This window comes from Streptomyces sp. NPDC005281 (genome assembly GCF_040607495.1).
Lineage (GTDB): Bacteria > Actinomycetota > Actinomycetes > Streptomycetales > Streptomycetaceae > Streptomyces.
Genome location: NZ_JBEXGX010000005.1, coordinates 226,711 through 342,053 on the forward strand (window position 1 = coordinate 226,711; position 115,343 = coordinate 342,053).

The following is a 115,343-nucleotide window of genomic DNA, read 5'->3' on the forward strand; positions in this document are numbered from 1 at the left end:
CAACGGGCCGCTTCCGAGCAGGAGTCGGGAGTGCTGCGGCAGCTCGACCGGTCCGTCGGCCAGATTGACCACGCAGAGCAGTCCGTCCCCGCGGGTGAAGGCGAGGACGCCCTCCGGCGCGGACAGCCAGCCGAGCGGGCCGTCGCCGAAGCCCGGTTCTGTGCGGCGGACGCGGAGCCCGGCACGGTAGAGGCTCAGCATGGAGGCGGGGTCGTCCACCTGGCGGTCGGCCGCGTACGCGGGCCAGTCGGCGGGCTGCGGGAGCCAGGGATCGCCGCCGAACCCGGCGTACGGCTCGCCGGCCGTCCAGGGCAGCGGGACCCGGCAGCCGTCGCGGCCCGGGTCCGTGCCGCCGGAGCGCGAATGCATCGGGTCCTGGATGCTCTCGCGCGGCAACTCCACCTCGGGCAGGCCGAGTTCCTCGCCCTGATACAGGTACACGGAGCCGGGCAGGGCGAGCGAGAGCAGGGCCGCCGCGCGGGCCCGGCGGGTGCCGAGAGCGAGGTCGGTGGGGGTGCCGAAGGCCTTGGCCGTGAAGTCGAAGCCGGTTTCCGTACGGCCGTAGCGGGTGACCGTGCGGGTCACGTCGTGGTTGCACAGCACCCAGGTGGCGGGCGCTCCGACGGGGGCGTGTTCGGCGAGGGTCTCGTCGATGGAGGTCCGCAGCCGTCCGGCGTCCCAGGGGCAGGACAGGAACGAGAAGTTGAAGGCGGTGTGCAGTTCGTCGGGGCGCAGATAGCGGGCGAAGCGCTCGGAGTCGGGGAGCCAGACCTCGCCGACGAAGACGCCGTCGTAGGCGTCGGCGACCGTCCGCCAGGAGCGGTAGATGTCATGGAGTTCGTCGCGGTCGACATACGGGTTGGGGTCGCGGCCCTCGACGAAGTCGGGCAGGTCGGGGTCCTTGGCCAGCAGCGCGGCCGAATCGATGCGCACCCCGGCCACTCCCCGCTCGAACCAGAAGCGCAGGATCTCCTCGTGCTCCAGGCGGACCGCCGGGTGCGCCCAGTTGAGGTCGGGCTGCTCGGGGGTGAAGAGGTGGAGGTACCAGTCGCCGTCGGGCAGCCGCGTCCACACCGGTTCGGTGGACCCGGCGAACTGGGACGGCCAGTCGTTGGGCGGGAGTTCGCCGTTCTCGCCGCGTCCGGGGCGGAAGTGGAAGAGGTCGCGCTCCGGGCCGCCGGCCAGCGCCGCCCGGAACCAGGGGTGCTGGTCGGATACGTGGTTCGGCACGATGTCGACCAGGGTGCGGATGCCCAGTTCCCGGGCCTCGGCGATGAGCTTCTCGGCCTCGGCGAGGGTCCCGAAGGCCGGGTCGATGGTGCGGTAGTCGGCGACGTCGTAGCCGCCGTCGGCCAGGGGCGAGAGGTACCAGGGGTTGAACCAGAGTGCGTCCACACCGAGTTCGGCGAGGTACGGGAGTCTGGCGCGGACGCCCGCGAGGTCGCCGGTGCCGTCGCCGTCGCCGTCCGCGAAGCTGCGGACGTACACCTGGTAGATGACGGCGGAACGCCACCACGCGGACTGATTTCGGGCAGGGCGGGGCTGTCCCACGGTGCGTTGCCTTTCGTTCGAGGAGATCGAGTAGGGGCGTCAGCCCTTGGTGCTGCCCGTGCTGATCCCGGCGATGATGTGCCGCTGGAACACCAGGAACATCACGACCATGGGGATGCTGGCGATCACCATGGCGGCTATGAGCACGGTCAGCTGGATGTTCTGCGACAGCTGGACGAGCGCCACGCTGATGGGCTGCTTGTCGGTGTCGGAGAAGACCATCAGCGGCCAGAGGAAGTCCTGCCAGACGGCGACCAGGGCGAAGATCGACACGACTCCGAGGACGGGCCGGGACATGGGCAGCACGATCGACCAGAGGGTGCGCAGCTTGCCGGCGCCGTCGATCTCGGCCGCCTCCAGGACGTCACGCGGGATCTGGTCGAAGAAGCGCTTGAGGAGATAGAGGTTGAAGGCGTTGGCCACGGCGGGCAGCCAGATGCCGAGCGGGGAGTTGAGCAGGCTGGTGTGCAGGACGGGCAGGTCGGCGGCGGTCAGGTACTTGGGGACCACCAGGGCCTGCGCGGGGACCATGAGGGTGGCGAGGATGCCGCCGAGGATCACCTTGCCGAAGGCCGGCTTCAGCTTGGACAGGGCGTAGGCGGCGGCCGTGCAGAAGACCAGCTGGAGCAGCCAGGCGCCCGTCGCCTGGACGACGGTGTTCCACAGGTGGGTGGGCAGGTCCATCAGGTCCCACGCGTCGGTGTAGCCGCTCAGGTGCCAGTGGTCGGGAAGCAGGGTGGGCGGCGTGCGTGTGACCTCGTCCGGCGACTTCATGGCGCCGGTGACCATCCAGTAGACGGGGAAGAGGAAGGCGAGCGCGAAGAGCAGGACGACGCCGCAGAAGACGGTCCAGTAGACGGCCTTGCCTCGCGGGCGGCCCAGGGTGAGCGGAGAGATCAGGGTGCGGGTGCTCATGCGCCCTCCCCTTCGGAGCGGGTCAGCCGCAGGTAGAGGGCGGAGAAGCCGCCGAGCAGGACGAGCAGCATGACGCTCAGCGCGCAGGCTCCGCCGAAGTCGTTGTAGAGGAAGGCGTACTTGTAGATCAGGTAGAGCACCGTGACGGTCCTGTCCTCTGGTCCGCCACCGGTGATCACGAACGGCTCGGTGAACACCTGCATGGTGGCGATGATCTGAAGCAGCATCAGCATGAGGATGATGAACCGCGTCTGAGGGATCGTCACATGCCGGATGCGCTGGAGCAGGTTGGCGCCGTCCAGCTCGGCCGCCTCGTACAGCTCGCCCGGGATGCCCTGGAGAGCGGCGAGGTAGATGAGGACGGTGCCTCCGAGGTTGGCCCAGGTGGCGACGATGACCAGCGAGACGAGGGCGGTGTCGGCACCGTTGGACCAGTTCGAGGTCGGCAGGTGCAGCGCGCGCAGCGCCTCGTTGGCGAGGCCGGCTCCGGGATCGTAGAACCACTTCCACAGCAGGGCGCTGACCACCGGCGGGATCATCACCGGCAGATAGACCACGACTCTGAAGAACGCCTTGGCGTGCCGCAGTTCGTTGAGCACCAGCGCCATCACGAAGGGGACGGCGAAGCCGATGAGCAGGGCGAGGACGGTGAAGGTGAGGGTGTTGCGCCAGGCGGCGGTGAACTCCGGGTCGTGGAGGACCCGGGTGAAGTTGGCGGTACCGACCCATTCGCCGCCGGTGCCCGGCGTGTACTTCTGGAAGGCGATGACGACGGCGCGGATCGCCGGGTACCAGGAGAACAGGGCGAAGCAGAGCAGGCCGCCGGCGAGGAAGGCGTAGGCGCGGAACTGGTCGGCCAGGCGCCGGCGCGATGGTCCCCCGGTCCGGCGCCCGGCCGACCGCGGCGCCTCCGGCGCGCCGACGGCGGCCGGAGGGAGCACTGCGGGGGGCTTCGATACGGTCTTCATGAACGAGGTCAGCCTCGGGCCAGGATGGCGTCGATCTTGCCGGAGGCGTCCTTGAGGAGCTGGTCGATGTCGGCGTCCTTCTTGGTGAGGACGGCGGACACGGCGGCGTCGAGGACGGAGTAGATCTGCTGGGCCTGCGGGGGCTCGATCTTCATCTGAAGGCTCTGGTTGCCGTCGAGGAAGGCCTGGTAGTTGTCCACCGGCACGTTGGCGTTGGCCTTCTTGACCTGCTGGTCCTTGTCGTCGGCGGCGCCGGTGAACAGGCGCGGCTCGGGCAGGCCGACGGGCGCGTTGTTCTGCTTGGCCCGGGCGTAGTCACCGAGGAATCCGGCTCCGGGCGTCAGGAACATGTGGTCGAGCCACTTGAGGCCGGCCTTGATCTGGGCCGGGGTGTCCTTCTTGTTGAACATGTATCCGTCGCCGCCGATGAGCGTGCCCTTGCCACCCGGCATCGGGGCCAGGGCGAGGTCGTTGTAGTTGCCGCCCTTCTCCTTGACGAGGATCGGGATGTTGTCGGGCGCGGAGAGGTACATGCCGAGCTTGCCCGAGCCCATCATCTGCTGGACGTCGTTGATGACCAGCAGCTGCTTGCTGCCCATGGAGTTGTCGCCCCAGCGCATGTCTTTCAGGTTCTGCAGGACCGCCTTGCCCTCGGGGGTGTCGACGCTCGCCTTCTTGCCGTCCTCGGAGACGACGTTCCCGCCCTGCGAGTAGACCTCGGCGGTGAAGTGCCAGCCGCCCTGGTTCTGGGCGCTGTAGTCGGCGTAACCGACCGTGCCCTTGCCGAGCGCGGCGATCCTCTTGGCGTCCGCGCGCAGCTCCTCCCAGGTGGCCGGGGGCTTCTCGGGGTCGAGGCCGGCCTTCTTGAAGAGCGCCTTGTTGTAGATGAGGCCCATCGAGTAGCCGGTGCGCGGGACGCCGTAGATCTTGCCGTCCACGGTGTAGATGTCGCGCAGTTGCTGCTGGATGGTGCTGTAGCTCTTGAGGTCCTTGACGTAACTCGTGATGTCGGCGGCCTGGTTGACGTCGACGACGTGCTTGGCGTCGGTGAAGTACGTGTAGAACACGTCCTCCATCTGACCGCCGGCCAGCTTGGCGTCGAAGGTCTTGGGGTCCTGGCACGGGAACGCGTCGTGCATCACGACGTCGATGTCCGGGTTGGCCTTCTGGAACGCCTTGGTGTCGGCGTCGAAGAACGAGCGGTCGACCTTGGCGCTCTTCGGCGGCTCGCAGTTGACGGTGATGCGGGTCTTTCCGTTGGCCGCATCGTCGTCGCCGCTCGAACCGCACGCGGTGGCGGTGAGCGCGACGGAGGACGCCATGAGCATGACGAAGCTACGGCGGAACCCGGTAGTTCTCATTGGTGGACCCCTTCGGGCTGGAGCGAGGAAGGCCCACGGCGGGCGTGCCGCCGTGTTCTGGCGCCGCACACTCAAGCACCGTCGACATCTGTCCGCAAGATGTCGCGCAGAATCTGTAATTATCTGACAGCGGTTGGGGGTCTCCGTTGCAGGTGGTTGCGAACCGGAGTCATGGACCCCGGTACACCCCCTCGGCCAGACCGCTCAGCCGCGGGGCGCCTGAGCGGTCGACCCGCGCACCACCAGCTCCGGCTCGAACAGAAGCTCCTCGGCGGTCACGCTGCTGCCGCCGATCTGCGCGTTCAGCAGTTCCACCGCGGCGCGCCCCATGGCCTCGATGGGCTGGCGGACCGTGGTCAGCGGGGGTTCGGTGCAGTTCATGAAGGCGGAGTCGTCGTACCCGACGACGGAGATGTCTCCCGGGACGCCGAGCCCCTTGCGGCGGGCGGCCCGTACGGCGCCGAGCGCGAGCGGGTCGCTGGCACAGATGATGCCGGTGACCCCCTGGTCGAGCAGCCTGGTGGCCGCGGCCTGACCGCCCTCGAGCGAGAACATCGCCCTTGCCACGTACGCGTCGGGCAGCTCCGGGGCGAGCGCGCGCGCCGCCGCGAGCTTGCGGCCCGAAGGCATGTGGTCGCCGGGGCCGAGGACGAGTCCGATCCGCTCGTGACCGAGCGAGTCGAGATGACGCCAGGCCTGCTCGACCGCGACGGCGTCGTCGCAGGAGACGCACGGGAAGCCGAGGTGCTCGATGGCGGCGTTGACCAGCACCACCGGGATATTGCGGTCCGCGAGCCGGCGGTAGTGGTCGTGCGGCGCGTCGGCCTGCGCGTACAGGCCGCCGGCGAACACCACCCCGGAGACCTGCTGCTGGAGCAGGAGTTCCACGTAGTCGGCCTCGGAGACCCCGCCCTTGGTCTGGGTGCACAGCACCGGGGTGAGGCCCAGCTGGGCGAGGGCTCCGCCGATCACCTCGGCGAAGGCCGGGAAGATCGGGTTCTGAAGCTCCGGCAGCACCAGGCCGACGAGCCGGGCGCGTTCGCCGCGCAGCTGCGTCGGCCGCTCGTAGCCGAGGACGTCCAGGGCGGACAGGACCGCCTGCCGGGTGGAGTCGGAGACACCCGGCTTGCCGTTGAGCACTCGGCTGACCGTGGCCTCACTGACCCCGACCTTCTTCGCCACCTGAGCAAGTCGTCGCGTCATACGCGCAAGAATAGCGCAAGAAATGCAAGCTGCTTGCGTAAAACGTCGGGCGGTTGGTGCGTTCGCGGGGCGGGCCAGGCGCCGGGAGCCGCGACCGGGGGCCTCACGCTCGCAACCGGGTCGGCCGCTCAGTACGCCTTTCACGCAGGGGGGTGGCTTCCTCAGCGGACGGATCTCGCAACGGGGTGACTTCCTCGGCCACCGCCCCGCAATGGGGAAGCTCTCAGCGCACCGACCGGGCACAACGGGGTGGGCTTTCTCAGTACGCCGCTCACCCAGTGCGACGGCTTTCTCAGTGAGCCGCCCACATTCCGCGGACATGGCCCAGGTGGCGTGTCATCACCGCGTGCACGGCTCGCTCGTCGCGCTCCAGGAGGGCGTCGAGGAGTTCCAGGTGCTCCCGGGCGGATGCCTCCAGGCGGCCCGCCCGGACCAGGGCGTCCAGCCCGTACAGGCGTGATCGCTTGCGCAGGTCGCCGACGACCTCGACCAGATGGGCGTTTCCCGCGAGGGCCAGCAGACCGAGGTGGAAGCGGATGTCCGCCTCCACGTAGGCGATGAGATCGCCGGCCGCCGCCGCTGTCACGATCTCCCGGGCGGCCGGACGCAGCGCCTCCAGCGATACGGGGTCCGCCGTGGCGGCCAGCCGCACGACCGTGGGGATCTCGATGAGCGAGCGGATGTGGGTGTACTCGTCGAGCTGCTTCTCGGAGACCTCCGTGACCCGGAACCCCTTGTTCGGGACCGTGTCGACCAGCCCCTCCTTGGCCAGGTCGAGCATGGCCTCGCGGACCGGCGTCGCGGAGACGCCGAACCGGGCAGCGAGCGTCGGTGCCGAGTAGACCTCGCCGGGCCGCAGTTCACCCGCGATCAGCGCGGCGCGCAGCGCGTCGGCCACCCGCTCGCGGTAGCTGCTCCTCCTGCCCCCGAGCGTGGGCAGGTCGGGAGCGGCTGAGGGTGCGCTGCTGCGCTGCGCGGTCATCGAGGTCTCCTCGTACGGGCCGGTGCGCGGTCGTCCTGCCGCACCGCTGTTCTGTGCCATGTCACGTGTTACTGCGGCCTCCAGTATCCACGCCCCGGCCCGGGACCGCTCACAGGACGAACCCGGCCGGGAACGGGTCCGTCGGGTCGAGCAGGTACTGGGCGGTCCCCGTGATCCAGGCACGTCCCGTGAAGCTGGGCAGCACGGCGGGCACCCCGGCGACCTCGGTGGTGCCGAGCAGCCGCCCGGTGAACCGCGTCCCGATGAAGGATTCGTTCACGAACTCGGTGTCCAGCGGGAGTTCACCCCGGGCGTGCAGCTGGGCCATGCGCGCGCTGGTGCCCGTACCGCAGGGTGAGCGGTCGAACCAGCCGGGGTGGATCGCCATCGCGTGCCGGGAGAAACGGGCCGTCGCCCCGGGAGCGTAGAGGTGGACGTGGTGGCAGCCGCGGATCGACGGGTCCTCGGGGTGTACGGGCTCGTCCTCGGCGTTGACCGCGTCCATGAGCGCGAGTCCCGCCGCGAGGATCTCGTCCTTGCGGGAACGGTCGAAGGGCAGGCCGAACTCCTCCAGCGGCAGGATCGCGTAGAAGTTCCCGCCGTAGGCCAGGTCGTACGTCACCGTGCGCCCGTCGGCGAGTGTCGCCTTGCGGTCGAGCCCGACGGCGAAGGACGGCACGTTCCTGAGCGTGACCTCCTTGGCCGCGCCGTCCTCCACGGCGACCTCGGCGACGACGAGCCCCGCCGGGGTGTCGAGCCGGATCGTGGTGACGGGCTCGACGACCTCGACCATGCCGGTCTCCACCAGCACGGTCGCCACACCGATCGTGCCGTGCCCGCACATCGGCAGATAGCCCGACACCTCGATGTAGATCACGCCGTAGTCGCAGTCCGGACGGGTGGACGGCTGGAGGACGGCACCGCTCATCGCCGCGTGGCCGCGCGGCTCGTTCATCAGGAGCTGCTTGATGTCGTCGCGGTGCTCCCGGAAGTACAGCCGCCGCTCGTTCATGGTCGAGCCCGGGACCGTACCGATCCCACCGGTGATCACCCGGGTCGGCATGCCCTCGGTGTGCGAGTCGACGGCGTGCAGGACGAGGTTGCTGCGCATGGGACTCCTCGGTGGTGTCGGTGGACGGCGGGAACGGCGGGTGGGCCGGCGCCCGGCTCGGGTCGGTGGACGGCGGGATGGCGGGGTGGGTCGGTGCCCGGTCAGGCGAGACCGGCGGCGACGGCACGGTCGGTCGCATCGCGCACGGTGGCCTCCTGTCCCGGCAGCAGTGGGACCCGCGGCGGCCGGACCGGCCCGCCACGGCGGCCGACGATGTCCATCGACAGCTTGATCGCCTGGACGAACTCGACCTGGGAGTCCCAGCGCAGCAGCGGGTGCAGCTGCCGGTAGAGCTTGCCCGCGGTGTCGAGATCACCGGCGACTGCCGCGCGGTAGAGCTCGACGCTCGCCCGGGGGAGCGCGTTCGGGTATCCGGCCACCCAGCCCTTGGCACCCGCGAGGGCGAGTTCGAGCAGGACGTCGTCGGCCCCGACCAACAGATCGAGTTCCGGGGCCAGTTCGGCGATGCGGTACGCGCGGCGCACATCGCCGGAGAACTCCTTGACCGCCTGGACGAATCCGGCGGCGTGCAGTTTCGCGAGGAGTTCGGGCACCAGGTCGACCTTGGTGTCGATCGGGTTGTTGTACGCGACGACGGGGACGCCCGCCCGGGAGACCTCCTCGTAGTGGGCGAGGACCGAACGCTCGTCCGCGCGATAGGCGTTGGGCGGCAGCAGCATCACGGCGCCGCAGCCCGCGTCCCTGGCCTGCTCGGCCCAGCGGCGGGCCTCGGCGGAGCCGTACGCGGCGACACCGGGCATCACCCGGGACCCGCCGACCGCCGCGACGGCGGTCTCCACCACTTTGGCCCGCTCCTCGGGCGTGAGCACCTGGTACTCGCCGAGCGATCCGTTCGGTACGACGCCGTCGCAGCCGTTCTCGACCAGCCAGGCGCAGTGCTCGGCGTACCGGCCGTGGTCGACGGACAGGTCGTCGTTCAGCGGGAGCGCGGTGGCGACGAGGACTCCGCGCCACGGGCGCCGGCTGTCGGGGGTGACGGTCATGAGGTGCTCATCCCTCTCAATAGGGTGTGACATTTCACTGACGTCGAGGTGGGGTGGAGTGAAGTGGGGTGAGGTGGAATTCCCGGTGATCAGTCGCTGTCGTCCGAACCCGCCCCGGGTGTCCGGTCGTCTCCGTCGGAATCCGCGCCGGGTGTCCGGTCGTCTTCGTCCGACCCCGCGCCAGGTGTCCGGTCGTCTTCGTCCGACCCGGCCCCGGCGAGGACACCGAGCGGTACCGGGCGTGCCAACAGCCTGCGTGCGGGCGTCTGTTCACAGTCGGCGAGGCCGGCGACGGCGGGTTCGCACATCCGGCCCTGACACCATCCCATTCCGGCACGGGTGAGCAGCTTGACCGTCCGTACGTCCCCGGCGCCGAGGCCGGTGACCGCCTCGCGTACCCGGCCGGCCGTGACCTCCTCGCAGCGGCACACGACGGTGTCGTCGGTCACCTGCTCCGTCCAGCGGGCGGGCGGCGAGTACACCGCGTCGAGCGCGGCGGCGAACGACCGTGCTCGCGCCCGGACCCGGGCGGCGCGGGCGGCCGAGCGCGGGTCGGGGCCGGTGCCGCGCAGCCGGGCCGCCACCGACCGGCCCGCGAGGTGCCCTTCGGCCAGGGCCAGCGCGGCTCCGCCGATTCCGGTGGTCTCACCGGCGGCCCAGACGCCGGGCACGTCGGTGCGCTGCTCGTCGTCCACGTCGACCTTCGCCGCGTCGACCCGGCAGCCGAGCGCTTCGGCGAGATCGGTGTGCGGGACCATCCCGTGTCCGACGGCGAGCGTGTCGCACGGGATGCGGCGCCCGGTTCCCGGCCGTACGCGCCCGTCGGGGCCGAGCGCGGCGACGGTGACGGCTTCGAGCCGCGCCTCGCCGTGGGCCTCGACGACCGTGTGCCGCGGGATGAACGGGAGGCGGTGGCGCAGGAGCCTGGCCGCGTACGAGGCCCCTTCGGCGATCTTGCCGGGGTCGGCCGTCAGCGCCGCGGCCCCGCGCAGCAGCCTTCTCGGATCGAGGGACTCCACGAGCGCGGCGACCTCGGTGCCGGCGGCTGCAAGTCCGGTCGCCACGGGCAGCAGCAGCGGCCCGCTTCCCGCGACGACGACTCTGCGGCCCGGCACGACGAGACCGCCCTTGAGCATGGCCTGCGCCCCGCCCGCGGTCACGACGCCGGGCAGGGTCCAGCCGGGGAAGGGCAGCACCTTCTCGTATCCGCCGGTCGCGAGGAGCACGGCGTCGGCGCGCACCTCGACGGAGCGTTCCTGGAGCGGCCCGAGGAGGGCGTGGACGGTGAACCCCGGCCGTGCGCCCGTCGGCTCCCCTGTCCGTTCGACCAGCCAGACATGATGGTCCGTCAAGTGCGTGATCGTGCCCGCTTCCAGGTGCGCGGCGAGCCCCCGTTCGAGCCGCTGCCACGTGCGCCACCGATGGTGCAGTGCGCCGGGCCGCCGGGCACCGAGGCCGCTCGCGGGCCGCCGGTAGAACTGTCCGCCCGCCGCCGGGGCCGAGTCGACGAGCGTCACCCTGATGCCACGGGCGGCCGCGGCCAGGGAAGCGGCGAGACCGGCCGGGCCCGCGCCGATCACCGCGAGACGGTGGGGTCCGTCAGTCATCGTGGCCGGTGCCTTCCTGTGTGCGGATCGTGTCGCCCGGCGCCAGCGGGACCAGACAAGCCCGTTGGTTGGGGCGGTCGTTGACGGTGACGAGACAGTCGAAGCAGACGCCGATGCCGCAGAAGACTCCACGGGGCCTGCCCGCGTCACGGGTGCTGCGCCACGCGGTGATGCCCTCGGCCCACAGCGCGGCGGCGACGGTCCGGCCGGGCAGCACCTCGATCGCCCGGCCGTCGAGGGTGACGGTGAAGGCGGGGCCGGGTTCCGCCCGTACGAGGTCCAGGGGGTTCACGCGGTCTCCTCGGGGAAGCGGTCGGGGCGGAACGGCGTGAGGTCGAGGCCGGGCGCCCTGCCCGCCAGGACCCGCGCGATCAACTGCCCGGTCCCGGTGGACAGTCCGATGCCGGCTCCTTCGTGACCGCAGGCGTGGAAGAGTCCGGGCGCCCTGGGGTCGGGGCCGATGGCGGGGAGATGGTCGGGCAGGTAGGGCCGGAATCCGAGGTAGGTCCGCAGGGCGCGCACCCGAGAGAGGAACGGGAAGAGCCGTGTGGCGCCGGCGGCCAGTTCCCGTACGACGGGCAGCGAGAACGTCCGGTCGAAGCCGACCCGTTCCCGGCTCGCGCCGATCAGGATCGGGCCGGCCGCGGTCCCCTCGACCACCGGCGACGTCTGGAGGGCAGCCGAATCGCTGGCGACGTCGGCGACATAGTCGGCGGCGTACACCTTGTGGCGCACCATGCGCGGCAGGGGCTCGGTGACGAGGACGAATCCCCGGCGGGGCAGGACCGGAAGCGTGACTCCCGCGAGCGAGGCCACTTCGGCACCCCAGGTGCCGGCCGCGTTGACGACGGCGGGTGCGTGCAACTCGCCCCGGTCGGTGCGCACTCCGCGGACCGAGCCGTCCCTCGCGCGCAGCACCTCGGTCACGGTGCGCCCGGTCAGCAGTCGCGCCCCCGACGCCCGCAGCAGCTGTGCGGCGGCGAGGGCGGGCATCACCTGGGTGTCCTGCGGATAGTGGACGGCGCCCGCGAGGCCCGGCGCCAAACACGGCTCCAGATCATGCAGTTGGCCGGCGGAGACCTGTTCGGCCAGCACACCGGCGGTCCGCTGGCCGGCCGCGAACGTCTCCAGCGCGGCCAGTGCCTCGGGGGTGGACGCGACTACGACACCGCCCTTGGCCTCGTACTCGACCGCTTTCGCGTGCTCCTCGGCGAGGTCGGCCCACAGACGCCCGGAGAGCAGGGCCAGGTCGAGTTCGGGTCCCGGCTCCTTGTCGGAGACGAGCAGATTCCCCTCCCCCGCTCCGGTCGTACCGCCGGCGACCGGGCCCCGGTCCACCACGACGACGTCGAGGCCCTCGCGAGCCGCGTACAGAGCACAGGCGGCGCCCACCATTCCGGCTCCGACGACCACGACATCGCAGGTAACAGGCTGACTCACGTCAGTACTATGTCACATATTTCTTGCCGCGACCGGGAGTCCGACGGAAGTGGCGGCGTTCGACGCGATGCCAGGGGTGCGGTGCGACCGCCACCGGGGCACCACCTGGCATCACCCGACACCAAGTGGCACCATCCAGCGCCAATCGGTGCCACCCCACACGACCGGATGGCACATTGGCGCACATGACGCCACCACTCCAGGAACGACCCCCTTCCCATCTCCGCAGGTCAGGGGCCCGCCCTGCGGGATGCGGCGACACGCGGTGCCATTTGGGCTTGCGCATGGCGCCATAGTGGTGCCACCATGTCGTCATGGACCTCACTCCGTATGTCGACACCCTGCGCCGGGAACTCGCGGTGGCCGCCCAGGCCGGCGGGGAAGAAGCCCGTCAGCTGGCCGAGCGGCTCACCGCACCGCTGGAGTCGGCGACCCGTCTGACCATGCTCAACGTGCTCTCCGCCGCGATGGACGAGATCACCCGTGAGCTGGCCCCCGGCTCGGTCGACGTACGGCTGCGCGGACTGGACCCCGACTTCGTCGTGACACCACCGCCCTCCTACGGCGGCACCACGGAAGTGGCGGAGGCGCCCGTCGAACCGTTCAGGGCGCAGGCGCCCGGTGACGGCGACGAGGGTGGCACCGCCCGCGTCAACCTGCGTCTGCCGGCCCACCTCAAGGCGCGCGCCGAGGAGGCCGCGAACCGCGAAGGCCTGTCGGTCAACGCGTGGCTGGTGCGGGCCGTCTCCGCCGCGGTCGACGGCGGAACCCGGCCGCGCGCGACCGGCAGGACCCGCACGGTCGGCCAGAGCTTCACGGGCTGGGTTCGCTAGCCGCGCCCGGCACGAGCCCCAGCACCAGCACCAGCACCAGCACCAGCACGAACGCCAACACCAACACCCACAGCCACAGCCACAGCCACAGCCCAACGAATCCCAGCACGGCACCCACACCACGTCCCACCTGCGGGGACGACCCAAGGACTCACGAGGACGGTACAGCCATGCCTTCTTTCGACACTCCCGAGCCGATCTCGGTCACCGCCGAGGTGGCCGCCGGTTCCATCCGCTTCAGCGCGGCGGACCGCCGCGACACGGTCGTCGAGGTGCGACCCCTGGACCCCGAGAAGGACAGGGACGTACGGGCCGCCGAACAGACCGAGGTCGTGTACGCGAGCGGCGTCCTGACGGTCAGGACGAAGCAGCGCCATCTGATCGGTTCGAGTGGCGCCGTCGACGTGACGGTCGAGCTGCCCACGGGCTCCGGGATCGACATGAACTGCTCCTGGACCCAGGTGCTCACCGAGGGAAGGCTCGGCGAGGTCCGCGTGAAGACCTCGGCCGGCGACGTGCGCCTCGACACCACCGGCCCGCTGAATCTGACGGCGTCCCACGGCCTGATCACCGTGGACCGGGTCGAGGGCATGGCCGAGATCACCAGCAGCACGGGCAACGTGCGCGTCGGCACGGTCGACGGACCCGCCGTCCTGAAGAACTCCCACGGCAGCACCACCGTCGGCACCGTGACCGGCGAACTGCGGGTGAGCGGCACCAACGGCGGCGTCGACATCGCGCGCGCCGGGACATCGGTCGCCGGCACCACCACCAACGGACACCTCCGTGTCTCCGAAGTCCGCGGCGGCGAAATCCGGCTGGAGACGTCCAACGGCTCCATCGAGGTCGGTATTCACGACGGCGTCGCCGCCTGGCTCGACGTCAGTTCCAACCGCGGACAGGTACGCAACATGCTCGCCGCGTCCGAGGCTCCCGAGCAGACCGAGGGCACCGTCGCGGTCCACGCCCGGAGCAATTGGGGCAACATCGACATCCTGCGCTCCAAGTCCTGAGCTCCTCGCGCCGCCCCGCACCGCCGCTTCGCCGCACCGCACCCCACCGCCGCACCGCCGCACCGCTTCCCCGCCGCACCGCTTCCCCGACACCGCCTCAGCCTCCGCGCCGCCCTTCCGTAGGACCTGAGGCCCCTCCCCCTCGGCCCCGCCCCCTTCTCTTCCTGCGCCTCCTCCACCCAGCCTCCGAACGGAGAGCTCCATGCCTTCTTCTGTCATGCCCATGCCCAGACGAGGTGACGGTCCGCGGCAGCCCCCCGCCGTCACCGCCATCGGACTGCGCAAGTCGTACGGCGACAAGACCGTGCTCGACGGCATCGATCTGCGCATCCCGGCCGGCTCCGTCTTCGCGCTGCTCGGGCCCAACGGCGCCGGAAAGACCACCACCGTGCAGATCCTGTCCACGCTCATCGCAGCCGACGGCGGGCAGGCCCAGGTCGCGGGCCACGACGTCGCCACGTCACCGGCCGGGGTGCGTGCCGCGATCGGCGTCACCGGACAGTTCTCCGCGCTCGACGACCTGCTCACCGCCGAGGAGAACCTGATCCTCATGGCCGACCTGCTGCGCCTCGGCAAGCGCGAAGGGCGTTCCCGCGCAGCGGAGTTGCTCCAGCGGTTCGACATCGCGGACGTCGGGGACAAGCGCGCCGCGACCTTCTCCGGCGGCATGCGGCGCCGGCTCGACCTCGCCATGACGCTGGTCGGCGATCCTCAGGTGATCTTCCTGGACGAGCCGACGACCGGGCTCGATCCCCGCAGCCGCCGCACCATGTGGGACACGGTGCGCTCGCTGGTCGCGGGTGGCACCACCGTCTTCCTCACCACTCAATACCTGGACGAGGCCGACCAGTTGGCCGACCGGATCGCGGTGCTCGACGGCGGCCGGATCGTCGCCGAGGGCACCCCCGGCGAACTCAAGGCGCAGATCCCCGGCAGCCACGTACTCCTGCGGTTCACCGAGCAGGCCGAGTACGGGCGCGCGGCCGACGCCTTCCCCGGCGCGGTCCGCGACGACGAGGACCTCGCGCTGCGCGTAGCCGGTGACGGCGGCCTCGACGCGCTGCGCGCCCTGATCGACCGGCTGGACGCCGCCGGGATCAGGGCCGCCGACCTCTCCGTGCACACCCCCGACCTCGACGACGTGTTCCTCGCCCTGACCGGCGACGGCACCGCGAGCACCGGCACCGGCAGCCCCCTTCACGCCAAGGAGACCCCGCGATGAGCACCCTCACGTACGCCGTGCAGGACTCGATGACGATGCTGCGGCGCAACCTCAAGCACGCGATCCGCTATCCGGCGGTGTCGCTCGGCGCCGCCATGATGCCGATCCTGATGCTGGTGCTGTTCGTCTACGCCTTCGGCGACTCGATCGGCGCGGGAATCGGCGGCGGCCGGAACGCCTACCTGCAATATCTGACGCCCGGCGTCATCATCATGGGGGTGGCGGCCGGGGCGATGTCGACCTCGATCGCGGTGTGCTCCGACATGACCGAGGGCATCATCAATCGCTTCCGCACCATGAACATCACCCGGTCGTCGTTCATGACAGGCCATGTGGTCGGCAGCGTCATCCAGACGATGGTGAGCATGGTCCTGGTCGTCGGGTTCGCGCTCGCCATCGGCTTCCGGTCGGACGCGAGCCCGCTCGAATGGCTCGCCGCCGCCGGTCTCCTCACGGCCATCACGTTCGCGGTGACCTGGCTGTCCGCGGCGCTCGGCCTGATCTCCAAGACGGTCGAGTCCGCGAGCAACAAGCCGCTGCTGGTCCAGTTCCTGCCGTTCCTCGGCTCCGCGTTCGTGCCGGCCGGCTCGATGTCACCGGGCCTTCGCTGGTTCGCCGAGAACCAGCCCTTCACACCGATGACCGAGACACTGCGCGGCCTGCTCTCCGGCTCGGCGATCGGGGACAACGGCTGGATCTCGCTCTCCTGGTGCGCCGGCATCACCCTGGTCGGCTACGTCTGGTCGCGTTCGCTGTTCAACAGCACCACCAGACGCTGAGGCCGTACGGGCGAGGGGCGGCCGGAGTCCGTGCGCGGCGGACTCCGGCCGCCCCTCGGTGGCGTCAACACGTCTACGAACGGCGGCGGTTCGCCCGGGCCGTCAGATCCGGCTCTCGGCGGCCGTGTCCGCGGACAGCCGCTGGGCCGCGTAGATCGGGATCACCGAGAGCAGGACGAGCACCGCGGCCACCACGTTCACGACCGGTGCCTGCTGCGGCCTGGTCATGTTGTTGAAGATCCAGATCGGCAGGGTCTCGATGCCGGGCCCCGCCGTGAACGTCGTCACGACGATCTCGTCGAAGGACAGTGCGAAGGCGAGCAGTCCGCCGGCCAGCAGCGCCGAGCGCACCATCGGGAACGTGACGTCGACGAAGGCCCGGAAGGTGTCCGCGCCCAGGTCCATCGCGGCTTCCTCGTACGTTCCTGACGTGCGGCGCAGTCGCGCGACCACGTTGTTGAAGACGACGACGATGCAGAAGGTCGCGTGGCCGACGATCACGGTGAACATGCCGAGACCGACGCCGAGGGGTTCGAGCACCGTGCTGAACGCCGAGTTGAGCGCGATGCCCGTGACGATGCCGGGCAGCGCGATCGGCAGGACGACCACGAAGGAGATGGCGTCCCGGCCGAAGAACCGGTGGCGGGCGACCGCGAACGCGATCAGCGTTCCCAGGACGAGCGCGATGGCCGTGGCGCCGAGACCTGCCTTCACCGAGACCCACAGGGCCGCGCGGGCACCCTCGTTCTCCCAGGCGATCGACCACCAGTGGACGGTGAGTCCGGAGGGCGGCCAGCTCGCGCTGCGGTCCCGGTTGAAGGAGTTGACGAGGACGAGCGCGAGCGGCACGTAGATGAAGGCGAAGCCGAGCCCGGCTGCGACACGCAGCGCGATGCGCGCGGGACGGGACAGTTGCACAGCGGGCTCCTCAGAGACTGCTCAGGGCGCCCGTGCGGCGCATCGCGAGGAGGTACACCACGATGACCACGACGGGGACCGTGCCGAGCGCGGCGGCCATGGGCAGGTTCAGTTCGATGTTGGAGTAGACGACGTTGCCGATGAGCTGGGTCTTGCCGCCGACGATCTGCACGGTGATGTAGTCGCCGAGGCTGAGCGAGAAGGTGAAGACCGAGCCGGCGGCCACGGACGGCAGGACCATCGGCAGCACCACGGACCGGAACGTCCGGCTCGCCCTGGCGCCCAAGTCCGCCGAGGCGTCGAGGAGGTTGGCGGGCAGCTGCTCCAGCGCGGTGTGGATCGGCAGGATCATGTACGGCAGCCACAGGTAGGTCAGCGCGATGATCGCCGCCGTGAGTCCGTACCCGGGTCCGCTCAGCCCGAGGGGCTTCAACGCCCAGTCGGCGAGGCCGCCTTGGGAGAGGATCAGCCGCCAGGCGTACACCTTGACGAGGTAACTCGCCCACAGCGGCGTGAGGATGGCGACGACGAGCAGCGGGCGTCGCTTCGGCGGGGCGATCCTGGCCGTGTAGAAGGCGATCGGGAAGGCGATCAGCGCGCACAGGGCGGTGACCGCGAGGGCGACGCCGACGCTGCGCAGGATGACCTGCCGGTACACGGGCGTGGTGAACAACTGGTGGAAGTTGTCGGTCGACCAGACCTTCACGACCTCGGAGGTGAAGGAGTTCGTCGTCCAGAACGCCGAGACGAACAGCACGGCCAGGGAGCCGAGATAGAGCACCGCCAGCCAGAGCAGGGGTGCGGTCAGCAGCAGGGACAGCCGCAGCCGGGAGTGCCGGTGCAGTGTCCCCGCGAGCCGCCGGACGGGGGAGCGTCCGGCGGCCTGCGGGGTGGAGGTCATCGTCCGGTCAGCCCTTGATCTCGGTCCAGGCCTGGACCCACTTCGCGTACGGCACGCACTTGACGTCGGTGCGGCCGTCGAGGCACTGCTCGATGGGCGTGTTCCAGAACGCGATGTTCTTCCAGTAGCTCTCGTCGGTGGCGTGGAAGGTGTCGCAGAAGGTCTTGTCGCTGGTGTACCGGCACGCCTGGGAGTTGGCGGGCGCCTCACCGAAGTACTCGGCCACCTGGGCGTTCACCTTCGGGGAGATGATCCAGTCCATCCACTTGTAGGCGCAGTTGGGATGCTTGGCCCTGGCGGAGACCATCCAGGTGTCGGACCAGCCCGTGGAACCCTCCTTGGGCACGAAGGCCTTCACCTTGGCGCCCTCGTCGGCCGTGAGGTTGGCGATGACCTGCCAGGTGGTGCCCACCACGGAGTCGCCGCTCTTGAACGCGGAGATCTCCTTGAGGTAGTCACTCCAGTACTCCCCCACGTTCGCGCTCTGCTTCTTCAGCAGCGCGACGGCCGCGTCGAACTGCTTCTGGTCGAGCGCGTAGGGGTCCTTGATCTTCAGCTCGGGCCTGGCCGACTTCAGATAGAGCGCCGCGTCGGCTATGTAGATCGGCGAGTCGTACGCGGTGACGTGGCCCTTGTACGCCGAGGCGTCGTCGAAGACCGCGGACCAGGAGGTGGGGGCGGGGGTGACCTTCTGGGTGTTGTACATCAGGAGGTTGGCGCCGCGGCCGTGCGGGATGCCGTACATCTGGCCCTTGACGGAGTTCCAGGGGCCGTTCTTCAGGCCGCTGAAGACGTTCTTGTAGTTCGGTACGAGGCCGGTGTTGACCGGGGCCGCGTCGCCCGAGGCGATGAGGCGCAGGGAGGCGTCGCCCGAGGCGGAGACCGCGTCGTACTGACCGGTCTTCATCAGCTTGACCATCTCGTCGGAGCTGGCGGCCACCTTGGAGTTGACCTGGCAGCCGGTCTGCTTCTCGAAGTCGCCGACCCAGTTGACCTTGGGGTCGTTGGAGCCGTCCTCGACATAGCCGGCCCAGGCGATCAGGTTGACCTGTCCCTCGGTCCTGCCGAGCTTCGTCTGCGCCTTGAGGTCGGGCGGGTTGAGGCCGGTGGACGCGGAGGAGGCCGCGCCGGACGAACCGCAGGCGGTGGCCGCGAGGAGCACCGCGACGGCGGCGGCGGCCTTGAGGGTTGGGGTGAGGCGCACGGCGTACTCCATACGTGACGGGGGACTTGAGCGTGGATGTCAGCTGGGGTCGGGGACCCGGAAGGCGTGGCGGCGGTGCCACTGGAGCCGGACGCGGGTGCCGCGCAGCGCGGCGACGTCCTCGGAGGAGGTCTCCAGGTTCTGCTGGAGTGCGGTGAGGCGGCCGCCCGCGTCGAGGTCGACCAGGAAGCGGGTGGCGTCGCCCAGGTAGACGACCTCGGCGACGGTGCCGGTGGTGGTGGAGTGCTCCGGCTCGGCCGCCTCGCCGGCCGCGCCGGTGTCGGCAGTCTCGGCACCCGCCGGGGTCTCCGGCGTCTCCGCGGTGACCCGGATCTTCTCCGGCCGGATGCTGTACGTGCCGGGGGCGCCGACGACCTGCTGCGCGGCCTGGCCGTCGAGCAGGTTGGACGTGCCGACGAAGCCCGCGACGAAGGCGGTGGCGGGGCGTTCGTAGATCTCGGCCGGAGTGCCGACCTGCTCGATGCGGCCCTGGTGGAAGACGGCGATGCGGTCGCTCATCGTCAGGGCCTCCTCCTGGTCGTGGGTGACGAACACGAAGGTGATGCCGACCTCGCGCTGGATCGCCTTGAGTTCGACCTGCATCTGCTCGCGCAGCTTGAGGTCGAGAGCGCCGAGCGGCTCGTCGAGGAGCAGGACGCGGGGGCGGCCGACCAGGGCCCTGGCGAGGGCGACGCGCTGGCGCTGGCCTCCGGAGAGCTGGGCCGGACGGCGGCGGCCGTACCCCTCCAGGCGTACGTCGGCGAGCGCCTTGCGGGCCCGGACCAGCCGCTCGGCCTTGGGCACCCTGCGGACCTTGAGGCCGTAGGCGACGTTCTCCTCGACGGTCATGTGCGGGAAGAGGGCGTAGTCCTGGAAGACGGTGTGCACGTCCCGTTCGAAGGGGGCGAGACCGGTGACCTCCTGGCCTGCCAGCTCGATCCTGCCCTCGGTCGGGCTCTCGAATCCGGCGATCATCCGCAGCACGGTCGTCTTGCCCGAGCCGGACGGGCCGAGCATCGAGAAGAACTCGCCGTCGGCTATCTCCAGATCGACTCCGGCCACGGCGGTCGTCTCGCCGAACGCCTTTCGCAGGCCCTGGAGCCGGATCGCCTTTGCCTCCATGGGCGGGGAACCTTTCTGGTGCGGTGGTGCGTTGCAACACTGACCGGAAAGATATGAAGTCATAGTTCAAATCTCAAGACCCCTTTAGAGTAAAGGTTGAGTCAACGCACAAGGTGGTGACCATGAAGCAACACAGGGGCGACGGCGTTCGCAGAGCCGTCTTCACTCCCGTGGACAACCGCGCGCGCGTCGAGACGGTCGTACACCGGATCGGCGACGCCATCGAGCTGGGACTGCTCGCCGACGGGGAGCAGCTGCCCGGCGAGATGGAGCTGGCCGGGCAGCTCGGCGTGTCCACGGTCACCCTGCGCGAGGCGCTCATGGCCCTGCGGCAACAGGGGCTGGTGACCACGCGGCGCGGGCGCGGCGGCGGCAGCTTCGTGTCACTGCCCGAAGTACCGGGCGAGGAGAGGCTGTTGTCCCGGCTGGCCGGCTTTGGCACCGAGGAGCTGCGCGACCTGGGCGACCACTGGGCGGCCCTGTCCGGGGCGGCGGCCAGACTCGCGGCGCAGCGGACCGAACCGGACGACCTCAAGGCACTGCGGCGCACCCTGGACGACCTGTCGTCCGCCGAGGACGCCGCCGCCCGCAGCCGCGTCTACGGCCGCTTCCACGTCGAACTCGCCGCGGCGGCGCAGTCCGCCCGGCTGACGCGTGAGCAGGTCGTACTCCAGACGGAGGTGGGCGCGCTGATGTGCCTCCTGCTCGGGGACGACGAATATCGTGAAGAAGTCGCAGACCGTCATCGCTCCGTAATCTCGGCCGTGCAAGATGGGGCCCACGATTCGGCCAGAGCACTGGCCGAGCGGTGCGTACTGGACTCGACGGCGCGGCTCATCACCCTGCGCCTCTCGATGCCGCGTGCCGTGTCAGGTCCACGTCCACTGGAGGGCACCCATGCGCCGGAGCCCCGGACCCGTCGGCGCGACGGCGACGCTTGACGTCTCCGCCGAGGCGGCCGTCGCCGCCCAGGTCCGCTGCACGCTGGAGGCCGTGTTCGACGCGGTCACCGAGACCCGGGCCGACACGACCGCGCTCCTCACCCGGGTCGCCGCCGAGGGCCGCCGCCCGGCGACGGTGGATCTGGCGGCACTGCGCCCTGGACTGCATCTGCGGCTCACCCGGCAGGAGTTGGTGTCGGGCGCCGGGTTCGTGGCCGCGCCCGGCCTGCTCGGGGACGTACCGGCGTGGCTGGAATGGTGGCAGCAGGGCTCCGACAAAAGCCTGCGACCGCTGCTGCTCGACCTCGATCCGGCGCACTCCGCGTACTCGGACTACACGCACTGGGACTGGTTCGCGCTGCCCCGCGACACGGGGCAGCGCGCGGTCGCGGGGCCCTACGTCGACTATCTCTGCTCCGACGAGTACAGCCTGACGCTGTCCGCGCCGATCCATGTGGACGGCCGGTTCGTGGGGGTGGCGGCGGCCGACGTGTATCTGCGGCACTTCGAGGGCGCGGTCGTCCCGCTTCTCCAACGGCTGCCCGCAGCCGCCTACTTGGTGAACGCTCGGGGCCGGGTGGCCGCGTCGGCCGACCCCGCGCATCTGGCCGGATCGCTCACCAAGGGGCCCGACTTCGCGGCCGTGCTGGCGGGGGCCCGGAGCACGCGCCACGAGAACATGCGGCTCGTTCCCTGCGACAGCGTGCCCCTCGTCCTGGTGATGCCGGCCGGCTGAGCGGGCCCGGCCTTCGAGGAGCCCTGGTCCCTCCGAGGGCCGCACGGCCGAGGACGGCCCCGCGCGGGGTGCGACTCCGGATCAGCACCGGGAGCCCTGGCCGACGCGCGTCACACGGCGCGAAGCTCCGCCGCGCCGTTGCGCGTCCTGCGTGTCCTGCGCGGTCCGCCCGTGACCGGCCGGCCCGCCTCGCGCAGCACCAGGGTCATCCGCGAATAGCCCATGTCCTGAAGGGTCCTGGGGGTGTCGTCGACGATCCGGCAGTCCGCTCCGCCCCAGCGGGGGTCGGGGTGGATCAGCGGTCGTACGGCGCCGTCGTGCTCGACCCCGCGCGGTCCGACCGCCTCGATCCAGTGCGGCAGACCGTGCCGATAGGCGGCGTCCATGATCGGGTCCTGGGCGATGTCCCGGCGGATCGCCTGGAGTCCGCGGTCCTGGCCGTTGCGCTCCACCGCCGCGGCGAAGTGCGCGAGCATCGGCAGGCACCAACTCGACTCGTGATCGCCGAGAACCGATCCCGCGTCCGGGTGAAACAGGACGAAGCGAAGGAAGTTGTCGCCCGGCATGGCGGTCGGGTGGGCCCCGACACCGTCGAAAAGTGTCTCGAACGCGGCGTTGGACAGCACGACGTCCCAGCGGTGGTCGAAGACGACGGAGGGGAAGGGCACGGCCTCGAGAAGCGTGGCGTAGTCCTGGAGGTACGCCTGCGCTTCGAGACTCTCGGGGACAGGTCGCGGCTGGGACCGCTGCCTTCCTGCCTGGTACGCCATCGGGAGGTCACCCCTCTTGCCTCTGCGGCCTTCACGCGGCGCCCCGATCCTGCTGCCCCGGGGACTGGCGTGTCAACTATCGTGGCATTTGGAGCTTGTTGACGGCTGAATCTCGCCACAGTTGTGGCGAGACCTGGATGTGAGTTCGAGTGACGGGCTACGCTCCGGTTGGTCCCCGGTCTTGCCGCCGGGATGGTTCCTGACCCTCGTGTCCACATGGTTCCCGAAGTTCGTGAGAGCCACCTGAGAGAGACGTAGGAGATCTGTCGGTGACGGATGGCTTCGAGGTTCCGTGCGCCACGGCGACGGTTCTGTTGCAGGCCGTCGTGGCCAGGGTCACCGCACTCGCCGACCGGCTCGGTGTGCCGCACGCCGAAGTCTTCGACGTACGGCGGTTGTCGGCCGAGTCCGGCGTCCCCGAGCCCGTGGCGAAGGCCCTGCTCCACGGCCGCCCCGCGGGAGAACCCGACCTGCAAGCACGCTTTCTGCAACGCCTGGACCTGCTGCGGCGCACCCGGCTCAAGCCCAACGGCCGCCGCTACACACAGCAGGAGATCGCCGACGGAGCCGCCATGTCGCGCCAGCAGGCGGGCGCCCTGATCAACGGCGACCGGCGCCCCACCATGGAGCACTGCGACGCCATCCAGCGCTTCTTCCGGGTGCACGCGGGATTCCTCACGGCCGAGGACTCCGAAGCCCTCGTGGGCGCCCTCCAGCGCTCGGAACAGGAACTCCTGCAACGGCTCGCCGACCGGGAACGCGCGGCGGTCTCCGTCGCCCGCGATCCGCTCGAACGGCTGCTCCTCGACCACGGCGTCCGCGGAATAGCCTGGCGGGCCGCGCAGCTGCCCACGGACCAGCACCGGGACAAGGTCGCGGAATGGCTGGACATGCTTCTGGAGAGCGTCAAACGGCCCGAGTCGTGAGCCGGGGGAGAGCAGTGGGCATCGGAAGGGAAATGCGCCGTCTGTGCGGCGAGCTGGTCTCGGAGCTCTCGCTCCCGGCACCGGCGGCACCCGCCGACCTCTACACCGCGCTGTGCGGCGCGATGAGCAGGCGCCGCGGCCGTCCCGTCCAGTTCCGTACGGCCGCCTTCCCGCCCGGCACCGCCAGCGGACTGTGGCTCGACATGGCCGAACAGGACCTGGTCGTCATCGAGCAACGCACCGCTCCCGACCACCAGTTGGTCATCCTCGGCCACGAGCTGTGGCACATGAAGGCCGGGCACTGCGGCCATCACGTCGACGGCGCGGCCGTCGCGGCACGCTTACTCGGCGACGGGGCGGACCTTCAGGCCACCGTCCTGAAAGTGGCGGCGCGCACCCGCTTCGACCTCGCCGACGAGCAGGAGGCCGAAAGCTTCGGTCTTCTGCTCGCCAGCAAATGCCGTACCTGGCTGGCCGGTTCCTCGTTGCGCGGCCCGGTGCAGCGGCACGGTCTGGCCGGCCGCATCGAGGCCTCCCTGGGCTGTCGCGGCCCGCGAGGCTGAAGGTTCCGGGGCCATGGACGGATCGAGCTACTACATCCCGGCCGTCGCCATGGGCGCGGCGATCGCGTTCAAAGGGCCCTCGCTGCTGCGCGGCTGGCGTGATCCGCTGCTGCGGTCCGTGGGCGTACTCCTCGCCCTCGCGGGCCTGGTGTTCCTCTTCGCGGCCCCACCAACCATCGCCGCGGTCAACGACATCACCGGGACACCCAACATCTCGGCCCCGATCGTCTACTGCCTGCTGAGCGCCTACAGCGCCTCGTGTCTCGTGCTGATCATCAACTGGCGCGGCGGACCGCCCGAGGTGACCCGGCGGCTCTCGCGCCGCTGGATCCTCGGCTACACGGTGGTCGGCGTCACGCTGATCGTCCTGTTCGCGCTCGGGGACGCCTCCGAGGAACGGCTGCGCGACCTCGACACCTACTACGCCAACACCCCCTTCATCCGCGAGATGATCGTCCTCTACCTCGCGTCGCTCACCGTCGCCGGTGTCGCGATGAACATCATGTGCTGGCGCTGGGCGATCCAGGTCAACGGCCGACTGCGCGCCGGCCTGGTGATCATCGCTTTCGGTTCGCTGTGCAACATCCCTTATTCCGCCGCCAAGTTCACCGCCGTGGTCGCCCGCTGGAACGGCGCGGACCTGGACGGCCTCAGTACCAATGTGGCCCCGCTGATGGCCTCGGCCGGGGCCCAGATCACCGCCGTCGGCTTCTGTCTTCCCCTCGCCTGGCGGCGTATCGAGGACAGCTGGAACACCTGGTCGGCCTACCGCCGGCTCGGGCCGCTGTGGCGCGAACTGAAGCCGGTCTCCGTGCCCGCGGACCGAGCGGTGCGGATGTCCTGGTGGACCCCCGCCGAACTCCAGGTCACCCAGCGGGAGTCCGACATCCACGACGGCATGCTGAGCCTCTACCCCTACTTCGACTCCGAGGTGCGCTCCCGGGCCTACGGCGCCGCGGTCGCCGCGGGCTCCTCCGCCGCCGAGGCGCACGCCGAGGCGGACGCCGCGATGGTGACGGTCGCGGTGCGGGCCAGGGCCGCCGACCCCGAGGGCCGTGTCATCAACTCGGCGGAGACCGCGGACGCACCGCCCTCGACCGGGTCCACCTTCGGGCACACGGACGGACAGCGCGACCTCGTGCGCATGTCCGTAGCACTGCGCCGTTCGCCCGTCGTCGCGGCGGCCCGGGGCCGGACGGCGACCTGACCCGAACACGGCACCCGCGAACGAGCCGGCTGACCCGGCACCGGAGGCACCCGGGGCCGCGCCCTCAGGTCGCGCTGCGTTCGCCGGCCTCGCGCAGTTCCCTCTCCACAGCACGGCTTCGGACAGTGTCGGGTTGCCCCGCCGCCGTCCCCGGACGCCCTTCGCGCAGCAGTTCCCGCCACCTCTCGCGGCTCCAGTCGGCCGCGGGCGTGGCCGTCGTGAACTCCTCGACCAGTGCCAGGAAGCGCGCCGGATCGCTGTGGAAGGGGAAGTGCCCCGCCCCTTCGAAGATCTCCAGGCGGCTGCCGGGCATCGCGTCGTGGGCCCGGTGGGCGTGGCGCACCGGCACCACACTGTCCCGGTCTCCCCAGAGCAGCATGGTGGGCATGCCCTCCGTGAGGTAGCAGCGGTCGAGCATGGTGACCGCCTGGCCGCGCCAGTCGACCACGGCCCGCAGGGTCCGGATGAACGCGCTGCGCGAGATCGCGTCGGGCAGCGCGTCCACGAGATGCAGCAACTCGGGTGCGTCCTGCGCCAGATCGGCATCGAGCAGGCGCATCAGACGCAGGAAAAGGCCCACTTGGAGCCGCATGCCGGGCAGTTGCAGCGTGGAGAGCAACAGATGGGCGCCCGGCAGTGACACGGCACGCAGCACCGGGTTGACCTCGCCCCCGACTCCGCCCGCGCTGACCAGGATCATCCGCTCGGTACGTTCGGGGAACTGGTAGGCGAACTGCATCACCACTCCCCCGCCGAGCGAGTGCCCGACCAGGGTGGCGGACTCGATGTCGAGCGCGGCCAGCAGATCGCGCACGCCGTTGGCGTACGCGGCGACCGAGTAGTCGGCGCGCGGCTTGTCGGACGCGCCGTGTCCGAGCAGGTCGGGTGCGATCACGGTGTGGGTGCGGGCGAGGTCGGGGATCAGCTCCGCCCAGGTCGCGGAGGAGTCCCCGATGCCGTGGATCAGGACGAGCGCGGGTCCCTGTCCCGCCATCCGGTAGGCGCGCCGGTAGCCGTGCACGACACGGTGGCGCAGGCGCAGTTCGCCGTCACCGACCGAACGCAGCCGCGGGGTGCGCCGCGGCTGCCGAGGCTGTACGTCGACCACGGGCCGACCTCCCGTTCCCAGGCCGCCGCTCGGACGGCTGCCGAGCCGCCTCAGTGGCGGCTTCGGGGCCGTCAGACATGCGGCCCCGCCTCACGTCTCCAGCGTGGGGGCCCCAGTTCCACCTGGGGTTTCCGTGAGGTTTCGCCTCCGCTAAGCGGGCGAACCTCCACGGACCGAAACCGGATTGTCAGTGGTGGGCGGCAAGCTGGGGTCAGGACCAGTGTCACGACAAGCCGACCAGGGAGCGCCGTCCGATGCCGACCGCCGTACTGACCGACCACGAACGCGCCGCCGTGCAGGCCTACCTCCGCCTCCTCCAGACGGTACGAGCGGCTTTCGACGGCCCACCGGACGAAGGCCGGCCACCCATGGTCCCGCCCGCCGTACTCGCCGAGACGGAACGGGCCCTGAAGGCAGCGGGCCTCGCAGGCAACGAGGACGCGTTCTTCGAACTCCTGCACGCCTGGTGCCCGGGACCGGACCGGGCGTGAGAAGGAGCCTGAGCGGCTCCCGGGCCCCGCTCCGCCGAGACGGGCTCCGGCGCCGACCTCCCGGTCAGTCCCCGCGCCGCACGGCAAGGCGCCGGTCCACGCGGTGGCCGAGCCAAAGGACGATGGCCAGGCGGAAGGCGAGGGCGGTCCAGGGCTTGAAGTAGTCCCCGGGGGCGTCGTCACTCTGGTCGGAGAGGTACCTGCCGAGGTAGGCGCTGACGATGGCGAACAGGACCACACACCGCTCCGCGTAGGACCACCTGCGCAGGTGAAGGAGGTCGAACGCGGGCGTCATCACCAGGCCGGCGAGGATCGCCAGACCCACGGCGAGGCCGAGATAGGTGTTCGCCGCGCCATCGGGGGAAGCCTTCGTCTCCTGGGTCCGGCCTGCGGCCCGGACGGCGGTGCGACTGCCGTGCCAGAGCGTCACCTGAACCCGCTCGCCGATGTGGAGTCTGGAGAACACGGGCTCGTCACTGGTGAGAACGATGGTGCCGCGGACCGGGCGCGGGCCGCTGAGGTCGATGTACCAGAGCTGACTGCGGGACGCGCCGGCATGGGTCCGCGCGACGACAGCGTCGACCGTGGCACGGCAGTCGCCATCCGGCGGACGAGCGGTGGCACAGGGCGTGGCCGACCGGTACGCGTCCGCGGTGGACCGTCCGTGCCAGTAGGGGACGACCAGAGCCACCGCGGCGAGCAGCGCCACAGTCCCCTTGGCGATCCGCCGCCGGACCAGCCGGACACGGATTCTCCTGGCGCGCAGCAATGCCCGGCCGCGCCGGGCGCGCTTGTGGTCACGCCGGTCGTGGTCGGCGAGGCCGTGTTCGTGTTCGTTCGTCTCACGCGCGGCCCGGGCCCGCTCACGACGTAGGTGCTCACGCCGGGCCCGCTCTCCCTGAGTCTTCCGACCGCGAGCCCGATGACCGTGGGCTCCGGATCCCACTCCGCCGTCGCCCGCTCCGCTGTTGCCCACGGCCACCCACCCCCGCCGCGCACAGATGCTCCTCAGGCCATGATGCCGCTCGGCAGCCGAAAGGGACCCGAGCGTCAACGCGGCACTTTTAGGGGCCCCTTCAGGTGTCGGATCCGGATCGCGGAACCGTGACCGCTGTCGCGAGCAGGCCGTGGCGGATAGTCCAGCGGCCGGTGAAGGTCTGGACGGGGAAGCCGTTCACCACGGGGCCCGGGACCAGGAGTCGGGCGCTCAGGTTTCCCGAGAGGGCTTCGGGGGCCGGGTCGAGGGTGATGTCGATGTCCGCCCCGGAGAAGTCGAGCCACCTGCCGGTGAGCGGGAACCAGGCCTTGTAGACCGACTCCTTGGCGCTGAACAGCAGCCGGTCCCAGTGGACGGCGGGCTCCCGGGCGACGAGGTGGCCCAGCCGGTCCGACTCGGTGGGCAGGGCCACTGCTTCCAGGACCTCCTCGGGGAGCGCCAGATGGGGTTCGGCGTCGATGCCGAGGGAGGCGAGATCGCCGGCCCGGGCGAGCGCGGCGGCGCCGTAGCCCTCGCAGTGCGTCATGCTGCCGATGACACCCGCCGGCCACCGCGGGGCCCCGCGCTCCCCCGGCAGCACGGGCCCCGGGGCCACGCCCAGCTTCTCCATGGCGTGCCGGGCACAGACCCGCACGGAGGCGAACTCGCGGCGCCGCTTGCCCACGGCGCGGGTCAGGACCGCCAGCTCCTCGGGGTACAGACTCGCTTCCGCGGCCGGGTCGTCACCGTGGCTCTCCACGACCACCACCGACTCCGGAAGCAGCTCCTCCATCACCGGCTTTGACCTCCATCGGCAGAATGCGGCGCAGCGTGCCCGGCGGTCCCGGTCGCGTCCGCCATTCTCGCGGATAGCCCACCGACACCTCCTCGAACCGGACACCCTCGTGCCAGGTGGTCCGGGGGATGTGCAGATGCCCGTAGACCATGGTCTCGACGCGGAACCTGCGGTGCCAGTCGGCGGTGGCCTCCGTGCCGCACCACATGGCGAACTCGGGGTGCCACAGGACGTCCATCGGGTGACGGTCCAGGGGGTAGTGGTTCACCGGGACGACCGGCAGACCGTCGGTGATCTCGGCGAGTCTGCGCTCGGTCTCCGCCACCCGGGCCCGGCACCAGGCCTCCCGGCTCGGATAGGGGTCGGGGTGGAGCAGGTACTCGTCGGTGCACACGATGCCGGTCCCGTGGGCGTACGCGAGCCCCTCCTCCTTGGTGGCACAGCCCTGCGGCAGGAAGGAGTAGTCGTAGAGCAGGAAGAGCGGGGCGACGACGACGGGCCCGCCCGGCCCGTTCCAGACGGGGTAGGGGTCCTCGGGGGTGACGACGCCCAACTCCCGGCACAGTTCCACCAGATGCTCGTAGCGGGCCACCCCGCGCAGTTGCACCGGGTCCTTGGGGTGGGTCCACAGTTCATGGTTGCCTGGCACCCAGACGACCTTGCGGAAGCGGTCGCCGAGCGTCTTGAGGGTCCACCGGACGTCCTCGACGATCTCACCGATGTCGCCGGCCACCAGGAGCCAGTCCTGGTCCGTGCCGGGGCGCATGTTCTCGACAAGGGCGCGGTTCTCGGCGTAGCCGATGTGCAGGTCGCTGATGGCCAGCAGGTTTCCGCCACCGGCGTCTGTCGGCCGCACGCGCCACCCCCGTAGAAAACGATACCGACACAACAGCACACGCTGCCGCCGCCGGACAAGGAGGCCCGGCGGGTGGGCGGGCGAATCCGTAACATCCCTGTAGCAGCATCGGGGTCCCGCGACCCTTATGATCGCCCCAACACCTCCGCTCGAATCTGCTTTGGCGTGCGACGGCTCGGTGTACCTCCCCTACCCCTGGCCGGGCCCGGCCCGCTCCGCCGTGCCCGCGAACCCCGAATGGTGGCTTGCATGGGCTCTCGCGTACGCGTCTGGCTCAACCGCACGTACGCGGAGAACGTGTTCTTCATGGACCAGCTGCGAAATAATCCGCAGCACCGCGCGGTCGAGATCCACGCCACCCACGGCGACGCAGACTCTCCCGTGCTGGCCGCCGCCGACACCGCCGAGCCTGAGCCCGAGGGCCTGTCGCCGCGCGCCTACGTCGAGTACGCCCTCGACATGTGCGCACGCCGTTCCGTCGACGTGTTCGTGCCCGTCCTGCACCAGGACGCGATCGTGGCGCAGCGCGCCGAGTTCGCGGCACTCGGTACGGCGCTGCTGGCGCCGCCGGCGGAGGCGGTCGCGGTCTTCCACGACAAGGCCGTCGCGTACCAGGCCGTGGAGGCCGTGGGTGTTCCGGTTCCTCCGTGGTACCGGGTGCGTACGGTCGAGGAACTGATCACCGCGGTCGAGGAGTTGGAGGCCGCGGGCCAGCGTGCCTGCTTCAAGCCGGCCGCCGGTGCGGGCGGGGTGGGCTTCCGGGTGATCACCCGGACCCCGTTCTCCCTCATGCACCTCAACGGCTTCCCGAGCGCGTACGTGCCTCTGGATCTGGTGGTGGAGGCGCTGAGCTCGGCCACGGAGCCCGTCGACTGGCTGGTGATGCCGCATCTCGGGCAGCCGGAGGTGTCGGTGGACGTCCTCACCGGGCCGGACGGCCGGGTCCGCATGGCCATCGGCCGCACCAAGAACGGCCGGCGTCGCGGATTCACCCTCGACGACGCGTGGATCGGGCCCGCGCGACTGCTCGCGGAGGCCTTCGGGCTGCACTACCTGTCCAACATCCAGTTCCGTATGTACGGCGACGAGCCGGTGTTGATGGACGTGAACACGCGTCCGGCGGGCGGGCTGCACCAGACCGCCCAGTGCGGGGTCAACGCCCCTTGGGCGGCTGTGCAGTTGGCGCTGGGCGAGGAGACGGGCGAGGTGGTCCCGCCGTTCCTCGGACCGGACTACACGGTGGTCGCGGGGCCGCGTCCGGTGCGTCCGGTGTCGCTGCCGGCGCAGCGGACCGACCCGGGCGTGCCCATCCTGTCCGCCATGCCCGCGCAGGCGGTGGAGTCCGTGCCCGCGCAGTCCGCTCCGGCCGAGCCGGCAGCCCCCACGGTTCCCGTCCAGGCCGCCGTTTCCGTCCAGGCCGCCACCGCCGCGATCGCGCCGGCCTAGCCGACCCCGCCCCGCCTCCCTTTACCGGTCTGGACCAATTCCCGCGCAGTGTCTTGACAGCGGGATTGGTCCATACCAACTTGGTTGCGCACCTCTCTGCACTCCCGAACACCCCCATATCTCCAGGGAGATCGCGTGCGCATGACCATGCTCAGACGTTCCAGACATCGTTTCCTCGCCCTGCTGGGCACGGCCGCGCTGGCCCTCGCCGGCGCGGTCGCCCTGCCGGGCACGGCCGAGGCGGCCAACATCCTGTCCAACCCCGGCTTCGAGACGGGCAGCCTCTCCCCCTGGTCCTGCTCCGGCAACCTGGGTTCGATCGTCTCCAGCCCCGTCCACGGGGGCTCCAAAGCCCTTGCAGGGGCGGCGAGTTCGAGCGACAACGCACAGTGCAGCCAGACCGTCTCGGTCCAGCCGAACACGACGTACAGCCTCTCCGGCTGGGTGCGCGGCAGCTACGTCTACCTCGGTGTGGACGGCGGTGCCTCGACCTGGACGACGTCCCCGTCGGCGTACAGCCAGCTCACCGTGTCCTTCACCACCGGCGCCTCGCAGACCAGCGCCAAGATCTACCTCCACGGCTGGTACGCGCAGGGCACCTACTACGCCGACGACGTCAGCCTCGACGGACCCGGCGGCGGTGGCGGCGGAACCGACACCCAGGCTCCGAGCGCACCCACCAACCTCACGTCCACCGGCAAGAGTTCCTCCAGCGTGTCGCTGTCGTGGGGCGCGTCGAGCGACAACGTCGGCGTCACGGCGTACGACATCTACAGCGGCTCCAACAAGCTGCTCAGTGTGTCGGGTACGAGTGGCACGGTCGGCGGGCTGTCCGCGAGCACCGCGTACTCGTTCACCGTCAAGGCGCGCGACGCGGCCGGGAACACCTCCGCGGCCTCCAACTCCGTGAGCGTCACGACGGACGCGGGCGGCGGGGGCGGCGGCGGCTTCAAACAGGCCGCTCCCTATCTGTACGAGGGCTGGGGCGACCCCCCGAACCCGACCACGGTGATGAGCGCGACCGGGATCAAGTGGTTCACGATGGCGTTCGTGCTGGACTCCGGAGGCTGCACGCCGGCCTGGGACGGCAGCCGTGCGCTGACCGGCGGTGTCGACCAGAGCGCCATCAACCAGATCCGTTCCGCGGGCGGTGACATCGTCCCGTCGTTCGGCGGCTGGCAGGGCAGCAAGCTCGGCGCCAACTGCTCCTCGGCGGGCGCTCTCTCCGGCGCTCTCCAGAAGGTGATCGACGCCTACGGCCTCAAGGCGATCGATATGGACATCGAGAACACCGACGAGTTCGAGAACGAGGCCGTCCAGGCGAAGATCCTGACCGCGCTGAAGACCGTCAAGGCCAACAACCCCGGCCTGAAGACGATCGTCACGTTCGGCACCTCGACGACCGGCCCGACCTACTACGGCAACCGGCTCATCGAGCAGGCGCAGTCCCTGAACGCGAACATCGACGTCTTCACGATCATGCCGTTCGACTTCGGCGGCGGCTCCGACATGTACGGCAACACGGTCAACGCCGCCGAGGGGCTGAAGACCAAGCTGAAGTCGACGTTCGGCTGGGACGACGCCACGGCCTACTCCCACATCGGCATCTCCGGCATGAACGGTCTCTCCGACCAGCAGGAGAACACGACGCCCGCGATCTGGACGTCGATCCGTGACTGGGCCAACTCCCATCACATCGCCCGGCTCGCCTACTGGTCGGTCAACCGCGACCGGTCCTGCCCCGGAGGCGGCGTGGTGAGCAACTGCTCCGGCATCAGCCAGAGCACCTGGCAGTTCACGTCGATCACGGCCGGCTTCACGGGCTGACGACGGCGGGAACGACGAGAACACGATGGGCCGCCCGGACCTCGTCCGGGCGGCCCATCGCGTCGCGCGCGTACGTGAGTTGTGGGTTGTCCGCCGTGGTCAGCCGTCGGACTCCGACGACGGGAGGTAGGCGCCCGGCACGTCCTGCGGCGCGAAGACCGTGTGCTCACCGGGGTACGGCTCGGTCCACCCGTGCGTCTGGTACCAGGTGAAGTGGTTCATCTGCGCGGGGTTGGCGAAGTCCGGGATCGCGTTGGGCCCGGTGAGCCGCTGGTGCGACTTCCAGGTGTCCCACTTCGCCGCGAGCGCCCGCTTGTCCGCCGGCACCTTCGCCGACGGCACGGGCGCCGCCGCCGGGTCCTGCGGCGCCGGGGTGTCCAGACCGCAGGAGGGCGCGGTCTTGAGGCCGTCGGTCAGCGAGGTCCGGTTGGGCAGCGCCGTGAACGGCGTGAGGTCCGGGTGCCGGGTGAACGCGGCGCTCATCGGGGTGGCCGCGCTGTCCTTCTGGTTCATGGGGTGGACCCCGAGGATCTGCTCGATGGTCCGGATCAGCGTGATCTGCGAGTAGTAGTGGCTGTCGACGACGCCGTGCCGAGCCCAGGGGCTGATGATCTGGATCGGGGCGCGGTGGCCGTCGACGTGGTCGAGGCCTGCCTGGGAGTCGTCCTCGACGACGAAGATCGCCGAGTCCTTCCAGTACTTGCTGTGCGAGATCTCGTCGACGATCCTGCCGGTGGCGAGGTCGTTGTCCGCCACCTGGGCGGCCGCGTTCGCCGGACCGCCGGTGTGGTCGCTGGAGAGCCAGAACATGTTCAGGTTCGCCGGACCGTTCTTCTCGAAGTCACGCTTCCAGATCTCCTCCCGGTAGATGTCCGGGACGCTGGTGTCGAACTTCGCGAAGCCGTGCACGGACACGTCGTTGAGCGACGGGATCGGCGAGGACGAGTTCAGGGTGTACGCGCTGTCCTGGCCCGTCGAGGCCATGTTCCTGGAGTCGCAGTACAGGTTCTGCCAGTCGGCGTCCGCCGGCTTGGTGAGGAACTGCTGGAACTCACCGAAGTCACGGGCCGAGTTGCCCGCCGCCTGCGCTCCGGTCCACAGGAAGCCGGTCCGCTGGTGGCCGAGGGCGTCGTCCTCGGTGTCGTAACTGCGCGCGTACTCACCGGCGGAGGACTCGGTGTACTCCGGATCGTCCGCCTGCATCAGCCAGTTGTGGCCCTCGGCGGAGTTCGTGCCGATGTCGTAGGTGTTGTCGTACAACCCGAACTGCCTCGCCATGGCGTGCTGGTTGGGGGTCACGTTCTCGCCGAACTGGGCCAGCGAAGGATCACCGTTGCCTTCGGGGACGTCCCCGAAGACCTGGTCGTAGGTGCGGTTCTCCTTGACGAGCAGGAAGACGTGTTTGATCGTCGAGGGTTCGCCGAGCCGCAGCGGGACGGGGACAGGCTTCGCGTGGCTCTTGCCCTTGGACCGGGCGACCGATCCGGCCGTCCAGCCGTTCTGCCGGAAGACCTTGGCCGTCCGGGCCCGCACGACACTGTCGTCGGGCAGGGTGAACCGCTGCACGCTCGACGTCGTGTCGTGGGTGGCGTGCCCGGCTGCGGTGGTGGTCCGGCGGGCGTCGACGCCACGGGTGTTGGAGACGACGATGTCCTTGCCGACGGAGGCGATCTCCGCGGGGAAGTAGTCCGTCGGGAGCAGGCCGATGTAGCGGACCGGATCCTGCGGGGACCGGTACCGGTACACGGCGACGGCGTTGGCGCGGCCGAGCGTCACCAGCAGATGGCCGTCGTCGGTGAGCGTCACCGCGTCGGGCTCGTAGCCCACCGAGGCCTCGGGCCACGGCTGGGTCGCGATGGTCTGGACGACCTTGTTCCTGGTGGTGTCGACGACCGACACGTCGTTGGTGGCGGTGTTGGTGACGAACAGCGCCCTGCCCCTGGCGTACAGGGCGGTCGGGTGCAGTCCGACGGGGATGCTCGCGACGGCGGCGGCCGGGTCCGCCAGATCGATGACGCTGACGGTGCCGGTGGTGGTGGCCGCGGTGACCGGGTCGGCCGGCACCTGCGTGTCGTACGAGTTGATCGTGGTGTCGCCGGCCCGCGCCGGGCGCCCGCCCTCGTTGCTGACGTAGAGCTTGTCGCCCACCTGGGCCAGATCGCGCGGGGCGTTGCCGACGCTCCAGCTCTGCCGGACGGTCCCGGTGGCCGCGTCGATGGCGACCACCCGGTTCTGTCCGTTGACCGCGGAGTACACGGTCGAGCCGTCCGGCGAGAACACGGCCGCGCCCACGAGTGCGTGCTTGGTCCCGTCGGCGGCGATCGGGACGAACACCGGGCTGGTGACGCTGCCGTCCGCGGCCACGGTGAACCGGGTGTAGCCGTCGGTCTGGCCGAGCCAGAGCTGCGAGCCGTCGGGCGAGTAGCTCGGGCCTTCCTGGCCCACGCTGTTGCCGCTGATGCGCGGGACGGAGGAGGCGGAGCTGCTGACGAGCTGCTGCACCTTCCAGCTCTTCAGGTCGACGATCGACAGGGCGCTGCCGCCGTCGGTGACCGAGGCCGCGAGGTGGGTGCCGTCCGGGCTGACCGAGGACGACATGATCTTGCCGTTCTGGAGGACGAGCCGGTCACCGTACGGGGCGATGTACTGGTCACTGGAGACGACCTGGCCGCGATCGGTGACCTGGCCGACCTGGTCGGTGCCGAACTGGTGTGTCTGGGCGAAGGCCGCCCCGGCGGCGACGAGGGCGAGCGCGGTGGTGCCCACCGTCACCAGAGGTATCCGCCGTCCGCCGTGTCTGCCGAACGGGCTCGATCGTCCCTTCTTCTCACTCCGTCGGCGACGCGTTACCTGCATGGAGTCATCCCTTCGAGGTGGCGAGCAGGTCGACATTGCCGTCGAACTGCCAGAGCGGGTTCGGTGCGTCCCCGGTCGGGGTGCGGACGAGGAAGTAGCCGTTCACCTCCTTCGGTCCGTCGCCGTCCGCCATGAATCGGCCGTCCGGGGTGATGTCGAGCTGGTAGACGGCCGTCCCCACGGCATCAACGCCGGGAAGGTGCCAGGAGACGACACAGCGCCAGTCGTTGCCCGGCCCCTCGGCGGCGACCTTGACGCTGCCCTTGTCGCAGTCCGCCGTGACCTTCAGCTGCGCCTCCGTCACGGCGGGGCGGTTGAGCTGACGGGTCTGGAGCCGGTAGAGGTGGGCGAACGCGGTCGCGGCCGAGCGCTGCACCTTGTCCTGTTCGATCCCGGAGCCCGTCGCCCCCGTCGCGCCACCGACGGTCACGGCCGTCACGGCGGCCAGCGCGACGAGCGGCAGGACGCCGGCGGCGACCGCGCCGCGGCCCGAGCCGTCGTGGGCCGCGTCGGTGAAGTCCCGCCGCATGAAGAGCAGATAGGCCGACACGGTCGCGGTCACCGCCCACAGCAGGCTGACCGCGACGCCGATCAGGAGCGGGCCGAGCTGCGCGGGGCTGGTGAACAGACCGCTCCAGGCGATGAAGGCGTAGCTCGGCAGGGAGAGTCGCACGGCGACGGGGAGCGGCATCATCTGGGCTAGCTGCATCGCGAGAGCGACGACGGCGGGCAGCAGCAGGCCCATCGGGGACCGGCCCAAGGTGATGGAGCCGAGCAGTCCGACCGCGGCCAGGGCCAGGGTCGGCGCGAGGACGCAGACCCAGGCGAGCAGAACCCTGCCGGCTGCGTCGGCCGGTGTCAGCAGGTGGCCGTCGAGGCCCACGAGCGGCCGGTCGCCGACCGCCACGGCCCCGCCGGCCGAGCTGGAGGCGACGAGTCCGGCCACGAGCAGCAGGATGACCGTCAGGCCGGCCAGGGCCTTCGCGGCGAAGATCCGGCGCGGCGACCGGACCGCCACGAGCAGATGGCGCCAGGTGCCGAGCCGGTCCTCGGAGGCGAACACGTCGCCGGCGACGACCGAGGTCAGCAGCGGCAGGGCCCAGGTGCCCGCGAAGCCGAGCATGACCAGTGCTCCGGCCCACCCGGTGGCGTGCATCCAGCGTCCGAAGAGGGTGTCGACGGGGAGGGTGCTCTGCCCGCTGACCGCGGCGACGAAGAGCGCGGGCACGATCCAGCAGGCGAGAACCAGCAGCCGGATCCGCCACTGCGAGACGAGTTTGACCAGTTCGAAACGGTAGACGCGGGCGACCGGGACACGAGGGGCGTCGGTGACGTCCTCGTCCGGGCCGTTCGCTTCGAGGCCGGCGTCCTCGGCGACGGTCGCGGTCATCCGCCGTTCTCCTTCTGCTCGGTGAGGGCGAGGAACGCGGCTTCGAGGGGAGACACCACGGGGGCGAGCTCGCGCAGCGCGATGCCCGCGCCCACGAGCCGCGCCACCAGTTCGTCGACGGCGGGCACGAGCGCCCGTACGACGAGCACGTCGGTGTCGTGCCGTGGCGCGGTCTCGTCGACGATCCGGATCCCGGCCGTGCCGAGGGCCAGCGGGCGGGCGGCCCGCGGGTCGGAGGTGAGCAGCCGGTAGTCGAGTTCGCGGTTCTCGGCGGCCAGCTTGCTCAGCGGGCCGGAGAAGACGACCCGTCCGGTCGCGAGGATGGTGGCCTCGGAACACAGGGCCTGGAGGTCGTCCATGCGGTGGCTGGAGAGGACGACCGCGGTCCCGTTCTCGGCGAGCCGGCCGAGGACACCGTGCACATGGCGTTTGCCCGCCGGGTCCAGGCCGTTGGACGGTTCGTCGAGCACGAGCAGCCGGGGCCGGGTGAGCAGGGCGGCGGCGAGGCCGAGCCGCTGACGCATGCCCAGGGAGTAGCCGCGGGCCGGGTCGTCGGCGACGTCGGTGAGCCCGACCTGGCCGAGCACGTCGTCGACCCCGGCGCCGCGCGCGCCGCGGCCGCGCAGCGCGGCCAGGGCGGCGAGGTTCTGCCGGGCGGTGAGCGAGGGGTAGAGGCCGGGTCCGTCGACGAAGCCGGCGACACCGCCGGGGGCGGCGAGTGCCCGCCCGATCGGGGTGCCGAGGATCTCCAGACGGCCTTCGTCGGCGACGGCCAGGCCCAGCAGCAGACCGAGCAGGGTCGTCTTGCCTGCGCCGTTCGGTCCGGCCAGGCCGTGGATCTGACCGCGTGCCACATCCAGATCGACGCCGTCGAGTGCCACGACGTCGCCGAAGCACTTGGTGATCCCGCGAGCCCGGACGGCGAGAGGTCTGTCCATGAGTCCCTTCCTCCGAAGCACTCGACGCACTCGAAGCACTCAGGGACCTTAGGGACGCTACACAACGCGGGCACAGTCGCCCGGCTGAACACGCAGGAAACGGATCGTCAAGGCGTCGGCAAGTCCGGTGCGCAAAGCGGGCGTCATCGGGAGGGACCCGGGCGGCGTCCGCGGGTGCCGGGTCCCACTCGATCGCGCCCTACCGCAGATAGGCCAGACCCGGGTGTACGGCCGTGTAGCCGTCGACGAGCGCGCGCGCCACGGCGACCGAGTCGACGAGCGGGTGCAGGGCGAAGGCCTTCACCGCGGTCGTACGGGAGCCCGAACCGGCGGCGGAGAGCACCTCCCGTTCCACGGCCTTGACCGAGCAGACCAGTCCGGTGGCGTGGCCCGGCAGCGGATCGACGGCGACGGGGTGCGCGCCGTTGGCGTCCACCAGGCACGGCACCTCGATGACGGCCTCGGCGTCGAGGACGCCGAGTGTGCCGCGGTTGCGGACGTTGAGGATCAGGGTGGTCCGTTCGTCGCGGGCGATGGCCCGCATCAGGGCGAGCGCCACCTTCTCGTAGCCGCCGGAGAGGTCGTCCTCCTCGCGCTCCCCGGCACCGGCGGCGTCCCGGTTCTCCGCCATGTACGTGGCCTCGCGCTCGGCCCGGGTGCGTTCCCACGCCCTCAGGGCCACCGTGTCCGGGTGCTTCATCTCCTCGTAGAAACCGCCCTGTTGGTCCCGCAGGAACGCGCCGCGCGTCTTCTCGGCCCGCTGGTAGGCGTGGACGGTCTCGCGGTTGAAGTAGTAGTAGTGCAGGTATTCGTTGGGCACGGCGCCGAGCGACCGGAGCCACTCCGGGCCGAAGAGCCGCCCCTCCTCGAAGGAGCCGAGAAGGGCGGGGTCGGCGAGCAGCCGCGGGAGTTCGTCGCGGCCCGCGACCCGCAGACCGCGCACCCAGCCGAGGTGGTTGAGCCCGACGTAGTCGATCCAGGCCTCGCGCGGGTTCGCGCCGAGGACCTTGGCGATGCGGCGCCCGAGACCGACCGGCGAGTCGCAGATGCCGATGACACGGTCGCCGAGGTGGCGGGACATGGCTTCGGTGACCAGTCCGGCCGGGTTGGTGAAGTTGATGACCCAGGCGTCCGGCGCGAGCCGGGCCACGCGCCGCGCGATGTCCACGGCGACGGGCACGGTGCGCAGGCCGTACGCGATGCCCCCGGCGCCGACCGTCTCCTGGCCGAGGACGCCTCGGGCGAGGGCGACCCGCTCGTCCGCCGCACGCCCCTCCAGACCGCCGACGCGGATGGCGGAGAAGACGAAGTCGGCGCCGCGCAGGGCCTCGTCGAGGTCGGTGGTGACGGTCACCTCCGGTGCGTCGGGGTCCCCGGCCGCCTGCTCGGCAAGGACGCGGGCCACGGCCGAGAGCCGTCCCGCGTCGAGGTCGTGCAGCACGACCCGGGTGACACGGCCCTCGGCCCGGTCCCCGAGGAGTGCCCCGTACACGAGCGGGACACGGAATCCGCCGCCGCCCAGAATGGTCAGCCTCACGCAAGTACCACCTTCGCAGTTCGTACGGGGACACAGGCCGCGCGCCGCGGGAGCACGCCACGACCACCTGGTTCACCCGTGTCTTCCAGGGAGCAGCGTGCCATCGCCTCCACGGACCGGCCCGTCATCACCACGTCACGTCCCCGGCCCGGGGCCCCTGCCACCCTTCGCCGTTGTGTCGAAATGGTGCTTCGCCGTTCGGCACATGACTCTGTCCGACCGTGTGGGTCCCCGACGCGGAAGGCCGACGATGAACCCGGAGGAGCGCTGCGGCCGGGCGTTGTCGGCCGGGAGCGGCCATGGCAGTCGTCGGCGATTGCCGCCGTCCGGCCCCTACGGCATGGTGGGTCCCCACGCCCGAACCGCCCCCGTCCGGGGTCAGGCCGCAGGGAGCCGGTCATGGCAGGTCGCGAGCATGCCGCCCGGTCCGCTTCCGGCCGCCTCCTCGCCGTGCTCGGCGCCTTCGACCACGAGCACACGGCGCTGTCCCTGACGGACATAGGCCGCCGGGCCGGCCTCAGTCTCAGCACCGCCCACCGGCTGGTGGCCGCGCTGACCGGGTGGGGCGCGCTGGAGCGTGACGTGAACGGCGTCTATCACGTGGGCCTGCGGCTGTGGGAGCTCGCGGCGCTCGCCCCGCGCGGCCTCGCGCTGCGCCAGCTCGCCCTGCCGTTCCTGGAGGACCTGTACGAAGCGACGCACGAGAACGTGCAGTTGGCGGTCATGGACGGCACCGAGGTCGTCTACACCGAGTGGATCGCGGGGCGTTCGTCGGTCGGTGTACGCATTCAGGTCGGCGCCCGCTGGCCGCTGCACGCGACGGGCGTCGGACTCGCGCTGCTCGCGTACACGCCGTCCGCCCTCCAGGACGCCTACTGCAATGGGCCGTTGGCCGCCTACACCCCGTACACGATCACGGATCCGGACCGTCTGCGCCGTGCGCTGGCCGAAGTGCGGCGTACGGGCGTGGCGGTGAGCAGCCGTCAGGTCACCGACGACGCGCTGTCGGTGGCCGCCCCGGTGCGCGGCGCGGACGGTTCGGTCGTGGCCGCCGTGTCGCTCGTCGTGCCCTGGGTCGAGGCCCGGGTACCGGCGTTGGTCCCGGCGGTGCGGCTGGCGGCCCGGGGCATCTCCCGGTCTCTGGGCTGGCGCCCGGCACCCCGGACGGAGCCGCACGCCTGACGCCGGCGCGAAGAGAGCCCGCGCATCCGGGCCGCCCGTTCCGCAGCCGCCGCTTCTGATCCCGCCCCCGCCAGGCCCTCCCTTTCCGGCCCACGCCTTCTGGGCCCGCCCGGCACCCCCCTCAGTCGCGCAGCGCTGCCAGCAGGCGCCGGTCCCGGGGTGCGTGGCCGCGGTCGAGGCGGGTGTCCAGGAGGCGGCGGGCCGCCTCGCAGCGGCCACCCGCGACCAGGGCGTACAGCAGTGTCTCCTCGACGACCTCGCGCTGGGCGGCGCTGCCGCCGACCCGGCCGAGGACCGGCAGGAGCGCGCCCAGACCCTGGGCGGCCTCGTGGAAACGCTCCTCGACGAGGGCGGCGAGTGCCTCGCACAGGGGGACGACGACCTCGCGCTGCACCGGGTCGGCGCCGGCGCAGTGGTCGCGCAGCCGGCGCAGTGCCGCGAGATCACCGGCGGCGGTGAGCGCGACGGCGGCGTGCAGCGCGGTGAAGGCGGTCGCCGGGCGTTCCACGATCTCGCGGGCGACGCTGTCGAGCACGTCCGCCGCGGGCACCGGCCCCCGCCAGCTGTCGCTGAGCCGGGCCCGCCACAGCAGCGACCCCGAGTCGACCAGGGCGCGTACGCCGGTCACGCGTCCCGGCGCGAGCTGGGCGAACCAGCGTCTGCGGACGGCGGCGGGATCGTCCAGGGCCAGTTCGTGCAGGGCGATGTGCCAGGAGAAGTGGGCGCGGTGGACGGCGCCCCGTCCGTGCCCCGACACCCAGGCGTCCAGCCAGTCGCGGCCCGTCTCGTGGGCCCCCGACTCGTAGTGGACGTGGGCGAGGGCGTGCACGGCGTGTCCGGAGGCGGGCTCGTCGGCCAGGGCGCGCCCCGCCAGTTCGGCGGCCTCGTCGTGGCGGCCCTGGTCCTGGCGCAGGAAGGCGAGGAGCGAGGCCGGGAACCAGTGGCCGTCGTAGGCGGGCGAGGCACGCTCGACCAGGCTCGACGCGTACGCCGGGTCGAGGTCGTTGATGCCGGAGAAGGCGATGGTGGGCACGGCCGCGGCGAGCGCCAGCGCGTCGGCGGGGTGAATGGTCAGGTGCCCGAGCAGCGCACGGGCTCCGTCTTCGGGGCCCTCGCCGGTTACGCGGCGGGTCACCATGTCGACGAAGGAGCGTTCGCGCGCGTCGGCCCGTTCCCGCGCGCAGCGCCGCGCGTCGGCCAGCGCCCTGGGTACGTCGACGTCGGCGCCGCATTCGTGGCCGAGCAGGGCGAGGGCCGCGTGCCCGAGTGCGAAACCGGGGTCGAGGGCGACGGCCCGCGCGAAGGCGTCCTCGGCGCCGGCCCTGACCTTGAGGACCCGTTCGAGGCCGGTGCGGTGGGCGGCGGCCGCCTCGGCGTGGGTGGACAGCGGGAGCCCGTGGGTGTCGAGCGGCCGGCGGCGTACGGTGCGTGGCCGCGGTGACAGTGGCGCGAGCAGCAGCTCGGCCAGCTCGGCGGCCTGGACCCGGATCTCGGGGATCGCGGTGGTCTCCCAGAGTTCACCGCGCCGCGGAGCGCCCAGGGTGAACAGCGGGCGTCCGGCGCCGCCTTCGGCGTCGAGGAGCCGGCCGTCGCGGGTGGCGACGCCCAGGCCGAGCGGGCCGGGCACGGCGGCGCCCGCCTCGAACAACGAGCTCCACAGGGGGTCTTCGGGGCGCGGTCCAGGACCGGTGCAGTCGATCACCCAACCGGCCGTGACACGGCGCCCGTCGGTGAGGGTGAGCACCTCGGAGCCGTCCCGCCCGGGGACGGCTTCGGCGATCCTGCCGGTGTGCACGCGCAGGCGCCGGGCCGTGCGGGCGCGGTCCAGCGATTCGGCCGTCGTCGGCGCCATCCGGTGGCGGTGGGTGTTCCAGAGCGCGCCCTCGCTCCGCAGGAAGGCCGCGCGTTCCTCGGGTGTGAGGCTGCGCCACAGACGCGCGGTGTGCGGGCGGAGGCTGTCGAGGGCGGGGCGCCAGTCGCCGTGGGCGCGCACGGCGCGGCCGATGTGGCGGTAGACGGCCCGGCGCAGCGTGGACAGCGTCGGTGCGTCGAGCCCTTCGGGCGCGGCCATCGCCGGTGCGGGGCTCAGCGCGTGCGGCTGCGGCAGCAGACCGGTGCGGGAGAGGGCGTGCACGGTGCGTCCGGGGCGGTCGAGGCTGAGCGCGAGGTCGACCGCGGTGAGCCCGGTCCCCACCAGCAGGACGTCGTCGCTCGCGCCCGCCCGCAGGCCGCCCGCCGGTCGGGCGAGCGGTCCGTCGAGCGCCCCCGGTGCCCAGGGTGAACGGATGAACCGTTCGGAGGCGCGGAGCCGGGGCGGAGCCCAGTCGGCCGTCGTGGCGGCCGGTCCGGTGGCGAGGACCACGCTGTCGGCCGGCAGACTCGCCCCGTCGGCGAGCCGGAGCACCAGCCCGCCGTCCGGTCCGGGGACACAGGCCCGCGCCCTGGTCCGCAGCCGGTGCACGGTGACGATGCCGTGGGCGTGGACGATCGCCTGGCTCAGGGTGTCGGCGAGGTAGGCGCCGTACCGGTGGCGGGTGGCGAAGTCGGTTCCCCTGACGGTGGGTTCGCCGTGCCGGCACAGCCATCGGGTGAAGTGGCCCGGGTCGTCGGGATAGCAGCTCATGCCGCCCGCGGGCACGTTCAGCCGGTGCCGGGGGTCGGCCGTGGCGTAGGCGGTGCCGCGCCCGGCTTCGGGGGCGGGATCGACCAGGAAGAGGCCGAGGGGGGTACGGCGGCGGGTCGCCGTCTCGCAGAGCTGCACGGCGGTGAGCGTGCCGGCGGCGCCCGCTCCGACGATGGCCACGGTATGCCGCTCACGGGCTGGATTCACGGATGCCTCCGGCGTGGGTTGTCGCGGATCCGGCAAGCGGAACGTCTCCTTCGGTGCTGTGACCGGAGCGGGCCGAATGGCCTCCGGACGCGGACGGGGGATCTCACGGGAAAGCTCAGGGACCGGACGGGGCGCTTCATACTCTGTTCACAATTCGGGGCGGCCCGGCAACCGTGGATTCCGGCCGTCTCCGCGGGCGTCTTCACCGGAATCTCAGGCCGGTGCGGCCGGATTCAAAGAATCAACCCAGGAAAGTCCCGCAGGATGCACCGGCAGTGGTGGTGAGCGAAAGTACCGAGGAAAGGCGTTCCGTGGGCGTCCCTGAGATATCGAATCGGCCCGAGCATCCGGCGCGGGAGCCGGGCCGGGCGCAGCCGGGCGGGGGGCGTCGGGCCTGGTCACGGCGGGGAGTCCTCGCGGCCCTCGGCGCCGCCGTGCCGGCCGTCACGCTGAGCGGGTGCGGCGGCCCGGCAGGCGCCGCCGAGGGGAAGGACACGTCGGCGACCGGGTCCGCCGCGGCCCGGACGACGGCGAAGGCCCAGGTGAGGACGCCGACGGTCACCGTCTCTCCCGCCGACGGCACGAACAGGGCCGGCTTCGCCGCTCCGGTCGTGGTCTCCGTGGCGGACGGCACGCTGTCGTCGGTCGAGGTCTTCGGCAACGACGGTTCGACTCTGGCCGGATCCTTCGACGCCGGCCGCACGCGCTGGACCTCGTCCAGGAATCCGTACTCGGGCACCAAATACACGGTCACGGCGAAAGCGACGGGTGGCACGGAGCACACCTCGACGTTCGTCACGAAGTCCCCGGGCGAGACGTTCGCCGGCTATTTCACCCCCGAGGCGAATTCGACCTCGGGCGTCGGCATGCCCGTGTCGATCAACTTCACGAAGGCCGTGACGGACCGGGCGGCCGTGGAAAAGGCCGTCACGGTGACGGCGGAGCCCGCGGTCGAGGTGGTCGGCCACTGGTTCGGGAACACCCGGCTGGACTTCCGTCCCGCGGGATACTGGGCGGCGGGCACGAAGATCACGCTGAGCCTGCGCCTCAAGGACGTCGAGGGTACGGACGGCGTCTACGGCATCCAGTCCAAGGACGTCACCTTCCACATCGGCCGCCGCCAGGTGAGCACCGTGGACCTCGCGAAGAAGACCATGACGGTCGAGCGGGGCGGGAGCGTCCTCGCGCGCTACCCGGTCAGCGGCGGCGCCCCGGAGCACACCACCTGGTCCGGGATCATGGTGATCAGCGAGCGGTTCAAGGAGACCCGGATGGAGTCCTCGACGGTCGGGCTCGGCGACGAGTACGACATCGCGGACGTGCCGCACGCCCAGCGCCTGACCACCTCGGGCACCTTCATCCACGGCAACTACTGGGCCGCGCCCTCGGTCTTCGGCAGCGGCAACACCAGCCACGGCTGCGTCGGCCTGCACGACACGAAGGGCGCGGGCGACAGCTCCGTGGCGGGCTACCGGTTCTACGAGAGCTCGATGCTCGGTGACGTGGTGGTGGTCGAGGACTCGGGCGACCGGACCGTCGAACCGTCGAACGGACTGAACGGCTGGAACCTTTCGTGGGCCGACTGGAAGGCAGGGAGCGCCCTTTGACGGTCGCGCCCGCCAGGCGGGTGCCAACTGGGCATCATCGCAGGCCTGTTGGAACAACAGACTTCCTTCACGGTGTGAACTCCCGTACAGCGAAAGGACTTTCTCGGCTTCACCTCTTGACGACCGGAGTGACAGAGAGCACATTGGCCGCGCAGCTCCGTTGAGAGCGCTCTCAAATTTCCGTGGGAGCGCTCTCACACCCCACCCGCGCACCCCACACTCCGTACGCGAAGAGGCACCCATGAGTGAATCCCCCGGCACACCCGGACGCGGCTCCGTCCGGCGCGTGCTGATCGCCGTGCTCAGCACGCTGAGCCTGGCGGCGGCCGCCGCGACCGCGGCCACCCTCCCCGCCAACGCGTCCGCCCCCACACCCCCCACCGGCTGGTCCCAGGTCTTCGCCGACGACTTCTCCGGGGCGGCCGGGAACGGCGTCGACACCGCCAACTGGCAGTACACGACGGGCACCAGCTACCCGGGCGGGCCGGCCAACTTCGGTACCGGCGAGGTCGAGACGATGACCTCGAGCACCAGCAACGTCGCCCTGGACGGCAACGGCAACCTACTGATCACCCCGCGCCGCGACGCCTCGGGCAACTGGACCTCGGGCCGCATCGAGACCAAGCGCACCGACTTCGCGCCCCCCGCCGGCGGCAAGCTGCGCATGGAGGCGCGGCTCCAGATGCCGAACGTGACGGGCGCCGCCGCCAAGGGTTACTGGCCCGCCTTCTGGGCCCTGGGCGCGCCCTACCGCGGCAACTACCAGAACTGGCCGGGCGTCGGCGAACTGGACATCATGGAGAACGTCCAGGGCCTCAACACCGAGTGGGCCACGATGCACTGCGGCACCAGCCCGGGCGGCCCGTGCAACGAGACCAGCGGCATCGGCAACAACACGCCCTGTACGGGGACGACCTGCCAGGCCGGGTTCCACACCTACGCGATGGAGTGGGACCGGTCGACGAGCCCCGAGGAGGTCCGCTTCTACCTCGACGGCGTCAACTTCCACACGGTGAAGGCGAACCAGGTCGACGCGACCACCTGGGCGAACGCCACCAACCACGGCTACTTCATGATCCTGAACGTGGCCATGGGCGGCGGCTTCCCCGGCGCCTTCGGCGGCGGCCCCGACAGCGGCACGGAGCCCGGTCACCCGCTCGTCGTCGACTACGTCCAGGTCCTCCAGTCGGCCGGCAGCGGTGGCGGCGGGACCACTCCCCCGCCCACCGGCAACCGTGACGCCTACAGCGCCGTCCAGGCCGAGTCCTACGACAGCCAGAGCGGCGTCGTCACCGAGACCACCACTGACTCCGGCGGCGGCCAGGACATCGGCACGATCGCGAACGGCGACTACGCGGTGTACAAGGGCGTCAACTTCGGTTCCTCCGCGGCCACCCAGTTCTACGGCCGGGTCGCCAGCGGCGCGGCGGGCGGGGTCAGCGGTCTGGTCGAGGTGCGCCTCGACAGCCGTACGAGCACACCGGTCGCCAGCTTCGCGCTGGCCAACACCGGCGGCTGGCAGTCCTGGAAGACCGTGCCCGCGAACATGAGCTCGGTGACCGGGACCCACGACGTCTATCTGACCTTCACCAGCGGCCAGCCGGCGGACTTCGTGAACGTCAACTGGTTCAACTTCGGGCACTGAGACAGCATCTGACGAAGAGCCATTCGCCGTACGACGGCGGCTGAGCGGGGCGGGCCCACAAGGTCCGTCCCGCTCAGCGCAGTTCGGCCCGGAAGGCCACCGGGGTCGCCCCCGTGTGCTGGTGGAAGAACTTCGAGAAGTTGGCCGAGTCCGGGAAACCGACGGCGGCCCCGACGCGCCCGATCGGCAGGTCCGTGTGGGCGAGAAGCCGTTTGGCCTCCAGGACGACCCGTTTGTCGATGAAGCCCTTGGGCGTCTCGCCGGTGGCGGCGCGCACCGCGCGCACCAGGGTGCGCCGTGAGTATCCGAGGGCGTCCGCGTAGGCGCTGACGCTGTGGTTGACGGCGAAGTCCTTCTCGACCGCGCTCCGGAAACGCGTGAACGTGGTGTCCCTGTGCTCGTGGGCCGCCTCGCCGGAGCTCGCCGCGAGGTGGGCGAGGCGGAGCAGGAACGCGGTGAGCGAGTGCCGCAGCACCGAGGTGTGCAGGCTGAGCGGCAGTGTGGTCGTGTCGACGTACTCGCGCTCCAACTGGGTGAGCGAGTGTTGCAGTGCGGCCAGCCGGGCGGCGTCGGGACGCAGCAGCGGGGGCAGGTCGTAGCGGTAGAGGCCGGTCGCCTCGACGGTCGCGCGGGGCAGGAATCCGGGCTGCATGGTCAGGACGGTGCCGCGATACGGGCCGGTGCTGGAGAAGCGGTGCACCTGACCCGGCCGGATCCACAGGATGTCGCCCGCGTGGGCCTCGTACTCGGCGAAGTCGATCATGTGCCGTACGGGCCCCTCGTCGAAGAGCATCACGACGTGGAAGTCGATGCGGTGCACGCGTTCCAGCGGGGCGTCCGCGTGCCAGGTGCGCCCGGACCCCATCGCGCCGACCTGCATGCCCACGCCGGACAGGCTCAGATCAGCGGGAAAGGGAAAGGTCCTGATCCCGTCCTGGACGCCTTCACCGCCGGTGCCGCCTTGGGTTGTTCTGTCGCTCATGTCCTTCTCGCGTCGGCTCGCCACGGCTCCATGTGTCCCACTTTCACCGAAGGCTGACACACGGACACCTTCCCCAACAAAAGTCTGACTTTTAGGTTTGAACGCAAAGACCTAGCCGCAGCACATCTCGTGAGGACTTCTTGAAGATGAGTACGCAGAGCTCCGACGGATTCAGCTGGACCGAGCTCGACCGCCGCGCCGTCGACACCGCCCGCATTCTGGCCGCCGACGCCGTGCAGAAGGTCGGCAACGGTCACCCCGGGACCGCGATGAGCCTGGCCCCGGCGGCGTACACGCTCTTCCAGAAGGTGATGCGGCACGATCCGGCCGACCCGGAGTGGACCGGCCGGGACCGCTTCGTCCTCTCCCCCGGACACACCTCGCTGACTCTCTACACCCAGCTCTTCCTGTCAGGTTATGAACTCGGCCTCGACGATCTGAAGGCGTTCCGCACCCACGGGTCCAAGACGCCCGGCCACCCCGAGTACGGGCACACCGCGGGCGTGGAGACGACGACCGGCCCGCTCGGCCAGGGCGCCGCCAACGCGGTGGGCATGGCGATGGCCGCCCGCTACGAGCGCGGCCTGTTCGACCCCGAGGCCCCCGAGGGCGAGTCCCCGTTCGACCACACCATCTGGGCGATCGTCTCCGACGGCGATCTGGAGGAGGGCATCTCCGCCGAGGCCTCCTCGCTCGCCGGCCACCAGAAGCTCGGCAACCTCGTCTTCGTCTACGACGACAACCACATCTCCATCGAGGGCGACACGGCGACCGCCTTCTCCGAGGACGTGCTGAAGCGCTACGAGTCGTACGGCTGGCACGTGCAGCGCGTCGAGCCCTCGCCCGACGGCGACATCGACGTGCGTGCCCTGTACACGGCGCTCAGGACGGCACAGGCCGAGACCGGGCGCCCCTCCATCATCGCGATGCGCACGATCATCGCCTGGCCCGCCCCGAACGCGAAGAACACCGAGGCCTCGCACGGCTCGGCGCTGGGCGCCGAGGAGATCGCCGCGACCAAGCGGATCCTCGGCTTCGACCCAGAGCGGACCTTCCAGGTCGACGCCGAGGTCCTGGCCCACGCCCGCCAGGCCCTGGACCGGGGCGCCGAGGCGCACGCCGACTGGGACAAGCGGATCGGCGCGTGGCGCACCGAGCGGCCCGAGAACGCGAAACTCTTCGACCGGATCGTCGCCGGCCAGCTTCCCGAGGGCTGGGAGAGCGCGCTGCCGGTGTTCGAGGAGGGCAGCAGCATCGCCACCCGCGCCGCCTCCGGCACGGTCCTCCAGGCCCTCGGAGCCGTGCTCCCCGAACTGTGGGGCGGCTCCGCCGACCTCGCCGGCTCGAACAACACCACGATCGACAGGGCCAGCTCGTTCCTCCCGGCGGACAACCCGCTGCCCGAGGCGAACCCGTACGGCCGCACGATCCACTTCGGCATCCGCGAGCACTCCATGGCTGCGGAGATGAACGGCATCGCGCTGCACGGCAACACCCGTGTCTACGGCGGCACCTTCCTGGTGTTCTCCGACTACATGCGCAACGCCGTCCGGCTCTCCGCGCTGATGCAGCTCCCGGTGACGTACGTCTGGACGCACGACTCGATCGGTCTCGGCGAGGACGGCCCCACCCACCAGCCGGTCGAGCACCTCGCCTCGCTGCGCGCCATCCCCGGCCTGAACATCGTCCGCCCGGCCGACGCCAACGAGACGGCGATCGCCTGGGCCGAGATCCTCAAGCGGCACGCCACGAACCCGGCCCCGCACGGTCTGGCGCTCACCCGTCAGGGCGTGCCGGCCTACCCCGCCAACACCGAGGCGGCGCGCGGCGGTTACGTCCTGCAGGACGCCTCCGCCGGCACCCCGGACGTCCTCCTCATCGCGACCGGCTCCGAGGTGCAGCTCGCCGTCGCGGCGCGCGAACTGCTGGAGGCCGAGGGCGTGGGCACCCGCGTGGTGTCGATGCCGTCCGTCGAGTGGTTCGAGGAGCAGTCCCCCGAGTACCGGGCCGCTGTCCTTCCGCCGTCCGTGAAGGCGCGCGTGGCGGTCGAGGCCGGAATCGCCCTGACCTGGTACCGGTACGTCGGTGACGCCGGACGTGTCGTCTCGCTGGAGCACTTCGGCGCCTCGGCCGACGCCGGGACGCTGTTCGCCGAGTTCGGGTTCACCGCCGAGAACGTCGCCGCCGCCGCGCGGGCCTCGCTCGGCTCGACCAACGACACCGCCGCCCTGCGCGGCTGATCCGTTCGCACCAAGGAAGATGATCACTGTGACCGAAGCAGCCGCGACCGCGGTACCTCTTGAGCGCCTCTCCCGCGAGGGCGTCTCCGTCTGGCTCGACGACCTCTCCCGCAAGCGCATCGAGTCCGGCAACCTGGCCGAACTCGTCGCGACGCGGCACGTGGTGGGCGTGACCACCAATCCGTCCATCTTCCAGGCCGCGATCGGCTCCGGCGAGGGGTACGGACAGCAGCTGGCCGACCTCGCCGTACGCGGGGTGACGGTCGACGAGGCCGTCCGGATGATGACGACCGCGGACGTGCGCGCCGCCGCCGACATCCTGCGCCCGGTGTTCGAGGCGACCGAAGGCCGTGACGGCCGGGTCTCCATAGAGGTCGACCCCCGTCTGGCGCACAACACCACCGCGACGGTCGCCGAGGCCAGGCAGCTGGCCTGGCTGGTCGACCGCCCGAACGTGATGATCAAGATCCCAGCGACGAAGGCCGGTCTCCCGGCGATCACCGAGGTCATCGGCCTCGGCATCAGCGTCAACGTCACGCTGATCTTCTCCCTGGAGCGCTACCGCGAGGTCATGGACGCCTACCTCGCCGGCCTGGAGCGGGCACGGGAGGCGGGCATCGACCTCGCCGGCATCCACTCCGTCGCCTCCTTCTTCGTCTCCCGGGTCGACAACGAGATCGACAAGCGGCTCGCGAAGACCGGCACGGACGAGGCCCTCGCGCTCAAGGGCAGGGCGGCGCTCGCCAACGCCCGGCTGGCCTACGAGGCGTACGAGGACGTGTTCGGCTCCGCCGGCGGCTCGGCGGCAGGCGGCGCCCGCTGGACGGCGCTCGCCGCGTCCGGCGCCCAGAAGCAGCGTCCGCTGTGGGCCTCCACGGGCGTCAAGGACCCGGCGTACAAGGACACCCTGTACGTCGACGAGCTGGTCGCTCCGGGCACGGTCAACACCATGCCGGAGGGGACGCTGAACGCCACCGCCGACCACGGCGACATCCACGGCGACACGGTGACCGGCGGCTACGACCGGGCCCGTGCCGACCTGGCCGCGGTCGAAGCGCTCGGGATCTCCTACGACGAGGTCGTCGGGCGGCTGGAGGACGAGGGCGTCTCGAAGTTCGAGGCGGCCTGGGAAGATCTCCTCGAAGCCGTGTCGGCCTCCCTGCGGGGCAAGGGAGTTGAAGGGGAATGACCAAGGGTGAGGCGCTTTCCGACGGCGACGCGCAGGATGCGGCCACCGCGCCGCAGGGATCCGGTGACACGGCCGTGGAACCGGACGGCCTGACACCCGAGGCCCTCGCCGCGGCGCTCGGCGTCCCGGCCGCCGACTGGGACAACCCGCTGCGCGACCCGCGCGACCGCAGGCTCCCCCGGATCGCCGGCCCCTCCGGTCTGGTCATCTTCGGTGTCACCGGCGACCTGTCCCGCAAGAAGCTGATGCCGGCGGTGTACGACCTCGCCAACCGGGGCCTGCTGCCGCCGGGCTTCTCGCTCCTCGGGTTCGCCCGCCGCGAGTGGGAGGACCAGGACTTCGCGCAGGTGGTGCACGACTCGGTGCGCGAGCACGCGCGCACCGAGTTCCGCGAGGAGGTCTGGCAACAGCTCGCCGAGGGCATGCGGTTCATCCCGGGCGACTTCGACGACGACACGGCTTTCAAGCAACTGCGCTCCGCCGTCGAGGAGTTGGACGCGTCCCGGGGCACCAGCGGCAACTACGCCTTCTACCTCTCCGTACCGCCGAAGTTCTTCCCGAAGGTGGTGCGGCAGCTCAAGAAGCACGGGCTGGCGAACGCCCCCGAGGGGTCCTGGCGGCGCGCGGTCATCGAGAAGCCGTTCGGCCACGACCTGCGAAGCGCCCGTGAGCTGAACCGGATCGTGCACGACGTGTTCGACCCGGACCAGGTGTTCCGGATCGACCACTACCTCGGCAAGGAGACCGTCCAGAACATCCTGGCGCTCCGCTTCGCCAACCAGATGTACGAGCCGATCTGGAACCGGTCGTACGTCGACCACGTCCAGATCACCATGGCCGAGGACATCGGCATCGGCGGCCGGGCCGGTTACTACGACGGCATCGGCTCCGCCCGTGACGTCATCCAGAACCACCTGCTCCAGCTGATGGCCCTGACCGCCATGGAGGAACCGGCCGCCTTCGACGCCGAGTCGCTGCTCGCCGAGAAGCTCAAGGTCCTCAGGGCCGTGAAGCTGCCGGAGAACCTGGGCGAGCACACCGTGCGCGGCCAGTACGCGGCGAGCTGGCAGGGCGGCGAGAGGGTGCACGGCTACCTCCAGGAGGAGGGCATCGACCCCGGCTCGACGACCGACACCTACGCGGCCGTCAAACTCCAGGTGGACAACCGCCGCTGGGCCGGCGTCCCGTTCTACCTGCGCACCGGCAAGCGCCTGGGCCGCCGCGTCACCGAGATCGCGGTCGTCTTCCACCGCGCCCCGCACTCGCCGTTCGACTCCACGGCCACCGAGGAGCTCGGCTCCAACGCCATCGTCATCCGCGTCCAGCCCGACGAGGGCATGACCGTGCGCTTCGGATCGAAGGTGCCGGGTACCTCCATGGAGATCCGGGACGTCACCATGGACTTCGCGTACGGCGAGTCGTTCACCGAGTCCAGCCCGGAGGCGTACGAGCGGCTGATCCTGGATGTCCTGCTCGGCGACGCCAATCTCTTCCCCCGCCACCAGGAGGTGGAAGAGTCCTGGAAGATCCTCGACCCGATCGAGGGGTACTGGGAGAGTCACGGCACACCCGCGCAGTACCCCTCGGGCGGCTGGGGCCCGGAGGAAGCCGACGAGATGCTCGCACGAGACGGACGGAGCTGGCGCAGGCCATGAAGATCGACCTGACCGACACCACGGCAAGCCAAATCAACAAGGCACTCGTACGGGGGCGCCGGGCCATCGGCACCCCCGCAGTGGGCATGGTCCTGACGATGGTCATCGTCACCGACGAGGAGAACGCCTACGACTCGATCAAGGCGGCCGAGGAGGCCTCACGCGAGCACCCCTCGCGCACCCTGGTCGTCATCAAGCGGGTCGCCCGCACCCCGCGCGACCGCACCAACTCCCGTCTGGACGCCGAGGTGCGCGTCGGCTCCGACGCGGGCACCGGCGAGACGGTCGTCCTGCGGACGTACGGCGACGTCTCCGACCACGCCGACTCGGTCGTCCTGCCGCTGCTGCTGCCCGACGCCCCCGTCGTCGTCTGGTGGCCGGTGGACGCGCCCGAGAACCCGGTCAAGGACCCGCTCGGCGCCCTCGCCCAGCGCCGGATCACCGACATGTACGCCGTCGAGGCGCCGCTCCAGGCGCTGGACGCCCGCGCCGCCTCGTACGCGCCGGGTGACACCGACCTGGCGTGGACCCGGCTCACTCCCTGGCGCTCCATGCTGGCGGCGGCGCTCGACCAGGCCCGGACGAAGGTGATCTCGGCGACCGTCGAGAGCGAGGCGCAGAACCCGAGCGCCGAACTGCTGGCCCGCTGGCTGGAGGCCCGCCTCCAGGTCAAGACCGAGCGGGTCGTCACCGCGGGCCCCGTGGTGACCGCCGTCCGGCTCGGCACCGAGAACGGCGAGATCGTCATCGACCGCCCCGAGGGCCCGCTGGCGACCCTGTCCCTGCCCGGTCAGCCCTCCCGCACCCTCGCGCTGAAGGTGCGCTCCACCTCCGAGCTGATCGCCGAGGAACTGCGCCGCCTCGACGCGGACGAGATGTACGCCGTCGCCCTGCGCGGCGACGCCCCCAAGGAGACCCCCCGTCATGTCTGAGTACCCCAAGCCCACCCGGCGTCCGGAGTGGGTCGCCCTGGAGGACCACCGCGCGACCACGCTGCTCCACCCGCGGCTGCGCGACCTGTTCGCCGCCGACCCCGCCCGCGCCGAGCGGTACGTCGTCCAGGTCGGCGACCTGCGGATCGACTACTCCAAGCACCTCATCAACGACGAGACCCTGGCCCTGCTCCAGGAACTGGCCGTCGCCACCGGTGTGTTCGGGCTGCGGGACGCGATGTTCCGGGGCGAGAAGATCAACACGACCGAGGACCGGGCGGTGCTGCACACCGCGCTGCGGGCGCCGCGGGACGCGGTGGTCGAGGTCGACGGGGAGAACGTGGTTCCGGCCGTGCACGCGGTCCTGGACAAGATGGCGGACTTCGCCGGCCGGGTCCGCTCCGGCGAGTGGACCGGGCACACCGGCAAGCGCATCAAGAACGTCGTCAACATCGGCATCGGCGGCTCCGACCTCGGTCCGGCGATGGCGTACGAGGTGCTGCGCTCCTTCACCGACCGCTCGCTGAGCGTGCGGTTCGTGTCGAACGTGGACGGCGCCGACCTGCACGAGGCGGTCCACGATCTGGACCCCGCCGAGACACTGTTCGTCATCGCCTCGAAGACGTTCACCACGATCGAGACGATCACCAACGCCACCTCCGCCCGCTCCTGGCTGCTGGCCGGACTCGGTGAGGAGAAGGCGGTGGCGCGGCACTTCGTGGCGCTGTCGACGAACGCGGAGAAGGTCTCGGACTTCGGGATCGACACGGCGAACATGTTCGAGTTCTGGGACTGGGTCGGCGGGCGCTACTCGTACGACTCGGCGATCGGCCTGTCGCTGATGATCGCGATCGGCCCGGACCGTTTCCGCGAGATGCTGGACGGTTTCCACCTGGTCGACGAGCACTTCCGCACCGCTCCGGCGGAGGCCAACGCCCCGCTGCTGCTCGGCCTGTTGGGCGTCTGGTACGGCAACTTCCACGACGCCCAGTCGCACGCCGTGCTGCCGTACTCGCACTACCTCTCCAAGTTCACGGCCTATCTCCAGCAGCTCGACATGGAGTCCAACGGCAAGTCCGTCGACCGTGACGGCAACCCGGTGGAGTGGCAGACCGGACCGGTGGTGTGGGGCACGCCCGGGACCAACGGCCAGCACGCGTACTACCAGTTGATCCACCAGGGCACCAAGCTCATCCCCGCCGACTTCATCGGCTTCGTCAACCCGGTCGGTGAACTGAGCGACGAACTCGCCGCGCAGCAGGACCTGCTGATGGCCAACTTCTTCGCGCAGACGCAGGCGCTGGCCTTCGGCAAGACCCCGGACGAGGTCCGCGCCGAGGGTGTGCCCGAGGAACTGGTGCCGCACAAGACGTTCCAGGGCAACCACCCCACGACCACGATCCTCGCCGCCGAACTGACCCCCTCGGTCCTGGGCCAGCTGATCGCCCTCTACGAGCACAAGGTGTTCGTCCAGGGCGCGATCTGGAACATCGACTCCTTCGACCAGTGGGGCGTCGAGCTCGGCAAGGTCCTCGCCAAGCGCGTCGAGCCCGCCCTGACCGAAGGCGCGGACGTGCCAGGTCTCGATCCCTCCACGGCCGCTCTCGTGGCCGCTTACCGCACCCTGCGAAAGAAGTGAACTGACAATGCAGCTCGGACTCATCGGTCTCGGCAAGATGGGCGGCAACATGCGCGAGCGCATACGCCGCGCCGGCCACACCGTCGTCGGCTACGACCGTAATCCGGACCTCGCCGACGTGCACAGCCTCGCCGAACTCGTGGGCGCTCTCGAGGGCCCGCGCGTGGTCTGGGTGATGGTGCCGGCCGGCGCCCCCACCCAGACCGTCATCGACGAACTCGGTGACCTGCTGGAGGCCGGCGACACGGTCGTGGACGGCGGCAACTCCCGCTGGACGGACGACGAGAAGCACGCCGAGGAGCTGGCGGCCAAGGGCATCGGCTTCGTCGACGCCGGTGTCTCGGGCGGTGTGTGGGGCCTGGAGAACGGCTACGCGCTGATGGTCGGCGGCGACGCCGGGAACATCGAGAAGATCCGGCCGGTCTTCGACGCGCTCAAGCCCGAGGGCGACTTCGGCTTCGTGCACGCCGGCAAGGTGGGCGCGGGCCACTTCTCCAAGATGGTCCACAACGGCATCGAGTACGCCATGATGCAGGCGTATGCCGAGGGCTGGGAGCTGCTGGAGAAGGTCGACTCGGTCACCGACGTACGTGAGGTGTTCCGCTCCTGGCAGGAGGGCACCGTCATCCGCTCCTGGCTGCTCGACCTCGCCGTCAACGCCCTGGAGGACGACGAGCACCTGGACAAGCTGCGCGGCCACGCGCAGGACTCCGGCGAGGGCCGCTGGACCGTCGAGGCCGCCATCGACCACGCGGTGCCGCTGCCCGCCATCACGGCGTCCCTCTTCGCCCGCTTCGCGTCCCGCCAGGACGACTCGCCGCAGATGAAGATGATCGCGGCGCTGCGCAACCAGTTCGGCGGCCACGCCGTCGAGTCGGCGAAGTAGGGAAGGACCATGGGCGATCTCATCCTGGTCCGCCACGGAGAGACTGAGTGGACCCTGACGGGACAGCACACCAGTTGGACCGACCTTCCGCTCACCCCGCACGGCGAGGAGCAGGCCAAGTCCCTCGCTCCGTTCTTCGCCGGGCACTCCTTCGCCCAGGTCCTGACCAGTCCCCTCGGCCGCGCGGTACGGACAGCCGAACTCGCGGGGCTGTCCGGTCCGCGGACCGACCCGGATCTGCACGAGTGGGACTACGGCGGCTACGAGGGGGTCACCACCCGCGCCGTCCACCGGGCCCGGCCCGGCTGGGTGCTGTGGGACGACGGGGTGCCGCCCGGCCCGGACGGCCACCCCGGCGAGACGCCCCGCGAGGTGGGTGTGCGCGCCGACCGCGTGCTCTCCCGGGTGGACGCTGCGCTCTGCGACCACCCCGGTGACGTGGTGCTGGTGGCGCACGCGCACTTCCTGCGTGTGCTCACGGCCCGCCGGCTGGGGCTGCCGCCCGAGTCGGGGCGGCTGTTCCAGCTGGCGACCGGAACCGTAAGCCGGTTGTCCACCGAGCACGGCGATCCTGTGATCGCCGCGTGGAATCAACCGGGAACTTCCGTCACGGTCCACTAGTTTCCACGGTGCTGACGTAGTGCCGCGGCACTAGAAACCGAAGAGACTTCCGGTCCGCCCGCCCGGGCGGACCGGACTCTTGAACACACATGGAGTTCTCATGGCCCTGTGGGACCGCGTCAAGGAGTCCGCGTCGACGATGCAGACCCAGCTCGTGGCGAAGAAGAACGATCTCAAGAGCGGAGCCTTCCGCGACGCGAGCATGGCGATGTGCGCACTCGTCGCCGCGGCGGACGGCTCGATCGACCCGTCCGAGCGGCAGCGCGTGGCCCAGCTCATCGCCACGAACGAGGTGCTCCAGAACTTCGACGCCATGGACCTCCAGCGCCGTTTCGACGACAACCTGAACAAGCTGACCGCCGACTTCGCCTTCGGCAAGGTCAGTGTTCTCCAGGAGATCGCCAAGGCGAAGAAGAAGCCCGCCGAGGCCCGCGCCGTCATCCAGATCGGCATCGTCATCGGCGGCGCCGACGGCGACTTCGACAAGACCGAGCAGGCCGTGGTGCGCGAGGCGTGCTTCACGCTCGACCTGCCGCCGCACGAGTTCGACCTCTAGGACGGTCTGTCCGTCGAGGACTCCGAGGCGCGCGACGAGCTCCCTGGGCCTGCCTGTCGAGGGGCCCAGGCACGCTCGCTCCGACTCCTCCCGCCCGGCAGGGAGCAGCCCTCAGCGCCCGGGAATCCCGTACGCCCGCTCCACGCGCAGCCGCAGCACCAGCCGGCCGTCGCGGACCATGGCGGCACGGTAGTCGTCCCAGTCCGGATGTTCGCCGAGAACGTCCCGATAGACCCGGACGAGCTCCTCCACGGTCTCGTCGTGCGGATCCCCCGCGACGGGCGTCAGCTCGGCCGTGCCCTCGACGACCGTGTACGCCCACCGGTCCGCGCTGGTCACGTGGTACGAGGCACGTGGGTCCCGGCGCAGATTGCGGGTCTTGGCGCGGTCGTCGGTGAGCGAGACACGGATGATCTTCTCGTCGGGGTAGTACACATGGCTGACGTTCGACAGCTGGGGCCTGCCGTCCTTCTTGAGGGTGACGAGCACCCCGCCCTTGTACTCGGAGAGCAGCTTCAGCAGTGCGTCCTGTGTCGCGTCCTGGTTCGCTTCCTCAGTCATACCCGCGTCAACGCTCCGGAGGCCTCACGTCATCCCGTGGACGCGGTCTCTCCCATGTCATCGACGCCTCACCAGTACGTTTGGCACGATTGAGGACGCGAGCCGCGGTCAGAAGGAGAGCCATGGGACATCTGCGACAGGAAGTCGATCCGGGATCGGTCGGCCTGGACCCCGAGGCGCTGGACCGGCTCGACCAGCACTTCGCCGCACTGGTCGACGACGGCCGACTGCCCGGTTTCCTGGTCGCCGTCTCCCGGCACGGGCAGGTCGCCCACCTCACCACGTACGGCCGGCGCGACCGTGCGGCGGAACTCCCGGTGGAGAGCGACACGTTGTGGCGGATCTACTCCATGACCAAGCCGGTCACCTCGGTCGCCGCCCTGATGCTGGTCGAAGAGGGCCGCCTCGGACTGGACGACCGGGTGGCCGACTTCCTTCCGGCCTTCGCCGAGCCGCGGGTGTACGTCGGCGGGTCGGGGCAGGACACGAGGACCCGGCCTGCCGGACAGCCCATCCTGATCCGGCACCTGCTGACCCACACCGCGGGCCTGACCTTCGGCTTCTACCACGCGCATCCCGTCGACGGGCTCTACCGGGACGCCGGTGTGGAGTCCTCGGTGGCACCGGGCACCGACCTGGCCGGGACCTGCGAGGTGTACGCCCGGCTGCCGCTCCAGTTCGAGCCGGGCACACGGTGGAACTACTCGGTGGCCACCAATGTCCTCGGCCGGGTCATCGAGGTGGTGTCCGGCCAGGATCTCGACGACTTCCTCCACCGGCGCGTCCTCGGGCCGCTCGGGATGACGGACGCCGGATTCCAAGTCACGGACGAACAGGCGGGCAGACTCGCCGAGTTGTACGGGGAGGACGGCGAAGGGCAGCTCACCCCGATCGCCGGTCTCCCGCTGCGCGGCCGGCCCCGGTTCCTGTCCGGCAGCGGGGGAATGGTCGCCACGGCCCACGACTACCACCGCTTCATGGAGATGCTCAGGCGCCGCGGCGAACTCGACGGGACCCGTCTGCTGCGCCCCGGGACCGTGGACCTGATGGCGGCCAACCAGCTTCCCGGCAACGCCGACCGGCGCTCCTTCGGCAGCCCGGTCCATCAGGAACCCGGCAACGCGGGCCTCGGTTTCGGCCTGGGCGTCTCGGTCGTGGTGGACCGGGCGGTCACCCGGGCGCCGTCCAGCGAGGGCGCGTTCGGCTGGAGCGGAGTGGCCACCACGACGTTCTGGGTCGACCCGCGACGCGACCTGACCGTGCAGTTCCTGAGCCAACTGCGCCCGAAAGGCTCCCACTCGGTCTTCCCCGAGCTCAAGCGGCTGGTGCACGAGGCGGTACGGTCCTGATCAGCGCGGGGTCGTCCGGTTGACGCGGTAGACGTCCCATACACACAGGTTGAGCACCGTGGCGGTCACGATCACGCCCGCGCAGACCAGAAGCACCTCACGGTCCGACCAGGCGCCGGCCGCCAGTGCGGCGAGCAGATAGCCGAGCGGGATCGCGGCGCGCTCGCCGACGCTGTTGAAGGCGGCGGCTCGCCCCAACTCGCGCTCAGGTACGTGCAGTTGGAAAGCGGTGGTCCAGGCGACGATGGCGACGTCGAGGCCGATGCCCGCGAGGAGGGCGGCGAACAGGACGGCGGGCAGCGGCAGCGCGAGACCCATCGCGGCCAGCGGCAGAAAGAGCAGGGAGGCGGTGCTCACGGCGACGGCGAGCAGCCGGTAGGGCTTCCACCACAGGCACACCAGCGCGCCCGTCAGCAGTCCGAGCGCGAACGCCCCCTGCACCAGGCCCCAGGAGCTCGCTCCGGAGTACAGCCGGGCGGCGAGAACCGGTCCGAGCATCTGGAATCCGGCCAGCCAGGCGGCCACCACGACCGTCCCGGCCAGTGTGTACGTCCACAGCCAGGTGCGGGAACGGAATCCGTCCCAGCCCGAGCGCAGATCACCGAGGACGCTGCCCGCGGCGACAGGTGCGTCCAGGCGCAGCCCGCGCAGCAGCAGGGCCGCGATCAGGAACGAGAGGGCGTCCCAGGTCAGCGCCCATCCGGGTCCGCAGAGGGTGACGACCAGCCCTCCCGCCACGGGACCGAGCACCCGTACGGCGTTGGTCGGCAGCCTGACCAGCGCGTTGGCCTGCTGGAGATGTTCCGGCTCCACCAGCTGATTCACCACGCCCTGTCCCGCGGGCCCGGTGAACGCCACGGCGACTCCCGAGAGGAAGCCACAGGCCGCGATGGAACCGGTCGAGGCCGCGCCGGTCAGCACGACGACGGCGAGCGCCCCTTGTGCCAGCGCCGCGCCCAGGTTGCCCACCAGCAGGATCCGGCTGCGGGACATCCGGTCCGCCAGCACGCCGCCCACCAGCAGGAAGGCGACCGTCGGAACGGTGTTCACGGCGAGCACCAGACCGAGCGATCCGGCTCCCCCGCCCTGTCCGATCACGGCGTAGGCGAGCGCGAGCGGTGCCATCGCCGAGCCCGTCGCGGAGATCAGGCCGGCCAGCGCGAACCGGCGGAAGCCGGCGCTGCGCAAGGGTGCCGTCCGGACGTTCGGCACCTGCGCCGCCGTCTTCATGGTCCGCCCCCGCCGTCGGTGTGGGGCGCCGCCCGGTCCCGTCGGGTGCCCTCGAATGCGCGGCGATCATACGGGTCCGGGGCCGGTCCGGGGTCCTGATTCGGACAGCCCCGGGACCGCGCACCCCGCTTCCGTCATTCCTCGGTGACGACCGTCTTCGCCGACCCGGCGAAGATCGCCTTCGCCCACTCCTCGCCGTCCAGGTGGGGCAGGTAGTGGTCGAGGCGTTCCCGCTTGGTCAGCAGGTAGGTGAGGTTGTCCTCGCACGGCGGTATGAGGAGCGGCACCTGCTCGGCGACCTTGATGCCGTGGCGCAGCAGCGACTCGCGCTTGCGCGGGTTGTTCGACAGCAGCCGCACGGACCGTACGCCGAGGTCGTGCAGCATCTCGGCCGCCACCCGGTAGTCGCGGGCGTCCACCGGCAGCCCGAGGGCGACGTTCGCCTCGACGGTGTCGAGCCCCTCCGCCTGGAGCTTCATCGCCTTGAGCTTGGCCAGCAGACCGATGCCCCGGCCCTCGTGACCGCGCAGGTAGACGAGGACGCCGCGGCCCTCGGCCACAATGGCCTTGAGCGAGGCGACGAGTTGGGGGCCGCACTCGCAGTGCTGGGATCCGAAGGAATCGCCCGTCAGGCATTCGGAATGCAGCCGGGTCAGTACGTCACCCTTTCCGAGGGTGTCCAAGTCGCCGTGCACGAGGACGACTTGTTCCTCGCCGAGGTCGTGGTCTAGGTAGCCGACGGCGTGGAAATCGCCGTACACGGTGGGCAGCGGGGCAATCACGACTCGTTCGACACCTGTGAGGTGGGCATTCCCGCCGAGTACGCCAAAGTTATCTGTCATGATCTGGTTCCTAAGCAGAGTCGAAAGGGCCGTGAAAGATGAGTAGTTCGGGAACACGCGTGACGGTGTCCGGTGTGCTGTCACTGGACACCACGGAGGATGTCCGCGAGCGGGGGGCCGGTGTCGCCCGCCAGGTCGCCGTCCTTCCCGTCGGCAGCCTCGAACAGCACGGCGCGTACCTGCCCCTGACGACCGACACACTGGTGGCGTGCGCCATCGCGCGGGAGATCGCGGACGCCTATCCGGTGCATCTTCTTCCTCCGGTGACGATCTCCTGCTCGCACGAGCACGCCGACTGGCCGGGCACCGTCAGCATTTCCTCCGTCACGCTGTACGCCGTCGTCCGGGACATCGCCGCTTCGTTGCGGCGATCGGGCGTCGACACTCTGGTCGTCGTCAACGGACACGGAGGGAATTACGTACTGGGCAATGTCGTTCAGGAATCCGCGGGCACCGGTACGCGCATGGCGCTTTTCCCGGCCGCGGAGGACTGGGAGGGCGCGTGTGAACGGGCCGGTGTGCAGACGTCGTTGCTCACCGATATGCACGCCGGAGAAATCGAGACCTCCATTCTCCTGCATGCCCATCCGGAATACGTCAAAGACGGTTATGAGACCTCCGATTTCGTCGCCGACGACCGTCGGCATCTGCTCACCCTCGGCATGTCGGCCTATACCGATTCCGGGGTCATCGGCCGTCCCTCGATGGCCGGCGCCGAGAAGGGGAAGGAACTCCTCGCCGGGCTGACCGAGGCCTTCGGAGCGTATTTCTCCCTGGTGACGTCCGAGACGCTGCACTGATCAGGCCCTCCCGCGCTCTCCTCGCGGGGGCGCCGGAGCGCGGCACCCCACCGGACGACCAGGACCACGGCGCCGGGCAGTGCCGCCGCGAAGCTGAGCACTCCATAGATCACCGCGACGGTCAGGCCCATGCCGGCGCCGAGCCCGGCGGCACCGAACGCCCAGGCGGTGGCGCCCTCGCGGGGGCCCCACCCGCCGACGTTCAGCGGCACCCCCATGGCGAGCAGGGCGAGCACGGCCAGCGGCATCAGCAGGGCGACGGAGGCGGTGGATCCGGCGGCCCGGGCGGCGAGGACGAACATCGCCAGATGTCCGGCGAGCACCAGGACCGACGAGAGCGTCACACCGGGCCAGCTGCGCCGGGCCAGCAGTGCGCTCCGGGCCTCGCCGAGGGCGCCGCGGACGGCTCGGTACCGTCCGGCGTCCGAGGGTCCCCGCCGCCTGCGGACGACACCGAAAGCCACCGCGCCGCACACCGCGACGATCGCGAGGACCAGCGCGCTCTCGCGGGCCTGGGCGAGCACGGGTGACGGCTGGGTGAGCAGCACCACCGCGCCGACGGCCACGAGGACGGCCTGTCCCGCGGTGCGTTCGAGCACCACCGAGCGCACGCCCCGGCCGATGTCACCGGCGCTCTGCCCGTGCCGCACGGCCCGGTGCACATCGCCGAGGACTCCGCCGGGCAGCGCGGCGTTCAGGAACAGCGCGCGGTAGTAGTCCGCGACGGCCGCGCCCAGCGGGAGTTCGATGCGCAGCTCACGCGCGACCAGGCACCAACGCCAGGCGCTGAACACCGTGGTGAGCAGGCCGATCACGACCGCCACCGTGAGCGTGGTCCCGTCGATCCGCCGCAGCCCGTCCACGAACACCCCGGTACCCAGGCGCCAGAGCAGCACACCGAGGATCAGGACACCGGCGGCGGTACCGACGTGCTTGCGGACCCTGCCGGACACGCGCCGGGCCCGGGAGGTTCCGTCGGCCGTGGGCTTCCCGGGGCCCGGGGCGGGGGCGGGCCTCGGCCCGGCACCCTCGGGGCCCGGCACCCGCGAGGCGGGCGCACCGGACTCCGTGGGGTCGTTCTGGGGCGGGCCGTCGAGGTCCGCGGTCCCGGCCGCCGGGGCGGCGGCCGGGCCCAGCGTCTCCAGGCCCGCGCTCACGCCGCACCTCCGGCGGGGTGGGGCAGCGCCAGCACATCGCTGTGGTGGACGACGGCCCGCAGCTCGCCCGCGGCGCAGGCCGCCAGCCGGGACTCCAGATACGCCTCCGCCCGTTCCGCCAACTCGGGACGCTCTTCCACCGCCGCGCCGACCCAGCCGCGCAGCCACTCCCCGGTGAGGTCGGCCTCCGCGCGGCCGAGCCGCCAGGGGCTCGGGTGCACCTGTACGGTCGCGCCGTAGCGGGCGAACGCCTCGCAGGCGGCGGTGACGGCGTCCGGGCCGAGCAGGTCGCCGCGCCGCTGGTGGGCGTTGAACGCCTCGGTGATCTCGGCGTCCAGCGGGTCCGCCGGGGTGAGTTCGACCCGGCCGGCGACGGACAGCGTCAGCAGGGCGGGCACGCCCGCGCCGGCGCAGGCCGCCGCGAGCCGGTCGATCTCCTCGGCGGTGAGCACGTCGAGCAGTGCCGACGCGGTCACCAGGGAGGCGCCGGCCAGGCCGTCCGCGGTCAGCCGCCCGATGTCACCGCGCTGGGTGGTGACGCCGACATGGCTGCCGTCGGCCGCCGCCCTGGGTGCCCCGACGGTGGCGAAGTGCAGCAGGTAGGGGTCCCGGTCGTGCAGGATCCAGTGCTGGGCGCCGTCGAGCCGCGGAGCCAGCCAGCGGCCCATGGAGCCGGTGCCGCAGCCGAGGTCGTGGATGGCGAGAGCGCCGCCGCGCACGGACCGGTTGGCCAGCCGGATGCGCAGCGGGTCGAGCAGGTCGACCGCCCGCGCGGCGGCGTCGGCTGGCTCGCGCAGCTGGAGCCACTGGGGCGCGTAGCGCACCTCGTCGGTTTCGGGGTCCCCGGCTCGCTGACCTGGCACGCCAGTCCTCACCTTCTCCTCGGGGGTGCCGGAGTCCGGCCCGCTCGCGGGAGTCGTCGCGGTACTCACGCCGCCCTCCGGGGTTCCTGGGGCAGCCGGCCGAGCACACCGGCCAGGCTGCGCGCGGTGGTCGCCCACCCGTCGAGCGAGGCGCGCCGTCCGCGGGCGGCGGCCTTCAGCCGGCGGCGCACGTCGGCCTCGCCGAACCAGCCGCGCAGCTCGGCGGCGAGCGCGGCCGGGTCCTCCGGGGGGACGAGGATGCCGGGCACTCCGCCGTCGGGGGCGCGTCCGACGGCCTCGGGCACCCCGCCGACGTCCGTGGCGAGCACGGGGATACCGCGGGCCAGGGCCTCGGTGACGGCCATGCCGTAGGTCTCGGCGTAAGAGGTGAGGACCATGAGGTCGGCGGAGGCGTAGCTGGCGTCGAGTTCGGCTCCGGCCTGGGGTCCGGCGAGGTGCAGCCGGTTGCCGAGGCCGTACTTGGCGATCAGTGCGCGCAGATGGTCGACGTAGGCCGGGTCCTGGCCGAGACCGCCGACGCAGACGCAGCTCCAGGGCAGGTCGGTGACGGTGGCGAGGGCCTCGACGAGCCGGTGCTGGCCCTTGCGCGGCGTGACCGAGGCGACGCACAGCAGCCGCGAGACACCGTCGGTTCCGGAGGCGAGCGGTGCGATGTCGGCGCCGGGCGCGGCGGCGTGGACCCGGTCGGGGGCGAGTCCGTGGTGGGCGACGAGACGGCGGACGGCCCATTCGCTGGTGGCCACGACGGCCGAAACGGCCCGCAGTGTCGTACGTTCCAGGGCGTCCAGCTCGGCGGCCACGGCGGGCTCGATGCCTCTCTCGTCGCCGAGCGGCAGGTGGACGAGGACGACGAGACGCAGCCGGCCGGCCTCGGGAGCGATGATCTCGGGGACTCCGCAGGCGACGATCCCGTCGAGGAGGACGACCGTGCCGTCGGGCAGGTCGGCCAGGGTCCGGGCGAGTTCGGTGCGGGCGGCGGCGGCCGGGCGGGGCCACTCACCGGGGAGGATGTGCCGCTGCACCTGCCAGCCGAAGCCGGGCAGGTCGAGGCAGAGCCGGCGGTCGTAGGCGTTGCCGCCGCTCGGCGTGGCCGGGTCGTCGACGCCGCCCGGCATGACGAAGTGCACGGTGCGCAGGGACATGGGGATGATCTCGGCGTTCTTGAGAGCCGCGTTCTGCACGGGCACATAGTTCAGGGCGCCGGAGCCGGACGCGGCACGGCCGGACTGCGGGGACGCCTGGTCCAGGGTCACGTCGGTCACAGGGCACGCTCGTAACTCGCCCAGGCGATGTGCGACTCGTGCAGGGTGACGGTGATGCCGGCGAGGCCGTGGGCCCCCGCGCCGAGGGCTCCGGCGTGCACGCGGTCGGCGAGCCGGTCGGCGATGACCTTCGCCAGGAACTCGGTCGAGGTGTTGGTGTCCTTGAAGTCCGGCTCGCTGTCGAGATTGCGGTAGTTCAACTCGCTCACGACGGCGCCGAGCTCCTGCGTGGCCAGTCCGATGTCGACGACGATGTTGTCGTCGTCCAGCTCGGCGCGACGGAAGGTGGCGTCCACCAGGAACGTCGCACCGTGGAGGCGCTGCGCGGGTCCGAAGACCTCGCCACGGAAGCTGTGGGCGATCATCAGGTGATCGCGGACGGTGATGCTGAACAACGGACGACCCTCCAGGTGCGGTGCGTCTGATCCTCTGCCGGGATCACGTCGTGTAGTACGGCTGTCCGGTTCACCTTGTTCAGCCGTCTGTCACGCTTTCTTCGGAGTCCGGGGAGGTCAGGCCGGTTCTCGTCGGCTCAAACTTCTTCGTAGGTGACACGGTGGCACAGCGCGGGTATCGATCCGGAGGCCAGTTTCCCCATCGCGTCGGGCAGTTCACCGAAGGAGCACTCGCCGGTGATCAGGGCGTCGAAGGCCGGATCGGCGAGAAGTTCGAGGGCGAGCGCCAGGCGGTCGGCGTACGTCCTTCCGGCCCGGCCGGAGGGGGAGACGGAACCCACCTGGCTGCCGCGCAGGGTCAGCCGGCGCGAATGGAACGCCTCTCCGAGCGGCAGGGCGACCCGGCGGTCCCCGTACCAGCTCAGCTCGACGACGGTCCCCTCGTGGGCGAGCAGGCCGAGGGAGAGGCCGAGTCCGGCCTCGGTGGCGCTGGCGTGCACGACGAGGTCGAGTTCGCCCTCGGCGTCCTTCGGGAGCGCGAAGTCGACACCGAGCGCACGGGCGACGGCAGCGCGTGCCGGGTCGGCGTCGACGAGCTGGACCCGCACCCCGGGGAAGCGGGCGAGCAGCGCCGCGACCGAGCAGCCGACCATGCCGCCGCCGACCACGGCGATCCGGTCGCCGATCAGCGGGGTGGCGTCCCACAGGGCGTTCACCGCGGTCTCGACGGTGCCGGCGAGGATGGCGCGGGAGGCGGGCACCGACTCGGGTACGACGGTCACGGCGCTCACCGGGACGACGTAGCGCGTCTGGTGCGGGTAGAGACAGAAGACCGTCCGCCCGAGAAGGTGGGCGGGGCCTTCCTCCACCCGGCCGACACTCAGATAGCCGTACTTCACGGGCGCGGGGAAGTCCCCGTCCTGGAACGGCGCGCGCATCGAGGTGTGCTGGTTCTCCGGGACTCCCCCACGGAACACGAGGGTCTCGGTGCCTCTGCTGACTCCGGAGTAGAGCGTACGGACCAGTACCTCGCCCTCCGTGGGCGCGTCGAGGGTGACGTCACGGAGTTCGCCGTGGCCGGGCGAGGCGAGCCAGAAGGCGCGAGCTGTGAGTTCCATGAGCGTCCCCCTGAACGAATCCGCAGGTCTTCACGTACGGAGCAGTGACAAGTCGCGCACACGGTACGCGGCGTTGATCGAATCTGTCATTCGGCCGGAGGATCTGCGGTGGCCCTGAACAACATGTACGGCGCAAGGCTCCCCCAGCAGGAAACCATGGTGGGGGCCGGCGTGCAGCTCCTGGTGCTGGCCCTGCTGGGCACGGCGATCGGGATGGGGCCCGCGGGCTGGCTGACCGGTCTGGTCTTCGCGTTCGCCACCTGGGCGGTGCTCACCCGCGCGCTGCGGCGTACACAGCCCCGCTCCTTCGGGCCCGCCAACCGGGTCACGCTCGGCCGCGCCATCCTGGTGGGCGGTGTCACCGCGCTGGTCGCGGACTCCTTCGAGAGCTCGCCGCCGGTGAGTCTGCTGGTCGGTCTGACGGCGGTCGCCCTGATCCTCGACGGTGTCGACGGCAAGGTCGCCCGGCGGACCGGCACGTCCTCGGCCCTCGGCGCCCGCTTCGACATGGAGGTGGACGCGTTCCTGATCCTCGTGCTGAGCGTGTACGTCGGGATGTCGCTCGGTCCGTGGGTGCTGCTGATCGGCACGATGCGGTACGCGTTCGTCGCCGCCGCCCGGGTGCTGCCCTGGCTGAACGGCGAACTGCCGCCGAGCATGGCGCGCAAGACGGTGGCGGCCCTCCAGGGCGTCATCCTGCTGGTCGCGGGCTCCGGACTCCTGCCGTACGACGTGGAGACGGCATCCGTGCTGACGGCGCTCGGGCTGCTCGTGTGGTCGTTCGGCCGCGACATCCTGTGGCTCTGGCGTCAGGGCGGGCAGGAGCTCGTGGAGCGGACCCCGGAGAACCGCGAGCGCCACGAGCGTGTGCCGTCGCGGGAACTGGTCAGCGCGGGTTCCGCCGGCCGAGCGTAATAGTTGACGGACATTGTCAGGTATCGCCTCCACAGTGGTGCTCACAGACACGGTGAACGTGTCCCGAGCGGGAGGTCCGGCATGACACGGCACACGGTCGAGTCCGAGGTCGCAGGTCCCTGGTCCCTGGAGAACAGCAGGGAGTTCTGGGAGGAGATGGCGCCCGTGCCACCCGCCGAGGCCGGAGGGGCGGGGGCGGCACTGCGGACCGTCTTCCACGCCGACGCGGACTGGCGGCAGGTCGCGGCGGAAGTGACACAGCGCGGGTCCACCGCCCGGGTCGCGGTCAGCGGAGACGGCGATCTGGACGCCGCGGCCGAGCAGGTGCGCCGCTTCCTGTCACTGGACATCGACGCCCGCGGCTGGCCCGAGGTCGGCGAACGCGACCCGGTGATCGGCCGGATCCAGGCGCGCCGGCCGGGACTTCGCCCGTGCGGTTTCCATTCTCCCTACGAGGCAGCCTGCTGGGCGGTACTGACCCAGCGCACCGGGATGCGGGCGGCCCGCGCGATGCGCGAGGACCTCGTCCGCGGATACGGCACCGGCGGCGCGTTCCCCGCGCCCGGGGCCCTGCTCCGTCTCGACACCCAACTGCCCTGGCGCAAGACCGAATATCTGCACGCCGTCGCACAGGCGGCGCTCGACGGCGTGCTCGACGGCGCCCGACTGCGTGCCCTGGAAGCACGGGACGCGATGCGGCAGGTGCAACAGGCCAAGGGGCTGGGCGCCTTCGCGAGCGAACTCGTCGTCGTCCGCGGGGCCAACCATCCCGACGTCCTGCCCACCCAGGAGCGCCGGCTCGCCGCGGAGATCGCCGAACAGTACGGTTCGGACAGCGACTTGGCTCAGATCTCGGAGGAGTGGCGCCCGTTCCGCACCTGGGCCGCACTCCATCTGCGGGTCGGGCGCGGCGAGCGCCTGGGCGCCGGGACCGCCCACGCGAGCCGACCCGGACGCGCCCGGAAATAGCGCGCGTACGCACGACATTCACGATCTGTGATGGCCGGGAACGAACATCGACTGACTAGACTACGCACCCTCGTGCACATGATCGCGCAACGCGCGGGCAAGGCCGTTCCCGAAGGGTTTCGACGCTTGATAGCCATCGAAGATGTCAGCAAGCGATACGCCGACGGCACGGTGGCCGTCGATCGCCTGTCCCTCCAGATACCGGACCACTCCATCACCGTTCTCGTCGGACCTTCGGGCTGCGGCAAGACCACCACGCTCCGCATGATCAACCGCATGATCGAGCCGAGCAGCGGCACGATCCGGGTCGACGGCGAGGACATCCGAGCCCAGCCCGTCAACACCCTCCGCCGTTCCATGGGTTACGTCATCCAGAACGCCGGGCTGTTCCAGCACCGGACCATCGTCGACAACATCGCCACGGTCCCCCGGCTGCTCGGCTGGTCCAAGCAGCGCGCCCGCGAGCGCGCGGCGGAACTGATGGAGCGGGTCGGCCTCGACCCGGCCATGGCCCGCCGCTATCCGTACCAGCTCTCCGGCGGTCAGCAGCAACGGGTCGGCGTCGCCCGCGCGTTGGCGGCGGACCCGCCCATCCTGCTCATGGACGAGCCGTTCTCCGCGGTCGACCCGGTCGTACGCCGTGGCCTTCAGGAGGAGTTGCTGCGCATCCAGAGCGAACTGGGCAAAGCCATCGTGTTCGTCACCCACGACATGGACGAGGCGATCACCATCGGCGACCGGATCGCCGTACTGCGCACCGGCGGCAGGCTCGCCCAGTTCGCGGCCCCCGACGAGATCCTCTCGGCGCCGGCCGATCCGTTCGTCGAGGAGTTCCTCGGCTCCGACCGGGGCATCCGCGGTCTGTCGTTCCTGTCCACCCGCGAGCTCGAACTCGACCGCTCCCGGGTCTTCCCCGTCGGCTCCGACTGGCGGGAGATCGCCGGAAGCGCGCCCGAGGGTGCGCCCGTGCTGGTCACCGACGCGGGCGGCAAGCCGCTCGGCTGGGCCGACCCCGGCGGCTGGGACGGAGAGACCGGGACCCTCGAACCGTACGGCCCGAGCTTCGAGGTGGGCCGTGACTCGCTGCGCGTCGCCCTGGACCGGGCCGTGCTGTCGCCGACCGGTCAGGCGGTCGGCGTCGACGGCTCCGGCGAGGTCCTCGGGGTGGCCGGGCAGGAGACGGTCGCCGCGGCGATCCGGTCGGCCCGGCGGCGACAGACGGCGGACACTCCGCGGGAGACGTCGACGGCGAAGGCCGGGCGATGAACGGGTTCTTCGACATACCGAGCGCCCTCCAAAACAGCTACGGCGGTCTCATCGCCATCCATATGCAGGAGGCGCTCGTCCCGGTGCTGGCCGGGTTGCTGCTGGCCCTGCCGATCGGACTGCTGTGCGTCCACTACGACTGGCTCTACGCGCCGGTGCTGTGGACCTCGACGGTGCTCTACGCGATCCCCTCGATCGCGTTCTTCGTCGTACTCATCGACTACACCGGGCTCAGCCAGCTGACGGTGATGATCCCGCTGTGCCTGTACAGCCTGGTCGTGCTCGTGCCGGCGGTCGTCGACGGCATCCGCTCGGTGCCCGAGGAGACGAACGCCGCCGCCGCGGCCATGGGCATCGGGGTCGTGCGCCGCTACTTCCAGGTCCAACTGCCCATCGCCGTACCGGCGATCATGGCCGGACTGCGGGTGGCCGTCGCCTCCAGCATCAGCCTGGTGAGCGTCGGCGCGCTGATCGGCAACCAAGGGGCGTTCGGAAATCTGCTGACCTACGCGCAGTTGTACGGCCTCCCGCGGCTCGCGGTGACCTCGGTCGTGACCACCGCCGTCCTCGCGGTCGCGATCGACGCCCTGCTGGTCCTGCTGCGGCGGGTCCTCACTCCCTGGGAGCCACCGTCCGGCCGCGCCGCCCGGCGCTCCCGGGCCACGACCGCGGACCCCGCCGCCCGCACCCCGGAGAGCGTCTCGTGAACGTACTGAACTTCATGCAGTCCTTCTTCAGCGACGGCTCCCACTGGCACGGCTACGACGGCATCCCGCAACGCGTGTGGGAACACATCCAGTACACGGCCGCGGCCCTCACGATCGCCACGGCCATCGGGCTGCCGATCGGCCTGGTCACCGGGCACACCGGGCGCGGCGGCAACGCGCTGGCCTTCGTGTCCGCCGGGGCGCGCGCACTGCCGACCTTCGGGCTCCTGGTCCTGATGTTCGTCTGGCTGGGCCTCGGCATCGTGCCGGTGATGATCCCGCTCGTGGTGCTGGCGATCCCGCCGGTCCTCATCACCACCTACGAGGCGATCCGCACCGTGGACCCCTCCCCCGTGGACGCCGCCCGCGGCATGGGCATGCCCGAGACGCGGATCCTCTTCCAGGTCGAGGTCCCGGCCGCGCTGCCGCTGATCCTCAGCGGGCTGCGCTCGGCGACGGTCCAGATCGTGTCCACGGCGACGATCGCGGCCTATGTGTCGCTCGGCGGGGTCGGCCGGTACATCCTGGACGGCCTCTACCAGCACAACTACGAGAAGGTGGTCGGCGGAGCCGCGCTCACGGCCCTGCTCGCGCTGCTCGTCCTCGTGCTGTTCTGGGCCGTGGGCCGCGTGGCGGTCTCCCCGGGAGTACGCAGGCGCCGGGCCGCGTAGCGATCCGGGCACCGGAGACCAGGACGGGGACGGCCCGAGAGCCGTCCCCGTCGCCGTTTCCGGCCGCCGCTCCCGGTAGGTGCCCGCTCCGGGAGGGCGGGCTCAGCCCTCGGCCCTGGCGAGGGCGTGTTCGAGGACCACGAGCAGGGCGTCCCGTACGGAGCCACGGTCGCGCGCGTCGAACACGGTCAACGGCACGTGGTCGGCGACGTCGAGGGCCCACCGTACGTCGTCCAGATCGTGTTCGACCTTGCCGTCGAAGGCGTTGACGGCCACCGCGAAGGGGATCTGGCGGTGCTCGAAGTAGTCGACGGCCGCGTAGCAGTCGTCGAGCCGCCGGGTGTCGACGATGACGAGCCCGCCGAGCGCGCCCTCCACGAGGTCGTCCCACATGAATCCGAACCGCTCCTGGCCGGGGGTACCGAACAGGTAGAGCTTCAGGGTCGGGTCGAGGGTGACACAGCCGAAGTCCATGGCGACGGTGGTCGTCACCTTCTCCGGGGTGTGGGTGAGGTCGTCGACCCCGGCCGCGACCGAGGTGATGGACGCCTCGGTGGTCAGCGGCTCGATCTCGGAAATGGCCCCCACCGTCGTGGTCTTGCCCACGCCGAAGCCGCCCGCGATCACCATCTTCACCGGCAGGGGCGGCCGGGGACGCCCGTCTTCATCCCTCACGGATCGCGCCCCGGGAGTCGGGGACAGCTCGGAGACCATCGATCACCCTTCGCAGAACAGTGACATCGCGGTTGGAGCGGGCCTGCGGCGCGTACAGGGCCAGTTGACCGTCGGCGCGCAGATCGTCGGCGAGAACCCGGACCACATTCAAATGCATCCGGAGTCTCGCCGCGATCTCCGCGAGCGACTGCGGCTCACGGCAGACCGAGATGATGTCGCGGTGCTGGTCGAACACGAAGCGGTCCAGCGTCGCCAGTCCCGCAACGGTGGCCACCACCTGTGTCTCGATCGGGATCGGCGGTACGAGACTGTCCCCGCCGGCGATCCGCCCCGCGGTCAGCAGGAACGGCCGGACGACCGAGGCGGGGCGCTCCACTCCCCAGCCGGCGTCACCGCCGGCCAATGGTTCGCCGGACGTCATCACGTCCTCCCCCTTCAACTCACCGCGCTCCACCGGTCATGTGGCGCGCCGTCGGACATCAGCCGGCCGGTGCGATGCCCACGGTTCTCTTCAGCTCCATCACCAGTTGCGGACTGAGCACCGCACCGGCCCGGTTGGCGAAGAGAGTCATCTCGTAGGCGATGTTGCCGAGCTTCGCCTCCTTCGAGGCGACCACACCGAGCACCGCTCCGGCGCCGAGGGCGGACACCAGCACGTGCCCTTCCTCCAGGTCGATGATGACCTTGTTGAGGCCGCCGAGGCCATAGTTGCCGGAGGCCCCCATGGCGAGGCTGGTGATCCCGGAGACGATCGCGGCGAGCCGCTCGGAGTCGGCCTGGCCGCGCAGTTGCGAGACCGCGATGAGCAGTCCGTCGGAGGAGACACCGATCACGTCGACGACCCCTGCCGTCTCGGTGGCGAACCGGTTGAGCAGCCAGTTGAAGTCGGCAGCGGCGGTCTTCACGTCCGCCGCTGGTTCCGCTGTCCGGGACTCGGGCCCGCCTGTCCACATGGTCACGTGCTCATGCCTTCCGGGGAAGAGGGTCTTCTGTTCTGGGTGTCGGTGCCGACCGGTCCGCGGCTTCTGCCGCCCGGCCGGGCCACCGCGGTCGGTTGGTCCTCGGCCGCGCTCTCGCGCTCGGCCCGCAGGACGGCGGCCTCGAACTCGTCGATCTCCGAGCGCGCCGCCTCGGCGTCCGTGGGCTGCCAGGAGGGCGGCCTGCGGTGGGTGGGTGGTTCCGTGGGACGGGGCAGCCGGCTCGACGCGGTGGCGGACGACAGGGTCGCCCCGCGCACCCGGCGGCGCAGCGGACCCGCCTCGCCCGACCGTGCCGGACCGGTGGGTGCGGGCTCGGCTCCGCTGCCGGGCCGGGCGCCCCCGTGCGTCGTCGCGCGTTCGGGTCCGGTGTCCGCGGCTTCCGAGCGGCGGGCGTGACCGGGGGACTCGGCGGCCCGGGACCACGAGGGCACCCTGCGGGGCAGGCCGGCGGGTCCGGGCGGCGCCTCGACCCGCGCCTTGCGCGGCTCACTCGGAGGAGCGGTGCGGCGGGCGGGCGGCGCGATGCGCGGGGCCCGCTCGACGGCGGGGCCCGGGTCACCGGGCACGAGGTGGTCCGCGGGCACGGCGACGGTGGCGGTGACACCCCCGCCCGGGGTACGGGAGACGGCGACCTCGATGCCCCAGCGCCGGGACAGACCGCCGACCACGAACAGGCCGAGGACCTCCGTGGGCGCCAGATCCAGACGCTCACGCCGGATCAGCCGGGCGTTCTCCTGCTCCAGCCGCTCGGGGCTCATGCCGAGCCCGTGGTCGATGATCTCGACGAGGGCGCCGCCGCCCTGGTGGCGGGGCCTCAGGACGACTTCGACGCCGCTGGTCGCCGGGGAGAACATCACGGCGTTCTCCAGGAGTTCGGCGAGCATCAGGGTCAGGTCGCCGACGATGTCGGGGACGACGGTGACATCGCCCTCGGCGTGCGGGGTGACGCGCTGGTAGCCCTCGATCTGGCCGAGCGCGGCACGGACGATGTTGCTGAGCCGCATCGGCTCGGTGTTGAGACCGCTCTCGCTGATCCCTGCGAGCAGCATGAGGCTGTCGGCGTTGCGCTGGAGACGGACGGCGATGTGGTCGATGCGGTAGAGCCGGTCGAGCACCTCGGGGTCGGTCTCACCGCGCTCCACCGAGTCGATCAGGGCGAGTTGACGAGCCGTCAGGTTGCTGACGCGGCGGCCGACGTTGCCGAACATCTCGGCGATGTTGCGCCGACTGACGACCTGGCGTTCCAGCAGGGCGCTCGCGGTCACCTGAACCTGGTTGAAGGCTTCGGCCAGTTCACCGATCTCGTCGCGCACCGGCACGGGAACGGCTTCCAGCCGCGGCGGGCTCGCGTCGTCCGCGTCGTCGTCCGCGACGCGGGCGAGCTCGTTCCCGGCGGCGCGGGCCACGTGCTGGGCCGCGGCCGTGAGGGTGCGTACGGTCCGGACGACGGAGCGCCGGGTCAGCACGGAGAACAGCAGCCAGGCGGCGAAGGCGGCCAGGATGCCGGCGATCAGCCAGACCACCCGCCACCAGGCGTCGTTCGACGCGGACTGGGCGTTCCCGGCGATCCCGCCGATCAGCGACTGGACGATCTTCAGCCGGTTCTCGGCCTGCCGTTCGTAGGTGGGACCGGCGCGCAGTGCCTCGTCGAGCGCGGCCCGCAGCTGGGTCGCGTTCTCGGCGACCAGCGCTCCGGTGTCGACCTGGAGCGCGGCCCAGTGCTGGGTGATGACGCTCTGGTACGGGCTGTGCTCGATCCCGGCGAGGTCGGTGCCCTGTTCCGTGCCGGCGAACCGGGTGAACCGCTCGGCCTGGTAGGTGTACTGGTCGTAGTCGCCCACCGCGCCGGTGAACTCGATGAGCGCGTTGGCGTCGCGGGTACGGGCGGCGAAGACGCTGGTCTCGAAGGAGGCGTGGGCGGTGTCGGCGCGCAGCAGCGCGTCGAGCAGATTGCCCGCGGACGCGGAGGACTCGTTGCCCGAGCGCCCAAGACCGAGGCCGTCGATCATCCCCTCGATCACCGATCCGTACGCCGGGTCGATGTTGTCGGCGGGTATCGGCCCCTGCTCGATGGTCTTGCGGAGGCTGTCCAGGCCCTCGAGTTCCTTCAGCGCCTGGGCCTCGCCGTCGGGCAGCCGGTCGCCGTAGGCGGCCCGCACCGCTTCGATGCGGATGCCGACCTTCTCCTGCGCGGCCCGGTAGGCGGCGGTGTCCGGCGCTCTCTCCCCCGAGCCGGCGGCCTCGTAGCGCAGCGAGACCAGGAGCGCCTGCCGGTGCTCGGTCTGTACGGCGTCGATGAGTTTCGTCACCTGCGCGCTGTCGCGTACGAGTTGGGCGGTGTCGGCTGCGGACCGGGCCCGGCCTATTTCACCGGAGACGACATAGGCGAGCATCACGGAGATGACGGCGAGCGGCACGATCACCAGAACATTGAGTTTCCGGCGGAAAGGCCAGCGGTCCAGCGGGGATGGTGTCCGGCCGGTCCCGAGAGCAGTGGACGGCTGCCCCGAGGCGGCTTTTCTGTGCGCGGGCACCCAACCTCCTTGACTTCATTCCCCGTTGGAAGCCCGATAGCGGGCCTGCATGGATCAATGGTCGCGAGCAGCACGATCGGGCCCGACAAGTGGAAGGGGGCCCTCGACGCGGCCAACACTAGCGGCTGCCGTCAGACTACGGCCATGATCAACCGAAAAGTGGCACGCGGGGACGCCTGGTTCGCTCCCGTTTCGGTCACGTTGCGCCTACAGGCTGAAGCTGTACGGTCCGCTTCGGTGATCTATTCGTGTCTTGACGGTAGTTGACGAGGCTCGGTTGGATCGTCAGGTCCGTCACCCGTGCCCACCAGCCACCGCCGCCCCACCGATCGCCAAGTCTGGATGACCAACGTGACCATCGCCAGAAGCACTCGAACCTCCGCAACCTCCGCTGTCTCCCTGCTGGTTGTGGCCGCTGCCGCGCTGACGGGCTGCGGCTCCTCCAACGACTCCGCGGGCAGTGACCCGTTGAAGGGCGACTCCGCCAAGGCCGGCACGGTCGTTGTCGGTTCCAACAACTTCCCCGAGAGCATCCTGCTCGCCGACATCTACGGCGAGGCCCTCAAGGCCAAGGGCATCAAGGTCAGTTACAAACTGAACATCGGCAGCCGCGAGACCACCTACGGCCTGATCAAGAACGGTACGATCACGGTCCTTCCGGAGTACAACGGCGCACTGCTCGCCTACCTGGACGCCAAGGCCGCTCCGACGTCCGTCGACGAGACCAGCCAGGCCATCTCCGCCAAGCTGGACCCGAAGCTCTCCCTGCTGATCCCGTCCAAGGCCCAGGACAAGGACGCGATCGCCCTGAACGAGGCGACCGCGAAGAAGTACAACCTCACGGCCAAGTCGACCGTCACCGACCTCAGCGCCGTGGCGAAGGACCTGGTCATCGGGGGGTCTCCCGAGTTCCAGACCCGGCAGCAGGGCCTGAAGGGCCTGAAGTCCGTATACGGTCTCGATTTCAAGAGTTTCAAGGCGCTGGACGCGGGCGGCCCCCTCACCGTGGCGGCACTGAAGGGGAACAACATCCAGGCCGCGGATATCTTCACGACGGACCCCGGAATCAGCAAGAACAAGTTTGTCGTACTCCAGGATCCCAAGAATCTCTTCGGATTCGAGAACGTAACTCCGCTGACATACAAGAGCGCTCTGCCGGCGGCCGGAGTTTCGGTCCTCAATGACGTCTCGGCGAAGCTCGACACCGAAACCCTGGTGAAGCTCAACAGCGATGTGCAGGACGGCAACAAGGACCCGCTGGACGTGGCCAAGAACTGGCTGGCCTCCGCGGGACTGAGCTGACGCCGGTGCCGGCAACCGGCTGACGGGTGCCCACGGGCCGGGAGGACACCCTCCCGGCCCGGCCCCTTGACGGCGACGACGGCGACGGCGACTACGGCCTACGAGGCGACGCCGGCCTACGGCTGAGGAGTGAACGTCACTCATGCTCGACAGCGCGGCCGACGCGGCCATCGGCGACGCGGCCACCGGAAGTCCGACCACGGAACGTCCGGCCACCGGAAGCCGGGCCGCCGGGAGTACGTCGTCCGGTGCCGCCCTCGACGGCCGGGGCCTCGATGCCGCCATGGTGGCCCGCATCGCCGATGGAGCGGCGCCGCCTTCCCTGTGCCCGGCGGCACTCGAGGCGATGGAGCACACCCGGCGGGCGGCGCACCGGCTGGCGGCCGAGGGTGCCCGGGTCTACGGACGCAGCACCGGCGTCGGCGCGCACCGGGGGCTCACCGTCGAGGACCACGACGGAGCGGGCCACGATCTGCGGCTGTTGCTGAGCCACGCGGGCGGCGCGGGAGAAGCCCTGCCCGCACGCCAGGTCCGCGCGATGATGCTGGCGCGCGCGAACCAGCTCCTCGCCGGGGGATCGGGCCTTGGCCCCGGGATCGCCTCGGCCCTCGCGCAGGCGCTGCGGGCGGGTGTGCATCCCCGGGTCCCCGAGTACGGGTCCGTGGGCACCGGTGATCTGACGGCACTGGCCCAGCTGGGGCTCGCGCTCTTCGGCCACGGCACCTGGACACCGGACCGGGCGGATTCCGAGCGTCCGTTCCCCGAGCGCCTCGCGGTCCGGCGCGGGGACGCGCTGGCCCTGTTGAGCAGCAACGCCCTCACCCTCGGACAGTCCGCGCTGGCCTGGCACGACCTCGGGATCCCGCTGCGCGCCGCACACCTCGTGGCCGCGCTCTCCCTGCACGCCGTGAACGGCTCCCTCGAACCGTACGCACCCGAGGTCCACGAAGCCCATCCGCACCCGGCGATCGCGCGGGTGGCCGCGCGCGTCCGGTGGCTGCTCGGCGCGGACGCCGGGAGCGCAGCGGCCGTACCGGGGCCGCCGGACGGAGCACCGGCGCGAGTGCAGGACCCCTTCGGCTTCCGCTGCTTCCCGCAGGCCCACGGCCCCGCGACGGAGGCCTGGGACGACCTGGAGCGGGTGCTGTCCATCGATCTCAACTCCGCCACCGAGAACCCCCTCATCGGGTGGGACGACGCCACGGGCACTCCCGTCGCCCTGCATCACGGCGGGTTCTTCGCCGCGCCGCTCACCCTCGCGCTCGACCGTCTGGGCCTCGCCGTACTCGGCACGGCCAGGCTGTCCGCGGCCCGGCTGTCCGCCCTCGGCCGTCCCGAACTGACCGGGCTGCGGTCCTACTTGGCCGACGTCTCCTCGGCAGGGTCCGGGATGATGATCCTGGAGTACAGCTCCGCGTCCGCCCTCGCCGAGATACACGCATGCGCCACCCCCGCCGCGCTCGGGCACGCGGTGCTGTCCCAGGGCATGGAGGAGGCGGCGACCTTCGCGACCCAGGCCGCCCGCAAGTCACTGCGGACGGCGCACCCGTACCGGCTCGTCCTGGCCTGCGAACTGGTCGCCGCCGTAAGGGCGTTGCGGCTGCGGGGCACTCCGCCCCCGCCCGGCACCCCGGCCGGCCGCGCCTACCTCCGCGCGGCGGCGGCGCTGAACCCTGACATGCGGGACCGCCCCCTCACGGAGGATGTGAGTGTGGCCGACGCCCTGCTCGACGAGTTCGCCGAACTCACCGGCGACGACGGCGAGCGGGCACGGCTGGGCTAGAGTCGGCGCGGTCCCCGGCCGGACGGTCTGCCGTGGGTGGGCTGCGCGTTGGGGGAAGACGGCACCATGCGGTACGAACACGTGGAACTCTCCGGGTACGAGATCCAGGAGGTCCTGGGCCGAGGCGGCTTCGCCACGGTCTACCGGGCACACCAGACGGCGGTGGGCCGGGAAGTCGCCCTGAAGGTCGACAGCAGGGCCCTGGCCTCGGACCGCGACCGGCAGCGCTTCCTGCGCGAGGTCACGGCCGCCGGCCGGTTGTCCGGACATCCGCACGTGGTCCCGGTCTACGACGCGGGCGTCCTCGACGACGACCGCCCGTACATGGTCATGGAGTTGTGTCCCGGCGGCTCGCTCGGTGACCGTCTGCACCGCCGCGGCCCGCTCGGCGTCAAGGAGGCCCGCGACATCGGGCTCGGCATCGCCGACGCGCTGGCCGCGGCGCACGCCGCCGGGGTGCTGCACCGCGACATCAAGCCGGGCAACATCATGGTCAATCGGTACGGCTCCGCCGCCCTCACCGACTTCGGCCTGGCGGCCATGCCGAGGCCCGGCCGGGAGCTGTCGGTGACGCGCGAGGCGCTGACTCCGGCGTACGCGCCGCCCGAGGCCTTTCACCTGGCCGAGCCCACGGCGACGGGCGACGTCTACTCGCTCGCCGCGACGCTCTACGCGCTCCTGCGTGGCCGCCCGCCGCACCAGCCCGAAGACGGCACCCAGCTCAGTCTCGCGGAGCTCATCGTCCGGCACACCTGGCCCTACGCCGACCTGCCGGACGTGCCGAGCGCCCTCAACGAGGTGCTCAGACAGGCCCTGGCGACGGATCCGGCCTCCCGGATGCCGGACGGCTCGGCGCTGCGGGACGCGCTGGCCTCCGTCGACGTCGACAGCGCCGTACGGGGTTCCTTCGGTCCGGCGCCGCGTACGGCAGCCACCGTTCCCGCCCACCGGGACTCGGCCCCCACGTCCTACACCCTCCCCCCACCGCCCTCGGACCCGCACCCTTCGAGCCCGGTGCCCGTGGACGGCCCGCCCGCCGGGGGCGGAGGGGCGGGCACGGTGGCGGAGCCGGCGGCCCGCAGGTCCTCACGGTGGCGTCCGGGCCTGATCGGCGTGCTGGCGGCCGTGGTCTCGGTGAGCGTGTCCGTCACCTGGGTGGTCCACGAGTACGGGTCGGCGGACGGCCCCGGCTCCTCGTCGGCCGGATCCCCGTCCCCGAGCGCCACGGGCAAGGCCTCAGCGGCCGCGGACGCGGCCTTCGGCGGCGTGCGGACCACCCGGAGCGGCTGCGCCGCCGCTGCTGTCGAGGGGGTGGGCGGCCGCTGTGTCACGACCCCCGAGTGCTGGAGCGGCATCACCGACATCTCGGGGACGATCACCGTCAGCCGCGCCGACTGCCATGTCGCGCACGTGTGGGAGACCTTCGCCGTCGCGCCACTGCCCAAGGACGGGATGACGTACAACGCGAGGGACCTCGTCAAGCACCCCGACGTCAGGGCGCTGTGTTCCCAGCAGGTCATGCGCAACTCCCGTATCGCCTCAGGCAGTTCGGACGGCCTTCGCTGGAACGTGGACGTCCTGCCGCCGACCGCCCCCCAATGGGCCGAGGGGCTGAGGGTGTTCCGCTGCGTCGCCGCGGCGCTCACGGACGACGGCGAGATCACCGGCAGCCACTTCGGCACGAGCGGCTGACCCGGCGCGGACCGGAACGAGCCCGGTCGCACCGGGCCTCAGGCCACCGGGCCGGCACTTCCCCCGCGGCACAGCCACTGCCATCGCCGTCGCTCCGTCACGCACGTGGCGGCGGCCAGCAGGGTGACCGGGACCGCCGCCCAGGCGGGCCAGGCGAGCCACGAGAACACCACCGCCGCGACGAGTTGGAGCGCCACCAGCAGCACTGTCACCCAACCCGGCACCGGGACAACGACGTTGGACTTGTCCCCCGGGGTGGCGAAGACGGTCGGGAGACCGATGAGCAGCACCACGGAAGCCACGGCGAGCAGCCATGAACGGTCGGACAGGGCCCAGGGGGTGGCCACCCAGGCCACGATCTCCGTCGCGAAGCGAAGGGCGGACGGTATGCGATCGTCGGGTCGCCCCGACGCGGTCGCTCCGAGAGCGGTATCGGTCACCGCGAAACGATCCCACGCCGGACTCCCGTTCACCAGCGGCGCGCGAATCCGTTCCGCACCGCCGACCGCCCCCGACCTCCCCCGCGCACAAGGAATCCCTCAGGACTGGATGTCGCAGCTCACTTCGCGGCCGACGCGATGGTCCCGCCCGTGATGCCCTTCGGATTCAGGTGGGCGATGTGGCCGCTCTCGGTCCCGGCGGAGGGGTCGATCACGCAGTCGATGAGCGCCGGGCCGCCCAGGGCCAGCGCCTCGGTGAGGGCGGCGGTGACCTCGGCGGGCGTGGTGGCGCGATAGCCCTTCCCACCGAACGCCTCGATCATCCGGTCGTGGCGGGCCCCGGGCATCAGGGTGGTCGGAGAGGGCGCGTCGTCGAAGGGATTGACGTCGTCGCCGCGGTAGACACCGCCGTTGTTCATGACGACCGTGACGACGGGCAGCTTGTACCGGCAGATCGTCTCCAGTTCCATGCCGCTGAACCCGAACGCGCTGTCGCCCTCGACGGCCACGACCGGGGCGCCGCTCTCGACGGCGGCGGCGATCGCGTAGCCCATGCCGATGCCCATGACACCCCAGGTGCCGCTGTCGAGGCGGTGCCGCGGTACGTGCATGTCGATGACGTTGCGCGCGATGTCCAGCGCGTTCGCCCCCTCGTTGACGATGTACGTCTCCGGACGCTCGTGCACGACGTCGCGTACGGCCTTCAGGGCGCCCATGAACTGCATGGGGTGCGGGTCCTCCTTCAGCCGCTCCGCCATCTTCGCCACGTTCCGCGCCGACCGCGCCCCCAGTTCCGCGCGCCAGGCGGCGGGGGCGGCGATACGGCCGGGCGTGGCGCGCTCGGCGATCGCGTCCAGCACCGACTCGATGTCCCCGACGAGCGGGGCCGCGATGGGCTGATTGCTGTCCATCTCCCTCGCCTCGATGTCGACATGGATGAACCGGGCGTCCGGATTCCACTGCGGCGCCTCGCCGTGGTTCAGGAGCCAGTTGAGGCGGGCGCCGACGAGCATGACGACATCGGCCTTCTTCAGGGCCAGCGAACGCGCGGTGGCCGCCGACTGCGGATGGTCGTCGGGCAGCAGACCCTTGGCCATCGACATCGGTACGAACGGGATGCCGGTGGACTCCACGAACTCGCGGACGCGTTCGTCGGCCTGCGCGTACGCGGCGCCCTTGCCGAGCACCAGCAGAGGTCGCTCGGCGCCCGCGAGCAGTTCGACGGCCCGGTCCACCGCCTCGGGCCCAGGAATCTGACGTGGCGCGGGGTCGACGAGTCGACTCAGCGTCCTCGCGCCCGCCTCCGCGTCCATGACGGAGCCGAGCACCGCGGCGGGGATGTCCAGATACACCCCGCCGGGACGGCCGGAGACCGCGGTGCGCAGCGCGCGGGCGATGCCCCGGCCGATGTCCTCCACCCGGCCCACCCGGTAGGCGGCCTTGCAGAACGGCTGCGCGGCGGCGAGCTGGTCCATCTCCTCGTAGTCGCCCTGCCTGAGGTCGACCAGGTGCCGCTCGCTGGAGCCGGAGATCTGCACCATGGGGAAGCAGTTGGTGGTGGCGTTGGCCAGCGCGACCAGACCGTTGAGGAATCCCGGGGCGGACACGGTCAGGCAGATGCCGGGCTTCCTGGTGAGGAAGCCGGCGGCCGCAGCGGCGTGGCCCGCGTTGCTCTCGTGCCGGAAGCCGACGTAGCGGATGCCCCGCGCCTGCGCGAGACGGGCCAGATCGGTGATCGGGATGCCGACGACCCCGTAGACGGTGTCGACGTCGTTCATCCTCAGCGCGTCGACGACCAGGTGATACCCGTCGGTGAGCTCGGTCGGCGCGTCGACGGTCGGCCCTTCGGCGATCGGCCTGTCGTCGCTCGGCGTGTCGTCGCTCGGCGTGTCGGCGGTCGGCGCGGGCTCCGGTGTCGAGGTGATGGTCATGGTCCGGGATCCTCCTTGGGCAGGTCCTGTCGTCACGGTCGTTCCTCTCACCATCCGCGGCCCTCACTCCCGCGCCGGCTCCCCGTCTCGTGCCGTGCGCGGTCGCGCCGGGCGCAGGAGCCGCACCGCCGCGATCACCAGCGGATGCAGCCCCTCGGCTCCGGCGTCGGCGTACGCGAGGAGCCGGGAGCGCATGCGCGGGTCCCAGAAGCGGCCGATGTGAACCGCGATCGCCTCGGCGGCCGAATCCCCCGGCAGATGGCCGAGGTTCACGGCGATGTCGTTCGCCATCCGGTGTTCCGGTGGCACGGTCGCCGTCATCTCAGTCCACCACCGTGAGAACGTCGTCGGCGGCCCGTTCCGGTGCCCGGTCGCCCGGTCCGAGCGGATGGGCGAGCCCGACCTGTACGGCGGTCACCTTGTACTCGGGGCAGTTGGTCGCCCAGTCCGAGTTCTCGGTGGTCACCACGTTGGCGCCGGTCACGGGGTGGTGGAACGTGGTGTAGACGACGCCGGCCGGCATCCGGTCGGAGATCTCCGCCCGCAGTGTGGTCCGCCCGACCCGGCTGGCCAGCGTCACCAGCGCGCCGTCGGTGATGCCGCGCACCTCGGCGTCGTGCGGGTGCAGCTCCAGGACATCCTCGGGGTGCCAGGCGACATTGCCGGTGCGCCGGGTCTGAGCGCCGACGTTGTACTGGCTGAGGATGCGCCCGGTGGTGAGCACCAGCGGGAAACGCCGGGTGCTGCGCTCGTTGGTCGGCACATACGCGGTGACAACGAACCGGCCTTTGCCGCGCACGAATTCGTCGATGTGCATCACCGGTGTCCCCTCGGGTGCGGAGGCGTTGCACGGCCACTGCACACTGCCCAGTTCGTCGAGCAGATCGAAGGACACTCCGGTGAACGTCGGGGTGACCGCGGCGATCTCGTCCATGATCCGGCCCGGATGCTCGTACGCCATCGGGTAGCCCATGGCGGTGGCGATCTCGCACACGATCTGCCACTCGTGCCTGCCCGTCTTCGGTTTCATCACCGAGCGCACCCGGTTGATCCTGCGCTCGGCATTGGTGAACGTGCCGTCCTTCTCCAGGAAGGACGCGCCGGGCAGGAAGACGTGCGCGAACCTGGCCGTCTCGTTGAGGAACAGGTCCTGCACGACGACGAGTTCCATCGCCTCGAGAGCGGCGGTGACGTGCTGGAGGTTGGGATCGGACTGCGCGATGTCCTCGCCGTGCACGAACAGACCGCGGAACGTGCCGTCGATCGCGGCGTCGAACATGTTGGGGATGCGCAGTCCGGGTTCGGCGAGGAGGGTGCCGCCCCACAGGTTCTCGAACACCTCGCGGACGGCGTCGTCGGACACATGGCGGTAGCCGGGCAGTTCGTGCGGGAAGGAGCCCATGTCGCAGGAGCCCTGCACATTGTTCTGTCCGCGCAAGGGGTTGACTCCGACGCCGTCGCGGCCGATGTTTCCGCAGGCCATCGCGAGGTTGGCCATTCCCATGACCATGGTCGAGCCCTGGCTGTGCTCGGTGACGCCGAGGCCGTAGTAGATGGCGCCGTTGGGTGCCGTCGCGTACAGCCGTGCCGCGGCCCGCAGTTGACCGGCGGGAACCCCGCTGATCTCCTCGGTCGCCTCGGGGCTGTTCTCGGGCAGGGCGACGAACTCCGCCCAGGCCTCGAACCCTTCGCACCGGGCGTCCACGAAGGAACGGTCGGCGAGGCCCTCGGTGACGACCACATGGGCCATGGCGTTGACGACGGCGACATTCGTGCTGGGCCGCAGCTGAAGGTGGTGCGCGGCCTCGATGTGCGGGGAGCGCACCAGGTCGATGCGGCGGGGGTCGACGACGATCAGCTCCGCGCCCTCGCGCAGCCGTCGCTTCATCCGGGAGGCGAACACCGGGTGCCCGTCGGTGGGGTTGGCCCCGATCACCATGATGACATCGGCCTCCGCCACGGAGCGGAAGTCCTGGGTTCCGGCCGACTCGCCGAAGGTCTGCTTGAGTCCGTATCCCGTCGGGGAGTGGCAGACGCGGGCGCAGGTGTCCACGTTGTTGTTGCCGAACGCGGCGCGCACCATCTTCTGGACGACGTACACCTCCTCGTTGGTGCACCGCGACGAGGAGATAGCGCCGATCGAACTCGGCCCGTGCCGGCGCTGGATGTCCCGCATCCGCCGGGCGACCGTGCCGATCGCCTCCTCCCACCCGACCTCGCGCCAGGGGTCGGTGATCCGGTCCCGGACCATGGGCTTGAGAACCCGGTCGGGGTGGGTGGCGTAGCCGAAGGCGAAACGGCCCTTCACACAGGAGTGCCCTTCGTTGGCGCCGCCGTCCTTGAACGGCACCATCCGGACGAGCTCGTCGCCGCGCAGCTCGGCCTTGAAGGAGCAGCCGACACCGCAGTAGGCGCAGGTGGTGACCACCGACCGGGTGGGCATGCCGAGTTCGACGACCGACTTCTCCTGGAGCGTGGAGGTCGGGCAGGCCTGGACGCAGGCCCCGCAGGAGACGCACTCGGAGTCCATGAACGTCTCGGCGGCGCCGGGCGACACCTTGGAGTCGAAGCCGCGTCCCTCGATGGTGAGCGCGAACGTGCCCTGGACCTCGCCGCAGGCGCGCACGCAGCGGGAGCAGGCGATGCACTTGGCGGGGTCGAAGTCGAAGTACGGGTTGGAGGTGTCCTTCTCGGCGTCGAGATGGTTCTCGCCCTCGTAGCCGTAGCGCACCTGCCGCAGGCCCACCACGCCGGCCATGTCCTGGAGTTCGCAGTCGCCGTTGGCGGGGCAGGTGAGACAGTCGAGCGGGTGGTCGGAGATGTACAGCTCCATCACGCCCTGCCGGAGCTTCTCCACCTTCGGCGTCTGGGTCCTCACCCGCATCCCGTCGGCCACCGGGGTGGTGCAGGAGGCCGGGGTGCCCCGCCGGCCGTCGATCTCCACGACGCACAGCCGGCACGAACCGAACGGCTCCAGGCTGTCGGTGGCGCAGAGTCTGGGTATGTCGACGCCGGCCAGGGCGGCGGCGCGCATCACCGAGGTACCCCCGGGGACGGTCACCGACAGCCCGTCGACCTCCACCGACACCGTGGCCCCGCCGGGCCGTTCGGGGGTTCCGAAGTCGGGTTCCTTGAGCAGTGTCATGACGTGCCCTCCCCCCTCGCGCCGCTCGGCTGCCGGGAGTCGTCCCCCGGGCCGCCCCCACGGGCGAGGAAGTCGTCAGGGAAGTGGGTGAGTGCGCTCCGTACGGGCATCGGTGTCAGCCCGCCCATCGCGCACAGCGAGCCGTCGGTCATCAGGTCGCACAGGTCCTCCAGGAGCGCCAGGTTCTCGTCCCGGTGCCGGCCGGCCACGATCCTGTCGATGACCTCGACGCCACGGACCGAACCGACCCTGCACGGTGTGCACTTGCCGCAGGACTCGGCGGCGCAGAACTCCATCGCGAAGCGCGCCTGCGCGGCCATGTCGACGGTGTCGTCGAAGACGACGACGCCCCCGTGGCCGACCATCGCGCCGGCCTCCGCGAAGGCCTCGTAGTCCATCGGCAGATCGAACATCGACGGGGGCAGATAGGCGCCGAGCGGTCCGCCGACCTGCACCGTGCGCACCGGGCGCCCGGAGAGGGTACCGCCGCCGTACTCCTCTACCAGTTCGCGCAGCGTGACGCCGAACGCCGTCTCGACGATGCCGCCGTGCGCGATGTTGCCGCCGAGCTGGAAGACCTGGGTACCGCGTGAGCGGCCTACGCCGAGTTCCTGGTACGCCCGCGCGCCGGACGCGAGCACGAAGGGGACCGTCGCGATGGTGAGTACGTTGTTCACCACGGTCGGTCTGCCGAACAGGCCCTCGACGGCCGGGATCGGCGGCTTGGCGCGGACCATGCCGCGCTTGCCCTCCAGGCTCTCCAGCATGGAGGTCTCCTCGCCGCAGATGTACGCGCCGCCGCCGACCCGGACGTGCAGGTCGAAGTCGAGCGCGGAGCCGAGGATGCGCTTGCCGAGCCAGCCGTGCTCGCGGGCGATGCCGATCGCCGCCCGCACGGTGGCGACCGCGTCGGGGTATTCCGAGCGGATGTAGACGTAGCCCTCGCTCGCGCCGACCGCGTGCGCGGCGATGGTCATGCCCTCGATGAGCATGAACGGGTCGCCCTCCATGACCATCCGGTCGGCGAAGGTGCCGCTGTCGCCCTCGTCGGCGTTGCAGCAGACGAACTTGAGCTCGTCCGCGCAGTCCAGCACGGTCTTCCATTTGATGCCGGCGGGGAACCCCGCGCCGCCCCGGCCGCGCAGTCCGGACTCCGTGACCTCGGCGACCACCTCGGCGGGCGGCCGCTCCAGCGCGGCACGCAGTCCCGCGAGGCCGCCGTGTGCCACGTAGTCGTCCGTGGACAGCGGGTCGGTGACGCCGACCCGGGCGAAGGTGACCCGGTTCTGCCGGGCCAGCCAAGGGAGTTGGCCGACCAGGCCGAGCCGCAGCGGATGGCCGGCGCCGTCGAGCATGCCGGAGGCGAGCAGGTCCCCGACATCGGACGGTGCCACCGGCCCGTATCCGACACGGCCGTTCGGGGTCTCCACCTCGACCAGGGGTTCCAGCCAGAGCAGGCCGCGTGATCCGTTGCGTACGACGTCGAGCGGGAAGTCGCCTCGCGCGGCGGCCTGCCGCAGGGCCTCCGCGACGGCGTCCGCGCCGACGGACCGGGCCGCCGAGTCACGCGGGACGTAGACGGTGGCCCTGGAGTGTCCGGCGTTGTTCATCAGGAGACCGTCCCGTCGAGAAGAGAGCCGAGCCGGGCCGGACCGACGCGGCCGTACAGCCGTCCGTTCACCTCCACCGAGGGGCCCAGGGCGCAGTTGCCGAGACAGAAGACCTGCTCGACGGTGACGGCCCCGTCCGCGCTCGTCTCCCCGAGTGCCAGTCCGGCCTCCCGGGCGTGGGCCACCAGTGCGTCGGCGCCGAGCGCCTGGCAGGCCTCGGCCCGGCAGATGCGCAGGGCGGTGCGTCCGGCGGGTTCGGGGCGGAAGTCGTGATAGAAGGTCACCACTCCGTGCACATCGGCCCGGGAGAGGTTGAACTCGTCGGCGAGCACGGCGATCGCCTCCTTGGGCACGCATCCCAACTCGGCCTGTACGGCGTGCAGTACGGGCAGGAGCACGCCCCGCTGACCCCGGTGCACGGCCGCCGCCCTCCGGACCACGCTCTCGACCGTCACATCACTCACGCTGGCCGTCATGATCGCTCCGCCTTCCCTTGTACGGGTCCCCGGCGATGCTTGCGGGAGACTGAGAGACTACCCCATACAGGCTTCTGTATACAGAACTCAATTCGAATCAACCGTCCTCACCCGGGCGGGAGTTGCCCGCTCGGGACAGCGGCGAGAGGCGTCCCTGGGGCCATGCGGCGACACTGCGACACCAAACCGACGGACACCACCTTCACCGACGGCCCCCGACCGACCTGGGATCACCCACCGCCCGGCAACGCACCGCCCTGCACCGGGATCACCCCTTGCAAACCGCCGCCGCGCACCGGAATCACCTTCTGCGCCCCGCCGTCCCGCACGGGAATCACCCCCTGCAACCCGCCACCCCGCACCGGGATCACTCCCTGCGACCCGCCATCCTGCATACGAAAACCTGTATGCTGACGCGGCCGTCGGCGACCCTCTCGGCGGCCATCTCTTGGCAGAGCCGTCGGCCCCGCGGGCCCGGTGGCGGAACGGGGCTCCCATGCGTGAGGCACTCACGGCCGCCGCGACCCGGCGCGTCACGCGTCCGGCACCGCTTCGGCAGGCGGTGTACGACGCCCTGACCGAGCTGATCGTCAGCGGCTCCCTCAAGCCCGGTCAGCATCTCGTCGAGGCCGAACTCGCGGAACACCTCGGGGTCAGCCGCCAGCCCGTGCGCGAGGCGCTGCAACGGCTCCAGACCGACGGCTGGGTCGACCTGCGCCCCGCGCAGGGGGCGTTCGTCCACTCGCCCACCGAGGAGGAGGCCGCCCAACTCCTCGGCGTCCGCGCGGTTCTCGAGACCTACTCGGCCCAACTCGCCGCCCAGCACGCGAAGCCCGAGGACGTCGAGAAGCTCTGGGAGCTGCACCAGGAGGGTGTCGACGCCCTCGCCGCGAGCGACAACGAGCGGCTGGTCGCGGCCAACACCGCGCTGCACACCTTCATCACCTCCATCACCGGCAACGCCGTACTGGCCGAACTGATCGCGGGCGTCGGCCAGAAGGTGCGCTGGTACTACACGCCGATCGCACGGCCCCGCGGCAAGGAGGCCTGGAACGAGCACACCCAGCTGATCAGGGCCATCGCCAAGGGCGACGCCGACCGCGCCGGCGAGGTCATGCGCAAGCACACCGAACGCACCACCGGCTTCTACCGCAAGCAGCTCGCCGCCGGGACGAACCAGGACTGACGGCGGGGGCGCCGACGCGAAACTCATGTCGCCGTCCGCCGGTTCACGCGGCGGGGGCGGGGCGGAGCACGTCGCCCCCGGGCCGCTCCTCGTCCCCGGGGGTTGACCTCTCACCCCCAGGCCGGAGAGCGTCGGCGCCCGGCCGAGGAACACCGGGGCCGGCGCCTACGCCGGGGCCGGGGATGGCGCAGGAAGCCGGGCCGGGGATGGCACCGGAGGTCGGGCCGGCAGGCGGGCCGTCGGCAGCGGCCCTCAGCTCGAGCAGCCAGGGTCGTACGCAGCGCAGCAGAATGCCGAGACCCCCGCCGTCCCGCCCGAGCATCACATCGGCGGGAACGAGCACCGGATCCGCGCGGAGTGTGGCTGTCCCGCTGCCGCCAGGCCCTCCCCCGTCCGGCCTTTCCGGGACGAACAGATCCGGGGCGCGCGCCGGAACGACCCACAGGGTCAGACCGTCCGGCCCGGCGATCGGCCGCGAGGACCAGAGGTAGCTGTCGGCCTCGCCCGCCGCGACCACCGACCGCTTGCGGCCCCGCAGAGCGACCACATCGGCGAACCCTGAGGCGACCGAGCACGGCCTCCCGTACGGGTCCTCTTCTCCCGGCCCGCCCGATTCGCCCTCGAACAGCGCGAGGCCGACGAGGTGCCGCCCGGCGGCGACCTCCTCCCGTACCCAGGAACCACCACAGGACTCGATGGCGGCGACCGCCGCGAAATGGGACATGAGCACGACGGCGGTCGCCGGACAGACACGCGCGGTCCGCGCGACCACGTCGACGGCCTCCGGCAGCCCGAGCCCGCCACCCCCGAACTCCGGGGCGACGGTGAGCCCGAGCAGCCCCGCGCGCCCGAGGGCCGACACCGCCTCACGGGGGAACCTGGCTTCCCGGGCCGTGCGTTCGGCGGCGGGTGCGACGAATTCGGCCAGCACGACCGAGAGAGAAGTGCGGTAGGACACGGGGCGGCCCCCCTCCTCGGGAACAGCTTCGCACGCCAAGTGCATACAGTATGTAACTGACATGCCGAGGCGCGCCAGAGCGCTACCAGAACAAATCCGGAAGGACGACAAAAGCCCCGCCCTCCCGCCGCCGGGCGACGACTCGATGCCACCCGGCGGCCGGAGAACGGGACAGGGCCGGGCAAGGCGGGAAAGGACAGCTCAGCCCCGGGGATCGATCTCCCGCAACAGCCCGGTCGTGACGTCGAAGACGAAGCCGCGGACGTCGTCGGTGTGCGGAAGGAAGGGTGACGTACGCACTCGCTGCATCGACTGCCGTACATCCTGGTCGACGTCACGGAACGCCTCGACCGCCCAGGCCGGCCGCTGCCCGACCTCCATCTCAAGCTCGTGCCGGAACTCCTCGGTGATGCTCTGGAGCCCGCAGCCCGTGTGGTGGATGAGTATGACGCTGCGGGTCCCGAGCGCACGCTGACTGATCGTCAGGGAACGGATGGTGTCGTCGGTGACGACACCGCCCGCGTTGCGCACAGTGTGGCAGTCCCCCAACTGGAGCCCCAGCGCGGCATGGAGGTCGATCCGGGCGTCCATACAGGCCACGACGGCGACGCGCTGAACGGGCCGCGCGTCCATTCCGGGATCCGCGAACCGGTCGGCGTACGCACGGTTGGCCGTCACGAGCCGGTCGATGACCGTCCCGTCACCCGGAAGACGGTCGGCGGACGGGGCGAATCGGGGCGCTGGAGTCGACATGGCGGGCTACCTCACTCCGGTCGGTTTCTGAAGACCAGTCATCACGCCGCGAGCACGGGCTCGGAGGCCCGAGAACGGACTCCCGCACACCGGCCCGCGAACACAGGCTCGCGGACGCTCGGTCGCGCCCACGGGAGAAACGCCGTGGGCCCGGCCGCACCGATGAGCATTCCCAGACGGCGCCTCATCAGGCACGCGCCACGGATCAAGGCGGCGCGGCCCGTGAAATCACGAAGGAGGCGTGTGAGTGCATTGTGCGTACGGTATGGAGTGGTCCATATCCTCGGACCGGCTTCCCTCCTTGTCCAGAGCCCCGGTACGGGCCGCACCCGGCCACGGCCGCATCCGTGACAGAGGCCGTGACAAAGACCCGAGGCGGAGGCCGCCGCCCGGACCGGGCGGTGCGTGCCGGCGCGTGAACAGCACGCAACCGACGACGACCGCGGACGTCACCGCGAGGGTGGCCGGCGTCAGTGTCGTGTGGAGCCCGGCGCTGTCGGCCACCAGTGCCTCCCGCCCCGGGAACTGTGGGCGGATCGCGTGCAGGGTACCGACGAGAATGCCGGCCGCGATGAACGCCTCGATGGGCCGGCCGGGAATCTCCACGCGGCTGAGGGCCGTGACGGCCAGGGCGACGGAGTGGCCGAGGGTGAAGGCGGCCATGACACGGCCGATACGGCCGAGCGCGACACCGGCACCGACCGGTCGGCCGTCGGCCGGAAAAGGGCGCACACACCTCCGGTCGGCCGCCGCCGCACACCGCCGGAAGACGAGCGATCCGCCCCGCATCCCGGACTCTCCCCCGCGCCTCCGGCAGTCGTATGGTTCGGGGTGTTTTATGGTGGCTCAAGGAGTATGCCCCTACCGGAGGTGCAAGGATGCGCGCCGCGGCGGCGATCGTCTCTCTGGCTGTCAGCGTTGCGCTCATCGTCACGACAGCGGCTTGTGACCAGGGCGGGTCGCAGTCGTCGAAGACCCACTACGGCGACTGCGCGGTCACGGGACATCGCGGACAGTTTCATCTGTCACCCATGACGGCGGGCGCCCTGACGGTCAAAACGACGCTGCCCGCGCCCGGCTGGTGGAACGGCGGTGACACGCCGACCTCCGTCAAGAGCGGCTACGAGTACTGCATGGCCGCCAACATCGCCTACCGGGCCGGACTCGACCGGGTGAAGGTGGAGAACGCCCCCTTCCCGGAGGTCGTCTCCGGGAAGACCAAGGACTTCGATCTGGCCCTGGCGCAGATCACGATCACCCCTGAACGGAGCAAGGTCGCCGAGTTCTCCCCGCCCTACCTCTCCTCGACCCTGGGCGTGCTGATCAGGGACGGGGAGAAGATCGACCAGGGCAACATCCGTGACGTCCGCATCGGAGTGGCCGAGGGCACCACGGGCCAGGAGTTCGTCAAGAACCGCCTCAAGCCGACCAAGCCCGTCACCTCCTACGCCAACGACCCCGCGATGGTCACGGCGCTGGAGAAGGGGCGGATCGACGCGGTCGTCCACGACACGACGATTCTCCTGGCGTATCCCCAGAAGCGGGAGGGCAGGGTGCGCCTCGTGGGCCAGTACCGGACCGACCAGGGCTACGGCGCCCTGTACCCGAAGGGGTCGTCCAACAAGAAGGAGCTGGACCGGATCATCAGGCAGCTGATCGACGACGGGACGCTCACCAAACTGTCCGCCGTCTATCTCGGGTCCGCCTTCGGCCAGGACCCGGCCAAGATCCCGTACTTCACGGTCGGCAACAGCTCCTGAACGCTCCGGGCGTGCGCGCGCCCCGAGGCGGGTGGCGGTCCGGGGCGAGTGACGGTCCGGTGCGGGCAGCAGTCCGGTGCGGGTGGCGGTCCAAGGCGAGTGGCGGTCCGGGGCCGGCGACAGTCCAGGGCGGGAGACACTCGGGGGCGGGCGACACTCCGGGGGCGAGCGGCGATCCAGGGCGAGCGACACTCCGGTTTCCGGCACCACACTTCACAGGTCCGCCAGCAGGAGACCGCTCAGATCACCGGCCGCTCCGGCGTCGAGCGCCTGCTCAGCCCAGATGATCTTGCCTCGGTCGGTGTACCGGGTCCCCCAGCGGCGGGACATCTGCGCGACGAGGAACAGACCGCGGCCTCCCTCGTCGGTGAGGGTCGCTCGGCGCAGGTGCGGGGAGGTGCTGGTGCCGTCGGCGACCTCGCAGATCAGGCTGTCACGGTCGTGCACCAGCCGCAGACTGATGGGGCTGCCCCCGTACCGGATGGCGTTCGTCACCAGTTCGCTGATGATCAGCTCGGTCGTGAAGGCGGACTCGCCGAGCCCCCAGGATTCCAGCCTGCGGGTGGCCTCGGCGCGGATCCGGGGGACGGCCGCCGGGTCGTCGGGCACCTCCCACTCCGCGACCTGCTCCGGGTCGAGCAGCCGGGTCCGTGCGACGAGCAGGGCGACATCGTCGGTCGCCCGGGTGCGCAGCATGGCGTCGATCACCGCCCTGCACGTGTCGTCCGGGGTGGCGCCGTCCGTATCGGCGAGCGCCTCCTTCAGCATGCCGAGCCCGACGTCGATGTCACGGCCGCGGGCCTCGACCAGGCCGTCGGTGTAGAGGACCAGCCGGCTGTCGGCGGCCAGCCGGAGTTCGGCCGTCTCGACCGGCAGACCTCCTCCCACGCCGAGTGGCGGGGCGACGGGGATGTCGGGGAAGGTCACGAAGCCGCCGGGTGAGACCAGGGCAGGACCGGGGTGGCCGGCCCGGGCGAGAACACAGCGCCCGGAGACCGGATCGTAGACCGCGTACAGGCAGGTGGCACCGGTGATGGCCTCGGTGTCGCCCTTGGCAGCCGCGTCCTGGTCGATCCGGGCGATCAGGTCGTCCAGGTGCGCGAGAAGCTCGTCCGGGGGCAGGTCCAGGGCGGCGAAGTTGTGCACCGCGGTCCTCAGACGGCCCATCGTCGCGGCGGCGTGCAGACCGTGTCCGACGACGTCGCCGACGACCAGGGCCACCCGGGCACCCGGCAGCGGGATGACGTCGTACCAGTCACCGCCCACCCCCGCCTGCGCGGGCAGGTACCGGTGCCCGACGTCCAGCGCGGACAGCTCGGGGAGTGTGCCGGGCAGCAGGCTGCGCTGGAGGGTGACGGCCGTGGTGTGCTCGCGGGTGTAGCGGCGCGCGTTGTCGATGCACACGGCCGCCCGGGCGGCGAGTTCCTCGGCGGGGGACAGGTCGTCCGGCTCGAAGGGGTCCTGCTCCGAACGCCAGAACTCCACGACCCCCAGCAACTGGCCCCGGGCCCTGAGCGGCACCGAGATCATGGAGTGGATGCCGGATTCGACGATCGCCTGGGCCCGCTCCGGACTCTGGGCCCGCCATCCGTCGGCCGTGGCGAGGCTCGCCACCAGGACCGGCCGGCCGGTGGTCAGGGCGATGGCCACCGGGTTGCCCGACACGTAGCGCATGAGCGTCCCGACAGGGCGAAGAGGCGTGTCCTCCTCGATGCCCGAGGCTGCGATGCGGCGCAGTTCCATACTGACGCCCGTCGGTTCACCGCCTTGCAGGACGGGCTCCACCAGCTCGACGGTGGCGAAGTCGGCGAAGCGCGGGACCGCCACCTCGGTCAGCTCCTCGGCGGTGCGCTTCATGTCGAGGGTGGTACCGATCCGTGTGCTGGCCTCGTAGATCAGCCGCAGGCGCCCGCCCGCCACGTCCGCCCGGCCCGCGAGGGCGCGCAGCTCCGTGGTGTCCCGCAGGGTGGCCACGCTGCCCTCCCTCGGTCCCACCGGCCGTACGTTCACCGCGAGCAGGGTGTCCCCGGCCAGGAACACCTTGTCCGTGGCCTCCTGGCCCGATCCCAGCAGCGCGGCGAGGTCCGGGCTCAGCCCGAGTCCTGTGACCGGCGTGCCCTCGGCCTCCGGCGGCAGTGCCAGCAGCCGCCGGGCCTCGTCGTTGACCAACAGCAGCCGTCCGTCACCGTCCAGAATGATCACGCCTTCGCGGACCGCGTGCAGCACCGCGTCGTGGTGCTCGTACATGCGGGTCATCTCCACCGGACCCAGACCCCGGGTCTGGCGCCGCAGACGCCCGCTGACCAGCGCGGACCCGGCCGCGGCCAGCACCAGCGCGCCTCCGCCGGTGGCGAAGAGTACCGGCAGCTGGCTCTGCACCACGCCGGTCACCTTGTCCACCGTGACGCCCACGGTGACGAGGCCGACGGCGTTCCCCTTGTCGTCGAAGACCGCCACCGTCGAGTCGACCGCCTTCCCCAGGCTGCTGTCGAACGTGGTCTGGTGGGGCTGGCCTCCGAGTGCCTCGCCGTAGGAGGTGGAGACGTGCTTCCCGATCTGGTCGGGGTCGGGGTGGGTCCAGCGGAAGCCGTACGGGCTCAGCGCCACGACGTAGTCGACGCCGGTCTTCTTGCGCACGATCTCGGCATGCGGCTGGAGGGCCGCCGTGGGGTCCTTGCTCTTCATGGCCGCCGCGGTGCCCGGGGCGTTCGCGAAGGTCTCGGCCACGGCCAGTGACCGGTCGCCGGCCTCCCGGAGCGCGCGGCTGCGGTCCTGGAGCACGAGCGCCACCACGGCTGTGGTGATGAGCAGCAGGACGACCGCCAGTTGCAGCAGGAAGACCTGTCCGGCGACGGTGTGCGGAGTCAGCAACGACCGCGCGCGCCGGCCGGCCGACTGATGACCTGCCTCCGGGCCGGCTTCCGGCGGCCCGGCCTTCGGCGGCACGCGGTCGCCCCGTTGGCTCGCCGGGACGTATCGCCCGAGTTTGCCCATTTTCTCAGTATCAGTGACGGGTGCGGCGGGCGCGGCTCAGGACGTGGTGATCCCGGGTTCCCGGGCGACGCCGCCACCGCCCCGGCCCGACGACGGCACGATGCCGTTCGACGACGGAGGTAAGGGGGCGAGCCGGGTCGGCCCGCCCCCGGGTGAGGTCAGCTGTTGGCGTTGAGGACGGGATAGTAGCCACTGGCGTGGCCGGTGGCGGTGGGGTGGTACGACTCCCAGCTCGGCGAGACCACCAGGGAGTGCAGCCAGCCGTCGCTGGAGCACAGTTCATGGCCGCCGAACGTGGTGCGGACGTCTCCGAAGACGAAGCCGTGGGCGGCGGCACGGCCGGCGATGACGCCGTCGATGACGTCCGAAGCCTCGTCGATCTTGCTGTGCTTGGTGGCGCTGAGGCCGACGCAGAAGACGTTGAGGGTATACACGTGCGGGTAGCCGAGAACGACCACCTTGGCGTTGGGCGCCTTGGCGCGGATGGCGTCGTACGTGGCGTCAAGGCGGGCGGGGAGCGTGTTCCGGGCGTAGTTCTCGGCGGTGTTCACGCGATTGACGCAGTCGGTGTCGGAGCCGGTCACGCAGGTGGTCATGACGTCCGAGAAGCCGGCGTCATTGCCGCCGATGGTGAGGGAGACGAGGCCGGTGGAGGAGTTCAGAGGGGCGAGCTGACCGTTCGTCACATCCGTGGTGACCGCACCCGAGCAGGAAGTGTCGGCGAACGAGGACGGGGCGTGGGCGTTTTTCCACAGGTAGGGGTAGGCACTGAGGCTGCGGTGGCAGTCTCCGCTCGAACTGTCGTAGTTCCCTGCGCCGTTGCCGGCAGAGTACGAGTCTCCCAGCGCGACATAGGCCGGTCCGGCGGCGTACGCCGGACCCGTCAGCACCAGGCCGAACATCATCGCGAGACCGAGGGCGACAAGGGTGGATCGCAATTTGACGCGTCTCACAGGACCTCCCTGAGCGGGAAAGCTGGCCCTCATTTGGTACAACAGGCAACCACTTGACGGAAGTGTTCATGTCAACATTGTTTCCGAATTCAACATCACGTTTGACGTCACGGAAACATGTGCGGGCGCTGGGCCGAGGGGGACGGGAGGCGAAACGGGGATCGCGGCCGCCAGGCCCTGACCCTCGCCCGGGCGTCGCGGCGCCACCACGTCGTACGGCCCGCTCCGGTCGGCGAGAGCGGATCGATCACGCGCCATCCGGCCGCCGAGCGGAGCCTCGGCGTCGCACTCGCAACGCGTGAGACCCGCCACAAACCCCTCCCCAAAAACGGACGAATGGATAAAAATGCTTCTTTGGAGCTGATAGCCCCCTTTGGTAAGCAGCCCCAGGGATTCGACGACCAGCGGCATGGGAGAAGCGTTTGATCACCGTACGCAAGCGACGCACCGGACTGATCGCCACGGCCGGCGCACTCGCACTCACGGCGCTCGGCGGTACAAGCCACGCTGCGACCAACGACACCGGGGCTCACCCGGGAACGCGGGCACAGGCGAATCAGGCGGGCGCCGCCCAGGGCGCTTCCGACGCCCGAATAAGGATCACGACCGGGCAGGGAGTCCACGGCGTCGGGATCGACGCACCCGTGAGAGTCACCGTCAGCGACGGCACACTCACCAAGGTGACCATGACCGCCGTCGCGACCGGTACCGAGGTTCCGGGCACGCTGTCCGCGGACGGCACGTCCTGGAAGCCGAACGGCCCACTGGAGCGAGCCACCAGATACGAGGTCGCCGCGGACGCCGCGGACGCGAAGGGCCGCTCCGTCACCGGTAACAGCACGATCTCCACGGTCTCCCCGGCCAACGACTTCCTCGGGCACCTCTCCCCCGAGAACGGCTCGACCGTCGGTGTGGGCATGCCGGTGAGCTTCAACTTCGACAACGCGATCGGCGACAAGGCCGCCGTGAAGTCGAAGATCCAGGTGAGCTCCAGCAGCGGCGAGCGGGTCGTCGGCCACTGGCTCAACGACAGCCGCCTGGACTTCCGCCCCGAGAACTACTGGAAGCCCGACTCCACCGTCACGGTCAAGGTCAGCCTCAACGGCGTCCAGAAGACGGCCACGTTCAAGATCGGCCGGAGCCAGATCAGCACCGTCGACGCCAAGACGAAGCAGATGACCGTCGTACGGGACGGCAAGACGATCAAGACCGTCCCGATCTCGTCCGGCAGCCCCGAGCACCCGACGTACAACGGCCGGATGGTCATCTCCGAGAAGTTCACGCACACCCACATGAACGGTGCGACCGTCGGCCTCACGGAGAAGAACGGCAAGCCCTCGTACGACCTCAAGGCCGTACCGCACGCCATGCGCCTCACCGCCTCGGGCACGTTCATCCACGGTAACTACTGGGGTGCCGACTCGGTCTTCGGCAAGGTCAACACCAGCCACGGCTGCGTGGGCCTGAACGACGTCCGGAACGCCGGCGACGGCAAGCAGCCCGCCGCGTGGTTCTTCGACAACTCGATGACCGGTGACGTCGTGATCGTCAAGAACTCCGGGGACAAGGCCACGCTGGCCCCGGACAACGGCCTCAGCGACTGGAACATGCCGTGGAGCGAGTGGGTCTCGGGCAGCGCGTCCAACTGACGCCACGCCACGCCACTCACGCAGGTGAACCTGAATCCCTTCCGCCGGGCGGCGGCCGAGACACCACCGGCCGCCGCCCGCGAAGCCAGGGACGCTCGGCCGGCCTTGGCCCCGGGGAGTCCTTCAGCCACGGAAACACGAACGAGGACCCCGACCGTCAGGTCGGGGTCCTCGTTCGCGTATCGCTACACAATGACAATGTGGGTCGTTCACGAAATCCCCTGGCCACGCACAACGCACCTAAACGCCCACGAACATCCCGCCGGATGCAAGATCGCTCCCCGACAATATGCACATGCATGGATGAGCGTCGCGGTGATCCCGCGGCCAGCGCTGACCCTGACCTGGGAGCTTCGCGACCGCGACGGCAAGTACGGTCGCCCTTCGACGCCGTTCTCGAAGTCGAAAAGATGAAGATCCTCAAACGCGCTCCACCAGCTACCGGATGTCCGCCAACCGCGAGCGAGCGCTTGGCAGCATCCGACGCGAGGTCCTCGGCCACATCCTCATCACGAACGAGTCCCACGCCCAACAGGTGTCCATCTACCAGCACGCTGCAGTTCGACCACCCAGCCTGGATTCTTGAGGTCGACATGGGCGGCCGGATTGCGCGCCAGAAGGTCCGGGCCAGGCCGACCCCCGTCGAGCCGACTTCATACGCCACGGCCACCGGGCCCGGCAGCCGCTCCAGCCAGCCCACCACCGCCGCGGTGTCGGGGACCAGGTGTTCGGCGAAGGCTTCGACGGTGAGGCCGTCCAGGGCCCAGGCCACGGTCGATCGGGCGTGAACGTCCAGCCTGACCGCAGTACCCGCGATTGCAGCACTACCGCTCACGGTCCTCCGTGGCGGCAACCCGCGGCAACCTGCGTGCGAGGCCCCGGTCATTCATTCCCGGCCCCCGCGGCCTTCTCGCCGGGCCCGCCCGGCAGTTGCCGATCACTCCCGGTTCAAACGGGCGGTGTCAAGGCTCGCGAAACGACCGTGCAGCGGCCCGACCTTGGCGCAACCCGCGAAACCGGGAACCTACCCGGCCGGGCAGGCCCGGCACCACAAGTACCGCACTTCATACGGCCTAACATGACGCTGGCACGACACCCTGCGAGGGGACCGGTGCGCTTCAAGGAGGGCGATTGGCGAGCAAAAACAGGCACGACTGGAGTCCTGCCGCTCGAGACCAGTTGCGTGGTCCCGAACCGCCGTGCGACAACCCCTCGCCCGCGCATGCGAAGGCAGTCGCTGCCTGCCGAGCGACCCTGGCAGAGGTTCACCAGCTGTCTCGGGACAGGGCCTCCACAGAGAGGACGACTAGGCAGTTTGTCGACTCCCTTACATCAGTGGAGGTCACCGACGCACCGCCAGCCGGCGCGCCGATGAGGGTCGTCCTGATGGGGCGGACGATGGCCGGCAAAAGTACCCTCCTTGCGGCGCTCACCGGCGGATCCGCGGAGCGGATTGGGGACGGCCGACCGCGGTACTCGCGCGACGTCTTTGCGGCCCCTGCGGTGGACCTGCACGACGTTGAGATCGTCGACACTCCCGGAGTGGGTGCCAGGGACGGTGCGGATGACGTCGCCCAAGCGATGGCTGAGGTTCCCGGTGCCGACCTCGTGCTGTGGGTTGCGAGCAACGATTCTTTCCAGGAGGAGACTGCACAGGAGCTACGTGCGGTGGCGTTGCGCGGTAAGCCTGTCGTTGTGGCATTGAACTGCCGCGAACCACTCGTGGACGATCTGGACCGCGAGGAATTCCTGGAGGACCCGGATTCAGTCTTCGCCGAGCACGAGGGTCACTTCAAGATGATCCGTTCCCATCTATCCGCTGCCGCCGTACGCCCCGTCGCCGAGGTGATGCTCCACGCCGAGGCCGCCCGCCAGGCGCGGGCGGACGGCGACTACGGTGCCGACCTTTGGGAAGCGAGCCGCCTTAGCGCCCTGCTCGCCGTCCTGGAACAGGAAAGCCGCAAGCGCCGCACCGCCCGGCGGGTACTGCGCGAGGCCGACGAGGTTCGCTCGCAGGCACAGGCGTTGAGCGGAGCTCTCGCCGCTGTGGAGCGGGAGACCCGAGAGATCGTCGATGTCGGCCGGAAGATGCGCGAAGACCAGAAACGACGGGCCATACGCGTGGTCGATGCCTGCATGCAGAGAATGGAAGACGACGTTGTTCGCCTCGTCGGCCGACGGCAGGGGTGGCCCCAGAACGTCACTGACTTCGGCCCGCAGGTCGTCGAGCAATGGGACACGGAACAGGCCGCTCTGGTAGCCCAACTCGACGAGGCGCTGGAAGCACGGCTCAGCAACCTCGCGCGAGCGATCGAGGAAGCGGCTGTCGCCGTTGAGCACGAATGGACGACGGCTGTCCGCCCACACCTGAAGGTCACCGAAATGCGTGACTTCAGGGGGCTGTGGAAGCGAGAAGCAGCCGGAGTTGCGGTTGGGGCAGGCGGAGCGCTCGCTTCCATGGCGCTTGGCGCGTACGTGCGTTCTTTGGCAAGCCCAACCGGCAGGGCCGTCGGCGCCGTCGTCATGGGCCTCGGTCCGCTACTCGTCACTCCGGTGCGCAAGAAGATCCAGTCACTTTTCACGAGCAGAGCGGAAATCTTGGAGGCGAACCGCGATCTGCTGCGGACCGAGATCAGCAAGGTCCTCAATGAGCTGGAGGCCCAGGTGCTGGCCGAGGTCTCTGGGACTATCGCGGGGGTTCTGGAGACACTCACCACTTCCCATGTGCGACGCGCAAAGGCCGAGGCCGCCGCGTTGGTCGTGGCCGACCTTCTTGCTTGTCAGCAGCAGGTGGTTGACTCCGCAGTCTCCACCCTCGACCACGAGACGGTCCGCTGCCTGCTGCGCGTAGACGGCCGACCTCGCCTAGCTGCGTCCGTTGGGAAGGTGACCCGGCTTCCCGGAGTCTGCATCTTGGTCGAGGTGCCTGATGAGGCCCTAGCAGAGGCATGGCTCTTCCCGCCGTCCTCGCCCGAATTCCTGGCCTTCGGGCGCACACCGTCACCTGACCTGCCGGGCGCGTCCGCGATGTCATACGTCCTCGGCCTGACCGAAGGGGTACCGGCCTTCATTCGCTGTCGCCCCGACGGCACTATCGTCACCACCGATGCTCCAGCGCCGAACCAGGTATTGGAGGCATGGTCCGCGACCCTGTCTGACCACCTGGGCACCCCGGTGAAGATCGTCCAACCAAACGCACCGAGGAGCGTGCCAGCATGAATGACCTTCTATACCACTCCGCCCCCGCGGTGGCGCGCGACCTCTCGGAGCGGCTCATCGGGCTGATCCGGAAGCTCCGACCCTATGAGGCATCACGACTCCAGCGGATGCTGGCAGTGGACGAACACCATCGTCCCCAGATGGTCCTCACCGGGCAGTACAGCAGCGGCAAGTCGACCTTGATCGAGGCACTCACGGACGGCAAGTATCAGGTTCCGAAGGGCTCGGCGGTCACGACGGACAGGGTCGAGGTCTTCAACTGGGACGGCATGGTCGACCTAGTCGACACCCCGGGCGTGCAGGCCGGCCGGGCGGAGCACGACCAACGCGCGGAGGAGGCCCTGCGCTCCGCAGATCTTGTGCTGTTCACCGTCACCGTTGACTTGTTCGACGACCGCTTGGTCGAACACCTGCGGCACGTCACCGAGGATCTGCGAAAGGCGCCGCAGTTGCTTGTGGTGCTCACCAAGTGCCGCAGCCTTCACGCGGCCGAAGGAGTGCGGGAGGCCGAGGTCCGTGAAGCTCTCGGCAGCTTCGCCGACCAGGTGCCGTGGGTCGAGTGCGACGCCAAGACCTACCTGGATGGGCTAGAGGTGGACCCGCCGCGGGCCGCTCGCCGCATCGCGGCGTCCAGGATGGACGAGGTCAGGGACGCGATCAACCGGATCGCGCGGGCCCGCGGGGACTTGGTCCGCTTCCGTGTGGCGCTCCAGCAGGTCGCCCTCGTCGCGGGCGAGGCACTCGCCGCGCTCACGGACGACCCCGACGAGGAAGCCATCCTGACTGTCCTCGCACGCCAGCGCAGCGCGCTCACAACGCGCCGCGGGCTCTTGGACTCGGCCCTCGAACGGCAGGAATCCGAGTTCCACACAGCGTGTATCCAGGCAGCCGAGCACCTCGCCGACACGGTGGAGTCGATCGAGGAGTCACCGAACCGCGACTGGTCTAGGGTCGACGCCGCCTCCGTGACTCTGAACGACGAGCTGAGCTCGGCGAACCAGAGGTTCGTGGACGGGGTACGCGCCGTCCTGGTCTCTCAGTTTGCCGACTTGACCTCCGAGGTACGGGAGATCGAGGCGTCGCCGTACGCCCGCCAGTTGCTCGCCCTTGACGTCCAAGGGGACATCGAGACGCAGAACATCCCGGTAGACCCAGGCCTGGTCCGCCAGTCAGGTCGAAAGCAACCCCGTGTCCCAGCCTGGGGTCCGAAGTCGATCGAGCATCTGAAGGCCTTCCAGAAAGTCTGGGGCGCAGGCGACGGCATCAAGAAGTCGGCAGGCAGCGCGGGACACAAGATCGTCTACGAGGCTGGAAAGTTCGTCGACATGAAGTTCAAGCCGTACCAGGCCGTGCGCTGGGCGAACAACATCGGAAAGGTTGCCAAGGTCGGCGGTGCTGTACTCCCTGTTGCCCTTGAGGCGTATGCGGTCGTCAAAGAGGAGCGTCAGGAGGTGCGGGCTGCGAAGGAAAAGATCCGTCGCCGCAACGCCCTGGCCGGCCGCGTCCTTGCGCAGTGCGATGACATCTCGAGGAAGATGCTTATCCAGGTGCGCCTTGAACTCGACGGCGAGTTCGGCAATGCGCTTCGCGCGATCGACGAGGTGAACCGGTCAGTTCGCGACGCGAGGGCCTTCCGTACCGACCTAGACCGCGAAATCAGCGCGATCCAGGTCGAAGCCCAGTCAATGCTCGATCAACTCGGAGCACCCGCCCTGGAAGCGTGAGAGTCGAAACGGGGCCTGATCACTGTTCCCGGACGGACGGCCGAGATCCTCGACCGACGCACACTCCGGACATCGCGCCAGCCGGCTGGCTCAGACCCGAATACGCAGGTTGTTGTCGGCTGGTGTCATCAAGTCCCCTGCCGGTCGTGTTGGGCCTGGACGGCGTGCAGCAGATGGGAGGCGCGGGCCAGCAGGCGGCGGGCGATCGCGCTGGTAGGAGGCCGCGAACTCGGGAGGCCGCTTCGCGGTCTGGGTGGCCTCACACAAGATCCACCGCAGCCAGTCCGAACCCTGCTTGGAGATGTGGCCGTGCCGAACGGTTTCCGCCGACGCGGTCCGTGATCACGTCAGCTATGCCGTAAGCAAGGCCGTGGGATCGGCGTAACCCGGGGCTATTCGGAGCACTCCCACCCCTGACGGCCCTACTACAACCACGAACACAGTCATTCGGCGATCGACCTGCACACCCCGGCCAGCGTGCACCACAGCACCGCCGACCTCGTCCGCCAGCAGCGAGCGCTCACCCTCGCCCAGGCGTGCGCGGCGCATCCCGAACACTTCGGCCGCCGCCCGCGCCCCCAGAAACTGCCCATGGCCGTGTGGATCAACGAACCCCGACCCGAGTCAGAACCCTAGAAACAGAACCTATAGACTTAAAATATCTCAACTGACTTGACAGCTTCAGACATGATCACCGAAGCCGTGCGTGCCTCGGCATCTGGGCCCACACGAACCTGACATGACACCACATCACGGGTCGATCTCACTCAACCCGCGACCTCGCAAAGTCCCTGCGCTCCGACTAGCCTTCCGAAGGCGTAGGAGACGCAGATCAGGAAGCGACGGGTGGGGTTCGTGGGGTTCTGGCATACCGGCTACATGGAGTTCCATGAGCCGACCGGAATTGAATCGGTCGGACTGCCAGCCCCGCCAAAGCCCCCCGAGTTTCCCTGCACTGAGTGTGGAATCGTCTTCTCGTCCGAGCGCGCCCGCCGAGCGCACCGCTTCGACGGTCATTCGACTAGGCGGCCGATCCTCCTGTTCAGGGGACGAGAGTGCGGGCGCACGCGCTTGATGGTCACGAGCCCCAGTGCCTCCGTCGATTGGGTGTCCTCGGATGTCGAATCCATCGCCATCAACGGCCGCGAAACCTCACCGTCTGAGGCCGCCAGCTTCCTCGCATCGGTGAAGGTTGGCGTCCAGACAGTGGCTGTTTCCAATGGCCCACTGGACCGGACCTTTGAGTTCGATTTCTGCCTTGCAGAAGAAGACGACCTCTGCCTCGTCGACCAGGCCTTGGAGAAGCTCATCTCCAGTCGCGAGTTGAGTCGCAACGCAATCGACACCTTCATCATGCGTGCCGGCCTCGGAGTGACGGCCCGCCGTTACCGCGAAGGTCTGGCGACATACCTGTATGGCGTGCTTGCGCGTGAGGCGGTCGAGGACTCGGGCCGGGTAGATGCGTCGGGTGCGCCGCTCTACGAGCAGCGGTACAACAGCGCTGTCTCTCTGCTGTCAACCTTCGACCGGCCCGCAGCGGAGGCGATCTGCGGTTTGGTCGCGTTGCACTACAACCAGTTCGCACTTGCGGTGCGCAAGACCAACAGCCACCGCGTCTCCGATGTCGCGGCGCGGTTCCGATCCATCCTCACAGGCGGCTCATTCGTCACGGCAAGCCTGGCCGACCGGTCGCACGGAAGCTTCGATCAGGCCTTGAGTGACTCCATTACCGAGGACCTCCTGGACGTCGGTGCAACGGCTTTGGACGGAACCCAGTCACCGGTGGTTACCCAGCTGCTGCCCTCGCTGGGCGCGCTCCGGCCCCAGGACCAATTCAAGGTCCGCCTCATCGCGGCTGAGGCGCTGCTCGCTGCGGCAGACATCGATGGTGCGTCGCGACACGGCGAGGCGCTCAGGCACTCTAGTGAGACCGGCGCCTGGTACGCAGGATTTCGGACCCGATTGCAAGAGGTAGGACGTTGAGCAACGAGACCATCCCAGAGCCCAGCGCGGAGTCGGGGCCGAGCGACCCCGTGTCGCCTACCGCTACCGGCGATGGCACCGCCTCGGCCGCGCCTACTGACAATGCACTGGCGGCATCCGTTGCGGAGGAGGGGCAGCATCGGGCCAAGCCCAAGACGAAACCAAAGCCGATCACTACCTCGATCGAGGAGTTGCTGAGGTTCGCCTACAAATCGAGAGCTCGACTGCTTGAGTTCCCGAAGGAGGACCTCAAGAAGCTGGCGATTACCAACGAGGGCATCGCGTCACAGAGCACGCTGGTTGGGTCTCTCGCGCCGACAGACCCAACGTTGTCGACCCCGTTCAAGCTGCTTCAGTATGTGGCGTGCCAAGGGGTTCCGCTCAAGCGCGCCGAGGATGGTGACCTCCCGCGGGCGTTGAGCCGGCTCGTTGACCTCGCGGTAGCCGCACTGGGCCACAGTCCCGTGTTCCGGGCCTGGGGGAACCAGTTGCTCGATCCCCGCAAGGATCCGCAGCTCACGACCGAACACCTGCGTGACCGGGCTCGGCAGATCAGCGCCGACGAGCTTGGACTGCCCCCCAAGCAGTTCAAGGCCGCAGAACGTGAGCGCCTCGTCAAAAACGCGATCGCGTGCTATGGACTCCTCCGCGCACTCCAACGTGAGTGGACCATGGATCAGTTCATCGATGCGTCGTACGACTCTGTCTGGAAGCACGAGGCCCCAAAGGCAGCAGGGCTGGAGCGAGCCGCCAGCCAGGTCGGGGCAAGCAGCGATCTCGACGTGCTCGGGATCGTCGGCGAGAACTACCTGGCCCGGATCACCCGCTTGGAGCGGCAGGTCACACAACTCGAGCGCGAGGCTGGCGCTGCTCGCAATCGCGAGACTCGGCTCCGCGATGAGCTTTCGACCGTCGAGGAGCGTGGGCAATCTGCGATGGCTCGCGCCGACGCGTTTTCTGCCGATGTGGTGCGACTGCAGAGGGAGCTCGAGGCTGAGCGCGACAACAGAGTGGTCGACAAGAGCCATATGACGGACGACTACGAAACGCTGCGAACGCGTATCATCCGGCGTCTCGGGGGTGAGATCGATCTTCTCACCGATGGTCTGCACGCACTCCGGAACGGTGCGCCCAACGTCGCGGAGGAGTTCCTCGACCGTTCCCTGCTTGCCCTCACGCGTGAGGTCGAGCAGCTGAAGGGCGCGTCTGGAGGCTCCGCGTGATCGCCGGGTTTGACTTCGGAACGACCAACAGCCTGGTTTCGGTGGTGGTTGGTGACCGCGTGATCGACGTGATGGACGTCGAGACCGGCCGGCCGCATCCCTCGATCGTCCGGTACGAAGGCGAGCAGGTAGTCGTCGGCCGTGACGCCAAGGACGCGTTGGGTGCCGCGGGCATCGGGGTACACGGCAACACGGTGAAATCGCCGAAGTTCCTCCTCGGCGAAGAGGTAGTCGCCGTCGGAGGCGTCGACCGGAGCCCGGTGGACATCGTTGCGGACGTCGTGCGGCACGTCCGATCGGAGTCCCTGCGTAGTCCCCAGCGGAGCGTGCTCGGTGACCTCGACAACGCTGTGGTCACGATCCCCGTGACCATGGATGGGCACCGACGTGCGGCGCTGCGAGAGGCGTTCGCCGGCGCCGGGATGGGTGTAGCCCAGTTCGTCCACGAGCCGCTCGCCGCCCTGTATGGGTTCATCCGGGGAGCAAACGACCCAGAAGAAATGGCGCGGCGGCTTGCACGACGAAACGTCCTGGTTGTCGACTGGGGCGGCGGAACGCTGGACCTGACTCTCTGCCGAGTCGACGAAGACCAGGTTCGACAACTTCGTAACGGTGGCTCGGCCCAGGTCGGCGGTGACGAGTTCGACAAGGTGATTCGCGACGAGATCGTGAAGCGCGTTCGGGCTCGCGGAATTGCCGCTGACGACGACCTTGCGATCCCTGAGGCTGAACTCCGGCTCCTCCAGGACGCAGAACGCAACAAGATCGAGCTCTCGGCTGACCGCGCTGACGTGACGTTCTACCGGCCAAGTTACTTCCAATCAGGTGCCACGTTGCAGTACCAGCTCACGCGTCAGGAGCTGGAGGAGATCACGCGGCCGCTCGTGACGGCAGGTATTGATGAGATCGAGTCGCTGCTCGACAGCTTGTCGATGGCGCCCGGCCAGGTCTCGCTAGTCGTAGTGGTCGGCGGTATGGCGGCCATGCCCGCGATTCGGAGCCGGCTGCACGAGTTGTTTGGCCCGGACCGAGTTGAGGTGCCGACGAACAGTGCCACGTTGATCTCACAAGGAGCTGCGTGGATTGCGCATGACAGGCAGAGGCTCCGACTGGCAAAACCCATCGAACTCGAGCTCGCCCGTGGGTCGTTGATGCCGCTCCTTGCTGCGGGCACTGAAATGCCTCTCGGTGGAGAGGCCAAGCACGAAACCCTCCACCTGTACTGCGCGGATCCGACGGACGGGAAGGCGAAGTTTCCGATCGCTACTCCGACCGCGTTGTCATCACATCCGCAGGCGAGTGAGCGGCGAACGTCTCTGGGAATGATCACACTCGGCGTCGACGAGACCGCGCCGCCACTGCACGAGCGCCTCGAACTGAAGGTCGTTCTCGACGATGACTTGGTGTTGTGGGTCGAGGCGTCATCAAGCCAGAAGCGCGATCGAGTCGCGGCATCCTACTACGACCTGGAGTTCGGTCTTGGCCTCCCAGCTTTGGCCATGCCCGGAGGCACTGCCGCGGAACCAAAAGCACCTGAGGAGTCCATGATCGTGCCACAGGCGGGACTGGTCGTCCGTGCGAATGTGGCGAGGGACAAGGACCAGGCGACTATTCCCGGCGACGTACTGTATCGGCACAATTCAGGGGCCTTCGCCCGACACGTGCACGGCGGAGCCACAGAAGCCCAGCTGCAGGAACACCTCTACTACAAGCCGTGTGCCGTCTGCAAGCGCCAGTGGGGGCACCCGGAGTGTCGATGCGGATCGGCGTGACATGGCGAGCGCCAAGGTACTCGTGCGAGTGCTTGACCACGGAACGGAAGTCGAGTCCGGAGTCCGCCGTCCGATTCGTCTGACTCCCGATGGATATGCGGGTGTCGCGTATGCGGGCTCCGTGTACCCGCTCCGGCAGGGCGATCTCATCAACCTGGACGGATCGAGCTGGGAACTCGCGGACTGCGATCGTTTCCTGCTCATCGGAGCAGAGGTTCCGTACGCTCCCATGGCCGGTGAACCGCTGGAAAAGGCCAGCGGTTTCGACGTCGAGTGGCACCTCGAAACCAACCAGTCCGGGCATTACGTCGTCTTCAACGCATCGGAGCGTGTTGCCAGCAGCTTGGTGTCAGCGCTTGAGGACGCAGATCTCAGCGTCCAGCGCTGGGACGTCAGCCATCGTCAAGCAGATGACGGCAATTTCTACGACTGGTTCGCGCGCCTTCGCTTCAAGGGCAGCCAGACCGAAGCGCTTGCGCTCGTCAGGACTGTCATCGCACCTCCGTCGTCTCTCGCGTCGGCGGTGCCAGTCACGGATCCGACTACCGCTCGACTCGCTGATGCCGAGGCTCGGATCGAGGAACTGCTCAACCATCTGTACGTCGCGACACGCAAGGGCGAGGCGGCTGAACGTGAGCTCGCGCAGCTCCGTCACGATCTTGCGAGCGCCGAAGCGAGCGAGCATCGATACCGAGAATCCATTGCCCTCGCAGAGCGCCATCATTCAGATCTGCAAGAGCAACTCGCTGTGCTCCGACACGGCCTGGGAGGTATGGCTGACACGGCGGAACTGGTGAAGAGCCTCGCTGACGCCGAGGAACTTCGAGAACTCGCTCTTGCCGAGAACTCCTTGCTGCTGGAGCGTGTGCGAGCGGCCGACTCGGAGGCCGCAGAAAGCGGGGCACGCGCTGACGACTTGGCGGCGCAGGTAGACACACTCCTTGGGAGAGTGTCGGAACTTGAGGCGCTGGAGACTGAGCGACTTCGCGTCGCGACCGCACAACGGCCACGGCGCGGGGGTGTCATTGAGTTCCTGCCTCAGGTGTTCAGCCGCCTCGAGTTCGTTCTCGATGCAGTCGATGTGATCGCCAACCTTGACTCGCCGACGTCCACGATGAGAGCACTTGCTGAGATCGACTCTGGGCATTTCGCAGGGAAGGACCTTGAGGGAATGCGTGGCTGGTTTGAGGTGACGAAATCGGCAACGGGCATCGCGGGAAGCGAGCGACTTGGCCGCATCTACTACAAGCCGGATGGCCAAAAGGTGCTTGTCAGTGTGCACGTCAAACAGGACGACCAACAGCAGAGACGCCACATCGAGAGGCTGCGAGCCTTCTGACCCCCGGTTACCGGCGCGTGGCCGGCTTCGCCGCGTGCCACGGCAACGGCAACGGCAACGGCAACGGCAACGGCAACGAGGCCTGACCGGGCTTCCTGTGTAAAGCGTCCCAGGGATTGCGGAGCGGGCCGCTGGCGCACCTCATAGCGATTCGTGCGCGTGACCGCACCGTGTGCCGAGACGATCTTCTTCGACCCCCCGCACTGTTAGCGTTGTCAACACACACCCCTTGCCCCTCCTCCCCTCCTGTGTGTACGGTTTCGACATGGCCGCCGACGAATCCGCCCCCGCGGCGGTCGTCACGGCTGCCGAGATCGCCCGTCTCGCCGGGGTGACCCGTGCCGCCGTCTCCAACTGGCGTCGCCGTCATCCGGACTTCCCGCATCCCACCGCCGGCACGGCGACCAGCCCCCTCTTCGCGCTCGCGGAGGTCCAGCACTGGCTGGACCGGCAGGGCAAGGGCCGCGAGACCTCGGATGAGGTCGACCTGTGGCACGAACTGCGCGCTCAGTACGGCGACGACCTGCTCACCGCACTCGGCGCGGTCGGCGCGCAATTGCTCGAGACCGTCGCCGAACAGCCGCTGGCCGAGCCCGCCGCGGCTGCCGTCACCGCGTTGTCCGCAGAGCGTGGCGCACGGGCCCTCTACGCCGACCTGGTCGAGCGCTGCATCACCTCCACCAGCCGCAGCGGCGGTGAGCCGATGACGACCCTCGCACTGGAACGGATCGTCGCGGCGTTCGCCGAGTCGGTCGGCAAAGCAGACGAGGTAGCGAACGGCACCGTCAGCACGGTGTACGACCCGGCGTGCGGCATCGGGACGCTGCTGCTCACTGCCGTCCCGGGCGCCCACCGATACGGCCAGGAGCTCAATCCGGCGACCGCCGCCATTGCGGAGTTCCGTGCCCGACTCGACGGCAGGGCCATCACCGTGGCCTGTGGAGACTCTCTACGCAAAGACGCCTTTCCGGACCTCCGTGCCGATCTGGTCGTCTGCGAGCCCCCGGTGGCCGTGGCGGACTGGGGGCGCGACGAGTTGTTGCTCGACCCCCGCTGGGAACTGGGCGTGCCCCCGCGCTCGGAAAGCGAACTCGCCTGGGTCCAGCACTGTTACGCCCACACCGCCCCCGGCGGCCGGTCGCTGCTTGTACTACCCGCGTCCGTCGCCTACCGCAAGGCCGGTCGCCGTATCCGGGCCGAAGTCGTCCGCCGGGGGCTGCTGACCTCTGTGGTTGCGCTGCCGCCCGGTCTGATGTCCAGCCACTCGCTGCCCGTACACCTGTGGATCTTGCAGCGACCGGTCCCAGGCGCCCCCGGCCCGACGCACGTCCGCATGATCGACCTCAGCACTGCCGACACGGACGGCATCGGCACGAAGGACGGCGCACCGACGTCGGAACAGATCACCGACATCCCGTCCATCGACCTGCTGGACGACGATGTGGACCTGAGCCCCAGCCGCTACGTCACCCCGCATCACAGCGACTACCCAGTCGAGTACGCCGCCCTGCGCGACCGCATCCAGAGCCTTGCTCGGGACCTGCTCGAGCTGCTCCCCGTGCTCCCCGCTGGCCCCGGCCTGATCGAGGCCGCACCGATGGGACTCGGCGATCTCGTGCGGGGCGGTCTGGTCGACCTCGACGGCACCGTGCCGACCTCCCGTACCAACCAGCTCGACACCGACTGCCTGCGCGGTTTCCTGCGCAGCGCCGCCAACACCCGCCGCAGCACCACCGCCAGCGGCACCTTCCGGCTGAGCGCCTCGGGTGCGCAGCTTCCGCAGATGGACATCGGGCTCCAGCGGGAGTACGGCGAGGCCTTCCGGCGCCTGGCCGCCTTCGAGGAGCTGCTGCGCGAAGCCGGCGCCATCGGCGTCCGGGCGAGCGCGCTCGCGTACGACGGGCTCACCAAAGGCGCCCTGCTGCCGCCATCGGCCACCAGTGCCCTTTCGGGGAAGAGCGAGTCCCAGAAGGCGCAGGAACAGTGAGCCGACCCACTGATAACCTCGCTCTCGTCCAGCCAGGTCAGGACATCACGGGGGCAAAGGTGCTGCAGCCGCTCAGAGCGGGCGACCCGACGACGGTCGGGAACTTCCGACTGGTCGGCCGACTGGGGCAGGGCGCGATGGGTGTCGTGTACCTGGGTTACCGTTCGACCCGCCCGGTCGCAGTCAAGGTCGTCAGACCACAGCTCGCGGTGGACGAGTACTTCCGCAAGCGCTTCGCCCTGGAGCTGGAGGCGATCCGCCGTGTCGGCGGTTTCCACACCGCCGCTCTGGTTGACGCCGACCCTCAGGCCGCAACCCCGTGGATCGCGACTCAGTACATCAACGCACCCTCGCTACTGGAGCTGCTGGAGCAGCACGGCCCGGTCAGCGAGCTGGGTGCGTGGTGGCTGGCAGCGGGCCTCGCGGACGCCCTGATGCACGTCCACTCGGTGCGTTTACTGCACCGGGACCTCAAGCCGGGCAACGTCCTGGTCGCGGCGGACGGCGTCCGGGTCATAGATTTCGGCATTTCCCACGTCAGCGGGGGCACCGGGCTGACCACGGCCAGCGCGGCGCTCGGCACGCTCTCGTACATGGCACCGGAACAAGCGGCGGACTCCCGCAGGGCCAGCGAGGCGGCGGACGTCTACAGTCTCGGCGCGACGCTGGTGCACGCGGCGACCGGCCACGTCCCCTTCTACGCACAGATACCGGCGCAGCGGACACTGGATACCCAGCCCGATCTGTCCGGCCTCCCGCCCGCGCTGCTCGACCTGGTCACCCACACCCTGGCCTTCGACGCCGAGGACCGGCCGACAGCACAGAGCGTGCTGGAGGAGGCGATGGGACGGCTGCTCGACTTCGGCGTACCGACGGAGGCGCAGGCGTACCCGCCGCTGCCGGAGGCGTTCCTCGCGGAAGTCCTGGAGCGGCAGGCCACACCGGTCGAGGCGCCGGATCCCCTGCCGGATCCGGATGCTGTGGTGGACGCCGAGCCGAACGACGGTCCGAACATGGCTCCCGAGCCGGTGCCTGAGGCCGCGCCCTTCCCGCGACCCGCGACTCCGCTCGATCCCGGGCCCCGGCCCGACGTCACGCCGGACCGCTGGGCCGCGCGATGGCGCAGCCGTACCGAGGACCGTCGCAGCGACTACGGCGGCTGAGCCTCCCCGGGTTCTCCCACAAAACCGCAAACCCACAGCGCTCGAACAGCACAGCAGTAGAGCAGCAGAGCAGCAATCGAAGGAGACCCGCCGATGGCCACCGTCGCGGACAGCGCGTCAGGCAACGTCCCGGGCGATACGCCCGACGGCGCGAAGTTCGCCGCCGGGATGCAGGTCCGCGCCCGGGACGAGGACTGGCTGGTGGTGGAGGTCGACGAGACCACCAAGGACGGCACCCGCCTCGACGTACGGGGCATCTCGCCCCTGGTCCGCGATCAGCGCGCGGTCTTCTTCGCTCACGAGAACCTCGACCGGGTGACCCCGCTGCGCCCCGAGGACACCGAGCTCGTCCCTGACGACTCCCCCGAGTGCCGCCGCTCGCGCCTGTTCATCGACGCGCTGCTCCGCAAGACGCCGTTGCCCCTCTCCGAGCAGCGTCTCGCCACCGTCGGTACCCATCTCGTCGACGACCTCGCCTACCAGCGCGAGCCCGCCAAGGCCGCCCTGCGTGCCCTGCGCCCCCGACTGCTGATCGCGGACGCGGTCGGCCTCGGCAAGACCCTCGAGGTCGGACTGCTGCTGTCCGAACTGATCAGGCGCGGACGCGGCGAGCGCATCCTCGTCGTGACGCCGAAGCACATCCTGGAGCAGTTCCAGCACGAGCTGTGGACGCGCTTCGCGATCCCGGTGGTGCGGCTGGACTCCGCCGGTATCGAACGGATCAAGAACGACATCCCCGCCGGCCGCAACCCCTTCTCCTACTACAAGCGGGCGATCATCTCGATCGACACCCTGCGGTCCGACCGCTGGCGCAGCCACCTCATGCAGGTCACCTGGGACGCCGTCGTCATCGACGAGTCGCACAAACTCATCAACACGGGGACGAAGAACAACCGCCTCGCCCAGCTCCTCGCACCGAAGACCGACGCCCTGATCCTGGCCAGCGCCACCCCGCACAACGGCCAGCGGGAGTCCTTCGGCGAACTGCTGAGCCTGCTCGACCCGACGGCCATCCCCGACACCAGTGACTACGACGAGACGCAGCTCCAGCACCTCTACATCCGGCGCCACAAGATGTCCTCCGACGTCTCGGCCGAGATCGGCCACATGTGGGCCACCCGCAAGCCGCCGGTAGCCCTCGACTGCACGGCGACGCCGGCCGAGCAGCGCGTCTTCGATGAGCTGTACGACGTCTGGATCGACCCGAAGGACGGCCGCACCGCCCCTGTCTCCGGGAAGGGTGCCCGGCTGTTCCCGTACACCCTGCTGAAGTCCTTCCTCTCCTCCCACTCCGCCCTGGTCGAAACGGTCGACAACCGGATCAACACCATCGACGGGAGCTCCGACCCGCAGGAACGTCAGGCCGAACGCGACGCGCTGGTCAGCCTCGGCACCATCGCCGAGGCCATCGACATCGAGGAGGCCGCCAAGTTCCGGCGGCTCGTGAAGGTCCTCAAGGACGAGATCAAGGTCGGCCCCGGGTCCGACGCCCGCGTCGTCATCTTCTCCGAGCGCCGTGCCACGCTGCAGATACTGCAGGACACCCTGCCCTCGGCCCTCGGTTTCGCCCCGAGCCGGGGCAAAACCAGCGGCGCAGTCCGCCAGCTCCACGGCGGTCTCTCGGACGATGAACAGCAGCGCACTGTCAAGGACTTCAGCCTGGCCGGCAGTGACCTGCGGATCCTGCTCACCGGTGACATCGCCGCCGAGGGCGTCAACCTGCACCGTCAGTGCCACCAGATGATCCACTACGACCTGCCCTGGTCCCTGATCACCATCGAGCAGCGCAACGGCCGTATCGACCGCTACGGCCAGCAGCACTCCCCCGAGATCCGCGCGCTGCTGCTGCTCACCGACGACGAGGACCCGGAGCGCCCGTCGGCCGACCGGGCGGTGTCCGAGCGACTGCTGAGGCGTGAGGACGAGGTCCACCGCACCCTCGGCGAGGCGGCCTCCATCCTCGGGCTGCGTGACGAGGACGCCGAGACGACCGCGATCATGGAGCGCCTCCTGGCGAAGGAGGAACCGTTCGACTCGGTCGTGCCGGCGGTCCCGCTGGACCCCTTCGAAGCGTTCATGGCCGACCACACCCCGGAGGGCGACTCCCCGGGCTACCAGGTGCCGCAGCTGTTCGCGTCCACCCGTGCGTTTGTCGAGGAGGCCCTGGAGGAGGTCTACGACAACCCGGAACAGCGCATCGGCAAGCACTGGGACGAGGACCACCCCAAGATGATGGTCTTCACCCCGGACCGCGAACTCCAGCGACGCCTGCTGGTCCTTCCCAAGTCGTATCTCGACGAGCGGCGGGTTCTGGAACAGCTCCGGGTCACCTTCGACAAGGAGTTCGGCCAGGACAGACTGGACCGGGCCCGTGAGCGCAGTGGCAACCGTGCGAAGGGCGCGATCACCAAGCAGGAGCGTACCGAGACCTCCGGCTGGCCCGATGTCAGTTACCTGACGGACCAGCACCCGGTGGTGGAGTGGCTCACCGACAAGGTCCTCGTCAAGCTCACCCGCAACACCG

95 protein-coding genes and 2 pseudogenes (2 of these 97 only partly in view) are annotated in these 115,343 nt (G+C 70.3%); 46 read left to right on the forward strand and 51 right to left on the reverse strand.

What is annotated here, in order from left to right; genetic code table 11:
* The 11 genes from ABZV42_RS10025 to ABZV42_RS10075 form a co-directional block, all read right to left on the reverse strand.
* A protein-coding gene (locus tag ABZV42_RS10025) for a glycoside hydrolase family 13 protein (RefSeq protein WP_355982805.1) crosses the window boundary here: on the reverse strand, nt 1–1,551 show its 5' portion. It extends 51 nt beyond the left edge of the window; the window shows 1,551 of its 1,602 coding nt (coding positions 1–1,551); its start codon is at nt 1,549–1,551; its stop codon lies beyond the left edge, outside the window.
* Nucleotides 1,552–1,590: 39 nt separating this feature from the next.
* Complete coding sequence (locus ABZV42_RS10030; RefSeq protein WP_355982803.1) at nt 1,591–2,466, reverse strand: carbohydrate ABC transporter permease; 876 nt, start codon at nt 2,464–2,466, stop codon at nt 1,591–1,593.
* The gene (locus tag ABZV42_RS10035; RefSeq protein ID WP_355982801.1) at nt 2,463–3,434 is read right to left on the reverse strand and encodes a sugar ABC transporter permease; all 972 of its coding nucleotides are present in this window, start codon (nt 3,432–3,434) and stop codon (nt 2,463–2,465) included. Before ABZV42_RS10035 ends, ABZV42_RS10030 begins: the two co-directional genes overlap by 4 nt.
* An 8-nt stretch (nt 3,435–3,442) precedes the next feature.
* Nucleotides 3,443–4,795 carry an extracellular solute-binding protein gene (locus ABZV42_RS10040; RefSeq protein ID WP_355982799.1) on the reverse strand — a complete coding sequence of 451 codons (1,353 nt, stop codon included), beginning with the start codon at nt 4,793–4,795 and terminating at the stop codon, nt 3,443–3,445.
* A gap of 204 nt (nt 4,796–4,999) precedes the next feature.
* Nucleotides 5,000–5,998: a LacI family DNA-binding transcriptional regulator gene (locus tag ABZV42_RS10045; RefSeq protein ID WP_355982797.1), complete on the reverse strand. Its 999-nt coding sequence runs from the start codon at nt 5,996–5,998 to the stop codon at nt 5,000–5,002.
* A 292-nt stretch (nt 5,999–6,290) separates the two neighbouring features.
* Nucleotides 6,291–6,980 (reverse strand): GntR family transcriptional regulator, encoded by a 690-nt coding sequence (locus ABZV42_RS10050; RefSeq protein ID WP_355983006.1) that lies wholly within the window; start codon nt 6,978–6,980, stop codon nt 6,291–6,293.
* A gap of 109 nt (nt 6,981–7,089) precedes the next feature.
* Nucleotides 7,090–8,091, reverse strand: a complete 1,002-nt coding sequence (locus ABZV42_RS10055) for a proline racemase family protein (RefSeq protein ID WP_355982795.1) — start codon at nt 8,089–8,091, stop codon at nt 7,090–7,092.
* A 101-nt stretch (nt 8,092–8,192) separates the two neighbouring features.
* The gene (locus ABZV42_RS10060) at nt 8,193–9,095 is read right to left on the reverse strand and encodes a dihydrodipicolinate synthase family protein (RefSeq protein WP_355982793.1); all 903 of its coding nucleotides are present in this window, start codon (nt 9,093–9,095) and stop codon (nt 8,193–8,195) included.
* A gap of 89 nt (nt 9,096–9,184) precedes the next feature.
* Nucleotides 9,185–10,702: an NAD(P)/FAD-dependent oxidoreductase gene (locus tag ABZV42_RS10065; RefSeq protein ID WP_355982791.1), complete on the reverse strand. Its 1,518-nt coding sequence runs from the start codon at nt 10,700–10,702 to the stop codon at nt 9,185–9,187.
* Nucleotides 10,695–10,994 (reverse strand): (2Fe-2S)-binding protein, encoded by a 300-nt coding sequence (locus ABZV42_RS10070; RefSeq protein ID WP_355982789.1) that lies wholly within the window; start codon nt 10,992–10,994, stop codon nt 10,695–10,697. Before ABZV42_RS10070 ends, ABZV42_RS10065 begins: the two co-directional genes overlap by 8 nt.
* Nucleotides 10,991–12,142, reverse strand: coding sequence for an FAD-binding oxidoreductase (locus tag ABZV42_RS10075; protein WP_355982787.1), 1,152 nt, complete (start codon nt 12,140–12,142; stop codon nt 10,991–10,993). The genes ABZV42_RS10070 and ABZV42_RS10075 overlap by 4 nt, the downstream gene beginning before the upstream one ends.
* A gap of 314 nt (nt 12,143–12,456) precedes the next feature.
* Here ABZV42_RS10075 and ABZV42_RS10080 point away from each other — a divergent pair, with 314 nt between their 5' ends.
* Nucleotides 12,457–12,975 carry a hypothetical protein gene (locus ABZV42_RS10080; protein ID WP_355982785.1) on the forward strand — a complete coding sequence of 173 codons (519 nt, stop codon included), beginning with the start codon at nt 12,457–12,459 and terminating at the stop codon, nt 12,973–12,975.
* Here the strand turns inward: ABZV42_RS10080 and ABZV42_RS10085 are convergent.
* Nucleotides 12,956–13,093: a hypothetical protein gene (locus tag ABZV42_RS10085; protein WP_356051527.1), complete on the reverse strand. Its 138-nt coding sequence runs from the start codon at nt 13,091–13,093 to the stop codon at nt 12,956–12,958. The genes ABZV42_RS10080 and ABZV42_RS10085 overlap by 20 nt on opposite strands.
* A 52-nt stretch (nt 13,094–13,145) precedes the next feature.
* Here ABZV42_RS10085 and ABZV42_RS10090 point away from each other — a divergent pair, with 52 nt between their 5' ends.
* The 3 genes from ABZV42_RS10090 to ABZV42_RS10100 all read left to right on the forward strand — a co-directional run bounded on the left by ABZV42_RS10090 (nt 13,146) and on the right by ABZV42_RS10100 (nt 15,989).
* Nucleotides 13,146–13,988, forward strand: coding sequence for a DUF4097 family beta strand repeat-containing protein (locus ABZV42_RS10090; RefSeq protein ID WP_356051529.1), 843 nt, complete (start codon nt 13,146–13,148; stop codon nt 13,986–13,988).
* 217 nt (nt 13,989–14,205) lie between these two features.
* Nucleotides 14,206–15,210 carry an ATP-binding cassette domain-containing protein gene (locus ABZV42_RS10095; RefSeq protein ID WP_356051623.1) on the forward strand — a complete coding sequence of 335 codons (1,005 nt, stop codon included), beginning with the start codon at nt 14,206–14,208 and terminating at the stop codon, nt 15,208–15,210.
* Nucleotides 15,207–15,989 carry an ABC transporter permease gene (locus tag ABZV42_RS10100; RefSeq protein WP_355982779.1) on the forward strand — a complete coding sequence of 261 codons (783 nt, stop codon included), beginning with the start codon at nt 15,207–15,209 and terminating at the stop codon, nt 15,987–15,989. The genes ABZV42_RS10095 and ABZV42_RS10100 overlap by 4 nt, the downstream gene beginning before the upstream one ends.
* A gap of 102 nt (nt 15,990–16,091) precedes the next feature.
* On the opposite strand, the gene ABZV42_RS10105 is transcribed toward ABZV42_RS10100, so the two are convergent.
* The 4 genes from ABZV42_RS10105 to ABZV42_RS10120 are packed head-to-tail and all read right to left on the reverse strand — an operon-like array spanning nt 16,092 to nt 20,134.
* A complete protein-coding gene (locus ABZV42_RS10105) occupies nt 16,092–16,907 on the reverse strand; it encodes an ABC transporter permease (RefSeq protein ID WP_355982777.1) in 816 nt (271 codons plus the stop codon).
* 10 nt (nt 16,908–16,917) lie between these two features.
* On the reverse strand, nt 16,918–17,808 hold the full coding sequence (locus ABZV42_RS10110; RefSeq protein WP_355982775.1) for an ABC transporter permease: 891 nt from the start codon (nt 17,806–17,808) through the stop codon (nt 16,918–16,920).
* Between the two features lie 7 nt (nt 17,809–17,815).
* Entirely contained in the window at nt 17,816–19,012 is a 1,197-nt protein-coding gene (locus tag ABZV42_RS10115; RefSeq protein WP_356051531.1) for an ABC transporter substrate-binding protein, read from the reverse strand.
* A gap of 39 nt (nt 19,013–19,051) precedes the next feature.
* The gene (locus ABZV42_RS10120) at nt 19,052–20,134 is read right to left on the reverse strand and encodes an ABC transporter ATP-binding protein (protein ID WP_355982771.1); all 1,083 of its coding nucleotides are present in this window, start codon (nt 20,132–20,134) and stop codon (nt 19,052–19,054) included.
* A 122-nt stretch (nt 20,135–20,256) separates the two neighbouring features.
* Here ABZV42_RS10120 and ABZV42_RS10125 point away from each other — a divergent pair, with 122 nt between their 5' ends.
* A complete protein-coding gene (locus ABZV42_RS10125) occupies nt 20,257–21,075 on the forward strand; it encodes a GntR family transcriptional regulator (RefSeq protein ID WP_355982769.1) in 819 nt (272 codons plus the stop codon).
* Complete coding sequence (locus ABZV42_RS10130; RefSeq protein WP_355982767.1) at nt 21,032–21,811, forward strand: cache domain-containing protein; 780 nt, start codon at nt 21,032–21,034, stop codon at nt 21,809–21,811. The genes ABZV42_RS10125 and ABZV42_RS10130 overlap by 44 nt, the downstream gene beginning before the upstream one ends.
* A gap of 110 nt (nt 21,812–21,921) precedes the next feature.
* Here ABZV42_RS10130 and ABZV42_RS10135 read toward each other — a convergent pair whose 3' ends face one another.
* Nucleotides 21,922–22,581, reverse strand: a complete 660-nt coding sequence (locus ABZV42_RS10135; RefSeq protein WP_355982765.1) for a hypothetical protein — start codon at nt 22,579–22,581, stop codon at nt 21,922–21,924.
* A gap of 269 nt (nt 22,582–22,850) precedes the next feature.
* Between ABZV42_RS10135 and ABZV42_RS10140 the strand changes: the two genes are divergently transcribed.
* From ABZV42_RS10140 to ABZV42_RS10150, 3 genes are read left to right on the forward strand one after another with little or no spacing between them, the layout of a single operon-like run.
* On the forward strand, nt 22,851–23,507 hold the full coding sequence (locus ABZV42_RS10140; RefSeq protein ID WP_355982763.1) for a helix-turn-helix transcriptional regulator: 657 nt from the start codon (nt 22,851–22,853) through the stop codon (nt 23,505–23,507).
* A gap of 32 nt (nt 23,508–23,539) precedes the next feature.
* Nucleotides 23,540–24,070: a toxin-antitoxin system, toxin component gene (locus tag ABZV42_RS10145; protein WP_355982761.1), complete on the forward strand. Its 531-nt coding sequence runs from the start codon at nt 23,540–23,542 to the stop codon at nt 24,068–24,070.
* A 13-nt stretch (nt 24,071–24,083) separates the two neighbouring features.
* Nucleotides 24,084–25,277 (forward strand): MAB_1171c family putative transporter, encoded by a 1,194-nt coding sequence (locus tag ABZV42_RS10150; RefSeq protein WP_355982759.1) that lies wholly within the window; start codon nt 24,084–24,086, stop codon nt 25,275–25,277.
* Nucleotides 25,278–25,341: 64 nt separating this feature from the next.
* Here ABZV42_RS10150 and ABZV42_RS10155 read toward each other — a convergent pair whose 3' ends face one another.
* Entirely contained in the window at nt 25,342–26,385 is a 1,044-nt protein-coding gene (locus tag ABZV42_RS10155; protein ID WP_355982757.1) for an alpha/beta hydrolase, read from the reverse strand.
* Nucleotides 26,386–26,639: 254 nt separating this feature from the next.
* Between ABZV42_RS10155 and ABZV42_RS10160 the strand changes: the two genes are divergently transcribed.
* Nucleotides 26,640–26,876 carry a hypothetical protein gene (locus ABZV42_RS10160; protein WP_355982755.1) on the forward strand — a complete coding sequence of 79 codons (237 nt, stop codon included), beginning with the start codon at nt 26,640–26,642 and terminating at the stop codon, nt 26,874–26,876.
* 64 nt (nt 26,877–26,940) lie between these two features.
* Here ABZV42_RS10160 and ABZV42_RS10165 read toward each other — a convergent pair whose 3' ends face one another.
* From ABZV42_RS10165 to ABZV42_RS10175, 3 genes are all read right to left on the reverse strand, one after another.
* A complete protein-coding gene (locus ABZV42_RS10165) occupies nt 26,941–27,852 on the reverse strand; it encodes a hypothetical protein (RefSeq protein ID WP_356051533.1) in 912 nt (303 codons plus the stop codon).
* Between the two features lie 100 nt (nt 27,853–27,952).
* Nucleotides 27,953–28,648 (reverse strand): 4'-phosphopantetheinyl transferase superfamily protein, encoded by a 696-nt coding sequence (locus ABZV42_RS10170; RefSeq protein ID WP_355982752.1) that lies wholly within the window; start codon nt 28,646–28,648, stop codon nt 27,953–27,955.
* On the reverse strand, nt 28,596–29,504 hold the full coding sequence (locus ABZV42_RS10175; RefSeq protein ID WP_356051535.1) for a metallophosphoesterase: 909 nt from the start codon (nt 29,502–29,504) through the stop codon (nt 28,596–28,598). The genes ABZV42_RS10170 and ABZV42_RS10175 overlap by 53 nt, the downstream gene beginning before the upstream one ends.
* Before the next feature lie 249 nt (nt 29,505–29,753).
* Here ABZV42_RS10175 and ABZV42_RS10180 point away from each other — a divergent pair, with 249 nt between their 5' ends.
* Nucleotides 29,754–30,950, forward strand: a complete 1,197-nt coding sequence (locus tag ABZV42_RS10180; RefSeq protein WP_355982748.1) for an ATP-grasp domain-containing protein — start codon at nt 29,754–29,756, stop codon at nt 30,948–30,950.
* A 141-nt stretch (nt 30,951–31,091) separates the two neighbouring features.
* Nucleotides 31,092–32,777 (forward strand): carbohydrate binding domain-containing protein, encoded by a 1,686-nt coding sequence (locus ABZV42_RS10185; RefSeq protein ID WP_355982746.1) that lies wholly within the window; start codon nt 31,092–31,094, stop codon nt 32,775–32,777.
* Nucleotides 32,778–32,876: 99 nt separating this feature from the next.
* On the opposite strand, the gene ABZV42_RS10190 is transcribed toward ABZV42_RS10185, so the two are convergent.
* The 4 genes from ABZV42_RS10190 to ABZV42_RS10205 all read right to left on the reverse strand — a co-directional run bounded on the left by ABZV42_RS10190 (nt 32,877) and on the right by ABZV42_RS10205 (nt 39,498).
* On the reverse strand, nt 32,877–35,633 hold the full coding sequence (locus ABZV42_RS10190) for a bifunctional YncE family protein/alkaline phosphatase family protein (RefSeq protein ID WP_356051537.1): 2,757 nt from the start codon (nt 35,631–35,633) through the stop codon (nt 32,877–32,879).
* 4 nt (nt 35,634–35,637) lie between these two features.
* Entirely contained in the window at nt 35,638–37,023 is a 1,386-nt protein-coding gene (locus ABZV42_RS10195; RefSeq protein ID WP_355982742.1) for an ABC transporter permease, read from the reverse strand.
* Nucleotides 37,020–37,961 (reverse strand): ABC transporter ATP-binding protein, encoded by a 942-nt coding sequence (locus ABZV42_RS10200; protein WP_355982740.1) that lies wholly within the window; start codon nt 37,959–37,961, stop codon nt 37,020–37,022. Before ABZV42_RS10200 ends, ABZV42_RS10195 begins: the two co-directional genes overlap by 4 nt.
* A 199-nt stretch (nt 37,962–38,160) precedes the next feature.
* Nucleotides 38,161–39,498 carry a 6-phospho-beta-glucosidase gene (locus tag ABZV42_RS10205; RefSeq protein WP_355982738.1) on the reverse strand — a complete coding sequence of 446 codons (1,338 nt, stop codon included), beginning with the start codon at nt 39,496–39,498 and terminating at the stop codon, nt 38,161–38,163.
* A gap of 399 nt (nt 39,499–39,897) precedes the next feature.
* On the opposite strand from ABZV42_RS10205, the gene ABZV42_RS10210 reads away from it, so the two are divergent.
* The gene (locus ABZV42_RS10210; protein WP_355982736.1) at nt 39,898–40,680 is read left to right on the forward strand and encodes an IclR family transcriptional regulator; all 783 of its coding nucleotides are present in this window, start codon (nt 39,898–39,900) and stop codon (nt 40,678–40,680) included.
* Nucleotides 40,681–40,801: 121 nt separating this feature from the next.
* Here ABZV42_RS10210 and ABZV42_RS10215 read toward each other — a convergent pair whose 3' ends face one another.
* The gene (locus tag ABZV42_RS10215; RefSeq protein ID WP_355982734.1) at nt 40,802–43,510 is read right to left on the reverse strand and encodes an FAD/NAD(P)-binding protein; all 2,709 of its coding nucleotides are present in this window, start codon (nt 43,508–43,510) and stop codon (nt 40,802–40,804) included.
* A 311-nt stretch (nt 43,511–43,821) separates the two neighbouring features.
* Between ABZV42_RS10215 and ABZV42_RS10220 the strand changes: the two genes are divergently transcribed.
* Nucleotides 43,822–45,117, forward strand: a complete 1,296-nt coding sequence (locus ABZV42_RS10220) for an Ig-like domain-containing protein (protein ID WP_356051539.1) — start codon at nt 43,822–43,824, stop codon at nt 45,115–45,117.
* Between the two features lie 241 nt (nt 45,118–45,358).
* The gene (locus ABZV42_RS10225) at nt 45,359–46,762 is read left to right on the forward strand and encodes a glycoside hydrolase family 16 protein (RefSeq protein WP_355982730.1); all 1,404 of its coding nucleotides are present in this window, start codon (nt 45,359–45,361) and stop codon (nt 46,760–46,762) included.
* A 73-nt stretch (nt 46,763–46,835) separates the two neighbouring features.
* On the opposite strand, the gene ABZV42_RS10230 is transcribed toward ABZV42_RS10225, so the two are convergent.
* Nucleotides 46,836–47,744: an AraC family transcriptional regulator gene (locus tag ABZV42_RS10230; RefSeq protein ID WP_355982728.1), complete on the reverse strand. Its 909-nt coding sequence runs from the start codon at nt 47,742–47,744 to the stop codon at nt 46,836–46,838.
* Between the two features lie 146 nt (nt 47,745–47,890).
* Between ABZV42_RS10230 and tkt the strand changes: the two genes are divergently transcribed.
* From tkt to ABZV42_RS10270, 8 genes are all read left to right on the forward strand, one after another.
* Nucleotides 47,891–49,984: a transketolase gene (gene tkt, locus ABZV42_RS10235; protein ID WP_356051540.1), complete on the forward strand. Its 2,094-nt coding sequence runs from the start codon at nt 47,891–47,893 to the stop codon at nt 49,982–49,984.
* Between the two features lie 19 nt (nt 49,985–50,003).
* Nucleotides 50,004–51,173, forward strand: coding sequence for a transaldolase (gene tal, locus ABZV42_RS10240; RefSeq protein WP_356051541.1), 1,170 nt, complete (start codon nt 50,004–50,006; stop codon nt 51,171–51,173).
* Nucleotides 51,170–52,828, forward strand: a complete 1,659-nt coding sequence (gene zwf / locus ABZV42_RS10245) for a glucose-6-phosphate dehydrogenase (protein WP_355982722.1) — start codon at nt 51,170–51,172, stop codon at nt 52,826–52,828. Before tal ends, zwf begins: the two co-directional genes overlap by 4 nt.
* On the forward strand, nt 52,825–53,760 hold the full coding sequence (gene opcA, locus ABZV42_RS10250; RefSeq protein ID WP_355982721.1) for a glucose-6-phosphate dehydrogenase assembly protein OpcA: 936 nt from the start codon (nt 52,825–52,827) through the stop codon (nt 53,758–53,760). The genes zwf and opcA overlap by 4 nt, the downstream gene beginning before the upstream one ends.
* Complete coding sequence (gene pgi, locus ABZV42_RS10255) at nt 53,753–55,399, forward strand: glucose-6-phosphate isomerase (RefSeq protein WP_356051543.1); 1,647 nt, start codon at nt 53,753–53,755, stop codon at nt 55,397–55,399. The genes opcA and pgi overlap by 8 nt, the downstream gene beginning before the upstream one ends.
* Nucleotides 55,400–55,406: 7 nt before the next feature.
* Nucleotides 55,407–56,285 carry a phosphogluconate dehydrogenase (NAD(+)-dependent, decarboxylating) gene (gene gnd / locus ABZV42_RS10260; protein WP_355978433.1) on the forward strand — a complete coding sequence of 293 codons (879 nt, stop codon included), beginning with the start codon at nt 55,407–55,409 and terminating at the stop codon, nt 56,283–56,285.
* A 9-nt stretch (nt 56,286–56,294) separates the two neighbouring features.
* Complete coding sequence (locus tag ABZV42_RS10265; protein ID WP_355978435.1) at nt 56,295–56,906, forward strand: histidine phosphatase family protein; 612 nt, start codon at nt 56,295–56,297, stop codon at nt 56,904–56,906.
* A gap of 100 nt (nt 56,907–57,006) precedes the next feature.
* The gene (locus ABZV42_RS10270) at nt 57,007–57,462 is read left to right on the forward strand and encodes a TerB family tellurite resistance protein (RefSeq protein WP_355978438.1); all 456 of its coding nucleotides are present in this window, start codon (nt 57,007–57,009) and stop codon (nt 57,460–57,462) included.
* A gap of 111 nt (nt 57,463–57,573) precedes the next feature.
* Here the strand turns inward: ABZV42_RS10270 and ABZV42_RS10275 are convergent, their stop codons facing one another.
* Nucleotides 57,574–58,023, reverse strand: coding sequence for a PPOX class F420-dependent oxidoreductase (locus tag ABZV42_RS10275; RefSeq protein ID WP_355978440.1), 450 nt, complete (start codon nt 58,021–58,023; stop codon nt 57,574–57,576).
* Nucleotides 58,024–58,145: 122 nt separating this feature from the next.
* Here ABZV42_RS10275 and ABZV42_RS10280 point away from each other — a divergent pair, with 122 nt between their 5' ends.
* On the forward strand, nt 58,146–59,372 hold the full coding sequence (locus ABZV42_RS10280; RefSeq protein WP_355978443.1) for a serine hydrolase domain-containing protein: 1,227 nt from the start codon (nt 58,146–58,148) through the stop codon (nt 59,370–59,372).
* Here the strand turns inward: ABZV42_RS10280 and ABZV42_RS10285 are convergent, their stop codons facing one another.
* Together ABZV42_RS10285 and ribA are read right to left on the reverse strand one after the other, a co-directional pair.
* The gene (locus tag ABZV42_RS10285; protein ID WP_356051545.1) at nt 59,373–60,602 is read right to left on the reverse strand and encodes an MFS transporter; all 1,230 of its coding nucleotides are present in this window, start codon (nt 60,600–60,602) and stop codon (nt 59,373–59,375) included.
* Nucleotides 60,603–60,736: 134 nt separating this feature from the next.
* Nucleotides 60,737–61,444: a GTP cyclohydrolase II gene (gene ribA, locus ABZV42_RS10290; protein WP_355978449.1), complete on the reverse strand. Its 708-nt coding sequence runs from the start codon at nt 61,442–61,444 to the stop codon at nt 60,737–60,739.
* 38 nt (nt 61,445–61,482) lie between these two features.
* Between ribA and ABZV42_RS10295 the strand changes: the two genes are divergently transcribed.
* Complete coding sequence (locus tag ABZV42_RS10295) at nt 61,483–62,244, forward strand: creatininase family protein (protein WP_355978452.1); 762 nt, start codon at nt 61,483–61,485, stop codon at nt 62,242–62,244.
* Nucleotides 62,245–62,381: 137 nt separating this feature from the next.
* Here the strand turns inward: ABZV42_RS10295 and ABZV42_RS10300 are convergent.
* The 5 genes and pseudogenes from ABZV42_RS10300 to ABZV42_RS10320 all read right to left on the reverse strand — a co-directional run.
* Nucleotides 62,382–63,401, reverse strand: a pseudogene (locus tag ABZV42_RS10300) (lysylphosphatidylglycerol synthase transmembrane domain-containing protein); the annotation flags it as partial.
* Nucleotides 63,398–64,276: a class I SAM-dependent methyltransferase gene (locus tag ABZV42_RS10305; RefSeq protein ID WP_355978880.1), complete on the reverse strand. Its 879-nt coding sequence runs from the start codon at nt 64,274–64,276 to the stop codon at nt 63,398–63,400. The gene ABZV42_RS10305 and the pseudogene ABZV42_RS10300, both read right to left, overlap by 4 nt.
* 53 nt (nt 64,277–64,329) lie before the next feature.
* Nucleotides 64,330–65,532, reverse strand: a complete 1,203-nt coding sequence (locus ABZV42_RS10310) for a glycosyltransferase family 4 protein (RefSeq protein WP_356051625.1) — start codon at nt 65,530–65,532, stop codon at nt 64,330–64,332.
* Nucleotides 65,533–65,543: 11 nt separating this feature from the next.
* Entirely contained in the window at nt 65,544–65,942 is a 399-nt protein-coding gene (locus ABZV42_RS10315; protein ID WP_326784542.1) for a 6-carboxytetrahydropterin synthase, read from the reverse strand.
* A 137-nt stretch (nt 65,943–66,079) separates the two neighbouring features.
* Complete coding sequence (locus ABZV42_RS10320) at nt 66,080–67,060, reverse strand: zinc-binding alcohol dehydrogenase (RefSeq protein WP_355978456.1); 981 nt, start codon at nt 67,058–67,060, stop codon at nt 66,080–66,082.
* A 108-nt stretch (nt 67,061–67,168) separates the two neighbouring features.
* On the opposite strand from ABZV42_RS10320, the gene ABZV42_RS10325 reads away from it, so the two are divergent.
* From ABZV42_RS10325 to ABZV42_RS10345, 5 genes are all read left to right on the forward strand, one after another.
* The gene (locus tag ABZV42_RS10325; protein WP_355978459.1) at nt 67,169–67,975 is read left to right on the forward strand and encodes a CDP-alcohol phosphatidyltransferase family protein; all 807 of its coding nucleotides are present in this window, start codon (nt 67,169–67,171) and stop codon (nt 67,973–67,975) included.
* 81 nt (nt 67,976–68,056) lie between these two features.
* Nucleotides 68,057–68,944 carry a DNA-3-methyladenine glycosylase 2 family protein gene (locus ABZV42_RS10330; RefSeq protein WP_355978462.1) on the forward strand — a complete coding sequence of 296 codons (888 nt, stop codon included), beginning with the start codon at nt 68,057–68,059 and terminating at the stop codon, nt 68,942–68,944.
* Nucleotides 68,945–69,070: 126 nt separating this feature from the next.
* Nucleotides 69,071–70,210: an ABC transporter ATP-binding protein gene (locus ABZV42_RS10335; RefSeq protein ID WP_356051627.1), complete on the forward strand. Its 1,140-nt coding sequence runs from the start codon at nt 69,071–69,073 to the stop codon at nt 70,208–70,210.
* On the forward strand, nt 70,207–70,917 hold the full coding sequence (locus ABZV42_RS10340; protein WP_355978464.1) for an ABC transporter permease subunit: 711 nt from the start codon (nt 70,207–70,209) through the stop codon (nt 70,915–70,917). Before ABZV42_RS10335 ends, ABZV42_RS10340 begins: the two co-directional genes overlap by 4 nt.
* Nucleotides 70,914–71,588, forward strand: a complete 675-nt coding sequence (locus ABZV42_RS10345) for an ABC transporter permease (protein ID WP_355978467.1) — start codon at nt 70,914–70,916, stop codon at nt 71,586–71,588. Before ABZV42_RS10340 ends, ABZV42_RS10345 begins: the two co-directional genes overlap by 4 nt.
* A gap of 102 nt (nt 71,589–71,690) precedes the next feature.
* Here the strand turns inward: ABZV42_RS10345 and ABZV42_RS10350 are convergent, their stop codons facing one another.
* The 4 genes from ABZV42_RS10350 to ABZV42_RS10365 are packed head-to-tail and all read right to left on the reverse strand — an operon-like array spanning nt 71,691 to nt 75,666.
* Nucleotides 71,691–72,218 (reverse strand): ATP/GTP-binding protein, encoded by a 528-nt coding sequence (locus ABZV42_RS10350; protein ID WP_355978886.1) that lies wholly within the window; start codon nt 72,216–72,218, stop codon nt 71,691–71,693.
* A 34-nt stretch (nt 72,219–72,252) separates the two neighbouring features.
* Nucleotides 72,253–72,684, reverse strand: coding sequence for a DUF742 domain-containing protein (locus tag ABZV42_RS10355; RefSeq protein WP_355978470.1), 432 nt, complete (start codon nt 72,682–72,684; stop codon nt 72,253–72,255).
* Between the two features lie 58 nt (nt 72,685–72,742).
* The gene (locus ABZV42_RS10360) at nt 72,743–73,216 is read right to left on the reverse strand and encodes a roadblock/LC7 domain-containing protein (RefSeq protein WP_355978887.1); all 474 of its coding nucleotides are present in this window, start codon (nt 73,214–73,216) and stop codon (nt 72,743–72,745) included.
* Between the two features lie 2 nt (nt 73,217–73,218).
* A complete protein-coding gene (locus ABZV42_RS10365; RefSeq protein WP_356051547.1) occupies nt 73,219–75,666 on the reverse strand; it encodes an ATP-binding protein in 2,448 nt (815 codons plus the stop codon).
* Nucleotides 75,667–76,119: 453 nt separating this feature from the next.
* On the opposite strand from ABZV42_RS10365, the gene ABZV42_RS10370 reads away from it, so the two are divergent.
* The 3 genes from ABZV42_RS10370 to ABZV42_RS10380 all read left to right on the forward strand — a co-directional run bounded on the left by ABZV42_RS10370 (nt 76,120) and on the right by ABZV42_RS10380 (nt 80,554).
* Nucleotides 76,120–77,079 carry an ABC transporter substrate-binding protein gene (locus tag ABZV42_RS10370; protein ID WP_356051549.1) on the forward strand — a complete coding sequence of 320 codons (960 nt, stop codon included), beginning with the start codon at nt 76,120–76,122 and terminating at the stop codon, nt 77,077–77,079.
* A 142-nt stretch (nt 77,080–77,221) separates the two neighbouring features.
* Nucleotides 77,222–78,862, forward strand: a complete 1,641-nt coding sequence (locus tag ABZV42_RS10375; protein ID WP_356051551.1) for an aromatic amino acid ammonia-lyase — start codon at nt 77,222–77,224, stop codon at nt 78,860–78,862.
* A 66-nt stretch (nt 78,863–78,928) separates the two neighbouring features.
* Complete coding sequence (locus tag ABZV42_RS10380) at nt 78,929–80,554, forward strand: serine/threonine-protein kinase (RefSeq protein WP_356051553.1); 1,626 nt, start codon at nt 78,929–78,931, stop codon at nt 80,552–80,554.
* Between the two features lie 38 nt (nt 80,555–80,592).
* Here ABZV42_RS10380 and ABZV42_RS10385 read toward each other — a convergent pair whose 3' ends face one another.
* The 6 genes from ABZV42_RS10385 to ABZV42_RS10410 all read right to left on the reverse strand — a co-directional run bounded on the left by ABZV42_RS10385 (nt 80,593) and on the right by ABZV42_RS10410 (nt 88,156).
* Nucleotides 80,593–80,994 (reverse strand): hypothetical protein, encoded by a 402-nt coding sequence (locus ABZV42_RS10385; protein ID WP_355978484.1) that lies wholly within the window; start codon nt 80,992–80,994, stop codon nt 80,593–80,595.
* Nucleotides 80,995–81,113: 119 nt separating this feature from the next.
* A complete protein-coding gene (gene oxc, locus ABZV42_RS10390) occupies nt 81,114–82,925 on the reverse strand; it encodes an oxalyl-CoA decarboxylase (protein ID WP_356051555.1) in 1,812 nt (603 codons plus the stop codon).
* 63 nt (nt 82,926–82,988) lie between these two features.
* Nucleotides 82,989–83,246 (reverse strand): formate dehydrogenase subunit delta, encoded by a 258-nt coding sequence (locus ABZV42_RS10395; protein ID WP_355978489.1) that lies wholly within the window; start codon nt 83,244–83,246, stop codon nt 82,989–82,991.
* A 1-nt stretch (nt 83,247) separates the two neighbouring features.
* Nucleotides 83,248–86,070, reverse strand: a complete 2,823-nt coding sequence (gene fdhF, locus ABZV42_RS10400; protein WP_356051557.1) for a formate dehydrogenase subunit alpha — start codon at nt 86,068–86,070, stop codon at nt 83,248–83,250.
* Nucleotides 86,067–87,680 (reverse strand): NADH-quinone oxidoreductase subunit NuoF, encoded by a 1,614-nt coding sequence (locus tag ABZV42_RS10405; RefSeq protein ID WP_355978495.1) that lies wholly within the window; start codon nt 87,678–87,680, stop codon nt 86,067–86,069. The genes fdhF and ABZV42_RS10405 overlap by 4 nt, the downstream gene beginning before the upstream one ends.
* Nucleotides 87,680–88,156, reverse strand: a complete 477-nt coding sequence (locus ABZV42_RS10410; protein ID WP_355978497.1) for an NAD(P)H-dependent oxidoreductase subunit E — start codon at nt 88,154–88,156, stop codon at nt 87,680–87,682. The genes ABZV42_RS10405 and ABZV42_RS10410 overlap by 1 nt, the downstream gene beginning before the upstream one ends.
* A 496-nt stretch (nt 88,157–88,652) precedes the next feature.
* Here ABZV42_RS10410 and ABZV42_RS10415 point away from each other — a divergent pair, with 496 nt between their 5' ends.
* Nucleotides 88,653–89,342 (forward strand): GntR family transcriptional regulator, encoded by a 690-nt coding sequence (locus ABZV42_RS10415; RefSeq protein WP_356051559.1) that lies wholly within the window; start codon nt 88,653–88,655, stop codon nt 89,340–89,342.
* A gap of 43 nt (nt 89,343–89,385) precedes the next feature.
* On the opposite strand, the gene ABZV42_RS10420 is transcribed toward ABZV42_RS10415, so the two are convergent.
* From ABZV42_RS10420 to ABZV42_RS10430, 3 genes are all read right to left on the reverse strand, one after another.
* The gene (locus ABZV42_RS10420; RefSeq protein WP_356051561.1) at nt 89,386–90,300 is read right to left on the reverse strand and encodes an acyl-CoA dehydrogenase family protein; all 915 of its coding nucleotides are present in this window, start codon (nt 90,298–90,300) and stop codon (nt 89,386–89,388) included.
* A 201-nt stretch (nt 90,301–90,501) separates the two neighbouring features.
* Nucleotides 90,502–91,053: a carbonic anhydrase gene (locus ABZV42_RS10425; protein ID WP_355978506.1), complete on the reverse strand. Its 552-nt coding sequence runs from the start codon at nt 91,051–91,053 to the stop codon at nt 90,502–90,504.
* Between the two features lie 228 nt (nt 91,054–91,281).
* On the reverse strand, nt 91,282–91,842 hold the full coding sequence (locus tag ABZV42_RS10430) for a HupE/UreJ family protein (RefSeq protein ID WP_356051564.1): 561 nt from the start codon (nt 91,840–91,842) through the stop codon (nt 91,282–91,284).
* An 89-nt stretch (nt 91,843–91,931) separates the two neighbouring features.
* On the opposite strand from ABZV42_RS10430, the gene ABZV42_RS10435 reads away from it, so the two are divergent.
* On the forward strand, nt 91,932–92,813 hold the full coding sequence (locus tag ABZV42_RS10435) for an ABC transporter substrate-binding protein (protein ID WP_355978509.1): 882 nt from the start codon (nt 91,932–91,934) through the stop codon (nt 92,811–92,813).
* 213 nt (nt 92,814–93,026) lie between these two features.
* On the opposite strand, the gene ABZV42_RS10440 is transcribed toward ABZV42_RS10435, so the two are convergent.
* Both ABZV42_RS10440 and ABZV42_RS10445 read right to left on the reverse strand, forming a co-directional pair.
* Nucleotides 93,027–95,807, reverse strand: a complete 2,781-nt coding sequence (locus ABZV42_RS10440; RefSeq protein WP_355978512.1) for a SpoIIE family protein phosphatase — start codon at nt 95,805–95,807, stop codon at nt 93,027–93,029.
* A gap of 158 nt (nt 95,808–95,965) precedes the next feature.
* Nucleotides 95,966–96,712, reverse strand: a complete 747-nt coding sequence (locus ABZV42_RS10445) for an SGNH/GDSL hydrolase family protein (RefSeq protein ID WP_356051629.1) — start codon at nt 96,710–96,712, stop codon at nt 95,966–95,968.
* Nucleotides 96,713–97,182: 470 nt separating this feature from the next.
* On the opposite strand from ABZV42_RS10445, the gene ABZV42_RS10450 reads away from it, so the two are divergent.
* From ABZV42_RS10450 to ABZV42_RS10460, 3 genes are all read left to right on the forward strand, one after another.
* Nucleotides 97,183–98,409, forward strand: coding sequence for an Ig-like domain-containing protein (locus ABZV42_RS10450; protein ID WP_356051566.1), 1,227 nt, complete (start codon nt 97,183–97,185; stop codon nt 98,407–98,409).
* 1,335 nt (nt 98,410–99,744) lie between these two features.
* Nucleotides 99,745–101,628, forward strand: coding sequence for a GTPase (locus ABZV42_RS10455; RefSeq protein ID WP_356051568.1), 1,884 nt, complete (start codon nt 99,745–99,747; stop codon nt 101,626–101,628).
* Nucleotides 101,625–103,352, forward strand: a complete 1,728-nt coding sequence (locus ABZV42_RS10460) for a GTPase (RefSeq protein ID WP_356051571.1) — start codon at nt 101,625–101,627, stop codon at nt 103,350–103,352. The genes ABZV42_RS10455 and ABZV42_RS10460 overlap by 4 nt, the downstream gene beginning before the upstream one ends.
* Before the next feature lie 90 nt (nt 103,353–103,442).
* On the opposite strand, the pseudogene ABZV42_RS10465 reads toward ABZV42_RS10460, so the two are convergent.
* A pseudogene (locus ABZV42_RS10465) lies at nt 103,443–103,673 on the reverse strand (hypothetical protein); the annotation flags it as partial.
* A gap of 156 nt (nt 103,674–103,829) precedes the next feature.
* Here ABZV42_RS10465 and ABZV42_RS10470 point away from each other — a divergent pair.
* From ABZV42_RS10470 to ABZV42_RS10505, 8 genes are all read left to right on the forward strand, one after another.
* Nucleotides 103,830–103,988, forward strand: a complete 159-nt coding sequence (locus ABZV42_RS10470) for a hypothetical protein (RefSeq protein ID WP_356051573.1) — start codon at nt 103,830–103,832, stop codon at nt 103,986–103,988.
* A 471-nt stretch (nt 103,989–104,459) separates the two neighbouring features.
* A complete protein-coding gene (locus ABZV42_RS10475) occupies nt 104,460–105,335 on the forward strand; it encodes a hypothetical protein (protein ID WP_356051577.1) in 876 nt (291 codons plus the stop codon).
* Entirely contained in the window at nt 105,332–106,558 is a 1,227-nt protein-coding gene (locus ABZV42_RS10480) for a hypothetical protein (protein ID WP_356051579.1), read from the forward strand. The genes ABZV42_RS10475 and ABZV42_RS10480 overlap by 4 nt, the downstream gene beginning before the upstream one ends.
* The gene (locus tag ABZV42_RS10485) at nt 106,555–108,330 is read left to right on the forward strand and encodes an Hsp70 family protein (RefSeq protein ID WP_356051582.1); all 1,776 of its coding nucleotides are present in this window, start codon (nt 106,555–106,557) and stop codon (nt 108,328–108,330) included. The genes ABZV42_RS10480 and ABZV42_RS10485 overlap by 4 nt, the downstream gene beginning before the upstream one ends.
* Nucleotide 108,331: 1 nt before the next feature.
* On the forward strand, nt 108,332–109,669 hold the full coding sequence (locus tag ABZV42_RS10490; protein ID WP_356051584.1) for a hypothetical protein: 1,338 nt from the start codon (nt 108,332–108,334) through the stop codon (nt 109,667–109,669).
* 265 nt (nt 109,670–109,934) lie between these two features.
* Nucleotides 109,935–111,656: an N-6 DNA methylase gene (locus tag ABZV42_RS10495; protein ID WP_356051586.1), complete on the forward strand. Its 1,722-nt coding sequence runs from the start codon at nt 109,935–109,937 to the stop codon at nt 111,654–111,656.
* A gap of 59 nt (nt 111,657–111,715) precedes the next feature.
* Complete coding sequence (locus ABZV42_RS10500; RefSeq protein WP_356051588.1) at nt 111,716–112,819, forward strand: protein kinase; 1,104 nt, start codon at nt 111,716–111,718, stop codon at nt 112,817–112,819.
* A 93-nt stretch (nt 112,820–112,912) separates the two neighbouring features.
* Nucleotides 112,913–115,343: the 5' portion of a DEAD/DEAH box helicase gene (locus tag ABZV42_RS10505; protein WP_356051590.1), read on the forward strand. It continues 551 nt past the right edge of the window; only the first 2,431 of its 2,982 coding nucleotides appear in the window; the start codon lies at nt 112,913–112,915; its stop codon lies beyond the right edge, outside the window.

Coding starts and splice junctions, on each gene's coding strand:
- ABZV42_RS10030 (WP_355982803.1), bottom strand. CDS start 2,466: ATGAGCACCCGCACCCTGATCTCTCCGCTCACCCTGGGCCGCCCGCGA.
- ABZV42_RS10035 (WP_355982801.1), bottom strand. CDS start 3,434: ATGAAGACCGTATCGAAGCCCCCCGCAGTGCTCCCTCCGGCCGCCGTC.
- ABZV42_RS10040 (WP_355982799.1), bottom strand. CDS start 4,795: ATGAGAACTACCGGGTTCCGCCGTAGCTTCGTCATGCTCATGGCGTCC.
- ABZV42_RS10045 (WP_355982797.1), bottom strand. CDS start 5,998: ATGACGCGACGACTTGCTCAGGTGGCGAAGAAGGTCGGGGTCAGTGAG.
- ABZV42_RS10050 (WP_355983006.1), bottom strand. CDS start 6,980: ATGACCGCGCAGCGCAGCAGCGCACCCTCAGCCGCTCCCGACCTGCCC.
- ABZV42_RS10055 (WP_355982795.1), bottom strand. CDS start 8,091: ATGCGCAGCAACCTCGTCCTGCACGCCGTCGACTCGCACACCGAGGGC.
- ABZV42_RS10060 (WP_355982793.1), bottom strand. CDS start 9,095: ATGACCGTCACCCCCGACAGCCGGCGCCCGTGGCGCGGAGTCCTCGTC.
- ABZV42_RS10065 (WP_355982791.1), bottom strand. CDS start 10,702: ATGACTGACGGACCCCACCGTCTCGCGGTGATCGGCGCGGGCCCGGCC.
- ABZV42_RS10080 (WP_355982785.1), top strand. CDS start 12,457: ATGGACCTCACTCCGTATGTCGACACCCTGCGCCGGGAACTCGCGGTG.
- ABZV42_RS10090 (WP_356051529.1), top strand. CDS start 13,146: ATGCCTTCTTTCGACACTCCCGAGCCGATCTCGGTCACCGCCGAGGTG.
- ABZV42_RS10095 (WP_356051623.1), top strand. CDS start 14,206: ATGCCCATGCCCAGACGAGGTGACGGTCCGCGGCAGCCCCCCGCCGTC.
- ABZV42_RS10100 (WP_355982779.1), top strand. CDS start 15,207: ATGAGCACCCTCACGTACGCCGTGCAGGACTCGATGACGATGCTGCGG.
- ABZV42_RS10110 (WP_355982775.1), bottom strand. CDS start 17,808: ATGACCTCCACCCCGCAGGCCGCCGGACGCTCCCCCGTCCGGCGGCTC.
- ABZV42_RS10120 (WP_355982771.1), bottom strand. CDS start 20,134: ATGGAGGCAAAGGCGATCCGGCTCCAGGGCCTGCGAAAGGCGTTCGGC.
- ABZV42_RS10125 (WP_355982769.1), top strand. CDS start 20,257: ATGAAGCAACACAGGGGCGACGGCGTTCGCAGAGCCGTCTTCACTCCC.
- ABZV42_RS10130 (WP_355982767.1), top strand. CDS start 21,032: ATGCGCCGGAGCCCCGGACCCGTCGGCGCGACGGCGACGCTTGACGTC.
- ABZV42_RS10135 (WP_355982765.1), bottom strand. CDS start 22,581: ATGGCGTACCAGGCAGGAAGGCAGCGGTCCCAGCCGCGACCTGTCCCC.
- ABZV42_RS10145 (WP_355982761.1), top strand. CDS start 23,540: ATGCGCCGTCTGTGCGGCGAGCTGGTCTCGGAGCTCTCGCTCCCGGCA.
- ABZV42_RS10150 (WP_355982759.1), top strand. CDS start 24,084: ATGGACGGATCGAGCTACTACATCCCGGCCGTCGCCATGGGCGCGGCG.
- ABZV42_RS10160 (WP_355982755.1), top strand. CDS start 26,640: ATGCCGACCGCCGTACTGACCGACCACGAACGCGCCGCCGTGCAGGCC.
- ABZV42_RS10180 (WP_355982748.1), top strand. CDS start 29,754: ATGGGCTCTCGCGTACGCGTCTGGCTCAACCGCACGTACGCGGAGAAC.
- ABZV42_RS10185 (WP_355982746.1), top strand. CDS start 31,092: ATGACCATGCTCAGACGTTCCAGACATCGTTTCCTCGCCCTGCTGGGC.
- ABZV42_RS10190 (WP_356051537.1), bottom strand. CDS start 35,633: ATGCAGGTAACGCGTCGCCGACGGAGTGAGAAGAAGGGACGATCGAGC.
- ABZV42_RS10195 (WP_355982742.1), bottom strand. CDS start 37,023: ATGACCGCGACCGTCGCCGAGGACGCCGGCCTCGAAGCGAACGGCCCG.
- ABZV42_RS10200 (WP_355982740.1), bottom strand. CDS start 37,961: ATGGACAGACCTCTCGCCGTCCGGGCTCGCGGGATCACCAAGTGCTTC.
- ABZV42_RS10210 (WP_355982736.1), top strand. CDS start 39,898: ATGGCAGGTCGCGAGCATGCCGCCCGGTCCGCTTCCGGCCGCCTCCTC.
- ABZV42_RS10225 (WP_355982730.1), top strand. CDS start 45,359: ATGAGTGAATCCCCCGGCACACCCGGACGCGGCTCCGTCCGGCGCGTG.
- ABZV42_RS10230 (WP_355982728.1), bottom strand. CDS start 47,744: ATGAGCGACAGAACAACCCAAGGCGGCACCGGCGGTGAAGGCGTCCAG.
- tkt (WP_356051540.1), top strand. CDS start 47,891: ATGAGTACGCAGAGCTCCGACGGATTCAGCTGGACCGAGCTCGACCGC.
- tal (WP_356051541.1), top strand. CDS start 50,004: ATGATCACTGTGACCGAAGCAGCCGCGACCGCGGTACCTCTTGAGCGC.
- zwf (WP_355982722.1), top strand. CDS start 51,170: ATGACCAAGGGTGAGGCGCTTTCCGACGGCGACGCGCAGGATGCGGCC.
- opcA (WP_355982721.1), top strand. CDS start 52,825: ATGAAGATCGACCTGACCGACACCACGGCAAGCCAAATCAACAAGGCA.
- pgi (WP_356051543.1), top strand. CDS start 53,753: ATGTCTGAGTACCCCAAGCCCACCCGGCGTCCGGAGTGGGTCGCCCTG.
- gnd (WP_355978433.1), top strand. CDS start 55,407: ATGCAGCTCGGACTCATCGGTCTCGGCAAGATGGGCGGCAACATGCGC.
- ABZV42_RS10265 (WP_355978435.1), top strand. CDS start 56,295: ATGGGCGATCTCATCCTGGTCCGCCACGGAGAGACTGAGTGGACCCTG.
- ABZV42_RS10270 (WP_355978438.1), top strand. CDS start 57,007: ATGGCCCTGTGGGACCGCGTCAAGGAGTCCGCGTCGACGATGCAGACC.
- ABZV42_RS10275 (WP_355978440.1), bottom strand. CDS start 58,023: ATGACTGAGGAAGCGAACCAGGACGCGACACAGGACGCACTGCTGAAG.
- ABZV42_RS10280 (WP_355978443.1), top strand. CDS start 58,146: ATGGGACATCTGCGACAGGAAGTCGATCCGGGATCGGTCGGCCTGGAC.
- ABZV42_RS10285 (WP_356051545.1), bottom strand. CDS start 60,602: ATGAAGACGGCGGCGCAGGTGCCGAACGTCCGGACGGCACCCTTGCGC.
- ribA (WP_355978449.1), bottom strand. CDS start 61,444: ATGACAGATAACTTTGGCGTACTCGGCGGGAATGCCCACCTCACAGGT.
- ABZV42_RS10295 (WP_355978452.1), top strand. CDS start 61,483: ATGAGTAGTTCGGGAACACGCGTGACGGTGTCCGGTGTGCTGTCACTG.
- ABZV42_RS10320 (WP_355978456.1), bottom strand. CDS start 67,060: ATGGAACTCACAGCTCGCGCCTTCTGGCTCGCCTCGCCCGGCCACGGC.
- ABZV42_RS10330 (WP_355978462.1), top strand. CDS start 68,057: ATGACACGGCACACGGTCGAGTCCGAGGTCGCAGGTCCCTGGTCCCTG.
- ABZV42_RS10340 (WP_355978464.1), top strand. CDS start 70,207: ATGAACGGGTTCTTCGACATACCGAGCGCCCTCCAAAACAGCTACGGC.
- ABZV42_RS10350 (WP_355978886.1), bottom strand. CDS start 72,218: ATGGTGATCGCGGGCGGCTTCGGCGTGGGCAAGACCACGACGGTGGGG.
- ABZV42_RS10355 (WP_355978470.1), bottom strand. CDS start 72,684: ATGACGTCCGGCGAACCATTGGCCGGCGGTGACGCCGGCTGGGGAGTG.
- ABZV42_RS10360 (WP_355978887.1), bottom strand. CDS start 73,216: ATGTGGACAGGCGGGCCCGAGTCCCGGACAGCGGAACCAGCGGCGGAC.
- ABZV42_RS10370 (WP_356051549.1), top strand. CDS start 76,120: ATGACCAACGTGACCATCGCCAGAAGCACTCGAACCTCCGCAACCTCC.
- ABZV42_RS10375 (WP_356051551.1), top strand. CDS start 77,222: ATGCTCGACAGCGCGGCCGACGCGGCCATCGGCGACGCGGCCACCGGA.
- ABZV42_RS10380 (WP_356051553.1), top strand. CDS start 78,929: ATGCGGTACGAACACGTGGAACTCTCCGGGTACGAGATCCAGGAGGTC.
- oxc (WP_356051555.1), bottom strand. CDS start 82,925: ATGACCATCACCTCGACACCGGAGCCCGCGCCGACCGCCGACACGCCG.
- ABZV42_RS10395 (WP_355978489.1), bottom strand. CDS start 83,246: ATGACGGCGACCGTGCCACCGGAACACCGGATGGCGAACGACATCGCC.
- fdhF (WP_356051557.1), bottom strand. CDS start 86,070: ATGACACTGCTCAAGGAACCCGACTTCGGAACCCCCGAACGGCCCGGC.
- ABZV42_RS10405 (WP_355978495.1), bottom strand. CDS start 87,680: ATGAACAACGCCGGACACTCCAGGGCCACCGTCTACGTCCCGCGTGAC.
- ABZV42_RS10410 (WP_355978497.1), bottom strand. CDS start 88,156: ATGACGGCCAGCGTGAGTGATGTGACGGTCGAGAGCGTGGTCCGGAGG.
- ABZV42_RS10415 (WP_356051559.1), top strand. CDS start 88,653: ATGCGTGAGGCACTCACGGCCGCCGCGACCCGGCGCGTCACGCGTCCG.
- ABZV42_RS10425 (WP_355978506.1), bottom strand. CDS start 91,053: ATGTCGACTCCAGCGCCCCGATTCGCCCCGTCCGCCGACCGTCTTCCG.
- ABZV42_RS10430 (WP_356051564.1), bottom strand. CDS start 91,842: ATGCGGGGCGGATCGCTCGTCTTCCGGCGGTGTGCGGCGGCGGCCGAC.
- ABZV42_RS10435 (WP_355978509.1), top strand. CDS start 91,932: ATGCGCGCCGCGGCGGCGATCGTCTCTCTGGCTGTCAGCGTTGCGCTC.
- ABZV42_RS10440 (WP_355978512.1), bottom strand. CDS start 95,807: ATGGGCAAACTCGGGCGATACGTCCCGGCGAGCCAACGGGGCGACCGC.
- ABZV42_RS10445 (WP_356051629.1), bottom strand. CDS start 96,712: ATGATGTTCGGCCTGGTGCTGACGGGTCCGGCGTACGCCGCCGGACCG.
- ABZV42_RS10460 (WP_356051571.1), top strand. CDS start 101,625: ATGAATGACCTTCTATACCACTCCGCCCCCGCGGTGGCGCGCGACCTC.
- ABZV42_RS10490 (WP_356051584.1), top strand. CDS start 108,332: ATGGCGAGCGCCAAGGTACTCGTGCGAGTGCTTGACCACGGAACGGAA.
- ABZV42_RS10495 (WP_356051586.1), top strand. CDS start 109,935: ATGGCCGCCGACGAATCCGCCCCCGCGGCGGTCGTCACGGCTGCCGAG.